The 115,343-nt window shown below is 70.7% G+C and carries 97 protein-coding genes and 2 pseudogenes (2 of these 99 running past the window's edge); 57 read left to right on the forward strand and 42 right to left on the reverse strand.

Translation table 11 applies throughout. The features are described 5' to 3' along the window. A protein-coding gene (locus tag G3I78_RS10385) for an SsgA family sporulation/cell division regulator (protein ID WP_164422698.1) crosses the window boundary here: on the forward strand, nucleotides 1-262 show its 3' portion. 155 nt of this gene lie to the left of the window's left edge; the window shows 262 of its 417 coding nt (coding positions 156-417); its start codon lies off the left edge, out of view; it ends in the stop codon at nucleotides 260-262. 145 nt (nucleotides 263-407) lie between these two features. On the opposite strand, the gene G3I78_RS10390 is transcribed toward G3I78_RS10385, so the two are convergent. After that, nucleotides 408-1,088, reverse strand: coding sequence for a GPP34 family phosphoprotein (locus G3I78_RS10390; protein ID WP_164422700.1), 681 nt, complete (start codon nucleotides 1,086-1,088; stop codon nucleotides 408-410). A 292-nt stretch (nucleotides 1,089-1,380) separates the two neighbouring features. On the opposite strand from G3I78_RS10390, the gene G3I78_RS10395 reads away from it, so the two are divergent. Next, nucleotides 1,381-3,003 (forward strand): ABC-F family ATP-binding cassette domain-containing protein, encoded by a 1,623-nt coding sequence (locus G3I78_RS10395; RefSeq protein WP_164422701.1) that lies wholly within the window; start codon nucleotides 1,381-1,383, stop codon nucleotides 3,001-3,003. On the opposite strand, the gene G3I78_RS10400 is transcribed toward G3I78_RS10395, so the two are convergent. After that, nucleotides 2,972-3,688, reverse strand: a complete 717-nt coding sequence (locus tag G3I78_RS10400) for a MerR family transcriptional regulator (protein ID WP_343243706.1) — start codon at nucleotides 3,686-3,688, stop codon at nucleotides 2,972-2,974. The two genes, G3I78_RS10395 and G3I78_RS10400, sit on opposite strands and share 32 nt — an antisense overlap. A 34-nt stretch (nucleotides 3,689-3,722) precedes the next feature. On the opposite strand from G3I78_RS10400, the gene G3I78_RS10405 reads away from it, so the two are divergent. From G3I78_RS10405 to G3I78_RS10415, 3 genes are all read left to right on the forward strand, one after another. Further along, nucleotides 3,723-4,193: a DUF6194 family protein gene (locus G3I78_RS10405; protein WP_164423101.1), complete on the forward strand. Its 471-nt coding sequence runs from the start codon at nucleotides 3,723-3,725 to the stop codon at nucleotides 4,191-4,193. 129 nt (nucleotides 4,194-4,322) lie between these two features. After that, nucleotides 4,323-5,099 carry a dimethylargininase gene (gene ddaH, locus G3I78_RS10410; RefSeq protein ID WP_164422705.1) on the forward strand — a complete coding sequence of 259 codons (777 nt, stop codon included), beginning with the start codon at nucleotides 4,323-4,325 and terminating at the stop codon, nucleotides 5,097-5,099. Nucleotides 5,100-5,303: 204 nt separating this feature from the next. Continuing rightward, on the forward strand, nucleotides 5,304-6,281 hold the full coding sequence (locus G3I78_RS10415; protein ID WP_164422706.1) for an acyl-ACP desaturase: 978 nt from the start codon (nucleotides 5,304-5,306) through the stop codon (nucleotides 6,279-6,281). 69 nt (nucleotides 6,282-6,350) lie between these two features. Here the strand turns inward: G3I78_RS10415 and G3I78_RS10420 are convergent, their stop codons facing one another. After that, complete coding sequence (locus G3I78_RS10420; protein ID WP_203614736.1) at nucleotides 6,351-6,605, reverse strand: WhiB family transcriptional regulator; 255 nt, start codon at nucleotides 6,603-6,605, stop codon at nucleotides 6,351-6,353. A gap of 307 nt (nucleotides 6,606-6,912) precedes the next feature. Between G3I78_RS10420 and G3I78_RS10425 the strand changes: the two genes are divergently transcribed. Continuing rightward, nucleotides 6,913-7,704: a VOC family protein gene (locus G3I78_RS10425; RefSeq protein ID WP_164422708.1), complete on the forward strand. Its 792-nt coding sequence runs from the start codon at nucleotides 6,913-6,915 to the stop codon at nucleotides 7,702-7,704. A gap of 37 nt (nucleotides 7,705-7,741) precedes the next feature. Here G3I78_RS10425 and G3I78_RS10430 read toward each other — a convergent pair whose 3' ends face one another. The 3 genes from G3I78_RS10430 to G3I78_RS10440 all read right to left on the reverse strand — a co-directional run bounded on the left by G3I78_RS10430 (nucleotide 7,742) and on the right by G3I78_RS10440 (nucleotide 10,812). Then, nucleotides 7,742-8,776: a LacI family DNA-binding transcriptional regulator gene (locus G3I78_RS10430; RefSeq protein WP_164422710.1), complete on the reverse strand. Its 1,035-nt coding sequence runs from the start codon at nucleotides 8,774-8,776 to the stop codon at nucleotides 7,742-7,744. A 126-nt stretch (nucleotides 8,777-8,902) separates the two neighbouring features. Continuing rightward, nucleotides 8,903-9,817 (reverse strand): ornithine cyclodeaminase family protein, encoded by a 915-nt coding sequence (locus G3I78_RS10435; RefSeq protein ID WP_164422712.1) that lies wholly within the window; start codon nucleotides 9,815-9,817, stop codon nucleotides 8,903-8,905. Nucleotides 9,818-9,831: 14 nt separating this feature from the next. Then, on the reverse strand, nucleotides 9,832-10,812 hold the full coding sequence (locus tag G3I78_RS10440) for a multicopper oxidase domain-containing protein (RefSeq protein ID WP_164422714.1): 981 nt from the start codon (nucleotides 10,810-10,812) through the stop codon (nucleotides 9,832-9,834). A 189-nt stretch (nucleotides 10,813-11,001) separates the two neighbouring features. Here G3I78_RS10440 and G3I78_RS10445 point away from each other — a divergent pair, with 189 nt between their 5' ends. Both G3I78_RS10445 and G3I78_RS10450 read left to right on the forward strand, forming a co-directional pair. Continuing rightward, the gene (locus G3I78_RS10445; RefSeq protein ID WP_203614737.1) at nucleotides 11,002-13,497 is read left to right on the forward strand and encodes a ThuA domain-containing protein; all 2,496 of its coding nucleotides are present in this window, start codon (nucleotides 11,002-11,004) and stop codon (nucleotides 13,495-13,497) included. A 56-nt stretch (nucleotides 13,498-13,553) separates the two neighbouring features. Continuing rightward, a complete protein-coding gene (locus G3I78_RS10450; protein ID WP_164423105.1) occupies nucleotides 13,554-15,704 on the forward strand; it encodes a family 16 glycoside hydrolase in 2,151 nt (716 codons plus the stop codon). A gap of 15 nt (nucleotides 15,705-15,719) precedes the next feature. Here the strand turns inward: G3I78_RS10450 and ligD are convergent, their stop codons facing one another. Continuing rightward, nucleotides 15,720-16,736 carry a non-homologous end-joining DNA ligase gene (gene ligD, locus G3I78_RS10455; protein ID WP_164422718.1) on the reverse strand — a complete coding sequence of 339 codons (1,017 nt, stop codon included), beginning with the start codon at nucleotides 16,734-16,736 and terminating at the stop codon, nucleotides 15,720-15,722. A gap of 74 nt (nucleotides 16,737-16,810) precedes the next feature. Between ligD and G3I78_RS10460 the strand changes: the two genes are divergently transcribed. Continuing rightward, entirely contained in the window at nucleotides 16,811-17,872 is a 1,062-nt protein-coding gene (locus tag G3I78_RS10460) for an ATP-dependent DNA ligase (protein ID WP_164422720.1), read from the forward strand. 9 nt (nucleotides 17,873-17,881) lie between these two features. On the opposite strand, the pseudogene G3I78_RS10465 reads toward G3I78_RS10460, so the two are convergent. Next, nucleotides 17,882-18,891 (reverse strand): annotated as a pseudogene (locus tag G3I78_RS10465) (zinc-binding dehydrogenase). Nucleotides 18,892-19,094: 203 nt separating this feature from the next. On the opposite strand from G3I78_RS10465, the gene G3I78_RS10470 reads away from it, so the two are divergent. Continuing rightward, nucleotides 19,095-20,087 carry a DUF3048 domain-containing protein gene (locus G3I78_RS10470; RefSeq protein ID WP_164422722.1) on the forward strand — a complete coding sequence of 331 codons (993 nt, stop codon included), beginning with the start codon at nucleotides 19,095-19,097 and terminating at the stop codon, nucleotides 20,085-20,087. Between the two features lie 82 nt (nucleotides 20,088-20,169). Here G3I78_RS10470 and G3I78_RS10475 read toward each other — a convergent pair whose 3' ends face one another. Next, the gene (locus tag G3I78_RS10475; protein WP_164422723.1) at nucleotides 20,170-20,634 is read right to left on the reverse strand and encodes a MarR family transcriptional regulator; all 465 of its coding nucleotides are present in this window, start codon (nucleotides 20,632-20,634) and stop codon (nucleotides 20,170-20,172) included. A 156-nt stretch (nucleotides 20,635-20,790) separates the two neighbouring features. Between G3I78_RS10475 and G3I78_RS10480 the strand changes: the two genes are divergently transcribed. The 8 genes from G3I78_RS10480 to G3I78_RS10515 all read left to right on the forward strand — a co-directional run bounded on the left by G3I78_RS10480 (nucleotide 20,791) and on the right by G3I78_RS10515 (nucleotide 28,131). After that, entirely contained in the window at nucleotides 20,791-21,573 is a 783-nt protein-coding gene (locus tag G3I78_RS10480; protein ID WP_164422725.1) for a CoA transferase subunit A, read from the forward strand. After that, on the forward strand, nucleotides 21,573-22,217 hold the full coding sequence (locus G3I78_RS10485) for a CoA transferase subunit B (RefSeq protein ID WP_164422727.1): 645 nt from the start codon (nucleotides 21,573-21,575) through the stop codon (nucleotides 22,215-22,217). Before G3I78_RS10480 ends, G3I78_RS10485 begins: the two co-directional genes overlap by 1 nt. Beyond that, nucleotides 22,214-23,416, forward strand: coding sequence for a thiolase family protein (locus G3I78_RS10490; protein WP_164422729.1), 1,203 nt, complete (start codon nucleotides 22,214-22,216; stop codon nucleotides 23,414-23,416). Before G3I78_RS10485 ends, G3I78_RS10490 begins: the two co-directional genes overlap by 4 nt. An 18-nt stretch (nucleotides 23,417-23,434) precedes the next feature. Beyond that, a complete protein-coding gene (pcaH, locus tag G3I78_RS10495) occupies nucleotides 23,435-24,208 on the forward strand; it encodes a protocatechuate 3,4-dioxygenase subunit beta (protein ID WP_164422731.1) in 774 nt (257 codons plus the stop codon). A gap of 6 nt (nucleotides 24,209-24,214) precedes the next feature. Continuing rightward, on the forward strand, nucleotides 24,215-24,820 hold the full coding sequence (gene pcaG / locus G3I78_RS10500) for a protocatechuate 3,4-dioxygenase subunit alpha (RefSeq protein ID WP_164422733.1): 606 nt from the start codon (nucleotides 24,215-24,217) through the stop codon (nucleotides 24,818-24,820). Then, nucleotides 24,817-26,148 (forward strand): 3-carboxy-cis,cis-muconate cycloisomerase, encoded by a 1,332-nt coding sequence (pcaB, locus tag G3I78_RS10505; RefSeq protein ID WP_164422735.1) that lies wholly within the window; start codon nucleotides 24,817-24,819, stop codon nucleotides 26,146-26,148. Before pcaG ends, pcaB begins: the two co-directional genes overlap by 4 nt. Then, a complete protein-coding gene (pcaD, locus tag G3I78_RS10510) occupies nucleotides 26,145-27,260 on the forward strand; it encodes a 3-oxoadipate enol-lactonase (RefSeq protein ID WP_164422737.1) in 1,116 nt (371 codons plus the stop codon). The genes pcaB and pcaD overlap by 4 nt, the downstream gene beginning before the upstream one ends. 64 nt (nucleotides 27,261-27,324) lie before the next feature. Further along, nucleotides 27,325-28,131, forward strand: coding sequence for an SDR family NAD(P)-dependent oxidoreductase (locus tag G3I78_RS10515; RefSeq protein ID WP_164422739.1), 807 nt, complete (start codon nucleotides 27,325-27,327; stop codon nucleotides 28,129-28,131). Here G3I78_RS10515 and G3I78_RS10520 read toward each other — a convergent pair. The 5 genes from G3I78_RS10520 to G3I78_RS10540 all read right to left on the reverse strand — a co-directional run bounded on the left by G3I78_RS10520 (nucleotide 28,112) and on the right by G3I78_RS10540 (nucleotide 34,261). Continuing rightward, entirely contained in the window at nucleotides 28,112-28,897 is a 786-nt protein-coding gene (locus G3I78_RS10520) for an ABC transporter permease (protein WP_164422741.1), read from the reverse strand. The two genes, G3I78_RS10515 and G3I78_RS10520, sit on opposite strands and share 20 nt — an antisense overlap. Beyond that, a complete protein-coding gene (locus G3I78_RS10525; RefSeq protein ID WP_164422743.1) occupies nucleotides 28,894-29,868 on the reverse strand; it encodes an ATP-binding cassette domain-containing protein in 975 nt (324 codons plus the stop codon). The genes G3I78_RS10520 and G3I78_RS10525 overlap by 4 nt, the downstream gene beginning before the upstream one ends. A 96-nt stretch (nucleotides 29,869-29,964) precedes the next feature. Further along, nucleotides 29,965-30,807: a DUF4097 family beta strand repeat-containing protein gene (locus G3I78_RS10530; protein ID WP_164422745.1), complete on the reverse strand. Its 843-nt coding sequence runs from the start codon at nucleotides 30,805-30,807 to the stop codon at nucleotides 29,965-29,967. A gap of 86 nt (nucleotides 30,808-30,893) precedes the next feature. After that, entirely contained in the window at nucleotides 30,894-31,418 is a 525-nt protein-coding gene (locus G3I78_RS10535; RefSeq protein ID WP_164422747.1) for a toxin-antitoxin system HicB family antitoxin, read from the reverse strand. 167 nt (nucleotides 31,419-31,585) lie between these two features. Next, nucleotides 31,586-34,261, reverse strand: coding sequence for a tetratricopeptide repeat protein (locus G3I78_RS10540; protein WP_164422749.1), 2,676 nt, complete (start codon nucleotides 34,259-34,261; stop codon nucleotides 31,586-31,588). 255 nt (nucleotides 34,262-34,516) lie between these two features. Between G3I78_RS10540 and G3I78_RS10545 the strand changes: the two genes are divergently transcribed. From G3I78_RS10545 to G3I78_RS10555, 3 genes are all read left to right on the forward strand, one after another. Then, nucleotides 34,517-35,725, forward strand: a complete 1,209-nt coding sequence (locus tag G3I78_RS10545; RefSeq protein ID WP_343243707.1) for an MFS transporter — start codon at nucleotides 34,517-34,519, stop codon at nucleotides 35,723-35,725. Nucleotides 35,726-35,729: 4 nt separating this feature from the next. Further along, nucleotides 35,730-36,884, forward strand: a complete 1,155-nt coding sequence (locus G3I78_RS10550; RefSeq protein WP_164422753.1) for an anhydro-N-acetylmuramic acid kinase — start codon at nucleotides 35,730-35,732, stop codon at nucleotides 36,882-36,884. An 89-nt stretch (nucleotides 36,885-36,973) separates the two neighbouring features. Next, the gene (locus tag G3I78_RS10555) at nucleotides 36,974-38,002 is read left to right on the forward strand and encodes a DUF2510 domain-containing protein (RefSeq protein WP_164422755.1); all 1,029 of its coding nucleotides are present in this window, start codon (nucleotides 36,974-36,976) and stop codon (nucleotides 38,000-38,002) included. Nucleotides 38,003-38,137: 135 nt separating this feature from the next. Here G3I78_RS10555 and G3I78_RS10560 read toward each other — a convergent pair whose 3' ends face one another. Then, nucleotides 38,138-38,752, reverse strand: coding sequence for a TetR/AcrR family transcriptional regulator (locus G3I78_RS10560; RefSeq protein WP_164422757.1), 615 nt, complete (start codon nucleotides 38,750-38,752; stop codon nucleotides 38,138-38,140). Between the two features lie 229 nt (nucleotides 38,753-38,981). On the opposite strand from G3I78_RS10560, the gene G3I78_RS10565 reads away from it, so the two are divergent. Both G3I78_RS10565 and G3I78_RS10570 read left to right on the forward strand, forming a co-directional pair. Further along, a complete protein-coding gene (locus G3I78_RS10565) occupies nucleotides 38,982-39,791 on the forward strand; it encodes a phosphatase PAP2 family protein (RefSeq protein WP_164422759.1) in 810 nt (269 codons plus the stop codon). After that, a complete protein-coding gene (locus tag G3I78_RS10570; protein WP_164422761.1) occupies nucleotides 39,788-40,735 on the forward strand; it encodes a hypothetical protein in 948 nt (315 codons plus the stop codon). The genes G3I78_RS10565 and G3I78_RS10570 overlap by 4 nt, the downstream gene beginning before the upstream one ends. Before the next feature lie 6 nt (nucleotides 40,736-40,741). On the opposite strand, the gene G3I78_RS10575 is transcribed toward G3I78_RS10570, so the two are convergent. After that, nucleotides 40,742-41,644: a phospholipid scramblase-related protein gene (locus tag G3I78_RS10575; RefSeq protein ID WP_164422764.1), complete on the reverse strand. Its 903-nt coding sequence runs from the start codon at nucleotides 41,642-41,644 to the stop codon at nucleotides 40,742-40,744. 62 nt (nucleotides 41,645-41,706) lie between these two features. After that, on the reverse strand, nucleotides 41,707-43,761 hold the full coding sequence (locus G3I78_RS10580) for a phospholipase C, phosphocholine-specific (protein WP_164422766.1): 2,055 nt from the start codon (nucleotides 43,759-43,761) through the stop codon (nucleotides 41,707-41,709). 169 nt (nucleotides 43,762-43,930) lie between these two features. Between G3I78_RS10580 and G3I78_RS10585 the strand changes: the two genes are divergently transcribed. Further along, nucleotides 43,931-45,217, forward strand: a complete 1,287-nt coding sequence (locus G3I78_RS10585; RefSeq protein ID WP_239157719.1) for an MFS transporter — start codon at nucleotides 43,931-43,933, stop codon at nucleotides 45,215-45,217. A 79-nt stretch (nucleotides 45,218-45,296) separates the two neighbouring features. On the opposite strand, the gene G3I78_RS10590 is transcribed toward G3I78_RS10585, so the two are convergent. Then, nucleotides 45,297-46,376 (reverse strand): chitinase, encoded by a 1,080-nt coding sequence (locus tag G3I78_RS10590; RefSeq protein WP_164422770.1) that lies wholly within the window; start codon nucleotides 46,374-46,376, stop codon nucleotides 45,297-45,299. 233 nt (nucleotides 46,377-46,609) lie between these two features. On the opposite strand from G3I78_RS10590, the gene G3I78_RS10595 reads away from it, so the two are divergent. From G3I78_RS10595 to G3I78_RS10605, 3 genes are read left to right on the forward strand one after another with little or no spacing between them, the layout of a single operon-like run. Further along, entirely contained in the window at nucleotides 46,610-47,683 is a 1,074-nt protein-coding gene (locus G3I78_RS10595) for an aromatic ring-hydroxylating dioxygenase subunit alpha (protein ID WP_164422772.1), read from the forward strand. Then, nucleotides 47,680-47,868 (forward strand): hypothetical protein, encoded by a 189-nt coding sequence (locus tag G3I78_RS10600; RefSeq protein WP_164422774.1) that lies wholly within the window; start codon nucleotides 47,680-47,682, stop codon nucleotides 47,866-47,868. Before G3I78_RS10595 ends, G3I78_RS10600 begins: the two co-directional genes overlap by 4 nt. Continuing rightward, nucleotides 47,865-48,803: a PDR/VanB family oxidoreductase gene (locus tag G3I78_RS10605; RefSeq protein ID WP_164422776.1), complete on the forward strand. Its 939-nt coding sequence runs from the start codon at nucleotides 47,865-47,867 to the stop codon at nucleotides 48,801-48,803. The genes G3I78_RS10600 and G3I78_RS10605 overlap by 4 nt, the downstream gene beginning before the upstream one ends. On the opposite strand, the gene G3I78_RS10610 is transcribed toward G3I78_RS10605, so the two are convergent. Continuing rightward, nucleotides 48,718-49,575, reverse strand: coding sequence for an IclR family transcriptional regulator C-terminal domain-containing protein (locus G3I78_RS10610; protein WP_164422778.1), 858 nt, complete (start codon nucleotides 49,573-49,575; stop codon nucleotides 48,718-48,720). The genes G3I78_RS10605 and G3I78_RS10610 overlap by 86 nt on opposite strands. Nucleotides 49,576-49,736: 161 nt before the next feature. On the opposite strand from G3I78_RS10610, the gene G3I78_RS10615 reads away from it, so the two are divergent. The 4 genes from G3I78_RS10615 to G3I78_RS10630 are packed head-to-tail and all read left to right on the forward strand — an operon-like array spanning nucleotide 49,737 to nucleotide 53,105. Beyond that, nucleotides 49,737-50,708, forward strand: a complete 972-nt coding sequence (locus G3I78_RS10615; protein WP_164422780.1) for an ABC transporter substrate-binding protein — start codon at nucleotides 49,737-49,739, stop codon at nucleotides 50,706-50,708. Then, on the forward strand, nucleotides 50,705-51,478 hold the full coding sequence (locus G3I78_RS10620) for an ABC transporter permease (protein ID WP_164422782.1): 774 nt from the start codon (nucleotides 50,705-50,707) through the stop codon (nucleotides 51,476-51,478). Before G3I78_RS10615 ends, G3I78_RS10620 begins: the two co-directional genes overlap by 4 nt. After that, a complete protein-coding gene (locus tag G3I78_RS10625) occupies nucleotides 51,475-52,254 on the forward strand; it encodes an ABC transporter permease subunit (protein ID WP_164422784.1) in 780 nt (259 codons plus the stop codon). The genes G3I78_RS10620 and G3I78_RS10625 overlap by 4 nt, the downstream gene beginning before the upstream one ends. Before the next feature lie 26 nt (nucleotides 52,255-52,280). Then, complete coding sequence (locus tag G3I78_RS10630; protein WP_203614740.1) at nucleotides 52,281-53,105, forward strand: ABC transporter ATP-binding protein; 825 nt, start codon at nucleotides 52,281-52,283, stop codon at nucleotides 53,103-53,105. Nucleotides 53,106-53,205: 100 nt separating this feature from the next. On the opposite strand, the gene G3I78_RS10635 is transcribed toward G3I78_RS10630, so the two are convergent. Next, nucleotides 53,206-53,856 (reverse strand): hypothetical protein, encoded by a 651-nt coding sequence (locus G3I78_RS10635; RefSeq protein WP_164422786.1) that lies wholly within the window; start codon nucleotides 53,854-53,856, stop codon nucleotides 53,206-53,208. A 224-nt stretch (nucleotides 53,857-54,080) separates the two neighbouring features. Between G3I78_RS10635 and G3I78_RS10640 the strand changes: the two genes are divergently transcribed. The 3 genes from G3I78_RS10640 to G3I78_RS10650 all read left to right on the forward strand — a co-directional run bounded on the left by G3I78_RS10640 (nucleotide 54,081) and on the right by G3I78_RS10650 (nucleotide 55,755). After that, nucleotides 54,081-54,737, forward strand: coding sequence for a helix-turn-helix transcriptional regulator (locus tag G3I78_RS10640; RefSeq protein WP_164422788.1), 657 nt, complete (start codon nucleotides 54,081-54,083; stop codon nucleotides 54,735-54,737). 32 nt (nucleotides 54,738-54,769) lie between these two features. Next, nucleotides 54,770-55,300 carry a toxin-antitoxin system, toxin component gene (locus G3I78_RS10645; protein ID WP_164422790.1) on the forward strand — a complete coding sequence of 177 codons (531 nt, stop codon included), beginning with the start codon at nucleotides 54,770-54,772 and terminating at the stop codon, nucleotides 55,298-55,300. 215 nt (nucleotides 55,301-55,515) lie between these two features. Then, nucleotides 55,516-55,755: a hypothetical protein gene (locus tag G3I78_RS10650; protein ID WP_164422792.1), complete on the forward strand. Its 240-nt coding sequence runs from the start codon at nucleotides 55,516-55,518 to the stop codon at nucleotides 55,753-55,755. Nucleotides 55,756-55,780: 25 nt separating this feature from the next. Here the strand turns inward: G3I78_RS10650 and G3I78_RS10655 are convergent, their stop codons facing one another. After that, a complete protein-coding gene (locus G3I78_RS10655) occupies nucleotides 55,781-56,461 on the reverse strand; it encodes a 4'-phosphopantetheinyl transferase superfamily protein (protein WP_164422795.1) in 681 nt (226 codons plus the stop codon). Further along, a complete protein-coding gene (locus tag G3I78_RS10660) occupies nucleotides 56,458-57,318 on the reverse strand; it encodes a metallophosphoesterase (RefSeq protein ID WP_164422797.1) in 861 nt (286 codons plus the stop codon). Before G3I78_RS10660 ends, G3I78_RS10655 begins: the two co-directional genes overlap by 4 nt. A gap of 265 nt (nucleotides 57,319-57,583) precedes the next feature. On the opposite strand from G3I78_RS10660, the gene G3I78_RS10665 reads away from it, so the two are divergent. Next, entirely contained in the window at nucleotides 57,584-58,708 is a 1,125-nt protein-coding gene (locus tag G3I78_RS10665; RefSeq protein WP_164422799.1) for an ATP-grasp domain-containing protein, read from the forward strand. A gap of 167 nt (nucleotides 58,709-58,875) precedes the next feature. Then, nucleotides 58,876-60,555 carry a carbohydrate binding domain-containing protein gene (locus G3I78_RS10670; RefSeq protein ID WP_164422801.1) on the forward strand — a complete coding sequence of 560 codons (1,680 nt, stop codon included), beginning with the start codon at nucleotides 58,876-58,878 and terminating at the stop codon, nucleotides 60,553-60,555. Nucleotides 60,556-60,565: 10 nt separating this feature from the next. Here G3I78_RS10670 and G3I78_RS10675 read toward each other — a convergent pair whose 3' ends face one another. The 5 genes from G3I78_RS10675 to G3I78_RS10695 form a co-directional block, all read right to left on the reverse strand. Beyond that, entirely contained in the window at nucleotides 60,566-61,444 is an 879-nt protein-coding gene (locus G3I78_RS10675; RefSeq protein WP_343243708.1) for a sulfotransferase, read from the reverse strand. Between the two features lie 155 nt (nucleotides 61,445-61,599). Beyond that, complete coding sequence (locus G3I78_RS10680; RefSeq protein WP_164422803.1) at nucleotides 61,600-62,850, reverse strand: alpha-L-fucosidase; 1,251 nt, start codon at nucleotides 62,848-62,850, stop codon at nucleotides 61,600-61,602. Between the two features lie 4 nt (nucleotides 62,851-62,854). Further along, on the reverse strand, nucleotides 62,855-65,902 hold the full coding sequence (locus tag G3I78_RS10685) for a glycoside hydrolase family 38 C-terminal domain-containing protein (protein ID WP_164422805.1): 3,048 nt from the start codon (nucleotides 65,900-65,902) through the stop codon (nucleotides 62,855-62,857). A gap of 62 nt (nucleotides 65,903-65,964) precedes the next feature. Beyond that, entirely contained in the window at nucleotides 65,965-67,302 is a 1,338-nt protein-coding gene (locus G3I78_RS10690) for a 6-phospho-beta-glucosidase (RefSeq protein ID WP_164422807.1), read from the reverse strand. 142 nt (nucleotides 67,303-67,444) lie between these two features. Then, nucleotides 67,445-68,209, reverse strand: coding sequence for a DeoR/GlpR family DNA-binding transcription regulator (locus G3I78_RS10695; protein WP_164422809.1), 765 nt, complete (start codon nucleotides 68,207-68,209; stop codon nucleotides 67,445-67,447). Between the two features lie 127 nt (nucleotides 68,210-68,336). Here G3I78_RS10695 and G3I78_RS10700 point away from each other — a divergent pair, with 127 nt between their 5' ends. From G3I78_RS10700 to G3I78_RS10735, 8 genes are all read left to right on the forward strand, one after another. Next, nucleotides 68,337-69,401, forward strand: coding sequence for a carbohydrate kinase family protein (locus G3I78_RS10700; protein ID WP_164422810.1), 1,065 nt, complete (start codon nucleotides 68,337-68,339; stop codon nucleotides 69,399-69,401). A 65-nt stretch (nucleotides 69,402-69,466) separates the two neighbouring features. Next, nucleotides 69,467-70,753, forward strand: a complete 1,287-nt coding sequence (locus tag G3I78_RS10705) for an extracellular solute-binding protein (protein WP_164422812.1) — start codon at nucleotides 69,467-69,469, stop codon at nucleotides 70,751-70,753. Further along, complete coding sequence (locus G3I78_RS10710; protein WP_164422814.1) at nucleotides 70,753-71,703, forward strand: sugar ABC transporter permease; 951 nt, start codon at nucleotides 70,753-70,755, stop codon at nucleotides 71,701-71,703. The genes G3I78_RS10705 and G3I78_RS10710 overlap by 1 nt, the downstream gene beginning before the upstream one ends. Before the next feature lie 12 nt (nucleotides 71,704-71,715). Next, nucleotides 71,716-72,621 carry a carbohydrate ABC transporter permease gene (locus G3I78_RS10715; protein WP_164422817.1) on the forward strand — a complete coding sequence of 302 codons (906 nt, stop codon included), beginning with the start codon at nucleotides 71,716-71,718 and terminating at the stop codon, nucleotides 72,619-72,621. Continuing rightward, nucleotides 72,618-75,542 carry a glycoside hydrolase family 2 TIM barrel-domain containing protein gene (locus G3I78_RS10720; protein WP_164422819.1) on the forward strand — a complete coding sequence of 975 codons (2,925 nt, stop codon included), beginning with the start codon at nucleotides 72,618-72,620 and terminating at the stop codon, nucleotides 75,540-75,542. The genes G3I78_RS10715 and G3I78_RS10720 overlap by 4 nt, the downstream gene beginning before the upstream one ends. Nucleotides 75,543-75,579: 37 nt before the next feature. Next, nucleotides 75,580-77,418: a LamG-like jellyroll fold domain-containing protein gene (locus G3I78_RS10725; RefSeq protein ID WP_164422821.1), complete on the forward strand. Its 1,839-nt coding sequence runs from the start codon at nucleotides 75,580-75,582 to the stop codon at nucleotides 77,416-77,418. Nucleotides 77,419-77,433: 15 nt separating this feature from the next. Next, nucleotides 77,434-79,101, forward strand: coding sequence for a histidinol-phosphatase (locus G3I78_RS10730; RefSeq protein WP_164422823.1), 1,668 nt, complete (start codon nucleotides 77,434-77,436; stop codon nucleotides 79,099-79,101). 168 nt (nucleotides 79,102-79,269) lie between these two features. Next, nucleotides 79,270-80,163: an alpha/beta hydrolase gene (locus G3I78_RS10735; protein ID WP_164422826.1), complete on the forward strand. Its 894-nt coding sequence runs from the start codon at nucleotides 79,270-79,272 to the stop codon at nucleotides 80,161-80,163. Between the two features lie 6 nt (nucleotides 80,164-80,169). On the opposite strand, the gene fxsT is transcribed toward G3I78_RS10735, so the two are convergent. From fxsT to G3I78_RS10775, 8 genes are all read right to left on the reverse strand, one after another. Beyond that, nucleotides 80,170-84,246, reverse strand: a complete 4,077-nt coding sequence (gene fxsT / locus G3I78_RS10740) for an FxSxx-COOH system tetratricopeptide repeat protein (protein ID WP_164422828.1) — start codon at nucleotides 84,244-84,246, stop codon at nucleotides 80,170-80,172. Continuing rightward, entirely contained in the window at nucleotides 84,233-85,543 is a 1,311-nt protein-coding gene (locus G3I78_RS53170; RefSeq protein ID WP_164422830.1) for a TIR-like protein FxsC, read from the reverse strand. The genes fxsT and G3I78_RS53170 overlap by 14 nt, the downstream gene beginning before the upstream one ends. A gap of 51 nt (nucleotides 85,544-85,594) precedes the next feature. Next, nucleotides 85,595-86,431, reverse strand: a complete 837-nt coding sequence (locus G3I78_RS10750) for an AAC(3) family N-acetyltransferase (protein ID WP_343243709.1) — start codon at nucleotides 86,429-86,431, stop codon at nucleotides 85,595-85,597. Beyond that, entirely contained in the window at nucleotides 86,428-88,566 is a 2,139-nt protein-coding gene (locus tag G3I78_RS10755) for an FxsB family cyclophane-forming radical SAM/SPASM peptide maturase (protein WP_343243710.1), read from the reverse strand. Before G3I78_RS10755 ends, G3I78_RS10750 begins: the two co-directional genes overlap by 4 nt. 402 nt (nucleotides 88,567-88,968) lie before the next feature. Further along, nucleotides 88,969-89,424 carry a MaoC family dehydratase gene (locus G3I78_RS10760; protein WP_164422836.1) on the reverse strand — a complete coding sequence of 152 codons (456 nt, stop codon included), beginning with the start codon at nucleotides 89,422-89,424 and terminating at the stop codon, nucleotides 88,969-88,971. A gap of 8 nt (nucleotides 89,425-89,432) precedes the next feature. Further along, nucleotides 89,433-90,935 carry a long-chain fatty acid--CoA ligase gene (locus tag G3I78_RS10765; RefSeq protein WP_164422838.1) on the reverse strand — a complete coding sequence of 501 codons (1,503 nt, stop codon included), beginning with the start codon at nucleotides 90,933-90,935 and terminating at the stop codon, nucleotides 89,433-89,435. Nucleotides 90,936-90,945: 10 nt separating this feature from the next. Next, on the reverse strand, nucleotides 90,946-91,821 hold the full coding sequence (locus G3I78_RS10770; RefSeq protein ID WP_164423111.1) for an amidohydrolase family protein: 876 nt from the start codon (nucleotides 91,819-91,821) through the stop codon (nucleotides 90,946-90,948). A gap of 29 nt (nucleotides 91,822-91,850) precedes the next feature. After that, on the reverse strand, nucleotides 91,851-92,768 hold the full coding sequence (locus G3I78_RS10775; RefSeq protein WP_164422840.1) for an SDR family oxidoreductase: 918 nt from the start codon (nucleotides 92,766-92,768) through the stop codon (nucleotides 91,851-91,853). A gap of 132 nt (nucleotides 92,769-92,900) precedes the next feature. Between G3I78_RS10775 and G3I78_RS10780 the strand changes: the two genes are divergently transcribed. From G3I78_RS10780 to G3I78_RS10795, 4 genes are read left to right on the forward strand one after another with little or no spacing between them, the layout of a single operon-like run. Next, nucleotides 92,901-93,401, forward strand: a complete 501-nt coding sequence (locus G3I78_RS10780) for a MarR family transcriptional regulator (RefSeq protein WP_164422842.1) — start codon at nucleotides 92,901-92,903, stop codon at nucleotides 93,399-93,401. After that, nucleotides 93,398-94,219: an IclR family transcriptional regulator gene (locus tag G3I78_RS10785; protein ID WP_164422844.1), complete on the forward strand. Its 822-nt coding sequence runs from the start codon at nucleotides 93,398-93,400 to the stop codon at nucleotides 94,217-94,219. Before G3I78_RS10780 ends, G3I78_RS10785 begins: the two co-directional genes overlap by 4 nt. A 58-nt stretch (nucleotides 94,220-94,277) precedes the next feature. Beyond that, a complete protein-coding gene (locus tag G3I78_RS10790; protein ID WP_164422846.1) occupies nucleotides 94,278-95,504 on the forward strand; it encodes a sensor histidine kinase in 1,227 nt (408 codons plus the stop codon). Continuing rightward, nucleotides 95,501-96,169, forward strand: coding sequence for a response regulator transcription factor (locus G3I78_RS10795; RefSeq protein ID WP_164422848.1), 669 nt, complete (start codon nucleotides 95,501-95,503; stop codon nucleotides 96,167-96,169). The genes G3I78_RS10790 and G3I78_RS10795 overlap by 4 nt, the downstream gene beginning before the upstream one ends. A 265-nt stretch (nucleotides 96,170-96,434) precedes the next feature. On the opposite strand, the gene G3I78_RS10800 is transcribed toward G3I78_RS10795, so the two are convergent. Next, complete coding sequence (locus G3I78_RS10800) at nucleotides 96,435-96,887, reverse strand: VOC family protein (protein WP_164422850.1); 453 nt, start codon at nucleotides 96,885-96,887, stop codon at nucleotides 96,435-96,437. Nucleotides 96,888-97,085: 198 nt separating this feature from the next. On the opposite strand from G3I78_RS10800, the gene G3I78_RS10805 reads away from it, so the two are divergent. Then, the gene (locus tag G3I78_RS10805) at nucleotides 97,086-99,185 is read left to right on the forward strand and encodes an MMPL family transporter (protein WP_164422851.1); all 2,100 of its coding nucleotides are present in this window, start codon (nucleotides 97,086-97,088) and stop codon (nucleotides 99,183-99,185) included. A 111-nt stretch (nucleotides 99,186-99,296) separates the two neighbouring features. Beyond that, the gene (locus G3I78_RS10810) at nucleotides 99,297-100,529 is read left to right on the forward strand and encodes an Ig-like domain-containing protein (RefSeq protein WP_164422853.1); all 1,233 of its coding nucleotides are present in this window, start codon (nucleotides 99,297-99,299) and stop codon (nucleotides 100,527-100,529) included. A 3-nt stretch (nucleotides 100,530-100,532) separates the two neighbouring features. Here the strand turns inward: G3I78_RS10810 and G3I78_RS51880 are convergent, their stop codons facing one another. Both G3I78_RS51880 and G3I78_RS51885 read right to left on the reverse strand, forming a co-directional pair. Then, the gene (locus tag G3I78_RS51880) at nucleotides 100,533-101,009 is read right to left on the reverse strand and encodes a hypothetical protein (protein ID WP_239157720.1); all 477 of its coding nucleotides are present in this window, start codon (nucleotides 101,007-101,009) and stop codon (nucleotides 100,533-100,535) included. A gap of 115 nt (nucleotides 101,010-101,124) precedes the next feature. Continuing rightward, a pseudogene (locus tag G3I78_RS51885) lies at nucleotides 101,125-101,676 on the reverse strand (hypothetical protein); the annotation flags it as partial. On the opposite strand from G3I78_RS51885, the gene G3I78_RS10820 reads away from it, so the two are divergent. After that, a complete protein-coding gene (locus G3I78_RS10820; RefSeq protein WP_164422855.1) occupies nucleotides 101,657-103,042 on the forward strand; it encodes a glycoside hydrolase family 16 protein in 1,386 nt (461 codons plus the stop codon). The pseudogene G3I78_RS51885 and the gene G3I78_RS10820 sit on opposite strands and share 20 nt — an antisense overlap. Nucleotides 103,043-103,098: 56 nt before the next feature. On the opposite strand, the gene G3I78_RS10825 is transcribed toward G3I78_RS10820, so the two are convergent. The 4 genes from G3I78_RS10825 to G3I78_RS10840 all read right to left on the reverse strand — a co-directional run bounded on the left by G3I78_RS10825 (nucleotide 103,099) and on the right by G3I78_RS10840 (nucleotide 107,430). After that, the gene (locus tag G3I78_RS10825) at nucleotides 103,099-104,121 is read right to left on the reverse strand and encodes a TolB-like translocation protein (protein WP_164422857.1); all 1,023 of its coding nucleotides are present in this window, start codon (nucleotides 104,119-104,121) and stop codon (nucleotides 103,099-103,101) included. Next, a complete protein-coding gene (locus tag G3I78_RS10830) occupies nucleotides 104,118-105,404 on the reverse strand; it encodes an MFS transporter (RefSeq protein WP_164422859.1) in 1,287 nt (428 codons plus the stop codon). Before G3I78_RS10830 ends, G3I78_RS10825 begins: the two co-directional genes overlap by 4 nt. Nucleotides 105,405-105,409: 5 nt before the next feature. Next, nucleotides 105,410-106,288, reverse strand: a complete 879-nt coding sequence (locus G3I78_RS10835; protein WP_164422861.1) for an alkaline phosphatase family protein — start codon at nucleotides 106,286-106,288, stop codon at nucleotides 105,410-105,412. Nucleotides 106,289-106,515: 227 nt separating this feature from the next. Next, on the reverse strand, nucleotides 106,516-107,430 hold the full coding sequence (locus G3I78_RS10840; protein WP_164422863.1) for an AraC family transcriptional regulator: 915 nt from the start codon (nucleotides 107,428-107,430) through the stop codon (nucleotides 106,516-106,518). A 146-nt stretch (nucleotides 107,431-107,576) separates the two neighbouring features. On the opposite strand from G3I78_RS10840, the gene tkt reads away from it, so the two are divergent. The 6 genes in view from tkt to gnd are tightly spaced (at most 19 nt apart) and all read left to right on the forward strand, a layout consistent with a single transcriptional unit that may run on beyond the window. Then, nucleotides 107,577-109,652, forward strand: a complete 2,076-nt coding sequence (gene tkt / locus G3I78_RS10845) for a transketolase (protein ID WP_164422865.1) — start codon at nucleotides 107,577-107,579, stop codon at nucleotides 109,650-109,652. Between the two features lie 19 nt (nucleotides 109,653-109,671). Beyond that, complete coding sequence (tal, locus tag G3I78_RS10850; RefSeq protein WP_164422867.1) at nucleotides 109,672-110,817, forward strand: transaldolase; 1,146 nt, start codon at nucleotides 109,672-109,674, stop codon at nucleotides 110,815-110,817. Next, entirely contained in the window at nucleotides 110,814-112,349 is a 1,536-nt protein-coding gene (gene zwf / locus G3I78_RS10855) for a glucose-6-phosphate dehydrogenase (protein WP_164422869.1), read from the forward strand. Before tal ends, zwf begins: the two co-directional genes overlap by 4 nt. Continuing rightward, on the forward strand, nucleotides 112,346-113,281 hold the full coding sequence (gene opcA / locus G3I78_RS10860; RefSeq protein WP_164422871.1) for a glucose-6-phosphate dehydrogenase assembly protein OpcA: 936 nt from the start codon (nucleotides 112,346-112,348) through the stop codon (nucleotides 113,279-113,281). The genes zwf and opcA overlap by 4 nt, the downstream gene beginning before the upstream one ends. Then, a complete protein-coding gene (pgi, locus tag G3I78_RS10865; protein WP_164422873.1) occupies nucleotides 113,274-114,926 on the forward strand; it encodes a glucose-6-phosphate isomerase in 1,653 nt (550 codons plus the stop codon). The genes opcA and pgi overlap by 8 nt, the downstream gene beginning before the upstream one ends. A gap of 1 nt (nucleotide 114,927) precedes the next feature. Beyond that, nucleotides 114,928-115,343: the beginning of a phosphogluconate dehydrogenase (NAD(+)-dependent, decarboxylating) gene (gene gnd / locus G3I78_RS10870; protein WP_164422875.1), read on the forward strand. Its footprint extends 460 nt past the window's final position; 416 of the gene's 876 nt are visible here — the first part of the coding sequence; it begins with the start codon at nucleotides 114,928-114,930; its stop codon lies off the right edge, out of view.

The raw sequence follows: 115,343 nt of genomic DNA on the forward strand, positions 1-115,343 counted from the left end.
CTGCTGGACCTTCAGCCGCGAACTCCTCACCACCGGCCTGCTGGAACCCGACGGCCACGGCGACGTCCGGGTGCGGCCGTACGGCTACGACCGCACGGTCCTGGAGTTCCACGCCCCCGAGGGCACCGCCGTGGTGCACGTCCGCACGGGTGAGCTGCGCCGCTTCCTGGAGGCGACGAACACCCTGGTGCCGGCCGGTCTCGAGCACCTCCAGCTGGACCTGGACCACGACCTGGCGGAGCTGATGCGCGACGCCCTGTGAGGCGTCCCGCCCACTCCCGGCAGACGGTCCCGCTCCCGGCAGACGGCCTGCTCCCGCCAGACGGTGAGCCCGCCGTGCCGAGCCCGTCCGCCGACGCGTCGTGCGGCCCCGCGCCCGGCGGCTCCCGCGCGGCCCGAGGCCCCCTTCAGGCGCCCGCCGCCGCGGCCATCGCCGCCCGCAGCTCACGCACGACGGCCCACAGCACCGGCGACCTCTGAGCGCCGCGTTCGATCAGCTCCTCCACCCTCGCCTCGACCCGGGCCTCGTCATGGGCCTCGTCTCGGGCCTCGTCACCGGCGGGTCCCACGCGCGCGTGCAGCGTGCGCAGCCCGGCCGCGGTCGCGAGCGCCACGAGGGCCGCGTCCCGGTCGGAGACCTCCGCGGCGAGCACCGGACCCCACAGGATCTGCCGGGCCTCCTCCTGGAGCGCCTCGGCGACGGCCGGCCGGGCGAGGTCGTGGTCGACCGTGGGGAAGAGCCCGAGGGCCCGCTTCTTGCGCGCCCGCAGATATCCGCCCGCGGTGAGCTGTTCGCGTACGGCGTCCAGGGTGATCCGGGTGTGCAGCGTCACCCAGCTCCCCCACCCGTGCGGCCGGGACTCCCGGACCAGTTCGAGGAGCCCGTCCAGGACGGCGTCCCCGGTCTCCGCGTCCAGGTCGACCGGCGTGGCGATGCCGTCGTCGTCGGTGAGCAGTCCCAGCCGGACCAGCTCGACGAGGGCGCCCGTCCTCACGAGCGGCGGCACCTGGGCGGTGACCTCGGACTTCGAGGTGTCCCAGGCGACCAGATGGAGCCGGGCCGGCAGGGAGAGCGAGGCGTGGGGCACGGGGTCTCCTTCGGGCGGTGAGGGCGGGCCCGCGTTAATCCGTTGACAGCCCTCCGGCCGCCTCGTACGTTGCAGAACGGTTCTGTTGCCGTCGATCGGAGAAGGACGTTGCTCGTCTGAGGTCCTGAGACACCGTGTCACACACCTGAGGTGTGTGCGCTGCGTGCGACCTCGGCATACGAGCCGTTCCCCGGCACCGGGCCTTCTCCTCGCCCCCGGGACCTCTCCGTCGGTCGCAGGTGTCTCGATACGCGTTTGCCCCTTCTCGCTTCGAGCAACCGCGGAGACTCACATGTCTGCTTCCATCACCTGCACCACCCTCGCCTTCTCCTGGCCCGACGGCACCCCCGTCTTCGAGGGCCTCGACGTCTCCTTCGGCCCCGGCCGGACCGGGCTCGTCGGCGTCAACGGATCAGGGAAGTCCACCCTGTTGAAGATGATCGCCGGTGAACTCGCCCCGGCCGAGGGCGCGGTGCGCGTCGCCGGTGAGGTCGGCCACCTCCCGCAGAACGTCACGCTCGACACCTCCCTGAGGGTCGACGAGGCGCTCGGCATCGCCGCGCGGCGGGCCGCCCTGCACGCCATCGAGGCGGGCGACGTGGCCGAGGAACACTTCGAGACGGTCGGCGACGACTGGGACGTGGAGGAGCGCGCGCTCGCCACCCTCGGCGAACTCGGGCTCGGCCACATCGAGTTGGACCGCACGATCGGCGAGATCTCGGGCGGCGAGTCGGTGCTGCTGCGGCTGGCCGCGCTGCTGCTGCGCCGGCCGGACGTCCTGCTCCTCGACGAACCCACCAACAACCTCGACCTGTACGCCCGCAGGCGGCTGTACTCGGCCGTCGCCTCCTGGCCGGGGGTCATGGTCGTGGTCAGCCACGACCGTGAACTCCTCGACCTGGTCGACCAGATCGCCGATCTGCGCTCAGGCGAGGTCACCTGGTACGGCGGCAACTTCTCCGCCTACGAGGCCGCCCTCGCGGTGGAACAGGAGGCGGCGGAGCGGATGGTCCGCGTCGCCGAGTCCGACTTCCGCAAGCAGAAGCGCGAACTGGTGGACGCCCAGGTCAAGTTGGCCCGCCGCAAGCGGTACGGGCAGAAGATGTTCGAGCAGAAGCGCGAGCCGAAGATCGTCATGGGGGCACGCAAGCGCTCCGCCCAGGAGTCCGCGGGCAAGCACCGCATCATGCACGAGGAGCGACTCTCGGAGGCGAAGGAGCGGCTCGACGAGGCGGTGGAGGCCGTACGGGACGACGACGAGATCCGCGTCGACCTGCCGTACACGGCCGTGCCGCCGGGCCGTACGGTGCTGACCCTCATGGACCTGGAACTCGCGTACGGCGCCCGGGTTGCGGGCGGCCTCGACCTGCGGGGCCCGGAGCGGGTCGCGCTGATCGGGCGCAACGGCGCGGGCAAGACGACGCTGCTGCGCACGGTCGCCGGGGAACTGGCGCCGGTGTCGGGCGAGGCGGTGGCCCATGTCCCGCTCCGGTTCCTGCCCCAGCGGCTGGACGTGCTGGACGGCGATCTGACCGTGGCCGAGAACGTGGCCCGGTTCGCGCCGGGCGCCACCAACAACCGGGTCCGGGCCCGGCTCGCGCGCTTCCTGTTCCGGGGTGCCCGGGCCGACCAGCAGGCGTCGACGCTGTCCGGCGGCGAACGCTTCCGGGCCGCGCTCGCCGCGCTGATGCTGGCCGAGCCTGCGCCCCAGCTGCTGATGCTCGACGAGCCGACGAACAACCTCGACATGGCGAGCGTGCGTCAGCTGACGACGGCCCTGGAGTCGTACGAGGGGGCGCTGATCGTGGCCGGCCACGACGTGCCGTTCCTGGAGTCGATCGGCATCACGCGCTGGCTGATGCTGGACGGGGAGCTGCGCGAGGTCACCCCGGAGGAGGTGGTGTCCGCCTCGTAGCGATCACGGCCGCCAGATCCGCGCCCGCCCGGAGCAACTCGACGCTCCGGGCGGCGATCCGGTCGAGCCGTACCCGCAGGATGCGCCGGGCGTCCTCCAGGCCCTCGGCGTCGTCCAGGGAGCCCATGATCTCGCGCACGGCGGGAATGCCGTAGCCGCCGGCGCGCAGGGCGGCGACGACACGTGCCGCCCTGATCGCCGGGAGGCCGTAGCGACGAGCGCGCAGGGTCGTCACCCGCTCGGGGCGGACGAGGCCCTCCTCCTCCCAGAACCGCAGGGTCGAGGACCGTACGCCGAGCGCCTCCGCGAGCTGGGTGATCGTCATGGAGTCGTCGTCCCGGCCCGTCTCCTCGGCCCGGATGCCCTGGAGCGCCCGCTGGGCCCGCAGCGCCTCCTCGCGTTCCCGCGCGAGCCTGACGTGGACCTCGTCGACCGCGGCGGCGGCCTCGGAGATCGTCGCCGTCCACAGCCCGGCGAGCAGCCGCCGGGCCTCGACGGGCCCGACGGCTCCGGCGAGACCCCGGTACGCGCGCAGGGCGTGCACATGGGTCGCGGTGTAGACGCGGTAGCCGTTGTCCTGGCGCACGGCCGGCGGAATCACCCCCAGCCGCTCCAGGTCGCGCACCTGCTGCACCGAGTACCCGGACTCCTCGGCGACCTCGACCGTCCGCACTGCCAACCCCACATAAGGACTTGAAGCCGATGCTTGAACCATGAGTATGGAGCAGATCATCACGACCGTGCGCGGCTTCGACGGCGCCCTCGTGGTCGTCCCGGGACCGGGTGGAGACTCTCCGGAGATCGCGTGGGGCGACGCCTTCTTCTATTACGCCCCCGACGGCCATGACGCCCCCGACGGCCGGATGCCTAGGAACACACAGCCGTACGGGACGATCGTCACCAAGGACTACCCCGACGACACCGCCTCTCGCCTCGACCCGCCGGGCCGCTGGCGGGTCAACGTCCAGGTCGGCCGTGCGGAGCTTCCCGGACTCGTCGGCCTCCCCGGCCCCGTAGGCACGGAGCACGACCTCGCGGCGGCCGACGTGCTGCTGCCGCACCCGGTGTACGGCGACCTCGGCTGGATCTGCGTGGTGAATCCGGGCGAGCGGACCACGGAGACGGTCGTACGGCTGCTTAAGGAGGCCCACGAGGCGGCACGCGCGCGTGCGGAGCGACGGCGGGCGTGAACCGCGGCGCGTCTCAGGAGGGCCACAGCCTGACCACGGGGGTTTTGTCGACACGGACCGGCGCTGCATGATGGCTGACCGGCCCCCGTCACGGGCGCCGCCCCTGTCCCGCCGATACGGAGTCCCCTCGTGCCCAGCAAGAAGGCCCTCGTCCGCCGCCCCGGTCCGCGCCTCGCCGAAGGTCTGGTGACGCACGTCGAGCGGGAGAAGGTCGACGTCGATCTCGCGCTCGAACAGTGGGAGGCGTACGTCGAGGCCCTGCGCGCGCACGGCTGGGAGACCGTGGAGGTGGACCCGGAGGACGACTGCCCGGACTCGGTGTTCGTCGAGGACACCGTGGTCATGTACAAGAACGTCGCCCTGATCGCCCGCTCCGGCGCCGAATCCCGGCGCGAGGAGACGATCGGTGTCGAGGAGGCCGTGGCCCGCCTCGGCTGCTCGGTGAACTGGATCTGGGAACCGGGCACCCTGGACGGCGGTGACGTCCTCAAGGTCGGCGACACGATCTACGTCGGCCGGGGCGGGCGTACCAACGCGGCCGGCGTCCAGCAGCTGCGGGCCGCGTTCGAGCCGCTCGGGGCGCGGGTGGTCGCCGTACCGGTGAGCAAGGTGCTGCATCTGAAGTCGGCGGTCACCGCGCTGCCCGACGGGACCGTGATCGGGCACATCCCCAAGGTGGACCGGCCCTCGCTCTTCCCGCGCTTCCTGTCGGTGCCCGAGGAGGCCGGCTCCCATGTGGTGCTGCTCGGCGGCCCCCAGCTGCTGATGGCGGCGAGCGCGCCCAAGACGGCGGAGCTGCTCACCGACCTCGGATTCGAGCCGGTGACGGTCGACATCAGCGAGTTCGAGAAGCTCGAAGGCTGTGTGACTTGCCTCTCAGTGCGACTGCGGGAGCTGTACGCCTGATCGGGTGAGCGCATCATTCCAACGGCCCCGGACCTGCGATTCCGGAATGCCTTGTCATGCCCGCGGAACCCCGCTGATCAGGGATCTTTACGGCGTACTTAACCTACGGTCTCGTAACCTACGGTTTCGTAGCCTACGATTCCGTAGGTTCTCGGCACCGCTCGCCGATCCCCTCGCACTGTCTCGCGTCCCCCTGGAGCACCCGTGACGATCACTTCCCCTCACCTCGGCAGCCCGTCCTCCGCCTGGACCGACGCGCGCCTGCTGTACGCGCTGGAGGAAGTGGTCGAGAAGGAACTCAACCGGCATCTGAAGGTCACCAAGGACTGGATGCCTCACGAGTACGTGCCGTGGGGCGACGGCCGCAACTTCCCCGGCTTCTTCGAGGACGGCGAAGCCTGGGACAAGGAGCAGTCCAAGGTCACCGAGATCGGCCGGATCGCCCTGGTCGTGAACCTCCTCACCGAGGACAACCTCCCCAGCTACCACCACGAGATCGCCTCGCTCTTCGGCCGGGACGGCGCCTGGGGCACCTGGGTGCACCGCTGGACCGCCGAGGAGGGCCGGCACGGCATCGTGATGCGCGACTACCTGCTCGCCTCGCGCGCGGTGGACCCGGACAAGCTGGAAGAGTTCCGGATGGCCCACATGAGCGAGGGCTTCGAGTCGGACAACCGCCACTCGATGCTGCACTCGGTGGCCTACGTCGCCTTCCAGGAGCTCGCGACCCGCGTCTCGCACCGCAACACCGGCCACCAGTCCGGTGACCCGGTCTGCGACCGCATGCTGGCCCGCATCGCGACCGACGAGAACCTCCACATGGTCTTCTACCGCAACCTCCTCAAGGCCGCCTTCGAGCTCGCGCCCGACCTCACGATGATGGCCGTGCGCGACGTCATCGTGAACTTCCGGATGCCCGGCCACGGCATGCCCGGCTTCGAGCGGGCCGCCGCGCAGATGGCGATCGGCGAGATCTACAACATGCGCATCCACCACGACGACGTCCTCCAGCCCGTCCTGCGCTTCCTGAAGGTCATGGAGATCGACGGCCTCGGCCCCGAGGGCCAGAAGGCGCAGGACGAACTCGGCCTGTTCATGGGCGGCCTGGACTCGGAGGCCCTGAAGTTCGACGAGAAGCTGGCGGCACGCAAGGCGCGGCTGGCGGCTCGGGCGGGGGCCTGACACTCCGGTCTGCCGGGCCGGCCGTGCGAGGCGTTGCTTGCCGGTAGTTCGTGACGATGGGAGTGACCCTCAGTGGTCGCGGACGTCCCGCCGCCGCAGCTCCAGCCGCTCCTTCTCGGAGAGGCCGCCCCAGACGCCGAAGCGTTCGTCGTTGGCCAGGGCGTAGTCGAGGCAGGCCGGGCGCATCTCGCACATGCCGCAGATGCGCTTCGCCTCCCGGACCGAGCTGCCCGGCTCGGGAAAGAAGAAGTCCGCCCCGGTCTGCGCACACAGTGCCTGCGCCTGCCAGGCGAGGTCGGTCGGGGTGATGGTGTCGATGTGCATGGTCGAGATCGTGCCGGGCGGCGAAAAACGTTCGATCAACGCCGGATCAACGGCGTCGTTCATGGCCCCCGGCCGCCTCGATGGTCCCCCTGACGCCACAGGCGTGCACGGCGGCGCGCGGAAACGGTTCCTCCGGTCTTCGCGGACGGATCTTCGGCGACGGGCGTTCACGGACGGGTCTGCACGGACGGGCCTTCGGGGACAGGTCTTCGAGGACAGGCCTTCGGGGTCGTTCTGGCGGCGATTGTCAGTGGGCGGTGCAAGACTCGGCAGTGCAGGCAACGGGACCCTTCAGAGGAGGGCGAAGATGCTCACCACCCGTTATGTCACCGGCGCTCCGAACTGGCTCGACCTCGGCACCCCCGACATCGACGGCGCCACTTCCTTCTACGGCGGACTGTTCGGCTGGGAGTTCCGGCCGGGCCCGCCCGAAGCCGGCGGTTACGGCTTCTTCCAGCTCGCCGGCCGGACCGCGGCGGGCGGTATGCAGACCACACCGGAGCAGGGTCCGCCGTCCTGGACCGTGTACTTCCAGACCCCGGACGCGGACGCCACCGCGAAGGCGGCGGAGCAGGCGCACGGCGCGGTGCTGATGCAGCCCATGGACGTGATGGACCAGGGCCGCATGGCGATCCTCGCCGACAAGGCGGGTGTCTCCTTCGGCATCTGGCAGCCCGGGCGGAACAAGGGGCTCGACGTCACCCAGGAGCCGGGCTCGCTGTGCTGGGTCGAGCTCTACACCGCCGACCTGCCGATGGCCGCGTACTTCTACCGCGCGGCGCTCGGCCTGGAGACCTACGGCGTCGAATTCCCCGGCGGCACGTATACGACCGTGCTGCCGGACGGACAGAGCGAGGACGGCATGTTCGGCGGGATCGTGCCGCTCGCCGACGATCCGCTGGAGGCGGAGGCCGGGGCGTACTGGATGCCGTACTTCGAGGTCACCAACACGGACGCGGCGGTCGCGAAGGCGCGGGAGCTGGGCGGCGCGGTACGGCTGCCGGCGACCGATGTGCCGGGGGTCGGCCGGATCGCCAAGCTCGCCGACCCGTACGGCGCGCGCTTCGCGGTGATCAAGAGCGAGCCGCAGTGGCAGTGACAGGGGCGGGGACAGTGACAGGGCCGGGGGCGGGAGGTCACGCAGAGGCGCGGCGGACCAGAGTGGTCGGCAGGACGACACCGGCAGGTGCGTCCCCTCCGCCCCTCCCGCTCCTTCCGTCGAGGTCCCGCAGGAGGAGGCGGGCCATCAACCGGCCCATCTCCTCGATGTCCTGACGGACCGTCGTCAGCGGCGGGTCGGTCTGTTCGGCGACCGGCAGCATGTCGTCGAAGCCGATCACCGCCACGTCCTCGGGCACCCGGCGCCCGTGCTCGCGCAGTACGCGCAGGGCGCCGGAGGCGGTGAGGTCGTTGGCGGCGAACACCGCGTCCACGTCGGGGCACCGGTCGAGGAGTTCCCGCATCGCCCGCTCCCCTCCGGCGGGGGTGAAGTCGCCCCGCACGACGAGTTCCGGGGCGGCGTCGCCCATGACGTCCCGGTAGCCCTCGAGCCGGTCCGCCGCGGAGGTCTGGTCGAGGGCGCCGGTGATGTGGGCGACACGGGTGCGGCCGAGGTCCACGAGATGCCGTACGGCCTCCCGGGCGCCGCCGCGGTTGTCGCTGTCGACGTACACGACATCCCGGCTGCCCTCGCTCCAGCCGGGCCTCCCGCCGAACACCGTGGGGACACCGGCCCGTTGGATCAGGCCGGGCAGCGGATCGTCGAGGTGCAGCGAGAAGACCAGGGCGCCGTCGACATGCCCTCCGGCCAGATACCGGCCCACTCGGGCGTGATCGTCCCGCCCCTCGGTGAGCAGCAGTACGAGCTGGTTGTCGTGTGCCGTCAACTCCTTGCTGATGCCTCGGAGTTGCAGTGCGAAGAAGGGGTCGGCGAAGACCCGGGTCTCCGGCTCGGCGACGACCACGGCGACCGCGCCGTGCCGCCGGGTCACCAGGCTGCGAGCGGCCTGATTGGGCACGTACCCGAGCTCGTCGACAGCCCTGCGCACCCGCTCCACCAGCGGCTCCCGCACCCCGTCCCCGCCGTTCACCACCCTCGAGACGGTCGCCCTCGAAACACCGGCCCGGGCCGCCACGGCCTCCAGAGTGGGACGCGGCGCTGTGTCGGTCACTTCGGGGCTCCTCGTCGGCGGGGTGCGGATCAGGATAACGCCGGGTCGGGGGTGTTGTGAGAGCGCTCTCGCCGGGTGAGAGCGCTCTCGCCGGGTCCTGGAGGAAGCGGCGCCGGAGCGGCCTGCTCAGGCCAGCAGGTCCACGCGCCGGCCCACCCCCTCCCGCTCGGCCCGTTCGTACGCCGTCCAGGCGAGAGCGAGGTCCTGCCAGGGCAGGCCCACGGGTGAGTACACCGTGCGGTCGGTGTCCCGGGTACGGCCCGGGTGTTCACCCCGCAGCACCTCGGCCAAGGTGGTGTCGGCGGGGGTCGGCAAACCCGCGCTCGCGGCGAGTTCGCGGTCGTCGACCACCAGCAGGGCCGATTCCAGGAGATCGGCGGCCAGTTCGGCCTTGCCCGGTTCGTCCACGCCCAGGCTCGTGAAGTGTTGGCCCGGGCGCGTGTCCGCCAGGCTCAGCAGGGGCTGTCGCGACCAGGTCGCCGCCAGCACGATGTCGGCGGCCCCGGCGATCTCCGGCGCGGACGCCAGGACCTGGCCGCCATGCCGTGCGGCGAACTCGACGGCACGGTCGGGGGACGTGTCGTGGACGAACAGGCCGCCGCGGGGTCGTAGGGCCGCGAGTCCCCGTAGCGTCAGTTCGGCCTGCGCCCCGGCGCCGATCACCCCCACCACCGAGCCGGGGCCGGCGAGCAGATGTGTGCCGAGTGCCGCCGCGAGCCCCGTCCGCCACGCCGTGACCGTCGCCGAGTCCAGCAGGGCGAGCAGCTCTCCGTCGGCGCCGCTGTGCAGACAGATCACCCCGCGCAGGGCGGGCCGGGCAGCCGGGCACTTGGCGTTGGCCTTGACCGTGTAGGCCGGGACGCCGGGCAGCAGGCCGGGCATGAGCACGGTGGCCGTGCCCGGGAACGGCAGGTCGGTGCGCACCCGTCGGCCCGTCCGGGACACGGCGTCGGCGTGCCGGAAGCCGTCCCGGAGGATGTCGAGACAGGCCGCCGGCTCCAGTACCGACTCCAGATCACCGCGGGTGAGGAGAAGAGTCACCCGCCCATGATTCCTCAGTGCTGGTGCTGCACCGTGTGCCCGGCGTGCTCATGCGGCTCATACCCAGGAATCGTGCCGTCCGTCTTCTTCACCAGGAACAGCCCCACCATCCCCATGTCGGAGTGGCTCTGGACATGGCAGTGGTACATCCACGCGCCCGCTCCCACCCCCTCCCCCGCGATCACCTGGAAGCCGAAGGAGTCCGCCGGGCCCACGATCTTGTTGTCGATGACCTGGCTCGGGTCGTCGGGGCCGGTGAGCATGCCGGTGCGGTTGTCCGCCCAGCGGTGACCGTGCATGTGGAAGGTGTGGTAGTACTCGCCGTGCGTGATCATCACGAACTCGACCCGATCACCCACCGTGGCCTCGAAGTCGGGCCCGGAGTGCGGCGGCTTGTTGTTGATGAGCATGTCGTTGAAGACGATGGTGTGGGTCGCGTCCGGGAGCACGTCGCCCTTGCGGCGGACGATCACCGGGCCGTAAAGGCCCTTGCGGATACCGGTCGTTCCGTGTTCCGTGCCGACCACGTGGTCGTGGTAGTGCCAGTAGCCCGCGCTGCCCGACCGCCAGGTCCCGTCGCCGCGCCGGCCGGGCACATGCGTGCGCCAGGTGTAGGTGCGGGTACCGCCGGGCTCTACGTCGCTCTTGTTCAACTTCGTGCCGTCGCTGGAGACTTCATAGTCGAGGCCGTGGACGTGCAGGCTCGCCCTGACGTCCATGGTGTTCTCGAACTCGATGTGCAGGGTGTCGCCCTCGTTGAGCTCGATGAGCGGCCCGGGGATCGTCGCCTTGCCTTTCTCGAAGCCGTAGCCCATCTGCCCGTCGGCGAGCTTCTCGGCGTAGAGCTTGATGCGTCTGACCTCACCGCCGGGCGGAGCGATCTGTGCCGGACCCGGGTCGCTCCGGGCCTCCGGCGCCATGGACAACGATGTCGCGACGGCCGCGCCGCCGAGCAGCACGCGTCGGTTGAAGCCTCGTCTGTCGAGTCCGTCCATGCGGAACTCCCCACCCTGATACGGATATTGCGGAGACGTACCTGTGATGAACCTGTGAGACGGTACCGGGCCCGCAGCCGTTTATCCACACTCAGGACAAAGTTTGTGCGATCCCGGTCATAGGTATTGGCGGGTGAGGCAAAGGGGTCTAGCTTCCTTGGCGCTGTTGCTGTGACCGAGGAGGTGCCCATGCACTTACGAGGGTTGAGCGCGAGAAGCGGAGGAAGCGCGAGAAGACGGGTGTGGACGGCCACCGTGACCGCGGGGGTCTTGGCCGCCGGGCTGATGTCCGGACCCGCGGCGGGCGCGCTGCCCGCTCCCGATCCGACCGCGACAACGATGTCCGTCAAGTCGCCACCGGGCGGCGGAGATGTGAGGGTGCTGGTCTTCTACGGGTCCGCGGCCGGCGGGGAGGAATCACCGGTCGTCAACGCCGGGATCGCCGCCGTCGAGAGGATCGGGCTGTCCGGCCCGGCGAACCAGCGGTTCGAGACCGAGGCCACCGACGACGCCAGGGTCTTCACCGACGAGCAGGCGCTGGGGAGTTACAACGCGATCGTCTTCCTGACCGGCGGCGGCGATGTCCTCGATCCCGACCAGGAGGCCGGTCTGGAGGCGTACATGGAGGCGGGCGGCGGTTTCGTCGGCATCCATGACGCGGCCCGCGCCGAGCCGTACTCCGACTGGTTCACAGGCCTCGTCGGGGCCCGCCCGGCCGCCTCCAGTCCAACGGCCGTACAGCGGGCCACCGTCGAGGTCGGCGACCGTCAGCATCCGGCGACCAAGGACCTGCCGGTGCAGTGGAAGCGCCCCGACCAGTGGTTCAACTGGACGAAGAACCCGTCCGGCGAGGTGCACACCGTGGCCCGGGTGCGCGAGTCGACCTACCAGCCCGGCGCCAGCGCCAACGGCTGGGACCACCCGGTGAGTTGGTGCCGGGACTACGACGGCGGCCGGTCCTTCTACACCGGTATGGGCGGCACGGCCTCCTCCTACGACGAGACCGACTTCCGCGCCCATCTGCGCGGCGCGCTGCTGTGGACCTCACGGCTGGTACAGGCCGACTGCAAGGCGACGATCAACGGCAACTACCAGGCGGAGCGCCTCACCCAGCCCAACCAGGCGGGCCGGAACGACCAGATAGGCGAACCGCACGGCCTGGTCACCGCGCCCGACGGGCGGGTCCTGTACATCGGCCGGGGCGGCGCCGACTCCTCCCAGCCGGTGGTGACCGACTGGAACAACCCGGACATCGGCAAGGGCAAGGGCGAGATCCACGTCTACGACCCGGCGACCAAGAAGGTCACCCTGGCGGGCGAGTTGACCGTCTTCGGCAACAAGGGCGGCGGCGACGAGCTGGTCAAGGTCGAGGAGGGGCTGCTCGGCATCGAGCTCGACCCGCGCTTCGAGGAGAACGGCTGGGTGTATCTGCACTACACCCCGCACTCTCGGCTCAACCGGGACACCCAGATGGCCGAGCGGCGGGTCTCCCGCTTCACGCTCGACCTCGCGACGAACAAGCTGGACCTGAACAGCGAGAAGGTGCTGCTCAAGTGGCCGGTGCAGGTGCACAGTTGCTGTCACGCGGGCGGCGGGATGTCCTGGGACTCCAAGGGCAACCTGTACATCGCGACCGGTGACAACAACTCCAGTGGCTTCAGCGGCGGTTACTCCGGCAACAACCCACAGCCGAACTACAAGGGCGTCTCCTTCGCGGACGCGCGCCGCACCGCGGGCAACACCAACAACCTCAACGGCAAGATCCTGCGCATCCACCCGGAGGCCGACGGGACCTACACGCTGCCCGAGGGGAACCTGTTCACCGGCAAGGAGACCGCCGAGGGCGGTGGCAAGACCCGTGGCGAGATCTATGTGATGGGCGTCAGGAACCCGGCGCGCATCTTCGTCGACAGGAAGACCGACGTCCTCTACGCCGGCTGGGTCGGCCCGGACGCCGGCTCGCCGTCGACGACCTGGGGCCCGGCCAAGTACGACACGTTCGCCGTCATCACCAAGGCGAGCAACCGGGGTTGGCCCTACTGCATGGGCAACAAGCAGCCCTACCGGGACCGCAACCTGCCCAACCCGGACCAGCCGCTCGGCTGGTACGACTGCGACCACCCGAAGAACGAGTCGCCCAACAACGACGGCCTGGTGAACCTCCCGCCGGTGACGGGCAACAACATCTGGTACTCGCCCCAGGGCGGCGCCCCGGACTACCCCAGGGACGCGAACGGCATCCCGTCCTACAAGCAGGCGGAGGCCAAGTACCTGCTGCCGTGGCTCAAGGGCGGCGGCCAGGCGGCGATGAACGGGCCGGTCTACCGCTACGACACCAGCAGCCCGAGCACGGCCAAGTGGCCCTCCTACTGGGACGGCAAGTGGTTCGTCGGCGACTTCTACGACGCCGACCAGCCGCGCAACGCGGTCATCACCGATCCCAAGACCCACGGCGACGGCGGACTGCCCGTGCACTCCGAGTCGCTGAAGAAGATCGTGCCGATCGGCAACGACGGCATCAAGAACCTCATGGACTGGAAGTTCGGTCCGGACGGCGCGCTGTACGTCCTCGACTACGGGCGCGGCTTCTTCACCTCGGACGCCAAGTCGGCGCTGTGGCGGGTCACTTACAAGGGCGGCGGACCCACTCCGGCCGCCGGACAGCTGGCAAGGGGGGCGCAGTGAAACGCCGACTCACACGACAACGAAGAGCCCTGACCGTCCTGTTGGCCGCGCTGCTGATGATGCTCGGCCTCCAGTCGACCTCCTCGGCCCGCCCCGAAGCGGCCCCGGCCGCCGCGGCCCAGACACTCACCTGGACCGCCGGCGACGACATCACCAAGTACAACTCGGTGCCGACGACCGCCGTCGCGGGCACGGCCACGATCGTCTTCGAGAACAGCACGGCCACCGGCAACACCACCGGTATGCCGCACACGTTGACGTTCGTGACCAGCGACCCCGAGTTCAACGACGACGTCCAGCTCAACATCCTCGCCAACCCGAACGACGACATGGGCGGCCGCCACACCGCCGAGGTCACGCTCACCCCGGGCCGGTACTTCTACCACTGCACGATCCCGGGCCACGGCCAGATGCAGGGCATCCTCGTGGTGACCGAGGGCACCGGCGAGGACACCACCGCGCCCGCCACGGCGGCCCAGGTGACCGGCGCGCAGAACGCGCAGGGCCAGTACGTCGGTTCGGCGAGCGTGGCGGTCACGGCGACCGACGAGAGCGGCGGTTCCGGCGTCGACCGGATCGAGTACGCGCTCGGGGACACGGGCGCCTGGCAGCCGTACACCGCGCCGGTCGTAGTCGACCAGGCAGGCGACCACGAGGTGCGCTACCGGGCCGTCGACAAGGCGGGCAACGTCGCCGCCGAGAAGAGCGTCCGGTTCACCGTCGTCCCGCCGCCCTCCGACGACGCCGTCCCGCCGGACACCTCGGCGACGGTGAGCGGCGAGCGGAATCCGGACGGCACGTACGTCGACATGGCCACGGTGACCGTGTCGGCCTCCGACACCGGCAGCGGGGTCAACACCATCGAGTACGCGGTGAACAGCGGGAGTTGGCAGCCGTACACCATGCCCGTGATGGTGCACCAGCTCGGCGACCACACCGTGCGCTACCGGGCGACCGACAAGGCGGGCAACGTGGCCGCCGAGAAGAGCGTGCGGTTCACGGTGGTCGCGGCGCCGCCGCAGGACACCACCCCGCCGGTGACCGGCGTGACCGTGGACGGCACCCGCAACTCCGACGGGGCGTACGTGGGCAACGCCAAGGTGACCGTGAGCGCCACGGACGAGGGTGGTTCGGGTGTCTCCGGTGTCGAGTACTCGATCGACGCCGGGCCCTATCTGGCGTACACCGCTCCGGTGGTCGTCGACCGGGCGGGCACCCACACCCTCGCGTACCGGGCGACGGACAAGGCGGGCAACACCGCGGCGGCGCGCACGGTGACCTTCACCGTAGTGTCCAGTCAGGTGCCGGCGCCCAACTGCGCCGAGTTGGACGAGCGGTTGACGGTGATCGTCGGCACGGTCGACTCCGGGGTGCCCAACCGGATCACCAACAGCCGGTGCCGGATCAACGAGTTGATCGAGGACGAGAAGGAGTGGACGTCCCACGCGCTGTTCCTCAAGCACGTGAAGACCGTCCTCGACAAGCTCTTCCGGGAAGGTGTCATCGACGAGCGCGAGTACGACGCCATCGACGCGGCGGCCCGTGAGTCCGGGATCGGCAAGCCCGGACAGACCGACGGCTACCGCACGATCCTGGACGGCAGCGCGGCCTCCTTCGCCAAGTGGCAGCAGGTGGGCGGCGGTTCGTTCGCACCGAACGGCGACGGGACGATCACCAGCGGCACCACGAGGCAAGGGCTCGGCATGCTCTGGTTCCCGGAGCGCAAGTACGGCGACTTCTCGCTCAAGCTCCAGTGGCGGGACGACGCCCCGGGCACCGGGAACGCCAACTCCGGTGTGTTCGTGCGGTTCCCGTGGGTCCACGACCACCCGGAGGAGTCCCGGCCCGAGTGGGTCGCCATCGAGTACGGCCACGAGGTGCAGGTGTTCGACCGGCCGGACGGCGACATGTACAAGACCGGGTCGGTCTACGGCTTCGACCGGGTGGGGCTCGCCGGTGCCGGCGTCACCCAGAAGGGCACGTGGAACGACTACGAGATCCGTGTGGTCGACCAGCACTACTCGGTCTACCGCAACGGCGTGCTGATCAACGAGTTCGACAACATCGGCGGCCAGGACTTCTACCCGCCCCGCTCGGACGACCCGGGCACGGACGGACGGCGGTTCGCCTCCGGCTACATCGGACTCCAGGTGCACAGCACGACGGACGTGGTGTCGTACCAGGACGTCAGGATCAAGGAGCTGTAGAGAAGCCCCCAACCCCTACGAGGACTGCTTCTTGGCGCGGCTCGGCTGTACCCGCTTGGGCTCCCCCGGCATCTTCGGATACTCGGGCGGGTACGGCAGATCGCCCAGCCCGTGGTCGTGCTCGTCCTTGCGGGCGAGTTCCAGCAGGTGCTCAAGGGAGAAAGCGTGATCGTCCATGTCCGCGTGCACGTCGCCGAGTTCGGCGAAGCGCGCGGGCATGGTCGCGATGTCGAAGTCCTGGGGGTGCGCCTCACCGACCTCCTCCCAGCGCAGCGGCGCGGAGACGGGGGCGTGCGGGCGGGGCCGTACGGAATAGGCGGAGGCGATCGTGCGGTCGCGGGCCGTCTGGTTGTAGTCGATGAAGATGCGCTCGCCGCGCTCCTCCTTCCACCACTTGATGGTGACGCGGTCCGGCATCCGGCGTTCCATCTCCCGCCCGACCGCGATGGCGGCCCGCCGCACCTGGGTGAAGGTCCAGCGCGGTTCGATGGGCACGAAGACATGCAGTCCGCGTCCGCCGGAGGTCTTGGGCCAGCCCTTCAGGCCGCCGAACTCCTCCAGCACGTCCCGGAGTTCGAAGGCGGCGCGCACCGCGTCGTCGTAGTCCGTGCCGGGCTGCGGGTCCAGGTCGATACGGAGTTCGTCGGGGCTGTCCACGTCGTCGCGGCGGACCGGCCAGGGGTGGAAGGTGAGGGTGCCGTACTGGGCGGCCCACAGGACCGCGGCCTCCTCGGTGGGGCACATCTCGTCGGCGCTGCGGCCGCTGGGGAAGGTGATGTGCGCGGTCGGGATCCAGTCGGGCATGTTCTTGGGCGCCCGTTTCTGGAAGAAGTTCTCGCCGGTCACCCCGTCCGGGTAGCGCTCCAGGGTGGTGGGGCGGTTGCGCAGGGCGCGCAGGATGCCCGGGGCGACGGACTGGTAGTAGCGGGCGAGGTCCAGCTTGGTGAAGCCGCGCTCCGGGAAGAAGATCTTGTCCGGGCTGGACAGCCGTACCGTCCGGCCGCCCGCCTCCAGTTCCACCGCGTCACCCATGCGGCCACGGTAGGCCCGTGGAGCGAAGCTCGCATATCAGGCGAAAAGCAGCACCGCCCAGCAGAATCAGGTCCATGGATCTGCCGGTGATGCCCCCTGTGAAGCCCATGCTCGCCAAGTCGGTGGCGAAGATCCCGCCGGGCATGCACTACGAGGCGAAGTGGGACGGGTTCCGGGCGATCGTGTTCCGCGACGGCGCCGAGGTCGAGCTGGGCAGTCGTACCGGAAAGCCGCTGACCAGGTACTTTCCCGAGCTGGTCGAGGCGCTGCGGGAGCGGCTGCCCGAGCGGTGCGTGATGGACGGGGAGATCGTGATCGCGCGGGAGGGACGGCTGGACTTCGACGCGCTGACCGAGCGGATCCATCCGGCGGCCTCCCGGGTGCGGACGCTGGCCGAGCGGACACCGGCCTCCTTCGTCGCCTTCGACCTGCTGTCACTCCAGGATGAGTCCCTGCTGGACGTCCCGCTGACCGACCGCAGGCAGCTGCTGACGACGGCCCTGTCCGGGGTCTCGGCCCCGGTGCACCTCGCGCCGGCGACGACCGACATCGACGTGGCCCAGCGGTGGTTCGAGCAGTACGAGGGCGCGGGTCTGGACGGGGTCATCGCGAAGCCGCTGACCCTGCGCTATCTCCAGGACGAGCGCGCCATGTTCAAGATCAAGCACGAGCGCACGGCGGACGTGGTGGTGGCGGGCTACCGGCTGCACAAGAGCGGCCCGATCGTCGGCTCCCTGCTGCTCGGCCTCCACGACGACAAGGGCACGCTCCAGCATGTCGGGGTGTCCGCCGCGTTCCCGATGAAGCGGCGCGCCGAGCTGATCGACGAGCTGGAGCCGCTGCGCATGGCGGACGCGTCCGGGCACCCGTGGGCGGCCTGGGCGGAGGAGGCCGCGCACGAGAGCGCCCGGCTGCCCGGGGCGCCGAGCCGCTGGTCGGGCAAGAAGGACCTGTCGTGGGTGCCGCTCAGACCGGAGCGGGTGGCCGAGGTGGCGTACGACCACATGGAGAACGGCGTACGGTTCCGCCACACCGCCCGCTTCCGCCGCTGGCGCCCCGACCGGACCCCGGAGAGCTGCACGTACGCGCAGCTGGAGGAGCCGGTGCGGTACGACCTGGACGAGATCCTGGGCTGAGCCGCGGGTCTACGGCTTCATCAGCACCTTGACCATCCCGTCCCGCTTCTTCTGGAACAGCTCGTACGCGCGCGGGGCGTCCGACAGCGGCACGTGGTGGGTCGCGAAGTCGTCGACTCCGAGCAGGTCCTCGTCCGTCAGGAACGGGATGATCTCGTCGCTCCAGCGCCGCACGTTGGCCTGGCCCATCCGGATCTGGATCTGCTTGTCGAACAGGGTGAGCAGGGGCAGCGGGTCCGCCATGCCGCCGTAGACCCCGGTCACGGAGAGCGCGCCGCACCAGCTCGATGGCGGTGTGCAGGGCGGCCAGCCGGTCGACGCTGAAGCGTTCGGCGAACGGTCCGCTCAGCCTTCGGGGCAGCAGCGCCGAGGCCTGCTGGGCGAGCCTGGCGGCGGCGCTGCCGTGGGCCTCGGTGCCGACCGCGTCGATCACGGCGTCCGGGCCGCGTCCGTCGGTCTCGTCGCGGATCGCCCGGACCAGCTCCTTCTCGCTGTCGAAGCTCCTGAGGTCGTACGTCTCCACGCCCCACGCGCGGGCCCGCCGCAGCCGCTCCGTCACCAGGTCCACACCGAAGACGCGCCCGGCGCCGCGCACCTGGGCGACCCGGCACGCCATGTCGCCGATGGGCCCGAGTCCGAGCACCGCGACGGAGCCGCCCTCGGGGACGTCGGCGTAGGCGACGGCCTGCCAGGGGGTGGGCAGGACGTCGGAGAGGTGGACGAAGCGGTCGTCGGGCGGACCCTCCGGGACCTTGATGGGCCCGAACTGCGCCTGCGGGACGCGCAGATACTCGGCCTGAACGCCCGGGACGGAGCCGTAGAGCCGGGTGCAGCCGAACAGGGCGGCGCCCATGCCCGCGCTGGTGACCTGGGCGGTCTCGCACTGGGTCGGCAGCCCGGTCACGCACATCCAGCAGTTGCCGCAGGCGATGAGGATGTCGCCCGGTGTCATGAACGGGGTGAGCACCTCGTAAAGGTGCACGTACGTCCCGCCTGCCCTGCCAGGTGACTGCCTTCATCGCCGGGCGCTCCCTCCGTCACGTCCGCGTGTGGGTCCTGGGGTCGGCGCCCCGGGGACCCGGGGCGCGTCCGCCGAACCGTGTCCCAGGGCCGTTCGGCCTACTCGACGCGACTAATCAGAAACAGACGGGTATGGGCACCAATGAACTTATAAGCGCACAATCGATAACACGAGACGGGTGGTACGGCGGGCATGGTGGGTATGGGACACGGGACGCGCACACGACGCGTCCGTACGGCGGCGGTGCTGCTGACCGCCACGGGCCTTTTCGCCGCGGGCTGCACGGGAGCGGGTACCCCCCGCGTCCCGGCCGACGACGGCCGCGGACAGCTGCACACCTCGGAACCGAGCGCGTCCGGACAGAGCCGGGCGGCCGACCGTCCCGCGCTGCTCGCCGTGAAGATCGACAACGTCCGGGCGGCACGGCCGCAGGCCGGCATCGACTCGGCGGACATCGTCTACGCCGAGCAGGTCGAGGGCGGTCTCAGCCGTCTGATGGCGGTGTTCGCGACCCGGCTGCCGAAGACTGTCGGCCCGGTGCGCAGCGCCCGTGAGTCCGACCTGGAGCTGCTGCGCCAGTTCGACGACCCGACGCTCGCCTTCTCCGGCGCCCAGCGCAAGCTGATGCCCCTGATCAACCGGGCGCCGCTGGACGCCAGGACCCCGGAGCAGGCGTCCGACGCCTACTTCCGCGGCAGCGACAAGGCCTCGCCGCACAACCTCTATGTGCGCCCGAAGCGCCTGATGCCCACCACCCCGGGCGCGGCGGCGCTGACCACCGGCTTCCGCTACGGCGCCGCGCCCGCCGGCGGCACCAGGGACACCTCGGAGACGGTCCGCTACCCGGCCGCCCGCTTCACCTTCAGCTGGTCCGAGAGCCGTCGGCGCTGGCTGGTCTCGATGGACGGCAGACCGGACACGACGTCGGACGGGAAGCGGCTGGCGCCGGCCACGGTCGTCGTGCAGTACGTGAAGGTGCGCCCGTCCGCCTTCCACGACTTCCTCGGCAACAACACGCCGTACACGCAGACGGTGGGCTCGGGCCGGGCGAAGGTGCTGCGCGACGGCCGCGCCTACGACGTGAACTGGAAGCGGCCCAAGGCCACCGACGGCACGGAGTTCACCACCAAGGACGGCGCGCCCGTGAACTTCGCCAAGGGCCAGGTGTGGGTCGTGTTCGCGAAGGCGTCGTAGCGGCTCACCACCGCAAGGCCTCGTGGCGGCTCACGACTGCGCTGCCTCGTAGCGGCTCATGACTGCGCTGCCTCGTAGCGGCTCACGACTGCGCGGCCAGGGGCTCCGCCGGGTTGCGGAGCCCCTCCGCCGCGTCCGAGACCCGGCGGATCAGGTCGAAGAACACACTCTGCTCGTCGGCGGAGAGCGGGGCCAGGAAGACCTGGTTCATCCGGGCCGTGCGCACGGTCAGCTTGCGGTGGGTGCGCACCCCGTCCTCGGTCAGGCGCAGCAGGAAACGGCGGCCGTCCTGCGGGTCGCGGACCTTGTCCAGCAGCCCGCGCCGGCCCAGCCGGCTGATCACCTCGGCGATGGTGGACCGGTCGAGCCCCACCCGCTCCCCCACCGTGCGCTGGTCGAGTCCCGGCTCGGCGACGAGCGCGTTCAGGACCGCGAACTGCGGCGAGGTGATCTCCTCGGAGACCATCGTGTTCCACAGCAGGTAGTGGGCCTGCTGGAGCCGCCGGGCGAGGTGCCCGGGATGGGTGGTCAGGTCCACCGCGGCCATGTGCGCTCCCCCGGTCGTCTTGGACGGTGCACCGCATATTGGTTGGTGCACTGAAGAACAGTGAGTCTTGACGACAGGTTGCCACAGTGGCAGCTTAAGAGGAACCTCGCTGAAGTACTCAGTGCACTGAGCAATTGGAGAGATGGGGTTCCACGGATGGACAAGGTGGTCGCCACAGCCCGGGAGGCGGTGGCCGACGTGACCCCGGGCTCGTCGCTCGCGGTGGGCGGTTTCGGACTGAGCGGTGTGCCGAACGTGCTCATCCAGGCCCTCTACGAGCAGGGCACCGGCGCGCTGAAGGTGGTCTCCAACAACTGCGGGGCGATGGAGTCCGGCCTCGCGGTCCTGCTCGCGGCCGGGCGGATCGCCCGCGTCACAGGCTCCTACATCGGCGCCAACAAGGAGTTCGCCCGCCAGTACCTGGCCGGTGAGCTGGAGGTCGAGATGATCCCGCAGGGCACGCTCGCCGAGCGGCTGCGGGCGGGCGGCGCCGGTATCCCCGCCTTCTTCACCCCGGCCGGGGTGGGCACCCAGGTCGCCGACGGCGGACTCCCCTGGCGCTACGACGGCCAGGGCGGCGTCGCCCTCGCCTCGCCGCCGAAGGAGGTGCGCGAGTTCGACGGCGTGGAGTACGTCCTGGAGCACGGCATCCGCACCGACTTCGCGCTGGTGCGGGCGGCTCGCGGGGACCGGCACGGGAACCTGGTCTTCAACCGGTCCACCCGGAACTTCAACCCCCTCGCCGCGATGGCGGGTCGCGTGACGATCGCCGAGGTGGAGGAGCTGGTGGAGCCCGGCGAGATCGACCCGGACGCGGTGCACCTGCCGGGGATCTTCGTGCAGCGGGTGATCGCGCTGACCCCGGAACAGGCGAAGGACAAGCAGATCGAGCAGCGCACGACGTCCGCGCCTGCGGCACGAGGGACGGTGGACCGGTAGTGGCTTGGAAGCGGGAAGAGATGGCCGCGCGGGCCGCGCGCGAGCTTCAGGACGGTCAGTACGTCAACCTCGGCATCGGTCTGCCGACACTGATCCCGAACTACCTCCCCGAGGGCGTCGAGGTCGTCCTCGAGTCCGAGAACGGCATCCTGGGCACCGGCCCCTACCCCACCGAGGACCAGGTCGACCCCGATCTGATCAACGCGGGCAAGGAGACCGTCACCGTGCTGCCGGGGGCGTCCTTCTTCGACTCCGCGCTGTCCTTCGGGATGATCCGGGGCGGTCACATCGACGTCGCCGTACTGGGCGCCATGCAGGTGTCCGAGACCGGCGACCTGGCCAACTGGGCCATCCCCGGCAAGATGATCACCGGGATCGGCGGGGCGATGGACCTGGTGCACGGCGCCCGGACGGTCATCGTGGTGATGACCCACACCGCGAAGGACGGCTCCCCGAAGATCCTCACCGAGTGCGCGCTGCCACTGACCGGCAAGGCGTGCGTGAACCGGATCATCACCGACCTCGGCGTCCTGGACGTCACCGAGGACGGCCTGCTGCTCGTCGAGACCGCGCCGGGCGTGAGCGTCGAGGAGATCACCGCCAGGACCGACGCCAAGGTGAGTGTCGCGGAGGGTCTGAAGTGAGGAACGTCTACATCGTCGACGCGGTCCGCACCCCGGTCGGCCGCTACAACGGCTCCCTCGCCGCCGTCCGCCCGGACGACCTGGGCGCACACGCGATCCGTGAACTCCTCGCCCGTACGCCCGACCTGGACCCGGCGCGGATCGAGGACGTCTACTTCGGCAACGCCAACGGCGCGGGCGAGGAGAACCGCAACGTGGGCCGCATGGCCGCGCTGCTCGCGGGGCTGCCGACGTCGGTGCCGGGTGTGACCGTGAACCGGCTGTGCGCGTCGGGCCTGGAGGCGGTGATCCAGGCGGCCCGGGCCATCGCGGTCGGGGACGCCTCCGTAGCCGTGGCGGGCGGTGTGGAGTCGATGACGCGGGCGCCCTACGTGCTGCCCAAGTCCGACAGGCCGTTCCCCGCCGGGCACACCGAGCTGTACTCGACCACGCTGGGCTGGCGGATGGTCAACCCGCGGATGGACCCGCAGTGGACGATCCCGCTGGGCGAGTCGGCGGAACTGATCGCGGAGAAGCACAAGATCAGCCGGGAGCAGCAGGACGAGTTCGCGCTGGCCTCGCACCGCAAGGCGACCGCGGCACAGGCGGCGGGCCTGTTCGACCCCGAGCTCGCGCCGGTGTCGATCCCGCGGCGCAAGGGTGAGCCCCTCGTCCTCGACGCGGACGAATGCGTACGCCCGGACGCGTCGGCGGAGGCGATGGCGAAGCTCAGGCCGTCGTTCCGCGACGAGGGCGGGACCGTCACCGCGGGCAACGCGTCCCCGCTCAACGACGGTGCCGCGGCCCTGCTGTTGGTGGACGACGAAGGTCTCGCGGCGACGGGCCGCGAGCCGCTGGCCCGGATCTCCGCCACGGGGGTCGACGCGCTCGACCCGCACTACTTCGGGCTCGCCCCCGTCGGAGCCGTCAACCGCGCGCTCGCCAAGGCCGGCAAGGGATTTGACGATGTGTCAGTGCTGGAGCTGAACGAGGCCTTCGCCGCACAGGTCCTCGGATGTGTCGCCGAGTGGCCCGAGTTCGACCCGGCGATCCTCAACCCGCAGGGCGGCGCGATCGCGCTCGGGCATCCGCTGGGAGCGTCCGGGGCGCGGCTGGCCGGAACGGTGGCGCATCAACTGGCGCGCAGGGGCAGTGGAGTCGGAGTGGCCACGCTGTGCATCGGTGTCGGCCAGGGACTCGCCCTCGTCCTCGAACGCTAACGAAACGCAGGAATCGTCATGACTCTCACCCAGCACGACATCGACCAGGAAATCGCCGCCGAGCACGCCGCCTACGAGAAGCGGCTCGCCGACGGGGCACCCGTGGAGCACCAGCCCCGCCGGGACTACGCGCCCTACCGCTCCTCAGTGCTGCGGCATCCGAAACAGCCGCCGATCACCATCGACGTGTCCAAGGACCCGGAACTGGTGGAGCTGCACTCGCCGGCCTTCGGCGAGCGGGACATCACGGACATCGACAACGACCTGACCCGGCAGCACACCGGGGAGCCGATCGGTGAGCGGATCACCGTCGAGGGGCGCCTCCTCGACCGGGACGGCCGGCCGCTGCGCGGACAGCTGGTGGAGATCTGGCAGGCCAACTCGGCCGGCCGCTACGCCCATCAGCGCGAGCAGCACGACGCCCCGCTGGACCCGAACTTCACCGGAGTGGGCCGCACGCTCACCGACGACAGCGGCTTCTACCGCTTCACCACCGTCCAGCCGGGCCCGTACCCGTGGCGCCAGCACGTCAACGCCTGGCGGCCGGCCCACATCCACTTCTCGCTCTTCGGCACGGCGTTCACCCAGCGACTGGTGACGCAGATGTACTTCCCGAGCGACCCGCTGTTCCCCTACGACCCGATCATCCAGTCGGTGACGGACGACGCGGCCCGGCAGCGGCTGGTCGCCACCTACGACCACGGTCTGTCCGTACCGGAGTTCTCGATGGGCTACCACTGGGACATCGTGCTCGACGGACCGCAGGCCACCTGGATCGAAGAAGGGCGCTGACCAGCCATGACGAAGATCGACACCAGCCGCCCGGAGACCGTGCTGCCGACCCCGTCGCACACGGTCGGCCCCTTCTACGGCCACGCCCTGCCCTTCCCCGGCGGCGGCGACATCGCGCCCGTCGGCCACCCGGACACCCTCACCCTCCAGGGCTACGTCCACGACGGCGAGGGCACCCCGCTGCCGGACGCGTTCGTGGAGCTGTGGGGCGCCGACCCGGACGGCAACGTCCCGCAGGTCGACGGCTCGATCCGGCGCGACCCGGCGAGCGGCGGCTATCTCGGGCGCAACGGCGTGGAGTTCACCGGCTGGGGCCGGATACAGACCGACGCCAACGGCCACTGGTCCGCACGGACACTGCGTCCGGGCGCACGCGGCCAGAGCGCGCCGTACCTCAGTGTGTGCGTCTTCGCGCGCGGGCTGCTGGTGCATCTGTACACCCGGATCTACCTGCCGGAAGACGAGGCCGCCCTCGCCGCCGACCCGCTGCTGTCCCGGGTGCCGGCGGAGCGGCGCGACACGCTGATCGCGCGCCGGCAGGGCGATGGCACTTACCGTTTCGACATCCGCCTTCAGGGCGAAGGCGAGACGGTCTTCCTGGAGTTCCAGTGACTTCTCCCGATCCGGACACCGGCCTGCTCGCCCCCGGGTGGGCAGGCTCCCCCGCCGCCTCAGCGACCTCCGACGGCGCCTACCTCCAGGCGCTGCTGGACGCGGAGGCCGCACTGACCCGGGCGCAGGCCGCGCTCGGGCCGGTCCCCGCCGAGGCGGCCGAGGCGGTCACGGCGGCGGCCGACGCGAGCCGTTTCGACGTACGGTCCCTCGCCGACCGTGCACGGGCGGGCGGCAACCCGGTCATCCCCCTGGTAGCCGATCTCACGAAGGCGGTCGGCGAGGAGTACGGCCCGTACGTGCACCGGGGTGCCACCAGCCAGGACATCCAGGACACGGCGACGATGCTGGTGGCGGCCCGCGCCCTCGGCCCGCGCCTGGCCGACCTCGACCGCACCGAGCGGGCCCTCGCCCGGCTGGCCGCCGAGCACCGCGACACCGCGATGCCGGGCCGGACGCTCACCCAGCACGCCGTACCGACGACGTTCGGGCTGAAGGCGGCCGGCTGGCGGTCCCTGGTGCTCGACGCACGGGACAGGACCACCGCCGTACGGGACTCCCTGCCCGCCCAACTCGGCGGCGCGGCAGGGACATTGGCCGCCTTCACGGCGTACGGCACCGAGGACGTCCGGGCCCTCACGGAGGCCTTCGCCGCCGAACTCGGGCTTCAGGCACCGCTTCTGCCCTGGCACACCCTGCGCACCCCGATCGCCGACCTCGCCGGATGCCTCGCCTTCACCGTGGGCGCGCTGGGCAAGATCGCCGCCGATGTGCTGGTGCTCGGCCGCACCGAGATCGCCGAGGTCGCGGAGGGCAGCGGGGGCGGGTCCTCGGCCATGCCGCACAAGGCGAATCCGGTACGGTCGACCCTGATTTCGGCCGCCGCCCGGCGCGCTCCGCAGCTCGCGGCCACGCTGTACGGCTCGCTCGCCGCCGAGGACGAACGGCCCGCCGGGGCCTGGCACGCCGAGTGGGAGCCGCTCAGGGATCTGCTGCGCCCGCGCGGCGGGGCCGCCCGGGACACCGCCGAACTGACCGAGGGGCTACGGGTCCACCCCGAGGTCATGCGCGAACACCTCGATCTCACCCACGGGTTGATCGTCTCGGAGCGCCTCTCGGTGGAGCTGGCGCCCGTCCTCGGGCGGGCCCGCGCCAAGGAGCTGCTCACCGACCTCGCGAGGCGGACATACGACGAAGGGCTCCCGCTCGGTGAACTCCTCGCCCGGGAGCCCGAGTTGAAGGGCGTCGACCTCGACGAACTGACCGACCCCGCCCGCTTCACCGGCTCCGCCGGAACCCTCACCGACCGCGCCCTGGAGCGACGTTGACCGAGAAACTCCTCAACCACCGCACCGAGGGCGCCGCCTCCGCTCCCCCGCTGCTGCTCGGGCCGTCCCTCGGGACCTCGTACGCGCTGTGGGACAAGGTGGCGCCCGAGCTGTCCGTCACCCACCGGGTGGTGCGCTGGGACCTGCCCGGGCACGGCGGTTCGGCGGCCGACCTGATCGGACCCGGTGCCACCGTCGGCGACCTCGCCGACCTGGTGCTGGCCCTGGCCGACTCGCTCGGCATCGAGCGGTTCGCGTATGCCGGGGTGTCGCTGGGCGGTGCGGTGGGGCTGCATCTGGCCGTGCACCACCCGGAGCGGGTCGCATCGCTGGCGGTGCTCTGCTCCTCGGCGCACTTCAACGGCAGCAAGCCGTGGGAGGAGCGGGCCGAACGGGTCCGCGGGGAGGGGCTGGAGTGGCTGCTGGAGAGCGCGAACTCCCGTTGGTTCGCCGGTGACTTCAGCGTGCCGGAACTCCTCCGGGACCAGGCCGAGGCGGACCCCGGGGCGTACGCGGCCTGCTGTGACGCCCTGAGCGCCTTCGATCTGCGGGACCGGCTGGCCGAGATCTCCGCGCCGACCCTCCTCGTGGCCGGCCGACAGGACCCGGCGACCCCGCCGCCCCATCTGCGGGAGATCGCCGACGCGGTGCCGCGCGCCACGCTCGTCGAGCTTCCCGGCGCCTCGCACCTGGCGCCCGCTCAGTGCCCGGAGGCCGTGCTCACCACGCTGCGGGCCCATCTCGGCGGCGGTGCCCGGCGGGGTATGGAGGTGCGGCGCGAGGTGCTCGGGGACACCCACGTGGACCGGGCACAGGCCCGGCAGACGCCGTTCACCGCGCGCTTCCAGGACTTCATCTCGCGCTACGCGTGGGGCGAGATCTGGACCGACCCGACGCTCAGCCGCCGCGAGCGCAGCATGATCACCCTGACGGCACTGGTCGCGCACGGCCACTACGACGAGCTGGCCATGCATGTACGGGCGGCGCGGCGCAACGGGCTCACGCCCGAGGAGATCGGAGCCGTACTGCTCCAGACGGCCGTGTACTGCGGGGTGCCGGCCGCGAACTCGGCGTTCGCCACCGCCCAGCGGGTGCTGGCGGAAGAAGACTGACCCTGGCGGTCGTAACCCCAGGCGTACCACGCACATGCCCCCACCGCGCGCCTACGGTGGGGGCATGTCCACGATTCTGATCACCGGCGCCACCTCGGGTCTCGGCCGGTACGTCGCCTTCGAACTGGTCCGCTCAGGACACCTGGTCCTCGCCCACGGCCGGGACCGCGGTCGCACCGAGCGGCTGGTGGCGGAGCTACGGTCCGAGGGCGACGCGGAGGCCTTCGTCGCCGATCTGGCCGACCTGGCCCAGGTGCGCCGGTTGGGTGCCGAGGTGGCCGAGGCCCGTCCCCGACTCGACGTGCTGGTCAACAACGCGGGGGCGGGGGCCGGTTCGCCCGATTCGGGTCGGGAGGTGAGCGCCGACGGTCATGAACTGCGGCTGGCGGTCAACTACTTGGCGCCGGTGGTGCTGACCCGGGCCCTGCTGCCCGTGCTCCGGGCGCACTCGCGCTCCCGGATCGTCAACGTGGGGTCGGTCGGCCAGGAGCCCGTCGACTTCGACGACCCGGAGTTCCTGCGGGGCTATGCGGGCTTCGCCGCGTACTGCCGCAGCAAGTTCGCCCTGGCGGCCCATACCTTCGCGCTCGCCGAGGAGTTGGCGGACACCGGAGTCGCGGTGAACGTCCTGCACCCGGCGACCTTCATGGACACGGCCATGGTCCGCGAGGGTGGAATGGCTCCCCTGTCCTCGGTCGCGGACGGCGCACCGGGCGTCCTGGCGCTCGCCACCCAAGAGCTGGGCACGGGCGGCTACTTCGACGGGACGCGTCCGGCGCGGGCGCACGAGCGGACGTACGACAGGCAGGTCCAGAAGCGTCTGGCGGTCGTCACCGACCAGTTGCTCGGCCCTACTTCGGGTCGGTGTTGAACTTGGTGGTCGCCCAGCGGTAGCCGAGCGCGGTCAGGGCCAGGCACCAGGCGACGGCGAGCCAGCCGTTGTGGCCGATCCCGGTGCCCAGGAGGAGGCCGCGGAGGGTTTCGATGGCCGGGGTGAAGGGCTGGTACTCGGCGACCGGCTGGAACCAGCCCGGCATCGCGTCGACCGGGACGAACGCGCTGGAGACCAGCGGCAGGAAGATCAGCGGCATCGCGTTGTTGCTGGCCGCCTCGGCGTTCGGGCTGACCAGGCCCATGCCGACGGCGATCCAGGTGAGCGCGGTGGCGAACAGGACCAGCAGTCCGAAGGCCGCCAGCCACTCCAGGAGCGAGGCGCCGGTGGAACGGAAACCGATGGCCACCCCGACCGCCCCGACCAGGACCACACTCGCCACCGACTGGAGCACGCTGCCGATGACGTGCCCCACGAGCACCGAGCCGCGGTGGATGGCCATCGTGCGGAAGCGGGCCATGATGCCCTCGCTCATGTCCGTCGACACCGACACGGCCGTGCCGATGGTGGTGCTGCCGATGGTCATCAGGAGCAGGCCCGGGACGAGGTAGGCGATGTAGTCGGAACGGTCACCGCCGCCGATGCCCGCGCTCATGGTGTCACCGAAGACGTAGACGAACAGCAGCAACAACATGACCGGCGTCAGCAGCAGGTTCAGGGTGAGGGAAGGGTAGCGGCGGGCGTGCAGCAGGTTGCGCCGCAGCATCGTGGACGAGTCACGGAGGGCGAGGGACAGGGAACTCATCGGACCGTCTCCTTCAGGGGGTCGGTGCTGTCGGTGCTGTCGGTCAGGGCGAAGAACACGTCGTCCAAGTCCGGGGTGTGCACAGTCAGTTCGTCGGCCTCGACCCCGGCCGCGTCCAGCCAGTCCAACAGAGCCCGCAGTTCGCGCTGGCTGCCATCGCTGGGCAGCCGCAACACCAGAGCCTCGTCGTCGCGGGACGCCTCGCCCAGCGCACCGGCCGCGGTGCGGTAGGCATCCGGGTCGGTGAAGCGCAGGCGCAGATGCCCGCCGGGGACCAGCCGCTTGAGCTGCTCGGCGGTGCCCTCGGCGGCGATCCTGCCCTGGTGCAGGACCGCGATCCGGTCGGCGAGTTCGTCGGCCTCCTCCAGGTACTGCGTGGTCAGCAGCACCGTGACCCCGCCGGTCACCAACTCCCGGATGATCTGCCACATCGTGTGCCGCGAACGCGGGTCAAGACCGGTGGTCGGCTCGTCCAGGAAGATGATCCGCGGATCACCCACCAGGGTCATCGCGATGTCCAGGCGCCGCTTCATGCCCCCGGAGTAGGCCGAGGCGGGCTTGCCCGCCGCCGCCGTCAGATCGAACCGCTCCAGCAACTCGGCCACCACCCGCCGCCCCTGCGACCGGGGCAGGCGGTGCAGGTCGGCCATCAGCAGCATGTTCTCCTCACCCGTGATCAGCCCGTCCACCGCGGAGAACTGACCCGTCACCCCGATCACCGATCGCACCGCCTGCGGGGCGACCGTCAGGTCGTGCCCGCCCACCCGGGCCTCACCCCCGTCAGCGGAGACCAGCGTGGACAGGATCTTCACCGCGGTCGTCTTGCCCGCACCGTTCGGCCCCAGCAACGCGAACACCGAACCCGACGGGACACGGATGTCGACACCGCCCAGAACGGTCTTGTCACCGAAGGACTTACGCAACCCAACGGCGGAGATGGCGGCAGACTCGTCCGTTTTGGATGTGGGCATGACAGATGAAGGCATGTGGACCTCCGTTGAAGGATATTGAAGGAAGTTGAAGGATGAAGTGGCGTGCGGTGCGGGGACGTCGGGCCGTGCCGGCGTTCAGATCCGGGCGCGGCGCACGTCGATGTTGCCCCAGCGGGTCCGGGCGCGGACCTTGACGGTGTCCTCGGTCTCCGCCGGGGCGTCGGCGGAGGCGAGCGTGTTGTGGACGACTCCGCGCTCGGAGCGGACGTCGAGCCAGGCGGCGGTGCCCTCGCGGACGCCGATGTCGATGGCGCCGTAGGACGTCTCCAACTGCACTGTGCCGGAGGCGACTTCGGCGATCCTGAGGGCGCCGGCCGCGGTGGTGGCGGTGACCGAGCTGTCGGCGCGGGCGATGTCGATGTCGCCGTGGGCGCCGCTCACCCGCAGGTCCCCGGTCACCGCGCCGACGGTCGTGGTGCCCTGCGCGTTCTTCAGTACGGCGGAGCCGTCGATGAGGCCGACGCGCAGGCTGCCGGTGCTGATGGTGATCTCGGCGGTGCCCTCGACGCGGTCGACGATGGTCGAGCCGTGGGAGGACGTCAGCTTGAGCGGCCCGGTCGTGTCGAGGCGGACATCGCCGCCCGAGGTCTTCACCCGGACCTCGCCGAGCCGGCCCTCGCCGAGCACCTGGGTCCAGGAGCCGGTCACGTCGACGCGGGAGCCCGTGGGCAGTTCGACGGCGACGTCGACGGTGCCGGAGGGGCCGATCACGCGGCGCTCCTTGGTCCTGACGGTCAGGACGCCGTTCGCGAAGGTCACCTCGGTCTGCTCGGCGGCTCGTACGTCCCTGTCCCGCTTCGGGCTGCCGGGCCGTACCTCGACGACGGTGTCGAGGCGGTCGCTCGCGGCGATCCGGAGGGATCCGGCGCCCACGTGGGCGGTGACCGAAATCGCTTCGGGAGTGTCGAAAGAAGGCATGGCTGTACCGTCCTCATGGGTCCTCGGGGCGTCCCCGCTGGTGGGACGTGGTGGAGTGAAGTGCCTTTTCCTCGGGGCCGGTTCGGCTAGCGCACCCAGCCCGTGAAGCTCTGTCCGACGCTGCGGACCTTCTCCGTTCTGCGGGGCTGCGAGCCGCCGTCGACCGCGGCCGACACGGCACGCACGAGCCACGCGTTGACTGACAGACCCTCGCGGTTCGCGGCCTCCTCGGCGCGGGCCTTGAGCTGTGCGGGCAGCCGAAGGTTGATGCGGGTGATGGCGTCCTCGTCGCCGTCGACCGGAGCCGGGGCGGGAGCGGGGGCCGCGTCGTCGGGTTCGGCCGGCTCCATGACGGCACCGCTGTCGGTGGGCGGCAGGGTCACCACGAAGTCGGGGTCGAGCCCGCGCAGCCGTACATCGACCGAGCCGGGGGCGAGTTCACGGGTGATCTCATCCATGGCGGCGGAGAGCACGTTGAGCATGGTCAGCCGGGTCGCCGACTCCAGAGGAGCGGTGAGCCGCTCGGCCAGCTCACGGGCTTCGTCACCTCCGGCCTCGGCGGCCACCGCCAGTTCGCGGCGGAGGGTGTCGACATACGGGGTGAGGTCCATGACGTCATCATGGCACCACTGTGATGCCATGCGCAAGCCTTATGGCATCACATGGCACCAGGGTGCACCTTCATGGCACCACCGGCACCATCGGGCACGGTCCCATGCCATCTGGCGTCACACGAAGCCACGTGACACCAAGTGGCACCCCGTGGCACCACACCGCATCACCGCAACCCACGCCCCGTGTCCAGCACCTCCCGAGCCTGCGCCACCAGCCCGTCCGCCCCGCACGAACGCGCCAGCGCGAGACCGCGGTTCAGCTCGGCCACCGACCGCGCGAGGATGCCGTACTCCACCCGGGCCGCCGCGTGCTCGTACTGGCACGGCGACGCCTCCAGATAGGCCACCGCCTGCGCGGCCAGCCGTACCGCGCGCTGCCCGGTCTCCAGGGCCGCCGCGCACCGCAGCGCCTCGCCGATCGCGGTGTCGGTGCCCAGCCGCTCGGCGTGCCGGCGGACATCGGTGGCGAGCTGGGCCGCGCGCACCGGGTCCTCGACGGCGAGGGCTCGGGCGAGGTCGACGGCCCAGGGCACCAGGACCGGATTGTGGTGACCCCGTACCGCGGCCGCCTTCTCCGCCGCGTCCAGTTCGTTGATCCCCTCCTGGGTCCGGCCCACGGCGAGCAGGAGCCGACCGCGCACGGACCGCGGATCGGGCAGCACGATGGTGGACGGGTAGGGCGGGGCGAAGGCGTACTGGTCGGCGATCGACCAGGCTTCGTCGACATGCCCGCGCGCGAGCAGCGTGTCGACGAGGTTGCAGGTGGCCGACCAGTACAGCGGCAGCCCGCGGCCCACCCGCTCGGCGAGCCTGAGAGACTCGCGCAGGGAGGTCTCGGCCTCCCTCAGCCGCCCGCGCCTGCGGTGCCCGACCCCGACGTAGGCGTGGGCCAGGGCGAGGTGGCCGCCGCTCCAGCCGGCCGACTCGTAGGTGCGCAGGGCCTCGGTGTAGAGGGCGTCAGCGCGGTCGAGCCGGTCCGTGAAGGCGTAGGCGTTGGCCAGCATCAGGAGCAGTTCGAGGCCCCACTCGGTGTCGGTCCAGCCGAGTCCGGGCGCGAGACGGCCGTTGACGAGGGAGCGGTCGCACAGCTCGACGACCTCCTCGGCGCTCTCGCCGCGGGTCATGGCGTCGAAGCCGCGCAGCATGAGCAGGGCGCGCTCGGAGTTGTCCCGGCCGGTGCAGGTCCTCGCCAGTTCGGCGAGGCGCTCCGAGCGGCCCGGGATGGCGGACTCGCCCGCGTGCAGGCTCTCCCACATGCACTGGACGGCCTGGAGGCGGAGTTTCGCGGGCCCTTCGTCGTACAGGGCGGCTTCCGTCTCGACCGTGCGGACGGCCTCGTCGAGCTGGTTGTTGTGCAGCAGCGCCTGGGAGAGGCGGAAGACGGCGTCGACCCGGGCGTGCCCTTCGAGGCCCGGCATGGCGAGCGCGGACTGGAGGTGGCCGACGGTCGTGGCGGGGGCGGTCAGGAGGGTGGCGCAGCCGAGTTCGAAGAGCACGCTCGCGTGGACCTCGGGTGCCGGGGGTTCCAGCAGGGCGCGCTCCAGGCAGCGGCGGGCCGCGTCGGGGGCGCCGACCAGGAGGTGTTCGCGGGCGGCCTCGCGCAGCTGCTCGACGAGTTCGCGGTCTTCGTCGGGGTGGACCTTGAGAAGGTGCCGGGAGGCGGCCGCGGCGCCGAGCCCGGAGTCGGTGACGAGTTGGGCGGCGATGCCGTGCATGGCGGTGCGCAGGGCGTCGGGGATGGAGTCGTAGACGGCGGTGGCGATCAGCGGGTGGACGAACTCCAGCTCGTCGTCCGTCTCCCGGGTGGCGACTCCGGTGAGGATGCGGGCGTTGCTCAGCAGGTCGGCGCAGTGCGTCGCCTTGTCCGGCTTCAGGGTGGCGAGCCGGGCGACCAGGCCGACGGAGATGTCGGAGCCGAGGATGGCGGCCGCCCAGGCGAACCTGGTGGCGTCCACGCCGAGTTCCTCGAGGCGGGTGGCGAGGCCGGTGCCGCGCGCCGAGCGGTTCAGCTCGCGCAGCTCGCTCGCCGAGCCCTCGGTGGGCTCGATCCCGCTGTCCTGGACCTTGGCGAGGAGTTCGACGCTCTCGTAGGGGTTGCCCGCGGTGACCGCCCACACCTCGCGGCAGAACGCGGCGTCGGCGTGGTCGCCCAGGGTGGCGCGGGTGAGGCCGGCGGTGGCCGCCGGGGTGAGTTCGCGCAGGTTGGCCAGGGGGCTGCCCGCGGCGGCGGCCACCGTGTCCAGGAGGCGGGCGCTCTCGTCGGTGGCCTCGCCGGGGCGGCGGGCGACGACGACCAGCACGGACAGGTCGTCGAGGCGCTCGGTGAAGGCGGCGAGCCAGCGCAGGGTCTCCTGGTCGGCCCAGTGGGCGTCGTCGATCAGCAGCACCAGCGGCCAGTCCCGGCGGGCCAGCCGGCGCACCGCGGCGACCAGGCCGTCGCACACGCCCTGCGGGTCGGCCTGACGCTCCCCCGGCTCCGCGATGCCGAGGGCGGGACCCGCGATGTCGTACCAGTCGCCGAGGTACTCGCGGGCCTCCTCCGGCATCAGGGACAGAAGGGCGGGCTGGAGCAGTTGTCGTACGACGTTGAAGGGGACGGACCTGAGGGTCTCGCCTCCTCGGGCCGACCAGACCGTGCACCTGCGGGCCTCGGCGATCCGGCGGGTCTCGGCCAGCAGGGCGGTCTTGCCGAAGCCCGCCTCTCCCCGCACCACCAGCAGACTGCCCGAGCACGCGCTGTCCGCCTGGAGGGCGTCGACCGCCCGCTCGATGGCGGCGACTTCCTCGGCACGCTCCCACAGCGAGGTCGGGGCGGCCGCAGTGGGCCGTACCTCCGTCATCCCGCTACCTCCCCAAGTCGCCCGATCGACGTACAGATCTCGAGCGTAGCCGTCCGGGTGCGGATGCGGAGGCCGGTCGGGGTAGCTGTTGCCTTGACGGGTGACCTCGGGTACGGAGAGGCGACGCGCCCTGCCCGTGATCAGCCGTCGGCAAACTTGACTGACAGTCAGTTATCCGCACCGAACAGCCTGGAGGCAGCGATTCTCCGAGATCGAGACGGGCTCCGCTCGCGCCGGGCGCTGGTCGCCGGTTCGGTGGGCAACTTCATCGAGTGGTACGAGTTCGGCGTCTACGGCTACTTCGCGACGATCATCGCCGCACGGTTCTTCACCCCGGAGGGCGGGAGCGAGGTCGAGGCGCTGGTGAAGACGTACGCCTCCTTCGCGCTGGCCTTCTTCTTCCGGCCCGTCGGCGCGGCCCTGTTCGGGCGGCTCGGCGACCGGGTCGGCCGGCGTCCGGTGCTGATCCTGGTGATCGTGCTGATGACCGCGGCGACGACACTGATCGGCGCGCTGCCGACGTACGCGCAGGTGGGCGCGCTCGCCCCGTGGCTGCTGACGTTTCTGAGGGTCCTTCAGGGGCTGTCCGCGGGCGGGGAGTTCGGCGGCGCGGTGTCGGTGATGACGGAGTCCGCCCCGCCGGGCCGGCGCGGACTGTACGGGGCGTGGCAGTCGTTCACCGTCGCGCTGGGACTGCTGGCCGGGGCGGGGACCGCGGCGCTGCTCGCCACGTCGCTGACGGAGGATCAACTGGGCAGCTGGGGCTGGCGGGTGCCGTTCCTGCTGACGCTTCCGCTGGGGCTCGGGGCGCTGTGGCTGCGCCTGCGGCTCGACGAGACACCGGAGTTCCGGGCCCGGCGGGAGGAAGTGCGGCCGCCGGCCCGTGCGGTGGCCGGGGCCATCGCGCTCGGCGCGGGGCGGATCATGGGCTGGGCGGCGGCCGGATACACCTTCCTGGTCGTGCTGCCGTCGTATCTCCAGAGCACCCTGAACGCCACGTTCCAGCAGGCGTTGATCGCGACCGTCCTCGCCAACCTCGGTTTCGCCGCCACGATCCTGCCGGCGGGACTGCTCAGCGACCGGGTCGGACGGCGGCCGGTGATGGCGACGGGCGCGGTGCTCGTGGTGGCGTTGGCGGTGCCGCTGCTCAATCTCCTTCAGGACGGCGGGACTTCGGACGCGGCGAAGGGCGTGGCGGTGTTCGGCGCGGGTGCGGTGGTGGGGCTGATGGCGGGCCCCGGCCCGGCGATGCTGGCGGAGCTGTTCCCGACGAACGTCCGCTACACCGGCCTGGGACTCGCCTACGCCCTGTCGAATGCCGTGTTCTCGGGCTGCGCCGGGCTCATCATCACCAAGACGGTCGAGCGGACCGGGAACGTGGACGTCCCGGCGTACTACGCGGCGGCGACCTGCGCGGTGAGCCTGCTCGCCCTGGCCAGGGCCCCTTCGAGGAAGGCGAGTTGACCGCATGCGGGTGATCGGCCTGATGTCGGGCACGTCGTACGACGCCATCGACGCGGCGGCGGCCGACCTGCGCCTGGACGGCGACCGGCTCGTCCTGAGACCGCTGGGCATGGTGAGCGAGGCGTACGACGTCGAGCTGCGCGAGGCCCTCGCGGCGGCGCTGCCGCCGGGGAAGGTCCCGCTGGCCGAGGTGTGCCAACTGGACACCCGGATCGGGCGGGCCTTCGCGGCGACGGCTGTCCGGGCGGACCGTGAACTGTGCTCCTCGCGGGCCGAGTTGGTGGCCTCGCACGGGCAGACGGTCTACCACTGGGCAGAGGGCGGCCGGGTGCACGGCACGCTTCAGCTCGGGCAGCCGGCGTGGATCGCCGAGGCGACCGGGCTGCCCGTCGTCGCCGACTTCCGGCCGCGTGACATCGCCGCGGGCGGTCAGGGCGCGCCGCTGGTGAGCCTGGTCGACCTGATGTGGCTGCGCGGCCGGCCGGGCACCCCCGTCGCCCTGAACCTCGGCGGCATCGCCAACCTCACCGCCCCCGACGGGACCGCCTTCGACACCGGACCGGGGTGCGCGCTGATCGACGCGGCGGCCCGCGGGTTCAGCGGCGGGCGGCTCGGCTACGACGCGGAGGGCGCCCTGGCCGCGCGCGGCGAGGTCCACCGGCCGTTGCTGGAACGGCTGCTCGCGGAGCCGTACTACGCGCTGCCCGCGCCGAAGACGACCGGCAAGGAGCTGTTCCACCTCGGCCATCTCCGAGCGGCGCTGGCCGGTCTCGGCACCCTGCCCGCCGAGGACGTGGTGGCCACGCTGACCTTCCTCACGGCCCGCACGGTCGCCGACGCGGTGCGGGCGGCCGGGGCCACGGAGGTGATCGCGTCGGGCGGCGGCACCCGCAACCCGGTGCTGATGCGGACCCTGGGCGAGCTGCTGACGGGGGTCGCGCTGCGCACCTCCGACGCCCTCGGGCTCCCTTCGGCGGCGAAGGAGTCGTACGCCTTCGCGGTCCTGGGCTTCCTGACCGCGCACGGACTGCCCGGCACCGATCCGGTGAGCACGGGGGCCCGGCACGCGCGTGTGCTGGGGTCCATCACGCCTGGCCAGGACGGTCTGCGGCTGCCGCCGCCGGTGCGGGAGCGGCCGGTGCGGCTCGTGCTGGAGTGACCCGGGAGAGGCCGTCGCGGACCGATCCGGCCACATCCGGCCGACGCCCCTCTCATCCCTCTTTCACCGAGGCCTCATACGGTGGGGCCATGACGCAGGCGACTCCCCCCGGGTGGTACCCCGACCCCGGACAGACAAGTGACGGTCCCGCCACCGAGCGCTGGTGGGACGGCAAGGCGTGGACGGAGGGGACCCGGCCCGCCGGATCGGCCGCCGCATGGGGCCCGCCAGAACAGGTCGCGAGCCTCGGTGCGCCCCCGGCCCACCCGGCCTACCCGGCGTATCCCGAGCAGCCGCCGGCCGCTCCGCGCGGTGGCCGAATAGGCATAGCCGTGGCGGCGGCGGTCGTGGTCCTCGCGAGCATCGGCATGGGCGTGTACGCGCTGGCCGACAACGGCGGCGGGAACAGCGCCGCCGACTCGCAGGGGCCCGGGCAGAACGGCGGACAGAACGGCGGGCAGGGCGGGACCGGCGGCCAGAACGGCCAGGGCGGCCCCTTCGGCGGCAACGGTGGTTCCGGCGGCTCGGGCGGCTCCGGTGGTTCCGGGGGCCAGTCCCCCTCCCCCCGCACGTCCGAGGCGCCGAAGATCGAGAGCGGTTCGGTCTCCGACTCGGTCTCCGGGATCAGCCTGCCCATCCCGAAGGACTGGTACGGCCAGGCGATACAGGTCGGCGCCTCGGTCACGTCGAACGACTCCTACGACTGCCCCGGCGACACCTCCCAGACGTGCACGAAGGGCGGTGCCTACTCGGCGCCCGCCCTGGCGCTCGGCGCCGACGGCAGCACGGCCGAGCAGGTCGCCAAGGCGGACATCTCGGCGAACGCCGAGCAGTCGTACGGCGGCAAGACCTACGGCTCGATCACCTCGCACGACGTCATCGCGTCCAAGGCCGTGACCGTGGCCGGGCAGAAGGGCTATCTGGTCCGCTGGAAGGCGGTGACCAGCAAGGGCTCCGACGGCTATGTCGAGTCGCTGGCCTTCCCCTCGCCGGCGAACACGCAGCAGATCGTGGTGGTGCGCTTCGGCGTCGACGTCGAGGAGGGCCAGGCCGTGATCGACGAGATCACCAAGGGCATCCAGGTGTCGACGGGCGGCGGCAACGGCAAGAGCGCCTGACACCGGTCGGCCGGGTGGGGCGCCTCTCCGCTCAAGAGGAACCCCACCCGGCCGGGGGGTGCGCGCCGCCCCCGTCCCCACGGTGCGGCGCGATCGGGACACCGTCCAGTCATCCCGTGGACGGCGGCCCGGCTCTCAGGTCAGGCCGAGTGTCGGCAGCACGGCGGCCTCCACGAAGCAGACCAGGTAGTCGGGGTCGGCGTACTCGCCGTCCACCACGGGACGGGCGCGGATGACGCCGAACATCTGGGCCGGGATGTATTCCAGCGCCGGGTGTCCGGGGGCGACCTCGCCGCGCTCGACCCCACGCTGGAGGATGTGCCTCAGCGCGGCGATCTCCGGCTCGACCAGTGCCTCGCGCAGGGCCTGCGCGAGCTCCGCGTCCTGGGTGACGGCATGGCCCAGGGCCTGGAGCAGCTTGGTGTCGTGCATCGACCAGCGGCCCGCGGCCCGGGCGACCTCGCGCAGGTCCTCGGCGAGCGATCCGGTGTCGATGCCGTCGAACTTCGAGCGGCGGCGGGAGCGCAGGGCGGCGACCACGAACTGGGGCTTGGTCTTCCACTGCCGGTAGAGCGTGGACTTGCTGCACCGGGTGCTGGCGGCGACGCCTTCCATGGTCACGGATTCGTATCCGCACTCACGGATCTGTTCGAGCACGGCGTCGAAGAACTCCTGCTCACGCTCGGGCGTGATCTTGGAGCGGCGCGAGGCGGCGACCGTCTCCGGTCCGTCCGCGGCCTGCGACGTCATCTGCTCGTCTCCTCCCTGGCCGGGCCGGCCCGCTGCCGCGGACCGCGCGTTTCATTCCCGGATTCCAGTGTGTCGTATGTCTATCGATACGCCAGTGTACCGGTACCCGACCGTATCGGTACACTGGCGTATCGGTACGATTCAGTATCGATGAGTTTCGGGAGCCGGACGGGTCATAACCGTGTCCAGTTCTCAGCACCTGCACCACCGTCAGCGAAAGGGCCGGGGGATGAATGCCCGCACCGAGCCTTCAGAAGCGGGGCCGCGCGCAATAGCGAGGCCGCCGCTCGTCCGTGAGCTCCTGCTCGTCGTAGGGCTCTTCCTCGTCTACAAGTTCGGCCGGCAACTGGCCACGGGGCACACCGCCGAGGCCTTCCGCAACGCCGACCGCGTATGGGACTGGGAACGCGCCCTGCACCTCCCGGACGAGGGCTCGGTGCAGTCGCTGCTGCTGCACGGCGACACCCTCGTGCACCTCGCGAACACCTACTACGCCACGGTCCACTTCCCGGCCACGATCGCCTTCCTGGTCTGGCTCTACCTGAAGCGCCCCGCGCACTACGTGTGGGCCCGCCGCGTCCTCGCCACCGTCACCGGTGCCGCCCTGGTGCTCCACCTGTTCTTCCCGCTGGCCCCGCCGCGGATGCTCGCGGCGGCCGGTCTGGTCGACACCGCGAAGGTCTACGGCCCCTCCGTGTACGGCCCGCCGCAGACCGACACCCTCTCCAACCAGTTCGCCGCGATGCCCTCGCTGCACTTCGGGTGGGCGTTGATGGTGGCGATCGGCCTGATCGTGGCGACCCGCTCCCGCTGGCGCTGGCTGTGGCTGCTGCACCCGCTGGTGACCCTGACGGTGATCGTCGGTACCGCGAACCACTACTGGATGGACGCGATCGTCGCGACGGCCCTGCTGGGCATCGCCCTCGCGGTGATCCACGCGCCGCGGCGGACGGCGACCACGGCGGGCCGGGCGCAGGAACGCCTCGCGCCGGCCGGCGCCGAGGCCGAGGAGAACGTCCTGGTCGGAGCGGGCCGATGAACGCCACCCTGATCGCCGTGGCCCTGTCCCTGCTCTCCTCCGTCGCCTACGCGGCCGCCGCCGTCGCCCAGGAGCGGCTCGCCTCCCGCAACCCGGGTTCCGGTGCGCTGCGGATGCTCGGCTCGGGTGCCTGGTGGTGGTCGGTCGCGCTCAACGCGTCGGCCGCGCTGCTGCACGTCGTGGCCCTCAAGTACGGCCCCCTGACCGTGGTCCAGCCGCTCGGCGCCCTCACTCTCGTCGCCGCGGTGCCGCTGGGCGCGCGGATCGCGGGACGCCGGGTCACCGCGACGGAGTGGCGGGGCACGGCCTACACGCTGGCGGGCCTCGCCGCGATCCTGGTCGTGGCGTCGGGGTCCGCGCCGGGGAAGGTGCTGAGCACGTCCGAGGCCGTGGCGGTGGCGGGGGTGACGGCGGCCCTCATCGGGCTGCTGGCCCGCCCCGGTGCCCGGCCCGGCATACGGCACGCGTCGGCGTCCGGGATCGCCTCGGGGGTGGCCTCCGCGCTCACCCAGACCGTGACGGTGGCCGCGACCGACCGTTCCGAGTCGCTGCTCAGCGTCCAGGTGATCGGGGTGGCGCTGCTCGTCGCGGCCTTCGCGGCGGGCGGGCTGCTGCTCTCCCAGACCGCCTACCGCGACGGCCTGGGCGCCCCGCTCGCGGTGGTGACGCTGGCCAACCCGACGGCCGCCGCGGTGATCGGCCTCTCCCTGCTGGGCGAGGGCCTGCGCGGCGGCGCGGCGGGCGTGCTCCTCGCACTGGCGGGGGCGGGCGTGGCGGCGTGGGGTGTGGTGCTGCTGACCCGGACGGCTCCGGTCCCGGTGGACGAGGAGCATCCGGTGGCCGCGGTGCTGGCCCTGGAGCCGTCGACCGCTTCCGTGGAGGCGGCGCTGCGGGACATGGTCGTGCCCCGGCCTTCGGAACCGGGGCACCTCACACCGCTGTAGGGGCGGTCACCCGAACCCGCGGGCGTCCTGCTTCAGCGCGGTGTCCACGGTCAGCGCGGTAGCGACGACCAGGCTCAACAGCGGCTCGGGCAGCTGGTAGTGGATCTGCAGCACGTAGTTGTCCGCGGTGGTGAACATGGTCTTGGCCAGCCCCTCCCACGTCTTCGTGATCCGGGCGACCTCGTTCTCCGCGTGGTCGACGATCGCGAAGTTCCACGCCCGCCAGTTCTCGGCCTTGATGGCGCCGACCTGCTGGCCGTTCACGTTCATCGCGAAATTGATCTTCCCGATGACGTTCTGCTGGACGATCTCGCCGACCTGCGACCCGTCCGGACGCTCCACGATCACCCGCGACTTGAGGAACTTCGCGGGCCGGGTCAGCAGGAGCACCGGCTGGCCGTAGGCGTCCCGGATCTCCAGCTTGTGGGTCATGTACTGGTCGAGGCTGGAGACGAAGCGCAGGACCTTCTTCAGCGCGCTCTGCCCGACCTGGGTGACGGAGCCGAGCTGGTTGCCGTTCTGGTCCATGACCTTGTACTCGTTGGTCACCTCGATCAGCTTGGCCTTCTGGTTCACCACCAGCACCGGCTCGGTGAACAGGGTGCCGCCGCCCGCGTTGTTGGGCGTGACCCCGGCCTGCTGCTGCACCTGGCGCTGCACGCGCGCGTCCGGCGCCGCCGCCTGCTGGGGCATGTGCGGCGGCTGCTGGACGGGCGGGGCCTGAACCGGCGGGGCCTGCTGAACGGGCGGGGCCTTGACGGCGGCCTGTGCCTGGCCCTGCCCCGCCGCCTGCTGCTGGTCCGGGTGGGTGTGCTGGGTCCACTGCGCACCGTCCCAGTACCGGAGCGTCTGGGGCGCTCCGTGCGGATCGGGATACCAGCCTGCAGGTGTGTTCGAATGCGTGGTCACCGGGGCACAGTACCCCGGGACCTACGCGATCCGGCCACCTGGACGGCGGCTCCCGGGCGGCTTTACCTGGTGATTACGGCGGGGTCGCTCACCCCGTCGCAACCGTTCTCGACATGTCCGGCGAACCGTCGCACAAAGGCCGCGTCGGTGCCGGAGGTGACCGTGAGGTCGTACCAGCGCTTGCTCCGGGCGAGCCCGAAGGTGTGCCGGACGGTGGTGCCGGGCCGCACGGTGAAGGTCCGCGCCGGGTCGCCGTAACCACTGGCGACCTTCAGACGGACCGAGCCTGAGCCCTTGTTGGTGAAGGTCAGCTCGACGTCGTCACCGTGGTGGCGGGCGGTGACCTCGGGCCCGGCGGCCTTGTTCGAGCCCTTGAAGGAGCGCAGGAAGCCGTTGGGTCCGTGCACGGTGAGGTCGTACGACCCCTTCGAGTACGCCGAGTTCCAGGTGTCCGAGACGGACTTGCCGGCCTCGGTGGTGTAACTCCAGGGCCCGTCCGTGCGGTTGCCGGAGGTCACCAGGAAGGCGGCACCGGCCTTGGCGCCGGAGGCGAAGGCGAGCGTGAACCTGCCGTTCTTCGCGTCGACCGAACCGTCCACGTGCGGGGCGTACTTGAGCGGCCGGGCCGGGCGCACACCGCGCTCCTGCTTCGGCAGGGCGCCGACCGCGGGCGGGACCGGCACGTAGTCGGGGTGGCGGTCGCGGTCCGGCGGCTCGTAGCCGTCGGTGTCCGGCAGGCCGACCGGCTTGGTGTCCTTGCGGGAGAAGTCGAAGGCGGAGGTCAGGTCGCCGCAGACCGCGCGCCGCCAGGGCGAGATGTTCGGCTCGTGGACGCCGAAGCGGTGCTCCAGGAACCGGATGATCGAGGTGTGGTCGAGCGTCTCGGAGCAGACGTAACCGCCCTTGCTCCAGGGCGAGACGACGAGCATGGGCACACGCTGGCCGAGTCCGTAGGGGCCGGCCGGGTGGCTGCTGTCGCCCTTGTACAGGTCGAGCGCGGGGTCGACCGTGGACTTGCCCTGCGCGGCCGAGCCCGCCGGGTACGCGGGGACCACGTGGTCGAAGAAGCCGTCGTTCTCGTCGTACGTGATGAACACGGCCGTCTTCGCCCAGACCTTCGGGTCAGAGGTGAGCGCGTCCAGGACCTGGGCGACGTACCAGGCGCCGTAGTTCGCGGGCCAGTTGGGGTGCTCGGTGAAGGCCTCGGGGGCAACGATCCAGGAGACCTGCGGCAGCTTCCCGGCCTTCACGTCGGCCTTGAGCTGGTCGAAGTAGCCCTCGCCCTTGGTGTAGTCGGTGCCGGTGCGGGCCTTGTCGTAGAGCGGGTCGCCGGGCTTGGCGTTGCGGTACTGGTTGAAGTAGAGCAGCGAGTTGTCGCCGTAGTTGCCCCGGTAGGCGTCCGGGATCCAGCCCCAGGAGCCGTTCGCGTCGAGGCCGTCGCCGACGTCCTGGTAGATCTTCCAGGAGACGCCGGCCTTCTCCAGGCGCTCGGGGTAGGTGGTCCAGCCGTAGCCGACCTCGTCGTTGCCGAGGACCGGGCCGCCGCCCTGGCCGTCGTTGCCCGTGTAGCCCGTCCACATGTAGTAGCGGTTCGGGTCGGTGGAGCCGATGAACGAGCAGTGGTAGGCGTCGCAGATGGTGAACGAGTCCGCGAGGGCGTAGTGGAAGGGGATGTCCTCGCGGGTCAGGTACGCCATCGTCGTGGACCCCTTGTTCGGGACCCATTTGTCGTACTTGCCCGCGTTGAAGGCGGCGTGTCCGTCGTTCCAGCCGTGCGGGAGGTCCTGGATGAACTGCATGCCCAGGTCGTTCGCCTCGGGCCGGAAGGGCAGGATGTCCTCGCCGTTCTTGTCCGCCTGGTGCCACACGGACTTTCCGTTGTCCAGGGTCACCGGGCGCGGGTCGCCGAAGCCGCGGACGCCCCTGAGCGAGCCGAAGTAGTGGTCGAAGGACCGGTTCTCCTGCATCAGGACGACGACGTGCTCGACGTCCTCGATCGTCCCCGTGCGGTGGTGGGCCGGGAGTGCGGCAGCCCGCTGGATGCTGTTCGACAGGGCACTGAAGGCCGTGGTGGCGCCCGCGAGCTGGAGGAATCTGCGCCGGTTGACGTCGGACATGAGTGAGGGGACCTCTCAATCCTGCGCATCGATGGCCGGAATATGACGGAAGGTGCGCGCAGCGAGTGTTCCAAGCGCAACAAACGTCAGGGAAGGGTCCGGTGGCGCTGATGTGAAAGTCGCGGGTACGGGAGGTGTGCGGGACTCGGGAGCGGGGATGGTCGCGATCATGACAGATACCGAGGCCGCACGGTCCCTCCCCACGAAACGGCCCGTACGCCAGCTCCTCGCCGCGTCCGTGGGCAACGCGGTGGAGTGGTACGACTGGTACGCGTACACGTTCCTGGCCACCTACATCGCCGCCGCGGTCTTCCCCAAGGGCGCGGACAACTCGCTGGTGCCGCTCCTGTCGACCTTCGCGGTGTTCGCGGTGGGCTTCTTCATGCGGCCGGTCGGCGGGCTGCTGATGGGGGCGGTCGCGGACCGGCACGGGCGACGCGCCGCCCTGACGGTCACCATCCTGCTGATGGGCGGGAGCAGTCTGCTGGTCGGACTGACACCGACGTACGGTGCGGTCGGCGTCCTCTCCCCGGTCGTGCTGGTGCTCGCACGGCTGCTCCAGGGCCTGTCCGTGGGCGGGGAGTTCGCCGCCTCGACGACCTTCCTGGTGGAGTCCGCGGGGCCCGGCAGGCGCGGGCTGTTCTCCAGCTTCCAGTACGTGTCGACGACCGCGGGGCAGCTCGTCGCGTCCGGGATCGCCACGGTGCTGGTGGACACCCTGAGCGAGGGGCGGATGGACGACTGGGGCTGGCGGGTGCCGTTCGTGCTCGGGGCCGTGCTGTCGCTGGTCGGGTTCTGGATCCGGCGGGGCGCGCACGAGACCCGGAGCGAGGAGGAGCAACGGGCGCCGCGTCCTGGCCTGTTGGACGCGCTGCGCCGCCATCCCCGCGCGTCCCTGCTGATCTGCGGGATCACCATGGGCGGCACCATCGCGTACTACACGTGGACGTCGTACCTGCCGACGTACGCCGAACTCAACGCGGGCGTCGACAAGTCGGACGCGCTGCTCGCGGGCACGATCTCGCTCGCCTTCTTCGGTCTGCTCCAGCCGCTCGGCGGGCTGCTGTCGGACCGCTTCGGCCGCCGCCCCCTACTCCTCTTCTTCGGCCTGGGCTTCGCCCTGCTGAGCGTGCCCCTGCTGCACTCCCTGCGCGACTCCTTCGCGGTGCTGCTGCTCGTGCAGTGCGCGGGCATGGTGCTGCTGACCGGGTTCACGTCGATCAGCGCCGCGGTCAACGCAGAGTTGTTCCCGCCACGGGTGCGGGCGGCCGGGATCGGCTTCCCCTACTCCCTGACGGTCGCGCTGTTCGGCGGCACGGCGCCGTATGTGGGCACGCTCTTCAAGGAGTTGGGGCACGCCGGCTTCTTCCCCTGGTACGTCGCCGTCCTGTGCCTGGGGTCCTCGCTGGTGTATCTGCGGCTGCCGGAGACCGCGCACACGGAGCTGCGGCGGTGAGGGGCACGGGCCGGCCGGTGCCGCCGGACCCCTCGCCGACCGCACTCCGGTCGTGGCCGTCGGTGCCCACCGCACCGTGCTATCGATGCCCCCTGCTCGTGAACCGCTCGAAGACATGGCTGAAGGCCCAGGTGCCCTGGGCGATCCCGGAGCAGGAGTCGGAGCCGCCGGTGCCGGGGCAGCCGCCGTTGTCGCGCTGGAGGGCCCAGAAGGAGAGGGTGTTGATCCGCCGGGCCTCGGCCCACTTCTCCACCGACACCGCGTTCTGGACGGTGAAGGTCTCCTCGGGGCCGTAGTCGTCGATGCCGGGCATCTCGATGACGCCGATCATGCTCCAGAGCTTCGCGGAGCTCTTCTTCGGGTACAGGGCGGCGAGTTGGGCGTGCAGCCCCTCGGCGGCCGTCCTGGTGTCGGCCGCCATGTCGTGCGTGGCGCCGTCGTAGTAGTCGAAGGTCATCAGGTTGACGACGTCCACGCGGGCGCCGTTGTCGACCGCGTTCCTCAGCACCGCGAGGCCGTTGGCCTCCAGGCCCTTCGTGGAGGTCGGCAGGGTGTAGGAGAACTGCACGGTGCGGCCGGTGCGTTGGGCCCAGCGCTGCACCTGGGCGATGGCCTTGTTGCGGCGGTCGATGCCGGCCGCGTTGTCGATCGAGTCGCCCTCGACGTCGAGGTCGATGCGGCTGATGCCGTACGTGGTGACCAGGCTCCTGAAGACCCCGGCGATGGCGTCGACGCTGGTGCAGCTGTCCGCCAGTTCGGTGCCGGTGGTGTCCGCGGACCAGCCTCCGAAGGACGGGATGACATCGCCGCCGCGTGCCTGGATGGCGGCGATGTCACGGCCGAGGGTCGACCGCGAGATCGGCTGGTCGGTGGCGCCGTTCCAGTAGGCGGTGCACGAGCCCGGAGCGGCCGTCTGAAGGAAGGCCAGGGTCAGGTACTTGTTGCCGGAGGCGGCGGCCAGCGCGGCCGGGCTCTCTCCGGTCCACGTCTCGAAGTAGGGCGCGGCCACCTGGGCCGGCAGGGGCCGGCCGAAGCCCGAAACAACCGAGGAGGGGGGCGAGTGCGGCGCCGCGAGCGCGCTCCCTCCCCCGATTCCGACGAGCCCTGCGGACAGGGCGCTGACGCTCAGACAGGACAGCAGTGTGCGAAGTCGTCTCACTGACGCTCCCATGGGGAAAGGGCATGCGGGGACAGCGGAAGGACGGTACTGCGGAGGAACGGGGACCATAATTGGACTAGACCAGCTAACTGTCAAGGTTCTTTACAGTTAGCTTGCCGAGCCCGTCGCGACCAGCCGTCCGGCGTTCCCTTCCGTGTGGCGGAAGAGGTGTTGCCGCGCCCCCGCGACCGCCCAGACGATGCCACCACAGCAGACAGACGGGAGCCGCAACGATGCCTCACACCACCGCCTTCGCCCGCAACCAGTGGTACGTCGCCGCCTACAGCCACGAGGTCGGGCGCGAGGAACTGCTCGGCCGGACGATCCTCGGCGAGCCGCTCGTGTTCTACCGGACCGAGGAGGACGGCACGCCCGTCGCGCTCGCCGACCGCTGTGTGCACCGCCGGTTCCCGCTGCACGAGAAGCCGAGCAGGCTCGACGGCGACCGGATCGTGTGCGGCTACCACGGGTTCACGTACGACACGAGCGGCACCTGTGTGTACGTGCCGGGCCAGAAGCGCGTGCCGCGGACCGCCCGGGTCGCCTCCTACCCCGTCGTCGAGCTGGACTCCCTGATCTGGGTGTGGATAGGCGACCCGGCGCTCGCCGACGCCGACACCATCCCGCGCGCCCGGCACCTCGACTCCCCCGGCTGGGTCACCGTCCGCGGCATGGAGCCGATCGACGCCGACTACGGACTGCTGGTCGACAACCTCCTCGACCTCTCCCACGAGACGTATCTGCACGGCGGCTACATCGGCACCCCCGAGGTCGCCGAGACGCCGATCACCACCGAGGTCGACGAGGGCGCCGGCATCGTACGGGTGAGCCGGCACATGGACGACGCCGAGTGCCCGCCGTTCTACGCCAGGTCCACCGGGATCGAGGGCCGGATCACCCGCTGGCAGGACATCGAGTACCACGCGCCCTGTCTGTATCTGCTGCACAGCCGGATCGCCCCGGTCGGCGTGCTGCCCGAGGCCGATGGCAGCGACCCGAACGGCTTCCACACCGAGATCACGTACGCCATCACACCGTCCGAGGACGGCAAGGTGTACGACTTCTGGATGGTCTCCCGCGACTGGGCGACCGAGGACGCCGAGGTCACGGAGTTCCTGCGGGGCAACAACCACACCGTGGTCATGCAGGACGTGGACGCGCTCAACCTGCTCCAGCGCACGCTCGGCGGCGAGCGGGCCGGGTACCAGGAGCTGAGCATCAACATCGACACCGGCGGTCTCGCCGCCCGCCGTATCCTCGCCCGGCTGGTCGAGGAGGGCGACAAGCCCGTGGAGAAGGTCCTGTGAGTGCCGGACCCACCGGGGAGATCTACCGCATCGACTGGCTGCCGGGCACCGACACCCTGCACGGCACCTGTCACTGCGGCCGCGAGCACACCTCGCAGGACCCGATCGAGATGTGGGAGTGGATGCTGGCCCACCCGAGCGGGCACTCCGCGCCGGAGAACGAGTCGCAAGGAAACGGTTCATGAGTGACGCGTACGAAGCCGAACTCGTCGTCGACCGCAGGGAGTCCGCGGCCGACGGCGTGCTCGCCCTCACCCTGCGCCACCCGCTGGGCGAGCAACTCCCCGGGTGGGAGCCCGGCGCCCATGTCGACGTGGTGCTCGGCCCGGGCCTGGAGCGCCAGTACTCCCTGTGCGGCGACCCGGCCGACCGCACCGCCTGGCGGATCGCGGTGCTGCGCGAGCCGGCCGGCCGCGGCGGATCCGCCCATGTGCACGAGCAGTTGGGGCAGGGCGACAAGGTCCGGGTGCGCGGGCCGCGCAACCACTTCGCCCTGCGGCCCGCACCGCGCTACCGGTTCATCGCGGGCGGCATCGGCATCACCCCGATCCTCCCGATGCTCGCGGCGGCGGAGGCCGAGGGCGCGGAGTGGACCCTGCTGTACGGCGGGCGCACCCGTGAATCCATGGCGTTCACCGAGGAGTTGGGCCGCTACGGCGACCGCGTGACCGTCGCTCCCCAGGACGAGACCGGCCTGCTGGACCTGCCGTCGGTGCTGGACGGCGTTCCCGAGGGCACGCTCGTCTACTGCTGCGGTCCCGGCCCCCTGCTGGACGCGGTGGAGGCACGCTGCCCGGCCGGACTGCTGCACGTGGAGCGGTTCACGCCGAAGGAGCAACCGGTCGGCGAGAACACGGAGTTCGAGGTCGAGCTGGCGCAGACCGGCACGACCGTCACCGTGGCCCCGGACGTCTCCGTACTCGACGCCGTCCGCGCCTCCGGTGTGGAGGTGCTGTTCTCCTGCACCGAGGGCACCTGCGGCACCTGCGAGACGGACGTCCTCGAAGGGACCCCCGACCACCGGGACTCGGTGCTCACGGACGAGGAGCGGGAGGCCGGGGAGACGATGATGATCTGTGTGTCCCGGTGCCGCGGGCGGAAGCTCGTCCTGGACCTGTAGCCATCCCGAGATCGGCCTCGATGCCCGCGACGGTGTCGAGCAGCGCCGGCAGCAGCTCCCGCCGCACGGACGCGAGCGTCGTACGCCCCGCCTGCACCGGGATGTTGACCGCCGCCACCACCACCTCGCCGCCCCGGTCCCGCACCGGGGCGGCGATCGAGCGCAGCCCTTCCTCCAGCTCCTGGTCGACGACGGCGTACCCCTGCCGCCGCACCCGTTCCAGCTCCGCCCGCAGCGGCTCGGCGGTGACGATCGTGCGGGCGGTGAGCGGCACCCACTCGACGCGGGCGAGCCGTACTTCCAGCTCCTCGTCCGGAAGGCCGGCGAGCATGACCCGGCCCACCGAGGTGACGTGGGCCGGGAAGCGGGTCCCCACCGTGATCGCGGCGGTCATGATGCGGCGCGCGGGCACCCGGGCCACGTACACGATGTCGTCGCCGTCGAGGACGCACAGGGACGACGACTCCCTTGTCCGCTCGACGAGTTGCTCCAGATGCGGTTCGGCGATCTGGGCGAGCGAGAAGCCGGCGAGGTAGGAGTAGCCGAGTTCGAGGACGCGCGGCGTGAGCCGGTAGGCGCGGCCGTCGGCGCGGACGTATCCGAGGTCGGCCAGCGTCAGCAGGAAGCGGCGGGCCGCCGCGCGGGTCAGTCCGCAGGCCCGGGCGACCTCGCTCAGGGTCAGCTCCGGGTGGTCGGCGTCGAAAGCGCGGATCACGGCGAGGCCGCGTTCCAGGGAACGGACGAAGTGCGGGGCGCGGGCTGCTTCGGACATCGTCACCTCCGTCGAGCAACTGTCAACAATATTGTCAGCCAAAGGTGTTGACCTCGACCCCGGAGACCAATACCTTTCGCGCTGAGCACCACTGTGCGGTCTGCGCACAGCCTGTCGTAAGCACAGCCTGTCGGAACAACGAAGTCTGCACAGGAGGAGCCATGCGTCGTCTGCTCGCCGCCCTCGCGGCCGGAGCATTCCTGGTCACCGTGTCGGCCTGTGGCTCGTCCGGCGACTCGGGGGCCTCGGACGGGGGATCGTCGTCCGGCGGGACCACCACCGTCAAGCTCGGCCTCATCCCGATCGTCGATGTCGCGCCGGTCTATCTGGGCCAGAAGAAGGGCTTCTACGACAAGCAGGGGCTCAAGCTCGAGATATCCACCGCGTCCGGCGGAGCGGCGATCGTGCCCGGAGTGGCCAGCGGACAGTTCCAGTTCGGCTTCTCCAACGTCACCTCGCTCCTCATCGCCCAGTCGTCCGGGGTGCCGGTCAAGGCAGTCTCCAACGGCATCGCCTCAACAGGCGTGGCGGGCAAGGACTTTGCCGCGATCGCCGTGAAGAAGGGCAGCTCGATCAAGTCCGCGAAGGACCTGGAGGGCAAGAAGGTCGCCATCAACACCCTGAAGAACATCAACGAGTCGGCGGTGCGCGAGTCGGTCCGCAAGGACGGCGGCGACCCGGACAAGGTGCAGTTCGTGGAGCTGGCCTTCGACCAGATGCCCGCCGCCCTCGACAGCGGCCAAATCGACGCGGCCTGCGCGGTCGAACCGGCGCTGGCCACCATCAAGAGCCAGGGCGGCCAGGTGATCGCCTCGCCGATGGTGGACGTGGCGAAGGACGCCACCGTGGCCATGTACTTCACCTCGACGCAGTACCAGCAGAAGAACCCGGACCTGGTGAAGAAGTTCCAGGAGGCCACCGCCGAGTCCCTCGCCTACGCCGACTCCCACCCGGACGAGGTGCGCGAGATCGTCACGACGTACACCAAGATCCCGGCGTCGGTGCTGGCGCAGGTGACCCTCCCGAAGTGGCCGGCCGAGCCCAACAGGGCCTCGATCGAGGCGCTCGCGAAGCTCGGCGAGGAGGACGGGTTCTTCAAGAAGACCCCCGACGTGGACGCGCTCCTTCCGTGAGGTTCCGGAACGCGGCGCTGGGCGCCGCCGGGCTCGCGGCCTTCCTCGCCCTGGGCGAGGCGGTGCCGCGGCTCGGCCTGGTCAAGGAGGCGTACTTCCCGCCGACCAGCCGGATCGCGAGCGCCTTCTTCGACGAACTCTCCGACGGCGCCTTCTGGACGGCGCTCGGCGACACCCTCACCGGCTGGGCCCTGGGCCTGGCCATCGCCGCGTCGGCGGGGATCGTCGTCGGGGTGGTCGTCTCGGTCGTGCCGTACCTGCGCGAGGCGACCGCCTCGACCATCGAGTTCCTGCGCCCGATCCCCTCGGTCGCCCTCATCCCGCTCGCGGTGCTGCTCTACGGCAGCGAACTGCGCTCGGTGCTGCTGCTCGTCGTGTACGCCAGTTTCTGGCAGGTCCTCATCCAGACGCTCTACGGCGTCCAGGACGTCGACCCCGTCGCCGACGAGACGGCGCGGTCGTACGGTCTCGGCACCTGGGCGCGGATCCGCCATGTGCTGTGGCCGACCGCGCTGCCGTATGTGATGACCGGCGTCCGGCTGGCCGCGGCCGTCGCGCTGATCCTCGCCATCACCGGTGAACTCGTCATCGGCGCACCGGGGTTGGGCGCGCGCATCGGCGTCGCGCAGAACTCCCAGGCGGTGCCGGAGATGTACGCGCTGATCGTGGTGACCGGGCTGCTGGGGCTGCTCATCAACGTCGGCGCGCGTACCGTGGAGCGACGGGCGCTGGCCTGGCACCAGTCGGTGCGCGGGGAGGTGGCGGTGTGAAGCGCTTCGTTCTCCGGCTGGTGTTCGTGCTGGCGCTGCCCGCGCTGCTGGTCGCCGGCTGGTGGCTGGCGTCGGACGACAGCACCGACGTCTTCTGGCCGCCGCTGCGCACGATCATGCGGACGTTCCCTGACGTGTGGACCGCCGAGCGGCTGCGCGACGACGTCCTGCCCAGCATCTGGCGGCTGACGGCCGGTTACGCGCTGGCGGCCGTGGCCGGGGTGGCGGTCGGCATGGTCATCGGCTCCTACCGGACGGTGCGGGCGGTGTGCGAACCGGTCCTGGAGTTCCTGCGGGCGGTGCCGCCGCCGGTCCTGGTGCCGGTCATCATGCTGTTCGCGGGCATCGGCGACACCATGAAGGTCACGGTGATCGCGAGCGGCTGCGTCTGGCCGATCCTCCTCAACACCGTCGAGGGCGTGCGCGCGGTCGACCCGGTGATGCTGGAGACGGCCCGCTCCTACGGCATCACGGGTCCGTCGCGCCTGCGCCATCTGGTGCTGCGCTCGGCGAGCCCGCAGATCTTCGCGGGACTGCGCCAGGCCCTGTCGATCGGCATCATCCTGATGGTCATCAGCGAGATGTTCGCGGCCAGCAACGGCATCGGCTTCACCATCGTCCAGTTCCAGCGCAGTTTCGCCGTCCCGGACATGTGGACCGGCATCCTCGTCCTCGGTCTGCTCGGCTTCCTGCTCTCCGTCGTCTTCCAGCTGGTCGAGCGGCGGGTCCTCGCCTGGTACCACGGCCTGCGCGCCTCGGCCCGGCGGTCCCCGTGAGTCACCCGAACGCGAAAGGGCGGTCCATGCACGGACTTCTTGGCGTATCCGGCCTGCGGAAGGTCTACGAGGGGTCAGGGCGCCGGGTGGAGGCGGTCAGGGACCTCACCTTCACCGTCGAGGCGGGCGAACTCGTGTGCCTCGTCGGCCCGTCGGGCTGCGGCAAGACGACCCTGCTGAAGTGCATGGGCGGCCTGCTCGCCCCGACGTCCGGCGAGGTCCGCCTGGCGGGCCGCAAGGTGAGCGGCCCGCCGCCCGGCATGGCCTTCGTGTTCCAGGAGTACGGCCGCAGCCTCTTCCCCTGGATGAGGGTCGCCGACAACGTCGAACTCCCGCTGAAGCAGAAGGACCTGAGCAAGGCCCGCAGACGCGAGCTGGTCGCCGACGCGCTGGAGTCGGTGGGCCTCTCGGACGCGGCCGGGGCGTATCCCTGGCAGCTCTCCGGCGGTATGCAGCAGCGGGTGGCCATCGCCCGCGCCCTGGCCTACGAGCCCGAAGTCCTCCTGATGGACGAGCCGTTCGCGGCCGTGGACGCACAGACCCGCGCCGACCTGGAGGATCTCGTACGACGGCTGTGGCGCGAGCGGGGCATCACGATCCTGTTCGTCACCCACGACATCGACGAGGCGGTCTACCTGGGCGAACGCGTGATCGTCCTCTCCGCCTCCCCCACCGTCGTGCAGGAGCAGCTCAAGGTCGATCTGCCGGACGAGCGCGACCAGTTGCACACCCGTGTGGCCCCGCGCTTCGCCGAACTGCGCACCCATGTGTACGAGCAGATCCAGGCGGCGAAGCGCGGGGTCGTGCGGGACGCGCGGGTCACGAAGTCGGACACGCCTCCACTTCACTGAACGTGAGAGGTCCGTGGCCCCCGTGAAACGCCGTTGCTCCACGGGGGACCGACACATACTGACGAAGCGCCGTCGGCGACCTGAACGCCGGCGGTGCCCGTCAGGCCTGGGGGGTGGGTACCACGCTGAGGTGGGCCGCCGCGCGCCGGGGCCGGCGTCTGGTCGGGGCCGGGCGCAGGACCAGGGTCAGCCGGGTGTAGCCCAGGTCGCGCAGGGTGCGCGGGGTCTCGTCGACCACCCGGCAGTCCGTGGCGCCCCAGCGCGGGTCCGGGTGCGTCAGGGGGCGTACGGCGCCGTCGTGCTCGACGGCCTGCTCGCCGACCGCGCGGATCCAGTGCGGCAGGCCGTGCCGGTAGGCGGCCTCCATGATCGGGTCCTGGGCGATGTCACGGCGGATCGCCTGGAGGCCGTGATCGTGTCCGTGGGTCTCCACCGCGGCCGCGAAGTGCGCGAGCATCGGCAGGCACCAGCGGGACTCGTGCTCGCCGAGGACGCTGCTCGCGTCGGGATGGAAGAGGACGAACCGGAGGAAGTTGTCGCCGGGCATGGCGGTCGGATGGGGGCCCACGGCACGGAAAAGTGACGCGAAAGCGGTGTTGGCGACGACGACGTCCCAGCGGTGGTCGAGGACGACGGACGGAAAGGGGACGGCTTCCAGGAGAGTGGCGTAGTCCTGCAGATACGCCTGGGCTTCGAGCCCTTCGGGGACGGGCCGCAGCTCCGACCGCTGCCCGCCTGCCTGATACGCCATCGGGAGGTCACCCCTCTTGCCTATGCGGCCTTCACGCGGCGCCTTGATCCTGCTTCCCCGCAATGAGTCGTGTCAACTATCGTGGCATTCCATGCCGGTTGACGGCTGAAATTGGCCACAGTTGTGGCGAGACCTGGATGTGAGTTCGAACAACGGGCTACTCTCCGGGAAGTTCACGGCGACCGCCTGTGAGAAGTCGGGTGAGAGACGTAGGAGATCTGCCGGTGTCGGATGGCTTCGAGAGCCCGGACGACGCGGCAACGGTCGTGCTGACGGCCGTGGTCGCCCGCGTCACCGCACTCGCCGACCGGCTCGGCGTCCCGCACCCGCAGGTCTTCGACACCGGCCGGCTGTCCGTCGCCTCCGGTGTCCCCGAGCCCGTGGTCAAGGCCCTGCTCAGCGGTCGCCCGGCGGGTGAACCGGACGTGCAGGCGCGGTTCCTGCAGCGGCTCGACCTGCTGCGCCGCAGCCGGCTCAAGCCCAACGGGCGCAAGTACACCCAGCAGGAGATCGCCGACGGCGCGGGCATGTCCCGGCAGCAGGCCGGCGCCCTCATCAACGGCGACCGGCGCCCCACCATGGAGCACTGCGACGCCATCCAGCGGTTCTTCCGGGTGCACGCGGGTTTCCTCACCGCCGAGGACCCGGAGGCGCTCGCGGGCGCCCTCCAGCGCACCGAGCAGGACCTGCTGCACAAGCTGGCCGACCGGGAGCGGGAGGCGGCCGCGGCCGCCGGGGACCCGCTGGAGCGGCTGCTCCAGGACCACGGGGTGCGCGGGATCGCGTGGCGGGCCGCGCAGCTGCCCACCGACCAGCACCGTGACAAGGTCGCCGAGTGGCTGGACATGCTCCTGGAGAGCGTCAAGCGGCCCGAGTCCTGAGCCGGGGGAGAACTGTGGGCATCGGTAAGCACATGCGTCGCCTGAGCGGCGAGTTGGTCGCCGAGCTGGAGCTGACCGCCCCGGCCCGGCCCGAGGACCTGTACGGCGCCCTGTGCGACGCGATGAGCAGACGCCGGGGCCGCCCGGTCCACTTCCGTACGGCGCCCTTCCCGGTCGGCACGGCCAGCGGACTGTGGCTCGACATGGCCGACCAGGACCTCGTCGTCATCGAGGAGCGCACCGCCCCCGACCACCAGTTGGTCATCCTCGGCCACGAGCTGTGGCACATGAACGCCGGTCACTGCTCCCACCACGTCGAGGGCGCCGCGGTCGCCGCGCGGCTGCTCAGTGACGACGCCGACCTCCAGGCCACGGTCCGCAAGGTCGCCGCGCGCAGCCGCTTCGAGCTCGCCGAGGAGCGCGACGCGGAGAGCTTCGGCCTGCTGCTGGCCAGCAAGTGCCGGGCGCTGCTGGCGGGTTCGTCGCTACGGGGTCCGGTGCAGCGGGATCAGCTCGCGGGGCGGATCGAGGCGTCGCTGGGGTACCTGGGTCCGCAGGGCTGATCCGCTCGGGACCGGGGCGAGGGGCGCGGCGGGTCCGCGTCAGGGGCGATCGACCGCCCTTCCGCCCAGTTCAGGATCCCTTTCCGGGACGGGCGCGGGTCCGCTGACCGGGCGAACCGGTGGGCGGGGAAGCCTGATTGTCAGTGGTGCGCGGCAAGCTGGAGACGCACACCCGTGTGGGGTGCGACCGACGCCGACCTCGGGGAGAGCCGCCGATGCCCACCGCCGTACTGACCGACCGTGAGCGCGTTGCCGTACAGGCCTACCTGCGACTGCTGCACACGGTCCGAGCCGCTTTCGACACCGCGGCCGGCCCACCGGACTCCGCCCGGCCGCCGGTCGTCCCGCCGACGGTCCTCGCCGAGGCCGAGCGGGCCCTGGCCGACGCGGGGCTCGCGGGCAACGAGGAGGAGTTCTTCCGGCTGCTCAGGGGCTGGTGCCCGCCCGAGCCGTAGCGAGGCCGACGACCGCGCCGTGCGCTCAGGCGTGCGGCACGGTCACCGACGTGGCGACCAGGCCGCCCCGGACCGTCCAGCGGCCTTCGAGGACTCCGCGCCGCTCGCCGCCCACCAGCGGGCCGGGGACGAGGAGTTCGGCGCGCAGACCGCCGCTGAGGGGCCGCTCGGGGTCGACGGTGACCTCGATGTCGGCCTCGGAGAAGTCCAGCCACTTGCCGGTGAGGGGGAACCACGCCTTGTAGACGGACTCCTTGGCGCTGAACAGCAGCCGGTCCCAGTGGACCGCGGGGTGCCTTGCCGAGAGGTCCCGCAGCCGGACCCGCTCCCCCGGCAGGGAGACGCTCTCCAACACGCCCTCGGGCAGTGGCCCATGGGGCTCGGCGTCGATGCCGAGGGAGGCCAGGTCGGCGGCGCGGACCAGGGCCGCGGCGCAGTAGCCGTCGCAGTGGGTCATGCTGCCGGTGATGCCGGCCGGCCACTGCGGGGCGCCCCGCTCCCCCGGCAGGACCGGCTGCGGCGGCACACCGAGCTTCTCCATGGCCCGGCGGGCACAGGCGCGCACCATGGCGAACTCACGGCGCCGCTTGGCGACGGCGGCCGCGACCAGCGCCGCCTCCTCCGGGTAGAGCGTCAGGTTGTCCGGCTCGTCGTGACCGTGCATCTCGACGGCCACGACCGGGTCCGGCAGCAGTTCTCCGATCACCGCGCGCCGACCTCCCCGGGCACGATCCGGCGCAGCCGTCCCGGTGGGTCCGACCGCTTGCGCCACTCCCGCGGATAGCCCACCGAGACCTCCTCGAAGCGGACACCCTCGTGCCAGGTGGTCCTGGGGATGTGCAGATGGCCGTAGACCATCGTCTCCACCCGGAACCTGCGGTGCCAGTCGGCGGTCAGGGTGGTGCCGCACCACATGGCGAACTCGGGGTGCCAGAGCACGTCCATGGGGTGCCGGTCGAGCGGGTAGTGGTTGACCAGCACGGTGGGCAGGTCCTCGGGGAGCGCGGCGAGTCGGCGCTCGGTCTCCGCGACCCGGGCCCGGCACCAGGCCTCGCGGGTCGGATAGGGGTCGGGGTGCAGCAGGAACTCGTCGGTGCACACGATCCCGGTGCCGTGCGCGTACTCCAGCCCCTGCTCCTTGGTCGCGCAGCCGGCCGGCAGGAACGAGTAGTCGTAGAGCAGGAACAGCGGGGCGACCACGACGGGGCCGCCGGGGCCCTCCCAGACCGGGTAGGGGTCCTCGGGGGTGAGGACGCCGAGTTCCCGGCAGACCTCGACGAGGTGTTCGTAGCGCGGGACCCCGCGCAGGGTGACGGTGTCCTTCGGATGGGTCCACAGCTCGTGGTTGCCGGGCGCCCAGACGACCTTCCGGAAGCGGCCCGCGAGGGTCTCCAGGGTCCAGCGGATGTCGGCGACGGTCTCGGCGATGTCACCCGCCACCAGGAGCCAGTCCTTGTCGGTATCCGGCCGCATCCGCTCGACCAGCGAGCGGTTCTCGGGATAGCCGATGTGCAGATCGCTGATGGCCAGTAGTTGTGCCGCGTCACCGGCCGTCGACGTCACTTCCCGCCCCCTCCGAGCACCCGAGTGGGACCACGAGAACACATTTGGTTTCGCGGTACAAGAGCAGATCGCGGTGGCCGGAGTCCATGATCGGGAAATCCGTAACACGCGTGTTGCACGCGGCACCCCTTGAAAGCCGTATGATCGCCCCAACACCACCGCATGGAACTTCCCTTCGCAAGGGGCGGTTTGGTGTCCCTCCAATCACCCTGCCCGGGCACGGGCCAGCTTCGCCGTGCCCGAAAATGCCTGAAAGGCGGCCTGCATGCTCTCTCGCGTACGCGTCTGGCTCAACCGCACGTACGCGGAGAACGTGTTCTTCATGGATCAGTTGCGGCGAAATCCCAGCGACAGAGCCGTGGAGATCCACGCGACGCACGGCGACGCCGACTCGCCCGTGCTGGCCGCCGCGGACACCGCCGAGCTGGAGCCGGAGGGGCTTTCCCCCGCCGCCTACGTCGAGTTCGCGCTCGACCAGTGCCAGCGCCGTGGCATCGACGTGTTCGTGCCCCGGCTGCACCAGTCGGCGATCGTCGCGCACCGCGCCGACTTCGCCGCGATCGGTACGGCGCTGCTGGCGCCGCCGCCGGAGGGCGTGGCCGTCTTCCACGACAAGGTCATCGCCTACGAGGCCGTCCAGGCGATCGGTGTCCCGGTGCCGCCGTGGTGGCGGGTGCGGACCGCGGACGAACTGGTCGCGGCGGTCGAGGAGTTGGAGGCGGGCGGTCACCGCGCCTGCTTCAAGCCGGCGTCCGGTGCGGGCGGGGTGGGCTTCCGGATGATCACGCGCGCCCCCTTCTCACTCATGCACCTCAACGGCTTCCCGAGCCCGTACGTCTCGCTCGACATGGTCGTCGAGGCGCTCCAGCAGTCCGACGAGCCGGTGGACTGGCTGGTCATGCCGCGCCTTGAGCAGCCGGAGGTGTCCGTCGACACGCTCACCGGCACGGACAACCGGGTGCGGCTGGCGATCGGCCGTACGAAGAACGGCCGCCGGCGCGGGTTCACGCTGCACGAGCAGTGGCTGGAGCCGGCGCGGCTGATCGCCGAGGGGTTCGGGCTGCACTACCTGTCCAACATCCAGTTCCGGATGTTCGGTGGCCGTCCTGTGCTGATGGACGTCAACACGCGCCCGGCCGGTGGGCTGCACCAGCTGTCCCTGTGCGGGGTCAACGTACCTTGGGCGGCTGTGCAGTTGGCGCTCGGGGAGGACCCCGGGGTGATCGAGCCGCCGTTCCTGGGGCAGGACTACACGGTGGTGTCGGGGCCGAGGCCGCTGCGGGCGGTTTCGCTGCCGCAGCAACGGGTGGACGAGGTCGAGCCCCTCCTGCCCAGCGTGCCTGCTCCCGCCCCTGCGGTGGAGGCTGCGGCGGCGGCCCTGCCTCTCTAGGTCGCCTGCCGGGTGCGGGGTTCGCCGTGGCTTGTCGCACCGTCCCCCGCACCCCCTGTGCAGGTTCAAGTTCCTGCTCGTTGTCTTGACACGGGCATTGGTCCATACCAACTTGGTTGCGCACCCCCTTGCACTCCCGAACACCCCCATATCTTCAGGGAGATCGCGTGCGCAACCCACTCAGACGTTCCAGACTTCTCGCTCTGCTCGGCACCGCCGCTCTCGGGTTCGTCGGTGTCGTGGCTGTTCCCCAGGCGGCCCAGGCGGCCAACGTCCTGACGAACCCCGGCTTCGAGTCGGGGAGCCTCTCCCCCTGGACCTGCACCGGCAATCTCGGCTCCGTCGTCTCGTCTCCCGTGCACGGGGGCTCCAAAGCCCTTCAGGGCGCGGTGAGTTCGAGTGACAACGCGCAGTGCAGCCAGACCGTCGCCGTGCAGCCGAACACGGCCTACAGTCTCAGCGGCTGGGTGCGCGGGTCGTATGTATACCTCGGCGTCAACGGCGGTGCCTCGACGTGGACTTCGTCCCCCTCGGCGTACAGCAAGCTGACCACGTCGTTCACAACCGGCGCGGCGCAGACCAGCGCCACGATCTACGTCCACGGGTGGTACGCCCAGGGCACCTACTACGCCGACGACATCAGCCTCGACGGGCCCGGCGGTGGCGGCGGTTCGGACAGCCAGGCGCCGAGCGCGCCGACCGGGCTGACCTCCACCGGCAAGACGTCGTCGAGCGTGTCGCTGAAGTGGAACGCCTCCACGGACAACGTGGGTGTCACGGCGTACGACGTCTACCGCGGTTCCAACAGCGTCCTGACCGTCTCCGGTACGTCCGCCACGGTCAGCGGGCTCTCGGCCAGTACGGCGTACACCTTCACCGTCAAGGCGCGGGACGCGGCCGGGAACACCTCCGGGGCCTCCAACTCCGTGAGCGTGACGACGGACGCGGGCGGCGGGGGCGGCACCGGCTTCAAGCAGGCCGCGCCCTATCTGTACGAGGGCTGGGGCGATCCCCCGAGCCCGAGCACGGTGATGAGCGCGACCGGCATCAAGTGGTTCACGATGGCGTTCATGCTGGACTCCGGTGGCTGCAACCCCGCGTGGGACAGCACCCGGCCGCTGACCGGCGGTGTGGACCAGACCGCCATCAACCAGATCCGGGCGGCCGGCGGTGACATCGTGCCGTCGTTCGGCGGCTGGCAGGGCAGCAAGCTCGGCGCCAACTGCTCCTCAGCGAGCGCACTCGCGGGCGCGCTCCAGAAGGTGATCGACGCCTACTCGCTCAAGGCGATCGACATGGACATCGAGAACACGGACGAGTTCGAGAACGAGGCCGTGCAGGCGAGGATCCTCACCGCGCTGAAGACGGTCAAGGCCAACAACCCCGGCCTCAAGACCATCGTCACCTTCGGCACCTCGACCACAGGACCGACCTACTACGGCAACCGGCTCATCGAGCAGGCGCAGTCGATCGGCGCGAACATCGACGTCTTCACCATCATGCCGTTCGACTTCGGCGGCGGCTCCGACATGTACGGCAACACCGTCAACGCCGCCGAGGGGCTGAAGGCCAAGCTGAAGTCCACGTTCGGCTGGGACGACGCCACCGTTTACTCCCACATCGGCATCTCCGGCATGAACGGCCTCTCCGACCAGCAGGAGAACACGACCCCGGCGATCTGGACCTCGATCCGCGACTGGGCCAACTCCCATCACATCGCGCGGCTCGCGTTCTGGTCGGTCAACCGGGACCGTCCGTGCCCGGGCGGCGGCGTGGTGAGCAACTGCTCCGGCATCAGCCAGAGCAACTGGCAGTTCACCTCGATCACGGCCGGCTTCACCGGCTGAGCCCAGCGGGTCAGTCGGACCGGTACCCCCACGCCTGCGCCAACTCGGCCAGGCGTGGGGGCAGTTCGGCTTCGGGGTCGGCAGCGCGGGCGGGCTGGATGCGCCCCGACTTGATGGTGCTGGACCAGTCGCCGAGCTGGGGCCGGAAGGTGCCGTGGTCCTTGCTGCCGTAGTCGAGCATCCCGCTCTCCCAGGACAGGCCCAGGTAGTCGCACAGGGCGCGGGTCGCCTTCTCGGGCTCGGCGGTGAGTTCCTCGTACGTGACGACATGGGCGTCGAGGGACAGCCGGGCCTCTTCCAGCTTCTCGGCGTACTCCAGGACTTCGGCCCGGATGGCTTCGTGGTCGGGGTCCGTGCGGCGGCTGGTGAGGGACGCGATCACCGCGCCGGGGTGGCGCAGCAGGACGACGTACTTGGCGTTCGGCCAACATCGGTGCAGCCGGGGCCAGATGAGGGTGTTCGCCGGTGTCTTGTCGACGATGACGCCCTTGCCACTGCGGGCGAGTTCGAGATGCAGGACCCGGTCCCACAGCATGTGTTCCAGTTCCTGCTTGTCGAGTTCGAGTGCCTTCATGGCCTCGGAGGAGAAGTCGCGGCTCAACTCGACGTGCAGGGTGCGCAGATGCATCTCGTGCGGGGCGCGGATCCGGCTGTGGCTGTTGAGGAGCACCCGCAGCAGGGTCGATCCGGAGCGCACGGAGGACAGCACGAACACCGGGGCGTCCACCAGGCGCGGGGCGCAGGGGGCGACGTACGACGACGTCTCGCCGCTGGACCGGGGGGACGGTACGGCGTCCAGGCCGCGGCGCGGCGGGCTCACCGCCTCCTTCATCAGCCGTCCCCGGCGCCTGAGTCCCTTGCCGATCGCGGACATACGCGGGTCTCGCACGGTGTCACCTTTCCGTCGTGCTCTCGCTTCCGCATCCCAGGGGCGACACGCGAACCCCAGGTGTCCGAGAGGGAAACGGAAAAGGTCACGGCGGGCCGAAAACCCGCCGTGACCTGGAGACTTACCGCTGTCTTAAGAGTTCATGGGAATCACGCTCAGAAGCGGCCCGATCCCCGGTACAGCTCCGCTTCCCCGTCCAGTTCGACCTTGAGGACCGTGGCGTACGGGTCGAGGTCGGACTCGGCCGGCGGGTCGATCCACACGATGCCCACGGCATCGTGCAGACCGCCGACCAGCTGGTGCCCCAGCTCGGTCCCGGTCCCGAGGACGGTGACCCTGCGGACCGGGGTGACCAGTCCGCGCAGCCCGATCTCGGCGCGCGGGGCGTCGAAGAGGACCAGGTAGAGCGTCCGGCCGTCGGCGGAGAGGGTGCTGGGTCCGTAGTGGTGCCCGGCGGGCAGGCCGCGCCGGGTCCCGTACACGGCCTCGGAGTGCTTGGCGATCCACTCCCCCAGGCCTTCGAGCCGCTCGACCTGGGGCGCGGGAATGGTCCCGTCCTCCATCGGGCCGACGTCCAGCAGCAGGTTGCCGCCCCCGCCGATGGTCTCGGTGAAGTAGCGGATCAGCTGGGCGAGCGACTTGTGGTGGTGGTCCTGGTGCTGGTAGCCCCACGAGTCGTTGATCGTCAGGCACAACTCCCAGGGACCCTCGGGGGGTTCGATGGGAGCGCCCTGCTCGGGCGTCGCGTAGTCGCCCTCGCTGAGCATGCGCGCGTTGAAGACGACGTCCGGGGTGTACGACCGGATGAGCGCGGCGAGTTCGGGGATGCGCCACTGCTCCTCGCTGCGGTCCCACTCGCCGTCGAACCACATCAGGTCGGGCCGGTACCGGGAGGCCAACTCCTCGATCTGGCCGTCCCGGTAGGCGATGAACCGTTCCCAGGCGGCCAGGTCCTCGTCCTCGGCGGCCACCTCGGAGTAGCGGTTGTCCTCCTGCTCCGGCGGACGGCCCGGCTTGCGCGTGGACGCGTAGTCGGGGTGGTTCCAGTCGGAGTGCGAGTAGTAGAAGCCGACCTTGAGGCCCTTCTCGCGCAGGGCCTCGGAGTAGGGGCCGATGTAGTCCCTGCCGAGGTTCAGATCGCCGAACTCCGTGTCCCACAGCGCCACACCGTCGTGGTGACGGGTCGTCAGCACCGCGTACCTGGCCCCGGCCCGGGCGAACAGGTCAGCCCACTCACGAGGGTTGTACCTGGCGCCCGTGAACCGCTCCAGCTGGGACATGTACCGCTCGTGCGGGACGATGTCGTCGTAGAACGACCAGGACTCCTGGACGCCGTCCACGGCGTAGATGCCCCAGTGGATGAAGATCCCCAACTTGGCGTCGGTGAACCAGGGTTGCATCGGCATCGCGTCAGCCCCTCCGGAGCCGGAGGGTCAGCACCTGGAAGGGGCGCAGCGAGACCGCCACCCCGCCGTCGGAGACCTCGGCCGTCTCCTCCTCCAGCGGGCGCTCCAGCAGGTCGGTGATCTGGGCGCCGGCCAGCGGGAAGCCGGTACGCAGCACGCCGGTCGCACGGCCGCCGCCCGACTCGTAGAGCCGGACCACCACGTCACCGGAGCCGTCGTCGGCGAGCTTGACCGCCTCGACGGTCACACCCTCGCCGTCGACGGAGACGACCGGCTCGGGGGCACCGGCCGCGTCCGCCACCCGCAGCGGCAGGTTGAGGGAGTAGCCCTCGGCGACGGTGTCCTCGATGCTCGCGCCGGGCAGCAGCGAGTAGGTGAAGCGGTGCTTGCCCTGGTCGGCCTCCGGGTCCGGGATGCGCGGGGCGCGGACCAGGCTGAGCCGGACCGTGGTCGTCGTACCGCCGTCCTCACGGACCGTACGGGAGACGTCGTGGCCGTAGGTCGAGTCGTTGAGGACCGCGACGCCGTAGCCGGGTTCGCCGACGTGCACCCAGCGGTGGCCGGAGACCTCGAAGCGGGCCGCCTCCCAGCTGGTGTTGGTGTGGGTGGGGCGCTGGATGTGGCCGAACTGGATCTCCGCCGAGGAGTGCGCGGCCCGCACGTCCACCGGGAAGGCGGCCTTGAGGATCTTCTCGGCCTCGTGCCAGTCGATCTCGGTCTCGAAGTCGATGCGGGGGCTGTCGGCGCGCACGGTGATGGTCTGGGTGATCGTCGAGCCCTTGCCGAACGCACGCGTCACACGGATCGCGCCCAGCAGCGGGTCCTCCGACACGACCTCGATCGACGTGGGCTCCAGAAGATCCGTGTAGCGGTTCTTGTAGTGCTTGTCGATGTCCCAGGCGTCCCAGTAGTTCGGGAGGTCGGTGTGCAGACGGAGCAGGTTGCCCTTGTCGCCGAGGACCTCACGTCCGACGCGCAGGTCGACGACCGAGGAGAGGGTGCCGTCCTCGGCGACCTCCACGCGCACCAGGCCGTTGTCGAGGACGCGGCCCTGGGTGCGCACGGACTGCGCGGGCTCGGCGTCCGTCAGCGGCGCGCTGCCGTTCGCGGGCACCTCGACGTACGCCGGAGCGCCCTCGGCGGTGCGGACCACCTCGGCCCGGTCGAACGGGCTGGTGTTGAAGACCCGGGTGCCGCCGGCGCCCAGCGCGTGCACGGCCTCGGCGGTCAGCGCCTCCAGTTCCTCGGCGACCCGGGCGTACTCGGCCTCGGCCTCGCGGTGCACCCAGGCGATCGAGGAGCCGGGCAGGATGTCGTGGAACTGGTGCAGCAGGACCGTCTTCCACAGGCGGTCGAGCTTCTCGTACGGGTAGGAGTAGCCCGGCGCGTGCAGCGCGGCCGTGGTCGCCCACAGCTCGGCCTCGCGCAGCTTGTGCTCGGAGCGGCGGTTGCCCTGCTTGGTGCGGGCCTGCGAGGTGTAGGTGGCGCGGTGCAGCTCCAGGTAGAGCTCGCCCACCCAGACGGGGGCGTCCGGGTACTCGGCGCGGGCCTGGGCGAAGAAGTCGTCCGGGTGCTCGACGACGACCTTGGGTGAGCCTTCCAGGTCGGCGAGCCTGCGCGCGCGTTCCATGATCTCGCGGGTGGGGCCGCCACCGCCGTCGCCCCAGCCGAAGGGGGCCAGGGAGCGCTGACCGCCGCCCTTCTCCGAGTAGTTGCGGACCGCGCGGTCCATCTCCTCGCCGCTGAAGCGGGCGTTGTAGGTGTCGACGGGCGGGAAGTGCGTGAAGATGCGGGTGCCGTCGATGCCCTCCCACCAGAAGGTGTGGTGGGGGAACTTGTTGGTCTGGTTCCAGGAGATCTTCTGGGTGAGGAACCAGTCGTTGCCGGCCAGCTTGGCGAGCTGCGGGTAGGCGGCGGTGTAGCCGAAGGAGTCCGGCAGCCAGACGCCCTTGGTCTCGACGCCGAAGTGCTCGATGAAGAACCGCTTGCCGTGGATGAGCTGGCGGGCGATGGCCTCGCCGCCGGGCAGGTTGCCGTCGGCCTCGACCCACATGCCGCCGACCGGGGCCCACTGGCCCTTCTTCACGGACTCCTGGATGCGGGCCCAGACGTGCGGGTAGTTGTCGCGCACCCACTCGTACTGCTGGGCCTGGGAGCAGGCGAAGATGAAGTCGTCGTACTCGTCGGCGAGCGAGGTGACGTTGGAGAAGGTGCGGGACGTCTTGCGCTTGGTCTCGCGGATGGGCCAGAGCCAGGCGGAGTCGATGTGGGCGTGGCCGACACCGGAGATGGTGTGCGCGCTGGCGTTGGCCGGCTTGGCCAGCACGGGCGCGAGGACCTCGCGGACGGCGGCGGCGCTGCCGGCGACGTCGTCCAGGTCGAGGGCGTCCATGGCCCGGTCCAGGGCGTGCAGGATCTCGTGGCGGCGGGGCTCGTGCTCGGGGAGGTGGACCATCAGCTCGCGCAGGACCTGGAGGTCCAGGTCGAGGTGCCAGACGTTCTCGTCGAGGATCGCGAGGTCGGCGCGCTGGAAGGTGTAGATCGGCTCCGAGCCGGCCGTGAGCTTGTCGCCCATCGGCGTGATCTTGGAGAAGTTGTCCTTGAGGATGTCCGGGTTGGAGGCGGCCTCGACCAGGTAGTCGATCTGCTCGCCGCCGGTCGCCGGGTTGGCGATGGGGACGTACTGGTTGAGCGGGTTGACGGCCTTCAGGGGGCGGCCGTCGGGCAGGTGGACCAGGGCCTCGGCCTGGTTGCCGGGCCAGTCGCCGATGAAGCCCAGGTCGATGACGGCCTCGACGCGCTTCCCGGCCCACTCGGCGGGCACCTGGCCACGCATCCGGAACCAGGTGGTGCCCCAGGGCGGGCCCCAGGGGGTGTCCATCGCGAAGGGCGTGTAGCGGGCGGCCGCGGCCTCCTCGAAGGAGACCGGCTCGCCCGGCGCCTGCCAGGCCTCGACCTCGAAGGGGACGGTGTCGGCGTAGATCGCGGGCTTGATGCGCTGGTCGTGGGCGCGCTGTACGCGCTCCTCGATGCGGTTGCGTTCGTCGTGCATGAAGGGTCTCCAGGGAGGGAGAGGGCGAGCTGAGTTTAGAAAGCGCTTTCTAAAGGCCGTCGCTACTTAAGGTACGCGAGGCCCGGATGCACCGACGTGTAGCCCTCGACCAGCTTGCGGGCGACATTGACCGAGTCGACCAGCGGATGCAGCGCGAAGGCCTTCACCGCGGTCGCGCGCGAGGCGGATCCGGCGGCGGCCAGGACCTCGCGCTCGACGGCCTTGACCGAGCAGACCAGGCCGGAGGCGTGGTCGGGCAGCGGGGCGACGGAGACCGGGTGGGCGCCGTTGGCGTCGACCAGGCAGGGGACCTCGATGACGGCATCGTTGTCGAGCACCGAGAGCGTGCCCTGGTTGCGGACGTTCAGGATCAGCGTGGTGCGCTCGTCCCGGGCGATGGCCCGCATCAGGGCGAGGGCGACCTTCTCGTAGCCGCCGGAGAGGTCGTCGGCGTCGCGCTCGCCGGCGCCGGCCGCCTCCCGGTTCTCGGCCATGTAGGTGGCCTCGCGCTCGGCGCGGGTGCGGTCCCAGACGTCCAGCGCCTTCGCACCCGCGGCGCCGACCTCGTCGTAGAACCGTGCCTGCTGGTCGGCGAGGAAGGCCCCGCGGGTCTTCTCGGCCTGCTGGTAGGAGCGGACGGCCTCGCGGTTGAAGTAGTAGTAGTGCAGGTACTCGTTGGGGATCGCGCCCAGCGACTGGAGCCAGTCGACGCCGAAGAGCTTGCCCTCCTCGAAGGAGCCGAGCAGGTCGGGATCGGCGAGCAGGCGGGGCAGTTCGTCCCGGCCGGCGATCTTCAGGCCGCGGACCCAGCCGAGGTGGTTGAGGCCGACGTAGTCGATCCACGCCTCGTCGGGGTTGGCGCCGAGCACGCGCGCGATACGGCGGCCGAGGCCGACCGGGGAGTCGCAGATGCCGATGACGCGGTCGCCGAGGTGGCGGGACATGGCCTCGGTGACCAGGCCCGCGGGGTTGGTGAAGTTGATGACCCAGGCGTCGGGGGCGAGCCGCGCCACCCGCCGGGCGATGTCGACGGCCACGGGGACCGTGCGCAGGCCGTAGGCGATGCCGCCCGCGCCGACCGTCTCCTGGCCGAGGACGCCCTCGGCGAGGGCGACCCGCTCGTCATTGGCCCGGCCCTCCAGGCCGCCGACGCGGATCGCCGAGAAGATGAAGTCGGCGCCGCGCAGGGCCTCGTCGAGGTCGGTGGTGGCGGTCACCGAGGGGGCGTCGGGGACCTGGGCCGCCTGCTCGGCGAGCACGCGGGTCACCGCGGAGAGCCGGCCGGCGTCCAGATCGTGCAGGACGACCTCGGTCACCCGGCCCTCGGCGCGGTCCGTCAGCAGCGCGCCGTACACGAGCGGAACGCGGAAACCGCCGCCGCCGAGAATCGTCAGCTTCACCGGTGTCCTCCAGAGATGCTCCGGCGGGCGGGCCGGGGGTTGGTCGAGCGTGGGCGGAGCGCGTCGCGAGAACCGGGCACGCACAGCCTCCTTGCACTTGTCACACGGATCGTTCCTCTTGCGCGGAGCCGAGGGAGCGGGGTCATCCTCGTCCCTTTCCTGCCAGGACGACCTCGACGCCCGCCTCCTCCAGGGAGGACCGGGTCGCCGCGTCGACCGGCGCGTTCGTCACCACCACGTCCAGGTCCTCGGGGCCGCAGACCTTCGCCATGCCGGTGCCCGGGAACTTGGCCGTGTCGGCGAGCAGGACGACCTTGTCGCTCGCCTTGATCATGGCGCGTTTGACCGGCACCTCGACGACGGTCGTGTCCATCACCTGCCCGCCGGGGCGCACTCCGCTGGTGCCGAGGAAGAGCCAGTCGGCGTGCAGCTGGCGGAGGTTGTCCTCGGTGAGGAAGCCGACCAGGGAGCGGTACTCGCGGCGGACCATGCCGCCGAGCAGCACCAGTTCGATGCCCTCGTCGTCGGCGAGCTCCTCGTAGACCACCAGGTTGCTGGTGATCACGGTGAGCCGGCGGCCGTGCAGCTGCCGGGCCAGCCGGTAGGCGGTGGTGCCGATGTCGAGCAGCACGGACTGGCCGTCCGCGACCAGCGCGGCGGCACGGGCGGCTATCGCGTCCTTCTCGGCCACCCGCACCTCGGCGACCTCGGCGAAGGGCTGATCGCCCTCCTCGGCGCGCGCACCGCCGTGCACCCGGGTGAGCAGTCCGTCGTCCTCCAGCTTGACGAGGTCACGCCGAATGGTGGCGGGGCTCACACCGAGCTGCTCGGAGAGGTCGGTCACGGCCGCGGGGCCGCCCGAGCGCAGGGCCCGGAGGATGAGTTGGTGTCGTCGTTCTGCCAGCACGCCGCGAACACTACTCGTCATCTTCAATCATTTCTATGCTCAGTTCTGCTTAGGTATTGACCAATGTCGCCGAGCGGCGCACGATTCCCGTCATCGAAATTGACGAGTTTTGACGAGAGGCGCTCACGTGGACGACGACCGGCCCGAGGTGCTGCTGACCGGGCTGCTCTTCTACGACCTCGTCCTGACGGGTCTGGGAAAGCCTCCGACACCGGGCGAGGAGATCTGGACGGGCGGCATGGGCTGCGGCCCCGGCGGCATCGCCAACCTGGCGGTCGCCGCGTCCCGCTTCGGCCTGCGCACCTCCCTGGCCACGGTCTTCGGGGACGACTTCTACGGCGCCTACTGCCAGGAGGTCCTCGCAGGTCAGGAAGGTGTCGACCTCTCGCTCTCGCGGGTCGCGGACGGCTGGCACACCCCCGTCACCGTCGCCCTCGCGCACGGCCACGACCGGGCCCTGGTCACCCACGGCCAGGAGCCGCCGTACTCCCAGGACGCGCTGATGGGCGACCCGCCCGAGGCGCGTACCGCCCTGGTGCACCTGGAGGCCGAGCCGCGCGCCTGGCTCGCCAAGGCGGCCGCGAGCGGCACCCAGATCTACGCGGACGTCGGCTGGGACCCCACCCAGGAGTGGAGCACGGATCTGCTCGACCAGCTGGCGCTGTGCCACGCCTTCCTGCCCAACGAGGGCGAGGCGATGGCCTACACCCGCACCGACAGCGCGGTGGCGGCCCTCGGGACGCTCTCCGAGCTGGTGCCGGTGGCCGTGGTCACCCGCGGCGGGGACGGCGCGGTCGCCGTCGACCAGATCACCGGCGAGTACGCGGACGTCCCGGCGCTGGCCGTGGACGTGCTCGACGCCACGGGCGCGGGAGACGTCTTCGGCGCGAGCTTCGTCGCGGCCTCGCTCGGCGGCTGGCCGCTGGAGGAACGGCTGCGGTTCGCCGTCCTCGCCGCGGGTCTGTCCGTACGGCATCACGGCGGGGCCCTCGCGGCCCCGGGCTGGTACGGAGTGGACCAGTGGTGGCGCTCGCTCACGGACCCCGACCTGAGGCGGACGTACGGCTTCCTCGCGGACCGCATCCCGGCGGACGTCGGTCCACCGCTCCACTACGCGCCGGTCACACCACCGGCCCGGCCACCGCTCGCCGCGCACCCCGTCGCCCCACCCGACACCGCGCGGCAGCACTGATCCGCAAGCCCCCCACAAGCCCCTCGAATGCACGTCCCGAAAAGATCCGAAAGGCGGTGGGAGCTGTGCGGCTCTCACGAAGAGGCCTGCTCCGCGCGGGCCTGGGCGGTACAGCCGCCGCGGCACTCGGCGGCCTGGCGACCGGCTGTGCCGTTCCGACCGGCTCGACCGGCCGGAACATGGTCCTGTGGTACTGGAGCGGCGGTCTGAGCGACACGGTCGTCAAGAACGCCAAGGCGCGTTACGGCAGCTCCGTGCACCTGGAGGCCATCCAGATCGGCGGCCAGTACCGCTCCAAGCTCATCACCACCATCACCGGCCAGGCCCACATCCCCGACATCGCGGGGCTCAAGGGCGAGGACATGGCCGCCTATCTGCCGAACGCGGACCAGTTCATCGATCTGCGGACGCTGGGCGCGGAGAAGTACAAGGACCAGTACCTGTCCTGGAAGTGGGACCAGGGCATCGCCGACGACGGCACCATGGTCGGCTTCCCGATCGACTGCGGACCGGTCGCGCACTACTACCAGTACGACGTCTTCCGCAAGGCGGGACTGCCGTACGAGCCCGACGACGTGACGGAGGGGCTGGACACCTGGGAGAAGTTCTTCGACGCGGGCGTCCAGTTGGGCAAGCGCGTGTCGGGGGCGAAGCTGCTCACCGACATCAACTCGGTCTTCGAGAACGTCGTGCAGCAGGGCGCCAAGCGGTACGTCGACAAGGACCGCCACTTCATCGGCGACCAGGAACACGTGCGCCGGGCCTGGGCGTTGGCGGTCGAGGCCAAGCAGCGGAAGATCGTCTCCGATCTGGTCAGCGGCACCCCGGACCAGCTCTCCGCCATCCAGGACGGCAAGCTGCCGAGCCAACTCAACGCCTCCTGGGCCTCGTTCGACATCAAGAACGGTGTGCCGAAGACCAAGGGCAGGTGGCGGGTGGCACAGATGCCGGTGAGCCCCGCCAACAACGGCGGTTCGTTCCTCTCCATCACCAAGGCGTGCCGGGAGCCCCAGCAGGCCTTCGAGATCATCGCCTGGATGCTCAACGCGTCCAACCAGGCGCAGGGTTACGTGGACGCGGGCCTCTTCCCCTCGACGCCCGCCTCCTACGGACTCAAGCAGATGCAGGAGCCCGACCCCTTCTTCGGCGGCCAGGTCACGACCGACGTCTTCGGGCCGGCCGCGCAGAAGATCGTGGTCGCCTACAACAGCCCGTTCGACATCGCGCTCGGGCAGCCCCTGAAGGACGAGATCAAGAACGTCGGCGTCCTCGGCAAGGACCCCAAGAAGGCCTGGAGTGACGCCATGAGCAAGTGCCGTCGCATCGCGAAGCACCTGGGGGTGAGCTACTGATGGCCGTCCTCGAGCAGACCGCGCCCACGGTGACCCAGCCCTCCCCGGCCGGGCCCAAGAAGGGCTTCCGCAAGTACTGGCACCTCTACGCCGCGATCTCCCCCTTCTATCTGATCTTCCTCGCCTTCGGCCTCTTCCCCGTCGGCTTCTCGCTCTACCTGTCCTTCCACCGCTGGGACGGCCTCGGCTCCATGGAGTGGGCCGGGCTCTCGCAGTACCAGTACCTGCTGAGCGACAGCGACTTCTGGAACTCGATCGGCAACACGATCATCATCTGGGCGCTGGCCACCTTCCCGATGATCTTCCTCGCGATGATCACGGCCGTGATGCTCAACTCGGCGGTCCGCTTCAAGGGCCTGTACCGGGTCGCGTACTTCCTGCCGAACGTCACCTCGGTCGTCGCCATCGCCATCGTCTTCGGCTCGATCTTCTCCACCAACGCCGGCATGGTGAACGCCGTCCTGCACGCGGTCGGGATCGACCAGGTGGCCTGGCTGAACACCCCGTGGGGCATCAAGGTCACCATCGCGGCCCTGATGACCTGGCAGTGGACCGGCTACAACGCCATCATCTTCCTCGCCGGACTCCAGACCATCCCGAGCGAGCTGTACGAGGCGGCGCGGGTGGACGGCGCGGGCCCGATCCAGACCTTCTTCCGGATCACGCTCCCGCTGCTGCGGCCCACCCTGCTGTTCGTGCTCGTCGTCTCGACGGTCACGGGCCTGCAGAGCTTCTCCGAACCACAGGTCCTGCTCCAGACCTCGTCCAACGACTCGACGTTCGCGGGCGGTCCGGGCCACTCGGGCCAGACGATGGTCCTCTACTTCTTCCAGCAGACCTTCGACAACAACGACTTCGGGTACGGAGCCGCGGTGGCCTGGGGCATCTTCCTCGTCGTCGTGCTCTTCTCGATCATCAACTGGCGCCTCGTGCAGCGCCGGGGCGACTAGGAAGGGCCCAGCATGTCTTCCATCAAGGAGTCCCGGACCTCTCTCAAGGGGCCAGGCATCAAGGGATCAGGTGTCAAGGGATCAGGCATCAAGGGGTCCCGCCGCAGAGGGATCGCGCTGCATCTCCCACTGATCATCGGCACACTGATCTCGGCCTTCCCGTTCTACTGGGCCGTGATCATGTCCACCCACAGCTCGACGGAGATCTTCTCCTACCCGCCGAAGCTGCTGCCGGGCACGCACTTCCTGGAGAACGTCCGCAACCTGTTCGACGCCATCGACTTCTTCGGGTCGATGTGGAACTCGCTGCTGGTCGCGGCGTCGGTGACCTTCCTGGTCCTGCTCTTCGACTCGCTGGCGGCCTTCGTCTTCGCCAAGTTCGAGTTCCCCGGCAAGAACGTGCTGTTCGGGCTGCTCATGGTCATCTTCATGGTGCCCGCGCAGCTGTCGGTCATCCCGCAGTTCGTCATCATGGCCAAGATCGGCTGGATCGGCTCGATGACCGCGCTGATCGTGCCGGCCGCCGCCAACGCCTTCGGCATCTTCTGGATGCGCCAGTACATGAAGACGGCCATCCACGACGAACTGCTCGACGCCTCCAAGCTGGACGGCGCCAACTTCCTGCGCCAGTACTGGCACGTGGCCCTCCCGGTGGTCCGGCCCGGCCTCGCCTTCCTCGGCATCTTCACCTTCATGGGCCAGTGGAACGACTTCGCCTGGCCCCTGATCGCCCTGACCAACCCGAACAACGTGACCCTCCAGGTCGCGCTGTCCCAGCTCAACGGCACCCACGGCACCACCGACTACGGCATCGTGATGACCGGCGCCCTGCTCGCCCTCATCCCGCTGCTGATCGTGTTCGCGATCGGTGCCAAGCAGATCATCGGCGACCTCGCGAAGGGAGCCGTACGCGGATGACGGACGATCCCCTGATCGCCCTGCGCCCCTGGGAGTCACCCGAGGTGACCTCCTGGGGGCGGCTGCCCATGAACGCCGTCGACCGGCGCTCCGGAGCACTCCCCCTGGACGGCGACTGGAGTTTCCAGCTGCTGCCCACTCCGGACGCACCGGTCGGCGGCTCCTGGTCGAGCGCCCGGGTCCCCGGCGTGTGGACCATGCAGGGCACGGACGACCTGCCGCGGTACCTCAACGTCCGCATGCCGTTCCCCGACTTCCCGCCGCACTCCCCCGCGGCGAATCCCACGGGCGTCTACGAGCGTGCGGTGGACGTCCCCGCCGAGTGGGCCGGCCGCCGGATCGTGCTCCAGGTCGGGGCCGCCGAGAGCGTGCTCCTCGTGCACGTGGACGGGCGGCCCGTCGGAATCTCCAAGGACTCCCACCTGGCGGCCGAGTTCGATCTGACGGGACTGGTGCGCGCCGGCGAGCGGAGCGTCGTACGGCTGACCGTGGTCAAGTGGTCGGACGCCTCGCACATCGAGGACCAGGACCAGTGGTGGCACGGCGGGATCACCCGGTCCGTCCTGCTGTACGCGACGGACCCGCTGCATCTGTCCGACGTGACCGTGCGGGCTTCCCGGGACGGCTCGCTGCGCGTCGACTGCACCGTGCGGGACGCGGCCGGCGCGCTGCCCGAGGGGTGGTACGTCAGCGGGGAGCTGGACGGGCTCGCGCTGGCGCAGGACACGGAGTTCGACCGGTTCAACCGGGAGGACGACCGGGTCTCCGACTTCCTCGGCGAGGCGCGGATGCGGGCCGTCGTCGAGGACGTGCGCACCTGGAACGCCGAGACGCCCGAGCTGTACCCGCTCACCGTCCGGCTGCACCGCGCCGACGGCACGGTCGCCGACACCCACCGGCACCGGATCGGCTTCCGGGACGTCGAGATCACCGGCCGGGACCTGCTGGTCAACGGCGAGCGGGTGTTCATCAGGGGCGTGAACCGGCACGACTTCCACCCGCTGACCGGGCGGACGGTGTCGTACGACGACATGCGCGCGGACCTGATCACGATGAAGCGCTTCGGGTTCAACGCGATCCGCACCTCGCACTACCCGGGCGACCCCGCGCTCTACGACCTCGCCGACGAGCTGGGTTTCTACGTCGTCGACGAGGCGGACATCGAGTCGCACGACCACGCCCACGAGATCGCCGACGACCCGCGCCATCTGAACGCCTTCGTGGACCGGGTCTCGCGGATGGTGCTGCGGGACAAGAACCATCCGTCGGTCATCGTGTGGTCGCTGGGCAACGAGTCCGACTACGGCGCCAACCACGACGCCGCGGCGGGCTGGGTGCGCCGGCACGACCCGACGCGGCCGGTCCAGTACGAGGGCGCCGCCAAGCTCGACTGGGCGGCCACCGACGACGCGACCGACATCGCCTGCCCCATGTACGCCTCGCTGGAGGAGTGCGTGGAGCACGCGCTCTCCGGACGGCAGACCAAGCCGCTGATCTGGTGCGAGTACTCCCACGCGATGGGCAACAGCAACGGCACGCTCGCGGACCATTGGGCGGCCATCGAGTCAACGCCAGGTCTTCAGGGCGGGTTCATCTGGGAGTTCTGGGACCACGGCATTCTCCAGCGTGTGAACGACGGCAGACCGGTCGGACGTGGGGGCGTCGGGCTCTATGACAACGGTGTCGCCGCGCCCGGGTACCGGTGGGCGTACGGCGGCGACTTCGGCGAACCCGATCACGACGGCGCCTTCATCGCCGACGGCGTGGTCTTCCCCGACCGCACGCCCAAGCCGGTGATGTACGAGCACCGGGAGATCGCGGCGCCGGTGCGCATCGAGTGCTTCCGGCACGAGGGCATCGTGCTCGGCAACCACCAGCACTTCCGGGGCCTTTCGTGGCTGGCCGGTACGTGGGAGCTGTCCCTGGCCGACGGCGGCACGGTCACCGCGCCCGCCGAGCTGCCCGATCTGCGGCCCGGGGAGACGGCGGCGGTGCCGCTGCCCTTCGACCTGCCCGAGGACGGCGGCGAGGCCTGGCTGACCCTGCGGGTGACGACCGCGGGTGACGAGCCCTGGGCGCCGCGCGGCACGGTGGTGTGCGTGCCGCAGGTACGGCTGCGGGAGGCTTCGCCACAGCCGGCCGCGACCGTGCGGGAGCGTGCCGTCGAGGTCGACGACGACGGTCTCCTGGTCCACCCTCTGCTCACCTCGGCGCCCACGCTCTCGCTGTGGCGGGCGCCCACCGACAACGACGAGCTCGGCGGCATGGCACCGCGCTGGCGGGACTGGGGCCTGGACGCCCTGGTGCGCAAGGTCGCCGACGTGCGCCGGGCGGACGGACGCGTCACCGTGCACGCCGAGTACGCCTCCGAGGCGGGTGTCGTCCGCCATGTGCAGGTCTTCACCGCGGTCGAGGGCGGGGTACGCGTCGAGGAGTCGGCCGAGCTGCCGGAGACCCTCGCCGACGTGGCCCGGGTCGGCTCCGTGTTCGAGACGGTCGCCGGGCTCGACCTGATGGAGTGGTACGGACAGGGCCCCTGGGAGTCGTATCCGGACCGCGCCTTCGGGGCGCCGGTCGGGCATCACTCGGTGCCCGTGGACGAGCTGTTCACCCCCTATCTGCGCCCGCAGGAGAGCGGTGGCCGGCACGGTGTACGGCACTTCACGCTCTCGGCGCCGGACGCCACCGGTCTCACGGTCGTCCTGGACGAACCCCGCCAGGTCGGCGTGGCCCGGTACCGGGCCGCGGACCTCACCGCCGTGGCCCACCACGACGAACTCGTCCCGCGGACCGGCTGCGTGGTGCACATCGACGCGGCCCACCGCGGCCTCGGCACCGCCTCGTGCGGCCCCGACACCTTCGCCTCCTATCTCGTCGCGCCGGGCGTCCACCGCTGGAGCTGGACGCTGCGCGCGCTCTGATCCCCCTCTGACTTTCACGTCATGTCTTGGAGCACACGTGTGTACTTCGCATGAGCACGACCACGGCCAGGAGGCCGCGCAGGCCGGTGCCGGCCGGCGCGGTTTCCTGCGGGCCACGGCGCTGCTGGGCGCCGCGGCCACGGCGGGCGCCGTCCTGCCCGTCGCCGCGGCCGGGACCGCTTCGGCGTCCTCGTCCGGCTGGCGTCCCGACACCGGCAGCCGGCGTTTCACGCTCGCCGTGATGCCCGACACCCAGTACCTCTTCGACGGGCCGAGCATCGACAAGGCGCCGGTCGAGGCCTCGCTGCGGTATCTGCTGGAGCACGGGAAGGACGAGAACATCGTCTTCCTGTCCCACCTCGGCGACCTCACCCAGAACGGCGCGGCGGCCGAGTTCGCCGCGATCGGCGAGGCCTTCGAGCTGCTCGACCGGCGGGGCGTCGGCTACAGCGTCCTCGCGGGCAACCACGACGTGAAGTCGTCCACCACCGACCAGCGCGGCGCGTCCCCCTACCTGGACGAGTTCGGGCCGTCCCGGTTCAAGAAGCACAAGACCTTCGGCGGCGCGTCCGCCGACGGCTACAACACCTACCACCTGTTCAAGGCCGCGGGCCGGGAGTGGATGGTCCTCGCGCTGGACTGGCGGCTCTCGGACCAGGGGTACGCCTGGGCGAAGAGCGTCCTGGCCGCGCACCCGAAGACGCCGGTGGTCCTGACCACGCACGAACTCGTCGTCGGGGACGACCAGTTGTCGGCGTACGGGCAGCAGCTGTGGGACCAGCTGGTCAAGGACCACGACCAGATCTTCCTCGCCCTGGGCGGGCACTACTGGCCGGCCGGTCGGGCGGTCCGCAAGAACACGGCGGGCCACGACGTCCACCTGCACCTCACGAACTACCAGAACCGGTACTTCGGCGGCGCGGCCATGATCCGCCTGTACCGCTTCGACCTCGACCGCGGGGTGATCGACGTGGAGACGGTCTCCCCGTGGATCCTCGGCCGGGCCAAGAAGGGCCTCAACGAGCTGGAGCGGCAGGAGATCGAACTCAGCGGCGACGCCGACCGGTTCTCGGTCGACATCGACTTCGCCGCGCGCTTCGCCGGGTTCGACCCGGTGCCCGCGCGTGCGGCGCGGCCGGCGTCGAGGATGCTGATCCCGGGCACGGCCGCGTACTGGCGCTTCGAGTCGGCGGTGTCCGGCACGGTCCGCGACCTCTCCGGCCGGGGCAACGACCTCACCGTGGTGTCGGTGGGCGGCGGCAAGCTGGGCTGGTCCGCGGACCACCACCCCGACCAGCCGGGCCACGGCAGCCTGGAGTTCCAGGGCTGGAAGTCACCGCTGAAGGGCGCCTATCTCCAGACGGTCGACAAGGCGCCGCTCAACTCGGCGGTGTTCAAGGACGGTTACACCATCGAGCTGTTCTACCGCATGCCCGCCGACTGGGACCCGGACCACAACGCCTGGGCGGGACTGGTCAGTCGGCGCGGTACGGGCGGCGCGGCCGGCAAGACGGGTGACGACCCCGACGAGCCGATCGCCACCCTCTCGCTCTCCAACGACCGTGAGCCGCAGTGGGCCATGCGCCCGCTCAACCAGCAGGGCATCGCCACCAACTGGGGCCAGGAGACACCCCTGGAGACCTGGTGGCACCTCGCCGTCGTCAACGACGGCAAGCACACCACGCTGTACGTCCAGGGCTGCCCGGTGGTCCGCAACCCCAGGGCGTCCGCCGTCGGGATCACGTCGGTCGGCGAGCCGTGGCTGCTCGGCGGCTACACCTACGCCGACAAGATCGACCAGATCTTCTACGGCCGCCTCGGCGACGTCCGGATCGTGTCGCGGGCGCTGCCCGTCTCGTCCTTCATGACCCACTGACCTCCGAGGACCACTGTGACCGAGCAGCAGCTCCCCTCCTGGGCCGACCCGTCCGTCAACCCCGCCGACCTGGACGCGCAGGGCGTCTCCAGACGTGGACTCCTGCGCCGCGCGGGCCTGTTCGGCGCCGCGTTCGCGCTCGGGTCGGCGACTCCGGCGCTGGCCGCGCCCGCCAGGACCTTCGGCGGCGACGACCCGCGCCTGGCCTATCTGGTCGGCGACCACCACATCCACTCCGTGTACAGCCACGACGCCAAGTACACGTTCTCCCAGCAGGCGAAGGCCGCCGCGAAGTACGGCCTCGACTGGATGGTCTTCAACGAGCACTCCAACTTCGGGCACGCGAGTTACGGCGCGAAGCTGGAGCACGCGGAGATCGTCAAGGCCCGTGCGGAGAACCCGCGTCAGCTGATCTTCCAGGGCCTGGAGTGGTACATCCCGGCTGCCGAGCACTGCACGGTCTTCGCGGCTCCCGGCCCCCACGAGACCGACCTGCTCACGAAGTTCGAGCTCGCCTACGACGGCAAGCTCCTCGGCTACGACAAGGGCGGGGCCGCCGACGCGGACACCGCCCGCAACGAGGCGCACGCCGTGAAGGCCATCAAGTGGCTGGCGGAGCAGCGTCGTTCGGGCTACGTCGACGACGTCCTCGTGCTCGCCAACCACCCGCTGCGGCTCGGCATCGACTCCCCGCACGAGATGCGGAACTGGCGGGACGCGGCCCCCGAGATCATGATCGGCATGGAGGGCGCGCCGGGCGCCCAGGGTGCGGCGATCCCGGGCTGGCGTGCCTCGACATCCATCCGCGGCGAGTACGAGAACAAGCCGTCGGCGCAGTCGTGGGCGGGCTATCCGGCCGAGGCGTATCTGACGTACGGCGGTTTCGACTGGGCGACGGCGACCGTCGGCGGGCTGTGGGACTCGATGCTGGCGGAGGGCCGCCTGTTCTCGATCACCACGAACTCCGACAACCACCGCACGGTCTTCGACACCTGGGCGAACGGCGCCTGGCCGGCCGGGCAGAACTTCGACAACACCGGCAAGCTGCCCGACCCGGTGAACACCGACACCCCGCAGCCCGGCAGCGACTTCTGGCCGGGCGAGTTCAGCCGCACCCACGTCGGCGTGACCCGCTACGGCTACCGCTCGGTGATGGCGGGCCTGCGCGCGGGCCGCGTCTGGGTGGACCACGGGCACCTGCTGGACGGGCTCGACGTGCGGGTCAAGCGGGACTGCGACGCGGGCCGCGGTGTCACGCTGGGCGGCCGGCTGCGCGTCCGCAAGGGCGAGAGGATCACGCTCCACGTGACGGTCACGACCGCCTCCCGCCCCAACCCCCAGGGAATCCTCCCCGAGTTGGCCCACGTGGACGTGATCCGGGGCGCGGTGCGCGGTCCGGTGACCGACCGCGACACCTGGAAGGCGCCCGCCACCAAGGTCGTACAGACCAAGGACGTCTCCGGCCGCAAGGGCACGTACACCCTGCGCATCCCCGTCACCGCCGGTGCCGAGTCCTTCTACCTCCGCCTCCGCGGCAGCGACGGCAACCGCCACGGCACGGGCTACCTCGGCGCCTCGGTCGACCCGCACGGGCCGATCCCGCACGCGCCGGGGGACGGGGATCCTTGGGCGGACACGTGGTTCTACTCGAATCCGGTGTTCGTGGACGTGGCGGGTTCCTGACGGAGCGTCACCCCGCTGTGTCAGGAGGCGGGCCGAGGCTCGCCTCCTGACCGTCCGCGAACCCCCGCAAAGACCCCCCGCACCGGGATGATCTGGGTCACCATGGGGAATGGCCGTGACACGGCTGTGCGGCGCACCATCGCTACGGGGCTTCGAGAGGAGGCGACGGTGCGGAGAGACGTGTACACGAGTGATGGCCGACGATTAGCCGTCGAGATCGGTGGAGATCCCGGCGGCTCACCCGTTTTCCTGCTGCACGGCACTCCGGGCAGCAGACTCGGCCCGGCGCCCCGTCCGATGCTCCTGTACCACCAGCGGGTCCGGCTGATCACCTACGACCGCCCCGGCTACGGCCGCTCCGACCGCCTCCCCGGACGCCCCGTCTCCCACGTCGCCTCCGACGTCGCCACCATCGCCGACGCCCTGGGCATCGAACGCTTCGCCGTGGTCGGACGCTCGGGCGGGGGACCACACGCCTTGGCCTGCGCCGCGCTGCTGCCGGGCCGGGTCACGCGGGTGGCGGTGCTGGTGAGTCTGGCTCCGCGTGATGCGGAGGGGCTGGACTGGTTCGCGGGGATGGCGGATTCGAATGTCGACGAGTACTCCAAGGCCCTCGACGGCCCCGACCAGCTGGCGGCCAGCCTGCGGGCGCGGTCCGTCGACATCCGCGCCGATCCCCGCAAGCTGCTGGCCCAACTGCGCTGGGAACTCACCGAGTCGGACCTGCGCGTGGTCGCCGACGCAGCCATCCGCGCCATGCTGGAGCGCAACTACAGCGAAGCGCTGCGGGTCTCGGCCGACGGATGGGTGGACGACGCCCTGTCGTTCTGCAACTCCTGGGGCTTCTCTCTCGGCGTCATCTCCGTTCCGGTGCTGCTGTGGCACGGCGAACAGGACGTCTTCTCCCCTGCCAGCCACACTCGTTGGCTTGCCGACCGCATTCCGGGAGGCACGGCCGTCCTGCATCCCCGCGCCGCGCATTTCGCGTCGCTGCGCGTCCTCCCGGAAATCGTGACCTGGCTGCTGGGCGGGCGCTCCCGGCTGGCGGCCGACCGGGGCTGAGGAAGCTCAGACCGTCAGCGGCTCCAGGTCCCGGTGGACACGCTTGCCCTCCCGCACGGTCGCGGTGTGCGGGTGGTCGATCCCGAGCCGGCGGGCCAGTTCGTCCTGGGCTCCCGACTGGAGTTGATCCGCCTCCGGGATCCTCCCCAGAGCCCGCAGCGTCACCGACAGGTTGGCGCGCGAGACGATCGTGTCCGGGTGATCGGGCCCCAGGGTCGCCTGGAATCCGGCGATCGCCCTGCGCTCCAGCGCCTCGGACTCCGCCAACTCCCCCACCTCGGCAAGGATGTTGGCGAGGTTGACGGAACAGGACAGCGTGTAGGGGTGCTGTCCGCCCAGGGCCGACTGGAGCATGGAGAGGTTCTTCGCCATCAGCGTGCGAGCCTTGCCGGCCTCCCCCGCGCCACGGAGGAAGATCCCGAGGTTGTTCACCGCGGCCAGGGTGGCGGGGTGCTCCGGTCCGGGCGCCGTCCGGTACTGCCGTACGGTGCTCTGGGCCAGCTTGAGCGCCTCCTCACGGGCTCCGGTGGCGTACAGGTCCGTCGCGTAGTTCAGTTCGCAGTCCAGTACGTCCGGGGTGGCCTGCGGTGTGCCGCGCAGCCGGTAGTGCTCACGGGTCTGCAGGGTCAGGCTCCGTGCCTCGTCCACCTCGCCGGCCTTGCGCAGGGACACGGCCAGGCACTTGGCCATGCGCAGCGTGTCCGGATGCGCCTCGCCGAACAGGCCCACATAGGTCTGCAGGCCCCCGCGCAGCAGCGTGATCGAGTCGTCGTACTCGCCGATCTCCCGCAGGTCGCGGCCCAGGTTGAGCACGCTGCTCAGGGTGTACGGGTGCGCGGCTCCCAGGTCGGTGCGGCGGGTGTCGTAGACGACCTGGTCGACGTCGCGGGCCTCGCCGTAGCGCCCGAGCAGCCGAAGGCACCAGGCCCGGTTGTTGCTGGCGGCGAGGGTACGCGTGTGGTCCTCGCCGTAGCTCTCGCGGAATCCCCGGTACGCCTCGGTGGCCATCGCGAGGGCGTCGTCGAAGCGGCCGATGTTGCCGAGGTCCGTGGCCAGGGCGCTGGCCGTCATGAAGATGTGCGGATGCCCGGGGCGCAGCACTTCCCGCTGCTGTGCGAGGGTCCGGGTGCCCAGGTCCGCGGCCTCCACATACTTGCCGAGCGAGCGCAGCACGTTGGTGATGTGGAACTGGAGGTACAGCAGCTGGCGTTGGAGGTCCTCGGCGTAGCGTTCCTCCTCCTCGCGGGTGCGGGGCGCGCGGGCGTCGCCGGTGTCGGCCGCCGGACGTTCGGGCGCTGTCCCGGCTTCCTCCTCCGCCTTGAGCCGCTCCACCCGCTCGCGGCTGTCGGCGAGTTGGCGTCCCCACAGGACGTGCAGGTCCTCGCCGAAGGACTTCGCCGTGTTGAGGTCTCCGCGCTTCCACAGATAGCGCAGCCGGTCGATGAGCAGCTGCCGGGTTCCGGGCTCGTCACAGGTGCTGGCCTCGGACGCGTCCAGGTGCGGCCAGATCGCCGCGAAGGTCGACTGGTTCTCGGGGTCGTCGATGGGCTCCTCACCCGACGGCCGGGCACCGGCGAGCACCCGGTGCACCACGTGCTGGGCCTCCTCCTGCTCCCGCTCCGAGAGCTGGGACCGGATCACGGCCTGGACCAGCCGGTGCACCTGGACCGTCTTGGCCTGACGGTCGATCTTGGCGAGGGCGAACCGGCCGATCTCGCGGATCACCTGACCGAGGACCATCTTCTCCTGGAGCGAGGGGTCCCTCTCGCTGAGTTCCCGGATCATCTCGTCGCCGTAGAGCAGGCGGTTCTGGGAGATCGGCTCGGCGGCGAAGAAGGCACAGAGTTGCAGAAGGCGTACGGCGGCCGGGGAGCGCTCCTTGAGCCGGCCGATGGAGACGTTCCAGGTGGCGCCGACGGGCTGCGGGTAGTTGGCGGGCCTGCTGAGCGACAGCACCTGCTCCGCCTGTTCCTCCAGCTCCGCCAGATAGGTGTCCACGGGGGTGCCGGTCTCGGCGAGCCAGGCGCCCGCCTGGTCGAGAGCCAGCGGGAGGTCACCGACGGCGTCGGCGACCTTGTCCGCCTCCTCCTGCGTGAGTTCCGCGGCCCGGCGCAGCAGGTGCTCGATGCTCTCCTCACGCAGGAAGGGATCGATCTCCACCGCTTCGGCGAACTGCAGCCAGGTCTGGTCGCGGGAGGTGACCAGGATGTGGCCGTTGCCACCGGGGAAGTGCCTGCTGACCTCCTGCGGCTCGTCGGCGTTGTCGAACACCAGCAGCCAGCGCAGGCTGGAAGTCGACTGGCGCAGATGGTCCCGGACCTCCTGTGCGACCTGCGCCGCGTCCTCCCCGACCCGCAGGCCGAGTTCGCCCGCCAGGGCCGCCAGCGCCGAGACCACGAGTTCGTTCTGTTCCGAGGGGATCCACCAGACCACGTCGTAGTCCGCGGCGAACCGGTGGGCGTACTCCAGGGCGATCTGCGTCTTGCCGACTCCGCCGAGGCCGTACAGGGCGTAGGTGGCCGGGGAGGCGCTGGAGCCGCCTCCCACGAGGCCGTCGCGCAGCCGCTCCAGCAGCGCGCTGCGTCCGGTGAAGGAGGCGTTGCGCTGCGAGACGTTCCAGATCCGGGGCGACACACCGGGGAAGCGGACCTCGGCCCGCAGGTCCTCGTCGGCCAGGTCCGCCGGCAGGGCCGGTTTGCCCAGGGCCTTGAGCAGTGCGGAGGTGTCGTTCTTCTCCGGGATGCGCACCATGTCGACCGACGTCAGCTCGGTGAACGCGGGTAACGAGCGAAGGTCACCGACGCGTACCGCCACGAGCTGTCGGCGCCCCGTGTGCGTGCCGCCGACAGCGGCCTCCCAGACCTGGTGCGCCCGTGCGGAGCGCTGGTACGCCTGGGACATCACGACGACCGTGCGGTCGGCCGGCTTCTCGGCGCCGTCGTCCTCGCATCCGACGTACTTCAGGACGACCCTGAATCCGGCGCGGGACAACACCATGGCTATCCAGTCGGCCCACATGCGGTCCTCGGAGACGTAGCTGACCGCCAGGTCGGCCGGGAGCGGCAGCCGGACGCGGGTGAACGCCTTGTTGACACGCCGCCGTGCCTCCTCGTCCATGCGGGGCAGGGTGGTGACGGCCTGGTCGCTGATGACGCTGGTGAGCCGTTCGAAGGCCGACAGGAGCGAGGCCGGGTTGTTGCTGCCCGCCTCGTCACCGAAGGTGGCCAGCGTCTCCTCGTACGCGTAATAGGGGCGGTAGGGAACCTCCACCGCCCCCCAGTAGGCGGCACGTTCCTCGTCGGTCATGTCGAAGGGGAATCCCTCGAACTTGGCCCGGGCCAGCGATCGGCCCGCGTCGGCCTTCACCTTCTCGCCCTCGTCGACCCGCATGGGCACAGGCAGGATGCGGATGCGCCGGCTGTGGAAGCGTTCGGCGATGTCGTGTGCGACCAGGGACGCCCCGTCGATGCTCTGGTCGCTGAGGGTGAAGCAGTCCACCAGGACGTCGGGCAGATGCGCGGTGCAGATGTCCGCGATGTCGGAGAGTCCGGTACGGCTGTCGATGAGGACGTAGTCGTAGTTCTGCCGCATGTCGTCGCGCAGCGCGTCGAAGAACAGACCGCCGCCGAGGCGGCCGTAGAAGATGTCCCAGTCGAAGGAGCTGCGGATCGCCGAGTAGTCCCGGTTCTGCCGCCCGGCCAGGACCAGGTCGATCGTGCCGGGTTCGGGGAAGGCCCAGTTGAGGGAGACGGCATGGCGCTGGATGCGGGCGTAGTCGCGGTGCCAGTCCGGCTCGCGCTGTTCGCCGTTCTCACCCGCGTCGGTGGCCGCCCAGGCGTAGTCCGTGAGCAGGTCGGTGATGCCGGTGGTGGCTCCCAGGGCGGCCGGTTCGAGGAACGGGTGGAAGAAACGATGCAGCCCGGGGGCTTCAAGGTCCCAGTCGACGGCCAGGACCCGCTTGCCGTTGGCGGCGAGGATCCAGGCGGTGTTGGCGAGCGCCATCGTCCGGCCGGTGCCGCCCTTGAACGAGTAGAACGTCACGATGCGGCCGTCATGGCTGTCCGGTCGGTCAGGGCTGTCCATCGCGGTCTTCCTCCTCGTCGTTCCGGCGGTGGTCCGTGGGCCGTCCGGCAGCGCCGTCCGTGTCCCCGACCCTGAATCTCTCGGTGCCTCTGCCGGGGGGTGGGCTGGCGGTGGCGTGGCGCAGGTACTCCTTCGAGGCCCAGGCGACGACTTTCGGCAGCAGGGTGTCGAACGTCCGGTGGTCGGGGATCTCCAGGGCCGCGCCTAGGCCCGCCTGCCGCTGCCTGCTCGTCCGGAGCGGCAGCACCGCGTCCACCTCGGCGGCCAGTTCGCCCCGGACTCCGATGCTGTCGGGGTCCCCGTCGTTCCACGGCACGGCCAGGCCGGCCGGTCTGGTGGTGTCCGCGTCGAACTTCGTCAGCTGCGCGCGCTGTCCCGCGTCCCGCAGCACCCAGCGGTCCAGCAGCAGGATCTCGGGGGCGTCGGGCTGTCCGGACCGGGGGTCGAACTCGTCCACCACGGCCCGGAACTTCATCCGCTCGGCGACCTGCTCGGCGGCCTTGACCAGCGGCTGGTCGGCGTCGGGACGGTAGGGGGTCCAGGCGAGCGGCGAGGAACCGTAGCAGTCGGGGCTCCGTCCCTCCGGCGGCCGGTTGCGCGAGCCTGCCGCCACGCTGATCCGGAGGGTGCGGCGCACGGAGGAACGGGTGGCCGGTGGCGCCACGAAGGCATCGCGGGCCGCTTCCAGGGCATCGGGGTCGCCGTCGCCACGGTCGACCTCCACGGTTCCGGCCACTTCGACGATCCGGCGGGCCAGTTGTAGCACCGCGCGCTGGTAGTCGCGGCGAAAGGCGCTGAGCTTGACGAGGCTGTAGAGCCCCAACGTCTGGTATCTGTGGCCCAGTTCAGGGTGGGAGTACTGCATCTCCCGGACCGCGTGCGGGAGATCGCGGTCCGGCACCGGGTACCAGATGGCCGGCACCACCGCGCTGGGGACGCCGTTCTCCGCCGCGTCCCGGAACTGCGCCCTGCGGTCGGAGAAGACGGTCCATTCCTTGCCGCACCAGGGGCTGTTGAAATAGCGGGGCGAGTAGAGGGGGACGAACACCCGGCATCCGTGGAGCGACTGGGCGAGTTCGCTGGTCCATATCTCCCCCGCCCGTATCGACCGGTCCATGAACCCGGCCGCACCGCCCCGGACGTTGGCTATGTTGCGGATGTCGGTGCACAGGTCGCGGAAGAACTTGTGGACCCACAGGTGCGGATCGGAGTCGTCGGAGTCGTCCGGCGGGACGTGGGCGTAACTGAGAAAGAAATAGGGTGCGGAGGAATCCGACCCCGTACGTTCCGACGGCACCACACGACCCCCCGATCCCGCCCCGGTCCCCGTCTCGCGGAGCGCGGACACTCAGTGTAAGAACCCCGCAGCTATTTGTGACTGGTTCGTGGACACGCCGTACGGTCGATTTCCGGCCAGCCACTGCGAGGCGAAGTCGACGGCCGCCCGCATCGGAACCAGCCGGACACCGGCGCCGCCGAGGCGTCCGCCCCGGACGAGGGGCTCCGCGCGCCGCGTGTCGCACGCCTCGAAGTCCCTGCCGAGGTCTGCGAAGTCGCGGTCGTCGAGGTCGACGTCCTTGTAGGAGATCCAGCAGCGCTCACCGTCACGCAGCACCACGCACCGGTACTCGCGGGTGGGCGGTGTCTCGCTGACGAGGTACTCGGCGAGATGGAAGGCGCTGCACGCCGCGTAGCCGACGCCGAGCAGCAGAATCCGCGCCTCGACCTCGTACAGCCGGGCAAGGGGGGAGGCCGGGCCCAGATGGCAGTCCTCGTCGTGGTCGGCGAGCAGGTCGGCGGCCCGGGCGCCCACAGCGGCGAAGGAGGTCTGCGGGTGCGCGCTGCGGACGGCTCCGGGGCTGAGCCGTACCGCCTCCGCCAGTCGGCCCATGTCCTCGGAGGGTGTCTCGTCCGGTCTGAACGGCCGCATGCGCTCCCGGTACGCGGAGCGTTGACGTGCGGTCATGCCGCGGGTGCGGGTCCGGTAGATCGACGAGGTGTCGGAGTTGCCCGCGGTGAACGCCGGGACGACCAGCGTGCCGTCGGGGCCGAGCACATCGCGCAGGGCCGCCAGTACCTCGTCGGGTCCCGCACCGACCCGCCGCAGGGAGGAGTGCACCAGGAGCGTGCTCCCCTCCCGCACCCCCGCCGCCCGGAGCTCGTCCCGGAGTTGCTCGGCGCTCACAGACCTCGCCCGATACCGTCGACGAACCGCCGTCCCAGCGCGGTCAGCGAGGCGGCCGAGGTCAGCTCCTCCCACTGTCCACGGGTACGGTGCGCGGCTCCCGGTTCGCAACGAAGGGCGTCGGTCGCCACCCGGGCGTAAGTGTCGGCGAGCAGTCGACCCGTACGGACGTCCGCCTCGTCGTAGAGGTCGCACACGTCGAGCAGGACGTCCAGCAGCCCGAGACGGAAGCCGCGCACCAGGTCGACCGCCATACGCACGGGGTCGGAGTCGAGAGGGAGTCCCAGCGCCGCGAAGCCCCCACCGTGCTGGACCAGTTCGGAGTCCACCGGTCCGGCCAGGGGCGTGACGAAGCGGACCCCCTTCGCCATCGCGGAGGCGGTCTCGGGCAGTGCTTTGCGGATCAACGCCCAGGACTGCGGCAGGAGATGGCGCCACTGCTCGACCTCCTCGTCCCTCAGCCGCCCCGAGACCGGACCACCGAAGCAGTCCCGGTGAGGGTCGACGTCGTCCAGGACGACGTCCATGCCTTCGGCTCGCACACGCCGTAGCGGCTCCCACCCAGGGGCCGAACCGGAAACCTGAGGATACGTCAAATCAAGGGATGTGAACCCTTCCCGCACCCGAAGACGCCCCAGGCCCGGCAGGTGGACGAAGCCGTCGCACACAGGGACGCGCACCCGGTCGGCGAGACCGGCGGGCAGGGCGGCGGCGGCCACGTGGGAAGCCAGATCTCCGGTCAGGGCCCTGCCGTCGAAGCACCGTACGGCCCAGGTCCGGACGTAGGGGTGGGACAGGAGATCCTCCAGAGGCGCTCCGTCGGCCCTTCCCAGTTCGATGGCCAGTTGCCACGCCGGCCCCCACAACTCCCCGTCAAGAGAGCCTTGTTCCTCATTGAGGTCGCTCAACAACTCACGCATGACGGCCCGTCGAGCCCGGGACAGCGTTCGCAGGGCCCGCTCGTCGTGGACGCCCTCCGCCAGCGCGTCGAAGCCGTCGATGGGGCGATCGGCCCCCGCGCTGGTGCGGGCATCGAGCCCACGTACCAGCCGTTCAAGATCCATACAAAAAACTGACGGGTTGTCAAATCCGGTTCCGTCGCCCCGATAACGGTGGGCGAACAGCCCCCCGCCACAGGAGCGCACCACCGGGCAGGAACGGCACTGCTCGGACAAGCCGTCCACTCCGTGCTGCCGGGCCGTCATGCCGGGGTGGCGTGCCACGTCGTCCAGTCCGTGCCGGAACACGTCCATACCCGTGACGGGTGCTCCGTCGAAGGCGGTCTTGAGCGAGTCCGCCTGTTCGTACGTCCCGTCGGTCTCGATCACGACGACGTCGGCCGACTCCACTCCCATGGACTCGGTGAGACCGGGGCCGCCGCCGAGAGTGCTGACCACCGAGTCGAAGAGCCGCACCGGCATGGGCTGCCCCCGGTCGGTCCACCGGTCATGGACCGCCAGCAGCCAATCGGCGTACGGCGTGACAGCGCCGTCGGGGCGCGGCGGTGGCGTGTCCCAAGTGGCGTGGGGCAGAAGGAAGTCGACGCGCGGGGCCTGAGTGGCGACAAGGGCGTCGAGCACGGCGATGGGATCGTTCCGTACGTCGACGGTGCACAGGATGCCGGCGAACAGGTGGCGATAGCGGGCCTGGTTGAGCAGGTCGATCGCCTTCAGGACCTTGTCGTGGCTGCTGCGACCGCTCGCGAACAGACGGTAACGGTCATTGGCCGCCTGATCCCCGTCGAGGGAGACACCCACTCGTACGTCGAATTCGGCGAACAGATCGAGATAGCTCTCGCTCAACTGCACACCGTTGGTGTGGATCCGCAGGTCGAGGGCGGACACGCCGTCCAGTGCGGTGCGCAGGGTGCGGCAGATGTGGCGTAAGCGGGTGGGCCCCGCCAGCAAGGGCTCGCCTCCGTGCAGGATCACCTGCACGGAGGCGAGTTCGTGATTCCGGGCATGCTCGGCGAGCCGAAGTGCCACCTGTGAGACGACCTCTTCCGAGATCACCTTGGGGCGGGAACTCCAGCTCTGGTCGGCGTGTTCGTACACGTAACAGTGCCGGCAGGCCAGATCGCACCTGCTGTGCACCTTGAGTACGACCTGCCGCAGCGGAACGAACGGACCGGTCACGACGAGTTGTTCGGTGTCGTCAGATGGACGAGTTGAAGGTGACCCCATCCTCCTTGCATACCCGGGCGGACGAGAGGGCCCGGCGCACTCCCCGGACACTCTTCGGGTCACGTGGAGCGTCGAGGCGCAGCGCGGGTGCGAACGATGCGGCGGCCTGCGGCTGCGGAACGGTTCTTGCAGCGAGGCTAGCTGGATTGGTCACGGCGTTCCCTGGTGGAAGGCCTGCCCTCAGGGGCAGAGAAGGGCAGGGGAGAAAAGCCCTTCGCCGAAAGTTCGAGGAAGGTGCGTTTGGCAGCACCGTACCGCCGAGCAGGGTTCAATGGAGCATTTTGAGCCAGTCGTGGCTCCGCACGGGTGACAGCGGACGGTGGACGCGGTACAAGGCGAGGCGCATTCCCGCCGTCAGGCGTAGAACCGCGACAGGCTCTGGAGGACCGCCGCCGGCTTCCCCCCGCCCTCGATCTCTATCGCCCCGTCGACGGCGATCTGCACACCCCCCGCCACGTCCTCGACCTCCGTCAGCTTGGCGGTGAGGCGGATGCGCGACCCCACCTTCACCGGTGAGGGGAAACGCACCTTGTTCAGGCCGTAGTTGACCTTCGTCGTGACGCCCTGGACGTCCAGCAGCTCGGTGAACAGGGGGATGAAGAGGGAGAGGGTGAGGTAGCCGTGGGCGATGGGGGCGCCGAAGGGGCCCTCGGCCGCGCGGGCCGGGTCGACGTGGATCCACTGGTGGTCGCCCGTGGCGTCGGCAAAGGTGTTGATGCGTTCCTGGGTGACCTCGATCCACTCGCTGGTGCCGAGGTCGCTGCCGGCGAGCTTCTTGAGTTCGTCGAGGCCGTTGACGGTGATGCTCATGGGGTTCCTTAGCTGTTGCCGTAGCGCTTGCGCACCCGGGACTTGACGAGCTTTCCGGAGGCGGTGCGCGGGAGTTCGTCCGCGATCACCACCGATTTGGGGATCTTGTACTTGGCGAGCCGGCCGGAGAGGGAGGCCAGGATCTCGTCGGGGTCGAGGCCGGCGCCCTCGCGCGGGACGACCACGGCCCGCGGCACCTCGCCCCACTTCTCGTCCGGGACGCCGATGACCGCGCACTCGGCGATGTCCGGGTGGGCGAGGAGCAGGTCCTCGATCTCGGCGGGGTAGATGTTCTCCCCACCGGAGATGATCATGTCCTTGATGCGGTCGACGATGAAGACGTAGCCGTCCTCGTCCACCCGGGCCGCGTCGCCGCTGCGGAACCAGCCGTCGGTGAAGGAGGCGGCCGTCTCCTCGGGCAACCCCCAGTAGCCGGGCATGACATGGGGGCCCCGGAGCACGACCTCGCCGGTCTCGTCGGTGTCGACGGGCGCCAAGTCGGGCCGTACGACCCGGACATCGCTGAAGAAGTGCGGCACGCCCGCCGAACCCGCCTTGCTGAGCGCGTGTTCGGCGTCCAGGAGCAGGGTGCCGGGGGACGCCTCCGTCATGCCGTAGCCCTGGAGGAAGGTGAGTCCCCGCTGACCGTACGCGGTGATCAGCGGGGTCGACACCGGGGAGCCGCCGCAGGTCAGGATGCGCAGGGAGGAGAGGTCCGCGTCGGCCCAGCGCGGGTGGCGGGCGACCTGCTCGAACATCGTCGGGACCCCGAACATGAAGGTGATCCGGTGCTGTTCGATCAGGTCGAAGGTGGCGTTCGGGTCGAAGGCCTCGACCAGGACGCAGGTGCCGCCCTTGAGCAGCACCGGGAGCGTCAGCATGTTCAGGCCCGCCGTGTGGAACAACGGGGCGGAGACCAGGGCGCGTTCGTCGGCGATCAGGTCGGTGTCGACGAGGACGTTGATCGCGTTCCAGGTGAGATTGCCGTGGGTGAGCATCGCGCCCTTGGGGCGGCCCGTCGTGCCCGAGGTGTACATGATGATGCAGGTGTCGTCGGGCGTGACCGGCTCGTCGATCGGCTCGGCCGGCGACTCCGCGAGCAACTGCTCGTGTTCGGGGCCGACTTCGACGTACGTACGGACATCCGTGCTGCCCGGCAGTCCGGCGACCAGCCCCGCGTGCGAGGGGCCGTAGATCAGCGCCCTGGCCCCGGAGTCGGAGAGCTGGTAGGCGATCTCCGGGCCGGCGAGGCGGGTGTTGAGGGGGACGAAGACCGCGCCGAGGACGCCGGCCGCGAACAGCGTCTCCAGGTAGGAGGGGTGGTTGGGGCCCAGGTAGGCGACCCGGTCGCCGCGACGGATGCCCCGGGCGCGCAGAGCGTGCGCGAGGCGGGTGACGCGGGTGTGCAGATCGGCGTACGACAGTGTCGTGCCGCCGTGGATCAGGGCGGTGCGGTGCGGGGTCTTGCGGGCCCGGCGTGCGGGCCACGAACCCAGTCCCTCGTTGCGCATCTACGGCCCCTTATGGCTTGGTCAGCCCGAGCAGACGGGCGGCGTTCTCCTTGAGGATCCTCGGCTTGACCTCGTCCTTGATCGACAGCTTCTCGAAGTCGGCGAGCCAGCGGTCGGGGGTGAGGACGGGGAAGTCGGAGCCGAAGAGGACCTTGTCCTTGAGCAGGGTGTTCGCGTACTGCACGAGCTGCGGCGGGAAGTACTTCGGCGACCAGCCGGACAGGTCGATGTGGACACCCGGCTTGTGCGTGGCGACGGCGAGGGCCTCGTCCTGCCAGGGGAAGGACGGGTGCGCCAGGATGATCTTCAGGTGCGGGAAGTCGGCGGCGACGTCGTCGACGTGGAGGGGGTTGGAGTACTTCAGGCGGATGCCTCCGCCGCCCGGGACCCCGGCGCCGATGCCCGTCTGGCCGGTGTGGAAGAGGGCGATGGTGCCCGTCTCCTCGATGACCTCGTAGAGGGCGTACGCCACCGCGCGGTCGTTGGGGAAGAAGCCCTGGATGCTGGGGTGGAACTTGAAGCCCTTCACCCCGTACTCCTCGACCAGGCGGCGGGCCTGCTTGACGCCCGCCTTGCCGCGGAAGGGGTCGATGGAGGCGAAGGGGATGAGGACGTCGGAGTTGGCGGCCGCGGCTTCCGCGACCTCCTCGTTCGGGACGGGCGCGGTGCCGGTCGCGGACTCGGAGTCCACCGTGAAGATCACGGCGGCCATCTTCCGCTCGCGGTAGTAGGCGGCGGTCTCCTCCAGCGTCGGCTTCCGCTTGCCCTCGATCTTGAAGTAGGCGGCGGAGGCGTCGTGCAGGTCGTCGTCCAGCGAGGCGTGGCCCTTGGAGGAGACCTCCGCGTGGGTGTGGACGTCGATGGCGACCAGTTCGTCGATGTTCATCACGCCTCCGGAAGCTTCGTCGATGTCCATCAGGCCTCCGGAAGCTTCGGTGCCGGGATGCCGACCGTCTGGAGTTCGGCGCCGACCGAGGTGGGGAAGGCGTCGGCCAGCGTGTCGGGGGTCCAGCCGCCGTCGGCGTACGCCGTCCTGATCTCCTGCGGATGGGACCAGAGTGCCACCTTGTCGCCGCCGATGCCGATCGCCTGCCCGGTGATGGAGCGGGCGGCCTCCGAGGCGAGGAAGGGGACGAGGGCCGCGCAGTCCTCGGGGGTGCCGAAGCCCTCGCCCTTGCGCAGGAAGTCCGGGAGCGGCTCGCCGTTGCGCATGGCCTCGATGTACGGGGCGAAGGCGGGGATGGTCTCGGTCATCGCGGTGGCCGCGACCGGCACGATCGCGTTGACGGTGATGTTCGCGCGGCCCAGCTCCATGGACCAGGTGCGGGCGAAGGCGGCGATGCCGGCCTTGGCCGCGGCGTAGTTCGTCTGCCCGAAGTTGCCGCGCTGCCCGGCCGGGGAGCCGACCAGGATCAGGGAGCCGCCCTCGCCCTGCTCGCGCATCCGCACGGCGGCGGCGCGGGCGCAGGTGAAGGTGCCCTTGAGGTGGGTGGTGATCACCGCGTCGAAGTCGTCGTCGGTCATCTTCCACAGCACCTTGTCGCGCAGGATGCCGGCGTTGGTGACCAGGACGTCCAGCCGCCCGAACTCCTCCACCGCCCGGTTGACCAGGCGTTCCGCGGCCTCGGTGGTGCCGACCGGGACGACCTCGGCGACGGTGGTGCCGCCCGCCTCGGCGATGGACTTCACGGCCTGCTCGGCGACCGCCTCGTCGACGTCGTTGACGACCACGGAGGCGCCGTGGGCGGCGAGGGCGTGCGCGTAGGCGAGGCCGAGGCCCCGGCCGCTGCCGGTGACGACGGCGACCTTGCCGGTGAGATCGATGCTGGGCACGAGCGGGTCCCTTCACATGGGGTGCTTCCCCGGGGGTTACGGGGAGTGCGGCTTCGAGATCGAAGCTAAGAGCAATAATTGTCGCCGTCAATAGTTGTTGGCGACCTTCGCGTACGTCATGCTGGAATTCGGATGACGCACCGACCCAGGGAGCCCGCCATCACACGCCAGCACGCCACGAACCCGAACACGATCGACTCGGACGAGCCGTGGATGCGCGGGCTGCACGCGGACACGGGCTACCTGCTCTACCGCCTGGGCCTGCGCTCGGGCCAGTTGTTCAACACCTTCCTCCAGGAGTCGGGGCTGCGGCTGCGCCACTACGCGGTGCTGCGATACCTCGCCGGGTCCGAGGGCGCCCTCCAGCGAGAGCTGAGCACCCGGCTCGGCTACGACCCGAGCGCGATCGTCGGCCTGGTCGACGACCTGGAGAAGCTGGGCCTGACCGAGCGCCGCCCCTCCCCCGACGACCGGCGCAGCAAGACCGTCGTGCTCACCGAGAACGGCCGGGTCTTCCTGCGCGGCACCGACGAGGCGGGCCGGCGCGTCACCAACGACCTGCTCGGGCCGCTCGACCCCGCCGAACGCGAGACACTCCAGGCACTCCTGCTGAAAATCGCCGACCAGCCATGACCGCGCTCCCCCACTCTCGACTTCGCTCGCGCGGGGGCACCCCCACCGCGCCGGACCGGCTGCTGTCCGTCCTCGCCGCGTTCGACCACGAGCACCCGGCGCTGTCCCTGACCGACATCAGCCGGCGGGCCGGACTGACCCTGACCACGACCCACCGCCTGGTGGGCGCGCTGACCGACTGGGGCGCGCTGGAGCGCGACGACGCCGGTGTCTACCACGTCGGCCTCCGCCTCTGGGAGGTCGCAGCGCTCGCGCCACGCGGGGTCGCACTCCGGCAACTGGCCCTGCCGTACCTGGAGGACCTGTACGAAGCCACCCACGAGAACGTCCAGTTGGCGGTGCGGGACGGCTCCGACGTCGTCTACATCGAGTGGATCGCGGGGCGTTCGTCGGTCGGCGTCCACATCCGCGTCGGGGCCCGCTGGCCCCTGCACGCGACCGGGGTCGGCCTGGTCCTGCTGGCCCACTGCGGCCCCCAGGAGCAGGAGGAGTACTGCGCGACCCCGCTCGCCATCTTCACGCCGTACACGATCACCGAACCGGCCGAGCTGCGCCGCGTGTTGGCCGAGGTCCGCCGCACCGGCGTCGCGGTGAGCAGCCGTCAGGTCACCGACGACGCGCTGTCCGTGGCGGCCCCCGTGCATGCCTCGGACGGGCAGGTCGTGGCAGCGGTGTCGGTCGTGGTGCCCCAGGAGGACGCGCAGGTACCGGTGCTGATACCGGCGGTGCGGCTGGCGGCGCTGGGGATATCCCGGGCGCTGGGGTGGCAGCCCGCCGTCACGCCCCGCTCGGGCACCGGATATCCCTCTCACCGGTGAGGCCCCCACCCCCATGCGCTCGTGATACTGGAACGGCCCCGGCCCCGAGGAGCCGCTCATGTTCGCCGTTCGGTCCCTGTACGCCCTCGTCGTGACCCGTGTGAGGGCGGCGAACCACTATGTCGTCGACAGTGCGCTCGCCGTGCTGGTGCTGTTCGCCGCGTCCCTTCAGTGGATGTTCCCGGACGAGGGGGACGATCCGCTGAGTCTGGTGGGCTGGTTGCTGGGGGCTGCCACCGCTGTGCCGTTGGTGTGGCGGCGGCGCTTTCCCTACACGTCCGCGTGGGCGGTCTCGCTCGCGACGACGGCGATGGCGTACTACCACGCGCCGCCGCCGGACGTGCTCTACGGCGGACTCGTCGTCCTGTACACGATGGCCGCCCAGGGCCTGCCCTGGCAGCGGCGCACGATGCTGGCGGGTTGGCTGCTGGGGGCGGTCCTGACCATGCAGCACAAGGAGCACTCGGAGCCCTTCGAGTACGCGTTCCACATCACCGGGATGATCTGCGCCTACGGCCTCGGCGTGCTGGCCCGTGTCCAGCGGGCGTACACCGCGGCCGTGGAGGACCGGGCCCGGCGGCTGGAGCGGGAGCGGGCCGCGGAGACCGCGCGGGCCATCGCTCAGGAACGGTCCCGGATCGCCCGGGACATGCACGACATCCTGGCGCACGCGGTGAGCCTGATGGTCGTCCAGGCGGAGGCCGGGCCGGTCGTGGTGCGCAGTGATCCGGCCCGGGCGGAGGCGGCGTTCGACGCGATCGCGGCCAGCGGGCGGGACGCGATGGGCCAACTACGCCGGATTCTCGGGGTGTTGAAGGAGGAGGAACGCCGGGGTGGTGCCCACCGGCTGCCGCAGCCGGATCTGGCCGGCCTTCCCGACCTGGTCCGGCAGGTCTCCGACTCAGCAGGACTGCGGGTGGAGTTGAGCGTGCGCGGCCATCCGGTGCCGCTGCCCCCGGACACCGAGGTCGCCGCCTATCGCGCGGCGCAGGAAGCCCTCACCAACACCGTGAAGCACGCGTACGCTTCCTGCGCACAGGTGGAACTCGACTGGGCGGAGGACGAGTTGACCCTCACGGTGACCGACGACGGCCGAGGCACGGAGCACTCGATCGGAGCGCGCCCGAACGGAACGCGTTCGAGCGGCGGGCACGGACTGATCGGTCTCAGGGAGCGGGCGGCGGCCTGCGGGGGCAGCGCCGAGACCGGTCCGGGGCCGGAAGGCGGCTTCCGGGTCGTCGTACGGCTGCCCGTCACCGCCGACCGGGAAGCGGCCCTCGGGTGAGCATCAGGGTGGTCGTCGCCGACGACCAGGAACTGGTCCGCAGCGGCTTCAGCATGATCCTGGAGGCGCAGCAGGACATCGAGGTGGTCGCCGAGGCCGGGGACGGCGCCGAGGCGGTCGACGCGGTCCGCCGGCACACGCCCGACGTGCTGCTCCTCGACATCCGCATGCCCGTGATGGACGGCCTGGAAGCGGCCCGGCGGGTGTGTGCGCAGTCGAGCTGCAAGGTGGTCATGCTGACCACGTTCGACCTCGACGAGTACGTCTACGACGCCCTGTACGCGGGCGCCAGCGGCTTCCTCCTCAAGGACGTCCGCCGCGACGACCTGGTGCACGCGGTGCGGGTCGTCGCGGGCGGCGACTCCCTCCTCGCCCCGACCGTCACCCGCCGCCTGGTCGCGGACATCGTCCGGCGCCGCCGCGAGGAAGCGGCCACCGAGGCCACCCCCGACCGCCTGGACGTCCTCACCGCCCGCGAGGTCGAGACCCTGCGGATGCTGGCGCGGGGCCTGTCCAACGCCGAGATCGCGACGACGCTGTTCGTGAGCGAGCACACCGTGAAGACCCATGTCAGCAACGTGCTCAGCAAGTTGGGGCTGCGAGACCGGGTGCAGGCGGTGATCTGCGCGTACGAGACGGGTCTGGTGACGCCGGGTGCCGCATAGGCCGGCGGCCGGATCGTCGGCGCCGTCCGTTGCCGGGCGTCCGACGGGACCACCGAGGAGCCGTACGCGCTGCGGCTCGACGAGAGCAGGATCGGTGAGATCGACGAGGCGTGGGTGCGGATGCGGGAGGGGGCGGCATCCTGCGCCGGGTGCCGTCCCCTCTCGACCCCGCCGTCAGGTCAGCGCACGGCGCGACACCTCCGCGCCGGACACACAACCCTGAGACACAGCGGGACCGCCTCGGCTCCGCGCCCCCGCGCCCCTCTCACGTCCCGTCGACGGTCTCCCCGCCGACATCCCGCGGCGCGGCCTCGTCCCCCAGCTCGGTGAACAGGGTCAACTGGAGTGAACCCGGCGCCTCCAGGCGGGAGTTGAGCGAGTTCCACGGTGTCCGGGTCGGCTCGGCGACCACCTCGGCGCCGGCCTCGGCCAGCCTCGCCGTCGTGGCCGTCGAGTCGGCCACCTCGAACGCGACCCGGATGTGCCCGGCGACCCGCCGACCCACCTCGACCTCGTCGATGAACGCGGCATGGTTCGGATCGGTCAGCTCCAGGGTCGCCCGTCCCGCCTCCAGAATCGTGACCCGTCCGTCCGGCGAGGAGAACGCGGCCCGTTCGGGCAGTCCGAGGACGTCCCGGTAGAAGCGCAGCGCCTCGTCGTAGTCCTCCGCCGTGACGACCAGACGGAGTTCACGGACGGCGGGTGGTACCTCGGACATACGGCCTCCTCAGTGGTGTCTGCCGGATCAACTCCCTGACCGGTGCCGGAGATTCCTCCCTCGGAGGAGTGAGGGCCGACGCCGTCTCACTCGCGCGACGGAGGCCCCGAAACCGCCCGCCCCGGCGATCCGGCGGGCACGGCCGCGGCAGGAGTCTGAGGGGGTCAGCAACGACCGCCGACCCGCCGGGAGGCCCCCGTGCTCTCCACACTCGCCAGGGCAGCGACCCGCCGCCCGTTGACCGTCATCGGCCTCTGGGCCGCGTTCCTGCTGCTGGGCTTCGGCCTCGGGACCGGCGTCTTCGCCGATCTCTCCGACGACGTGCCCGACGTGCCCGGTACCGAGTCCGACATGGCCGACGACTATCTCTCGGGCGTGGACCCGACCGGCGAGTCCGTCACCGCGGTGGTCGCGGGCGAGTCCGTCTCCGACGCCGGGCTGCGCGCCCAGGTCGAGCGGACCGTCGCCCAGGTCCGTGAGATCGCCGGCGTGGCCGCCGTACCGGACCCGTACACCACGCCCGGTCTCCTCGCCCGCGACGGACAGGCACTCGTCGTCCCCGTCACCTTCGAGGGCGGCCTGAGCGACGAGGCCGAGGAGAAGGCGACGGACACGGCCGTCGAGACCATCAAGCGGATCGACGCGCCCGACGTCCACGTCAGCGGCGGCGAACTCCTCGGCAGGCAGCTCGGCGAGCGGGCTCAAGAGGACGTGAAGAACGCCGAGTTGATCTCCCTGCCGGTCGTACTCGCCCTGCTGCTGGTCGTGTTCGGCGGACTGCGGGCCGCCGCGCTGCCCCTGGTGATCGCGGTGAGCGGGATCGCGGGCGCCTTCCTCGGCCTGTTCGCCTTCAGCCAGGTCACCGACATCTCGGTGTACGCGATCCAGGTCACCACCATGCTGGGCCTCGGACTCGCCATCGACTACGCCCTGTTGATGCTGGTCCGCTTCCGTGAGGAGCGCCGGCACACCGACGACGTCGTGGAGGCGGTGCACCGTACGGTCGACGCGGCCGGCCGGACCGTCCTGTTCTCCGGCCTCACCGTGGCCGTCAGCCTCACCGGACTGCTGGTCTTCCCGAGCGTGTTCCTGCGCAGCATGGGCCTCGCCGTCGCCGCCGTCGTGGTGGTCGACATGCTGGCCGCGGTCACCCTGCTGCCCGCGCTGCTCACGAGGTTCGGCGGAAGGATCCGGCCGTCGAAGGCGCGTTCCGAGGACGAGGAGGGCAGGGTCTTCGCCCGCCTCGCGCGCTTCGCGCAGCGCCGCCGTGTCGCCGTCCTCGTCACCGTCGTACCGGTCCTGCTGGTCCTCGCCCTACCGGTGGCCGGTCTGCGGATCGCCATCGGCGACGCCCGGCAGCTGCCCGCCGACACCGAGGCACGGCAGTTGTACGACACCGTCGACGCGCACTTCCCGAAGGGCACCGGGGTCTCCCCCGTGGTGGTCGTCCTCAAGCCCGGCACCGACACCGCGACCGCCGACCGCATCCGTGCCCTGGTCCCGAACGCCGTGTCCCGTGAACTGCCGGGCGGCAACACCGTCGTAGAGCTGCAACCGCCCGGCACCGTGGACGGCACGGCGGCCACCGACCTGGTCGAGCGGGTACGGGACGTGCGCGGCGACGAACCCGTGGAGGTCACCGGCGTGGCGGCCCGGCTGGTCGACTTCCGGGCGATGCTCGGCGAGCGGGCGCCCTGGGCGGCGCTGACCGTCCTGGCCGGCATCTTCGTCCTGCTGTTCGCCTTCACCGGCTCGGTGCTGATCCCGCTGCGCACGATCGCGACCACGCTGCTGAGCCTGGGTGCCGCGCTCGGTGCGGTGGTGTGGGTGTTCCAGGACGGCCACGGCGCCGGACTGCTCGGCGGCGAGGGGCTGGGCGCGCTGAGCCTGACCGCGCCACCGCTGATCGTGTCGATCGCGTTCGGGCTCGCCATGGACTACGAGCTGTTCATCCTGGCCCGGATGCGGGAGGCCCGGCAGCGCACCGGGGACGACCAGGAGGCCGTGGTGGCCGGGCTGCGCCGCTCCGGCCGGGTCGTCACCTGTGCCGCGCTGCTGCTCGCGGTGGTCTTCGGCGCCTTCATGACCGGCGGGTTCTCCCCGATCCTCCAGATCGGGCTCGGGCTGACCCTCGCGGTGCTGATCGACGCGACGGTCGTACGGATGCTGCTGGTCCCGGCGACGATGGCGCTGCTCGGCCGGCGGGCCTGGTGGGCGCCGAAGCCGCTGCGCGAGGCGCACGACCGGTTCGGGCTGCGGGAGGCGCCGCCGGAGCCGCGCGTGCCGACGAACGCCTGAGGGGAAGTCCTCACCGGAATCTCAGGAAGCGGCCGGGGGATTCCAAGGATCAGCACATGTACGCGCGGCAGGCTGCACCCCACAAAGGCGGATATCTCAGGAAGGCCTGCTGTGGGCGTCTCGCACATATCGAACCGGTCCGGGCAGTCGCGGAGGTGGTCCCGGCGCGGGGTTCTCGCCGCGCTCGGGGCCGTACCGGCCGCGACCCTGCTGACCGGGTGCAGCAGCGGTTCGGCGGACGCGTCGGAGGGGTCGGCGAAGGCGTCCGTGCAGGCGGCGGCCAAGAAGGCGACCATCGCGGTGACCCCGGCGGACGGCACCACGAAGGCCGACTTCGCCGCCCCGGTGGAGGTCACGGTCACGGACGGCACCCTCGCCTCGGTGACGGTGACCGGCAACGACGGTTCGACGCTGGCCGGTTCGCTCAACGGCGGCAGGACGAAATGGACCTCGTCGAAGAATCCGTACTCGGGCACGAAGTACACCGTCACGGCGAAGGCCACGGGCGGCGCCGAGGAGACGCTGACCTTCACCACCAAGTCCCCCGGTGAGACGTTCGTCGGCTACTTCACGCCCGAGGCGGACTCCACCTCCGGCGTCGGCATGCCCGTGTCGATCAACTTCTCGCACGCCGTGTCCGACAAGGCCGCCGTCCAGAAGGCGATCACCGTGACGGCCGAGCCCGCGGTCGACGTCGTGGGCCACTGGTTCAGCGACACCCGGCTCGACTTCCGGCCGGAGACCTACTGGGCCGCCGGGACGACGATCACGCTCGGCCTGCGGCTCAAGGACGTGCAGGGCACGGACGGCGTCTACGGCACGCAGTCCAAGGACGTCACCTTCCACATCGGGCGCGAGCAGATCAGCACGGTCGACCTGGCCACCAAGGAGATGGTCGTCAAACGGGACGGCGCCACGACCGCCACCTACCCCGTCTCCGGCGGCGACTCCGACCACACCACCTGGTCCGGGATCATGGTGATCAGCGAGCGGTTCAAGCAGACCCGCATGGAGTCCTCGACGGTCGGACTCGGCGACGAGTACGACATCTCCGACGTCCCGCACGCCCAGCGCCTGACCACGTCCGGCACCTTCGTGCACGGCAACTACTGGGCGTCCACCTCGGTGTTCGGCAGCCAGAACACCAGCCACGGCTGCGTCGGCCTGCACGACGCGAAGGGCGCGAACGACACGTCGGTCGCCGGTTACAAGTTCTACGAGAGCTCGATGCTCGGCGACGTCGTCATCGTGAAGAACTCCGGCGAGAAGACCGTCGAGGCGTCGAACGGGCTCAACGGCTGGAACCTGTCGTGGGCGGACTGGAAGGCGGGCAGCGCGGTCTAGCCGTCACAGGAGCCGGGCGAGGGCGGTCGCGGAAGGACTGCCGGGCACCGCCTGACAGACGATGATCGCCTGCTGTTCGGCGCCCCCGACGGTGAACGCCAGCCGTCGCAGGGCGAGTTCCCCGACGACCGGGTGCGCGAACCGTTTGAGTTCGTCGCGGGAGGGGCGCGCGTCGCACCGCTCCCACAGACCGCGGAAGTCCGCGTCAGCCGCCAACTCGGCGACGAGCCGCTCGGTGCGCGGATCACGCGGGTCGGCCTCCGCGCTCAAAGCCGCGGCGGTCTGCGCGACGATGTCGGGCCAGTCCGGGAACAGCCGCCGGGTCGCGGGGTCGAGGAACACGTCCCGGGCCAGGTTGTGCACGGGCTCGTACATCGGGGCGAGCGCGCGGGCCCACTTGTTGGCGGCCGGAACGTCGAACCGCCGGTCGCGGACGTACGCCGCGGCAGCCGACCCACCCTTCGAGCAACTGGTGCACATCCGGGGCGACTTCGGGCTCCGCGGCCCGCGCGGGACCGGGTGCGGCGAGCGCGAACAGGTGTGCCGAGGTGTCGGCGTCCAGCTCCAGCGCCCGCGCGAGCGCGTCCAGCACCTGCGGCGACGGATGCCGGTCGACGCCCTGTTCCAGCCGGGTCGGATACGGCTCACTGATACCGGCCAGCCGGGCCGGCTCGTCCCGCCGCAGCCCCGCGACCTCGACGCCGCCCGTGGGGCCGGCCAGGCCCGCACGCGAGGCCGGGACCCGTCCGCGCCGGGCCTTCGGGAACTCGCGGCCACCGCCGAGGTCGTCCTCGAACTGGTCGACACCGACGAACCGCCGCTGCGGCTCTTCCTCGGCACGTACCCCTGTCCCGTCGTCGAGGCCGCCTAGCGGCAGCGCCTGGACACCTGGAACGCGTGGCGCCCGCTCGCCGCGAAGGCGTGAACGGCGGCTCCGGGTGACGGCGAGGGATACCGATTCGCACCATTCACGGCATGAACTCACCTGGGGCGCAACGACTTTCACTGTTTCACCTCTTGACGACCGGAGTGGCCGAGAGCACATTGGGCCCACTTTGAGAGCGCTCTCAGAGTGCGCTCGAAGTGCTCCCGCACCCCCTACTCCGTACCCGAGAGGCAGCACCCCCATGAGTGGAACCTCCGGCATACCCAGACGGCGACGGGCCCTCGTCGCCGTACTGAGCACCCTCGGGCTGGCCGCCGCCCTGGCCCCGGCCGCCACCCTCCCCGCCGACGCCTCCGCCCCCACACCCCCCACCGGCTGGTCACAGGTCTTCGTCGACGACTTCAACGGCACCGCCGGGACCGGCGTCAACACCTCCAACTGGCAGTACGCGACCGGGACTTCGTATCCGGGCGGCCCCGCGAACTGGGGCACGGGCGAGGTCGAGACGATGACCAACAGCACCAGCAACGTCGCGCTGGACGGCAGCGGCAACCTGCGCATCACCCCGCTCCGGAACTCGGCGGGGAACTGGACCTCGGGCCGTATCGAGACCAACCGCACCGACTTCCAGCCCCCGGCCGGCGGCAAGCTGCGGGTCGAGGCACGCATCCAGATGCCGAACGTCACCGGTACCGCGGCCGAGGGCTACTGGCCGGCCTTCTGGATGCTGGGCGCGCCGTACCGCGGCAACTACCAGAACTGGCCGAGCGTCGGCGAGCTGGACATCATGGAGAACGTCCAGGGCATGAACCGGGTCTGGGCCACCATGCACTGCGGCACCAACCCGGGCGGGCCGTGCAACGAGACGACGGGTCTGGGCAACAACGTCGCCTGTCCCGGCTCGACCTGCCAGTCAGGCTTCCACACCTACACGATGGAGTGGGACCGCTCGGTGAGCCCCGAGACGATCCGCTTCCTGGTCGACGGCACCCAGTTCCACTCCGTCAACGCGAGCCAGGTGGACGCGACGACCTGGACCAACGCCACCAACCACGGCTTCTTCATCATCCTCAACGTGGCGATGGGCGGCGCCTTCCCGGACGCGTTCGGCGGCGGGCTCGACTCCGGCACCCAGTCCGGCGTGCCCATGGTCGTCGACTACGTCCAGGTGCTGTCGGCGAGTGGGAGCGGCACCACGCCTCCGCCGACCGGCGGCCGGGACGCCTACAGCACGATCCAGGCGGAGTCCTTCAACAGCCAGAACGGCGTGGGCACCGAGACCACGACCGACACCGGTGGCGGCCAGAACATCGCTTCCCTCGCCAACGGCGACTGGGCGCTCTACCAGAACGTCGACTTCGGCTCCACGGCCGCGACCCAGTTCGTCGCCCGGGTCGCGAGCGGTGCCGGGAGCGGGGTGAGCGGCCTGGTCGAGGTACGCCTCGACAGCCCGACCGCGACTCCGGTGGGCAGCTTCTCCATCGCCAACACCGGCGGCTGGCAGTCCTGGAGAACGGTCCCGGCGAACATCAGCGCGATCACCGGCACGCACAACGTCTATCTGACCTTCACGAGCGGCCAGCCGGCCGACTTCGTGAACGTGAACTGGTTCAACTTCGGCCACTGAACCGTGCGTTGCGGCTGCCCCGTGAGGCTTGTACGGCCTCGCGGGGCAGTTCCGCGTCACCCCAGATAGGCGGGCGCCACCGCCGACTTCATCAGGCGGCGGGCCGTGCCCGTGCCGTCCGCCGGGACCGTCCACAGGTCGGAGCCGTAGTCGCCGGGGAGGGCGTAGACGAGGGTGTGGTCGTCGGACCAGAGTGCCTGGTCGTCGATGTTGCGGGACTCGGCCGTCGGGGTCTCCTTCATGGTCCGCAGGTTCAGGACGTAGAGGCGCCAAGGGGCGTCCGGGGACGCTCCCTTGACGCGCTTCTTGTACGCGATACGGGTGCCGTCCGGGGAGAGGGAGGGGCATTCGACGTTGGCGTGCAGGGCGGTGAGGGTGCGCGCGGTGACGTCGCCGCGCACCAGGTAGGTGCGGCCGCCGGTGGCGAGGGTGGCGTAGAAGTGGTGGTCGTCGGCGAAGGTGACGCCCCAGATGTTGGTGTCCGCCGCGTGGTAGGCGTGACCGTCCTTGACGATGTGGAAGGTCTCCAGGTTGTCGTCGATGGCCCAGGTGCGGGTGTCGACGACGGCCGTGCGGGTGGAGAAGTTCGTCCCGGCGTACGAGTCCCCGCTGACGAACACCGTCCAGGCGACCATGTGTCCCGAGGGCGAGACTCGGGCCCGGGTGGGGATGCCGGCGGCCGGGAAGCGGTGCCGTTCGCGCAGGTGGGCGTCGAGGACCACCGCGCGGTAGGTGTCCTCGATCGCGCCGTGCACGGCCTGGAGGCAGATGCCGGTGCCGGCCGCCGCGTGGAAGCGCAGGCACTTCACGCCGGACGCGGTGCGCGGGCCCTGCGGGTCGTCGGCGGGGACGGTGGCGATCTCGTCCCGGTGCGGGCCCCAGGCCAGGTTCCGTACCAGCAGACGGCGTTGGGCCGAGGGGCGGAGCGAGACGGTACCGGCCCGCACGGTCGGTCCGTCCGCCTGCTGCTCGTCCCGCAGGCCCGAGCGGTGCGCGGCGTACAGCACCGACCCGGTGCCGACGGCGCCGAGCAGCAGGACGGCGACGAGAAGGGTCACCAGACGGGTCGTTCGGTTCATGCGCGCACCTCGTCGGTGGGGCGGAGGACGAAGGAGGCCACGACCGCGCCGACGGCCAGCGCGACCGCGGTGACGGCGAGCGCGCTCCGGCCGCCCCACAGGCTCCAGGCCGCGCCGAAGGCCAGCGAGCAGACGAAGCGGGCCAGCGCCTGGCCGGTGCCGACCAACGCCTGCCCAGCGCCCTGGTGTTGAGCGGGGACGACCCCGGCGGTGGCCGCGGCGAGCACTCCGTCGGTGGCCGCGTAGAAGGTGCCGTGCAGCACGAGGACGGCGACCACGGCCGGGACGCCGTGCCACGGCGAGAGCACCAGGCCGTAGCCGAGCAGCAGGACTCCGTGGCCCGCCAGGAAGAGCCGGCGGCGGCTGACCCGGTCGGCCAGCGCGCCGAGCGGCACGGCGAGCAGCAGGAAGAAGGCGGCCGTGCCGAGCGGCAGCAGCGGGAACAGGTGGGCGGGCAGGTCGCCTTCGCGCTGGAGCAGCAGATACAGGAAGGAGTCGCTGACGGTGGTCAGGCCGAGCAGGGCCGCGCACAGGGTGAGCCGGCGCAGCTCCGGCAGGCGCAACAGCCGTACGGCGTCTCGTAGTTCAGGGGGCCGGGACGACGACTCGGGCGGCCCTGGCCGTCGTACGGCTTCGGCGGGGGCGTCGATGCGGCGGGGCACGAAGAGCACCAGCACCAGGACGCCGAGCACCGCGACGCAGCCGCTGACCGTGAAGACCGCGTCGTAGCCGTCGACGGTGGCCCGCAGGACGGCGAAGGCGACGAGGGGGCCGAGCAGGGCGCCGGTGGTGTCCATGGCGCGGTGGACGCCGAACGCCCGTCCCCGGTGAGCGGGTTCGGTGGCCAGCGAGATCATCGCGTCGCGAGGGGCCGTACGCAGGCCCTTGCCGGTGCGGTCGACCGCGAGCACCGCGCTGAGGACGGGGAGGGTGTGGGCGAGCAGCAACAGCGGCTTGCAGAGCGCCGAGAGGCCGTAGCCGAGGCCCGCGACGGCCTTGTGGCGGCGGCCGCCCCGGTCGGCGAGGTGGCCGCCGGCCAGTCTGACGAGGGCGCCCACGCCGTTGTTGATGCCGTCGAGGAGTCCGAAGCCGAGGGGCGAGAGGCCGAGGCCCGCGATCACGTACAGCGGCAGGACCGCCGTGATCATCTCCGAGGAGACGTCCGTGATCAGGCTGACCGCGCCCAGGGCCAGCACGGTGGAGGGCACGGCGGCCGGCCGCCGCCCCGGACGGGTGTCCGGGACGGCGGCGGCCTGGCTGCCGCGGGAGTCCGTCAGGTACACGGGCGTCAGTTCCAGATGCCGGTGATGTCGGCGGCCGAGGCGGCGTTGCCCGCGTGGGTGCTCAGACCGGCCAGGTCCTCCACCGTGCGCAGCACGTTGTAGTGGTTGTAGGTGGTGGAGCTGGTGCTGCCGGCCGTGACGTGCTGGCCGTAGAAGAGGGTGGGGATGCGGTTGCCGGAGAGCTTGTTGTCCTCGTCGAAGGTGACGGCGAGGACGCTGTTGTGGGTCTTGGCCCAAGTGGCGTACGCGCCCAGGTTGTTCTTGATCCAGGTGTCGCCCGTCGTGACCGAGCAGTCGTGCATGTCGCTGCACAGGTTCGGGGTGACGAAGGAGACCTTGGGCAGGGTCGTGTAGTCGGTGGGGAACTGCGCGAAGGTCTTCGCGGTGTTCGTCGGCACGTTGGAGAAGCCGAACCAGGGGTTGTGCTTCTGCGCGTAGTCGCCACTGCTGCACGTCGTCGAGCCCTGGCTGGGCAGCGACTCGTTGTAGCTCGCCCAGGTCTTGCCCGCCGCGATCAGCTCGGAGGCGAGGTTGGGGGCGGAGAGCGACCCGACGCCGACGCAACTGTCGTCGGTGCGGCCCTGGTTGGAGCCCGAGAACAGCATGTAGTAGTTCGGCTCACTGGGGTGGGTGAGGCCGTAGGACTGGGTGAGGGTGGCGCCACCCGCCTTGAGGGTGTTGTTGAGGTAGGGGGCGCTGGAGCTGCCGATCACCTGCGAGTAGGCGTGGTTCTCCATCACCACGACGACCACGTGGTCGGGGGTGGGGAGAGCGGCGGCCTGGGCCGAGGTGGCCGTCGCGGCCCACACGCCGATCGAGGCGGCGGTGAGGGCGACGGCCCCGGCGAGCGCGGAGAGGGAACGTCGGGTGGGCTGGGGTGCCATGACTGTCCTCCGGACAGAGGTGACGGACGTTCAGGGGGAGGCGGCGCCGCAACGTTAGGGGTCCCCGGCCGGGCCCTGGTGAAGGGCGGGCGAACCATGGACCCCGCCGGGCAAAGATCACCCCACGCACAGGTCATGCACAGCAAAGGGAAAGCCAAATGGACATGACAAACCTGCCGCGCGCCACCCACGCCACCCACCCCCCCCACGCGCCCCCGCCCCACCCCTCACCGCAGCTCCGCCCGAAACGCCGCCGGGGTCACCTCCGTGTGCTGCTGGAAGAACTTCGAGAAGTTCGCCGCGTCCGGGAACCCCACCGCCGCCCCCACCCGCCCGATCGGCATGTCCGTGTGGGCCAGCAGCCGCTTCGCCTCCAGCACCACCCGCTTGTCGATGAACCCCTTCGGCGTCTCCCCCGTCGCCGCCCGCACCGCGCGGACCAGGGTCCGGCGGGAGTAGCCGAGCGCGTCGGCGTACGCGCTCACACTGTGGTTGGTGGCGAAGTCCTTCTCCACGGCCTCCCGGAACAGGGTGAACGTCGACTCCGCGCGCCGCCCCGCCTCCGCCGAGCTGGCCGCGAGGTGGGCCAGCCGCAGCAGGAACGCCGTCAGGGAGTGCCGCAGCACCGAGGTGTGCAGGCTGAGCGGAAGGGTCGCCGTGTCCTCGTACTCCCGCTGGAGCTGGGCGAGGGCGGACGTGAGGCCCGTCAGCTGCGGTGCGGAGGGGCGCAGCAGTGGCGGCAGGTCGTAGCGGTAGAGCCCGGTCGCCTCCACGGTCGCCCGCGGCAGGAACCCCGGCTGCATGGTCAGGACGGTTCCGCGGTACTCGCTCGTCGGCGAGAAGCGGTGGACCTGGCCCGGGCGGATCCACAGCAGGTCGCCCGCCGTCGCCTCGTACTCCGCGAAATCGATCATGTGGCGGACGGGCCCGCCGTCGAACAGCATGACGACATGGAAGTCGATGCGGTGCACGCGCTCCAGCGGGGCGTCCGCATGCCAGGTGCGGCCGGCTCCCATGGCGCCGACCTGCATACCGACTCCCCACACACTCAGCTCGACCGGGAAGGGGAACGTTCTGATCCCGTCCACCCCGCCGTCACCGTCTCCGCCTTGGATGGAGTCTTGGATGGTTCTGTCCGCCATGTCCTGCTCGTGCCGCCTCGTCGATGCTGTCCGTGTCCCACTTTCACCACAGGCTGACACACCGCGACCTTCCCCCGTAAAAGTCAGACTTTTAAGTTTGAACGCGTCAGACCAGCTACTTCGCTCCGATCGAGGACTTCTTGAAGATGAGCACGCAGACACCGGACAGCTTGGAATGGACCGAACTCGACCGGCGTGCCGTCGACACCGCCCGCCTTCTGGCGGCCGATGCCGTGCAGCAGGTCGGGAACGGCCATCCCGGTACGGCCATGAGCCTGGCCCCCGCGGCGTACACGATCTTTCAGAAGGTGATGCGTCATGACCCGGCCGACCCCGAGTGGACGGGACGGGACCGTTTCGTCCTCTCCCCCGGTCACACCTCGCTGACGCTCTACACCCAGCTCTTCCTCTCCGGGTACGAGCTGGAGCTGGACGACCTCAAGGCCTTCCGCACCCACGGCTCCAAGACGCCCGGTCACCCCGAGTACGGGCACACCGCGGGCGTCGAGACCACCACCGGGCCGCTCGGGCAGGGTGTCGCGAACGCCGTCGGCATGGCGATGGCCGCCCGCTACGAGCGCGGCCTGTTCGACCCCGAGGCCCCCGAGGGCGAGTCCCCCTTCGACCACACCGTCTGGGCGATCGTCTCCGACGGCGACCTGGAGGAGGGCATCTCCGCCGAGGCCTCCTCGCTCGCCGGCCACCAGAAGCTCGGCAACCTGGTCTTCGTCTACGACGACAACCACATCTCCATCGAGGGCGACACCGCGACCGCGTTCTCCGAGGACGTCCTGAAGCGGTACGAGGCCTACGGCTGGCACACCCAGCGCATCGAGCCCGGCGCCGACGGCGACATCGACGTACACGCCCTGTACGCGGCCCTGAGGTCCGCGCAGGCCGAGACGGAGCGGCCCTCGATCATCGCGATGCGCACGATCATCGCCTGGCCCGCCCCGAACGCCCGGAACACCGAGGCGTCGCACGGGTCCGCGCTGGGCGCCGACGAGGTCGCCGCGACCAAGCGGGTGCTCGGCTTCGACCCCTCGCGCAGCTTCGAGGTCGCCGACGAGGTGCTGGCCCACTCCCGCGGGGCCCTCGACCGGGGCGCCGAGGCGCACGCGGCCTGGGACAAGCGGATCGCCGTATGGCGTGGTGAGCAGCCCGGGCGGGCCGAGCTCTTCGACCGGATCGTGGCCGGCCAGCTCCCCGAGGGCTGGGAGTCCGCGATCCCGGTGTTCGAGGAGGGCGGGTCCGTCGCCACCCGCGCGGCCTCCGGCAAGGTGCTCCAGGCGCTCGGCGCGGTCCTGCCCGAGCTGTGGGGCGGCTCCGCCGACCTCGCCGGGTCGAACAACACGACCATCGACAGGACCAGCTCCTTCCTCCCGAAGGGCAGCCCGCTGCCGGAGGCCGACCCGTACGGCCGAACCGTCCACTTCGGGATCCGCGAGCACTCGATGGCCGCCGAGATGAACGGCATCGCGCTGCACGGCAACACGCGGATCTACGGCGGCACCTTCCTGGTGTTCTCCGACTACATGCGCAACGCCGTACGCCTGTCCGCGCTGATGCAGCTGCCCGTCACCTACGTGTGGACGCACGACTCCATCGGCCTCGGCGAGGACGGCCCGACGCACCAGCCGGTCGAGCACCTGGCGTCGCTGCGGGCCATCCCGGGCCTGAACATCGTGCGCCCGGCCGACGCCAACGAGACCGCGACCGCCTGGGCCGAGATCCTCAAGCGGCACGCCACCCGTCCGGCCCCGCACGGTCTCGCGCTCACCCGCCAGGGGGTGCCGACCTACGCGCCGAACCCGGACGCGGCCAAGGGCGGTTACGTCCTGAAGGACTCGTCCACGCGGACGCCGGACGTCGTCCTGATCGCCACCGGCTCCGAGGTCCAGCTCGCCGTCGCCGCGCGGGAGCAGCTGGAGGCCGAGGGGGTCGGCACCCGGGTGGTGTCGATGCCGTCCGTGGAGTGGTTCGAGGAGCAGTCGCGGGAGTACCGGGACAGCGTCCTTCCGCCGTCCGTGCGAGCCCGAGTCGCGGTCGAGGCCGGGATCGGTCTCACGTGGTACCGCTTCACGGGAGACGCGGGACGCATCGTCTCCCTCGAACACTTCGGCGCCTCCGCCGACGCGAAGACCCTGTTCGCCGAGTACGGCTTCACCGCCGAGAACGTCGCCGCCGCAGCCAGGGAATCACTGGCCGCCGCGCGTGGTTGATCCGACCGCCAGAAAGAAGATGATCACTGTGACCGAAGCAACCGCGACCGCGGGAGCACTCAAGCGCCTGTCCGACGAGGGCGTCTCCATCTGGCTGGACGACCTGTCGCGCAAGCGGATCGAGTCGGGCAACCTCGCCGAACTCGTCGCCACGAAGCACGTCGTCGGCGTCACCACCAACCCCTCCATCTTCCAGGCCGCCATCGGCTCCGGAGCGGGGTACGAGGAGCAGTTGACCGACCTCGCCACCCGGGGCGTGACGGTCGACGAGGCCGTACGGATGATGACCACGGCCGACGTCCGCGCCGCCGCCGACGTGCTGCGTCCGGTGCACGACGCCACCGGCGGCCGGGACGGCCGGGTCTCCATCGAGGTCGACCCCCGTCTGGCCCACGACACCCGGGCGACGATCGCCGAGGCCAGGCAGCTCTCCTGGCTGGTCGACCGCCCCAACGTCATGATCAAGATCCCGGCGACGAAGGCGGGGCTCCCCGCGATCACCGAGGTCATCGGCCTCGGGATCAGCGTCAACGTCACGCTGATCTTCTCGCTGGAGCGCTACCGCGAGGTCATGGACGCCTACATCGCCGGTCTGGAGAAGGCCGCGAAGAACGGCCTCGACCTCTCCACGATCCACTCCGTCGCCTCCTTCTTCGTCTCCCGCGTCGACTCCGAGATCGACAAGCGGCTGACCGTCCTCGGCACGGACCAGGCCCTCGCGCTCAAGGGCAGGGCCGCGCTCGCCAACGCGCGGCTCGCCTACGAGGCCTACGAAGAGGTCTTCGCCTCGGCCCGCTGGACCGCCCTCGGCGGCGCCCGCGCCAACAGGCAGCGCCCGCTGTGGGCCTCGACCGGCGTGAAGGACCCGTCCTACAAGGACACCCTCTACGTCGACGACCTGGTCGCCCCCGGCACGGTCAACACCATGCCCGAGGCCACGCTGAACGCCACCGCCGACCACGGCGGCATCACCGGCGACACGGTGACCGGCGGCTACGCGCAGGCCCGCGCCGACCTGGGAGCCGTGGAGGCGCTGGGGATCTCGTACGACGAGGTCGTGCAGCAGCTGGAGGACGAGGGCGTCGCCAAGTTCGAGGCGGCCTGGCAGGACCTGCTGGACGCCGTTACCAAGTCGCTGAACAGCAAGGGAGTTGACGCGGAATGACCATCACCGCCGACTGGGAGAACCCCCTGCGCGACGAGCGCGACCGGCGTCTCCCCCGGATCGCAGGTCCTTCCGGTCTCGTCATCTTCGGCGTCACCGGCGACCTGTCCCGCAAGAAGCTGATGCCGGCCGTCTACGACCTCGCCAACCGCGGCATGCTCCCGCCGGGCTTCTCGCTCGTCGGGTTCGCCCGCCGGGACTGGGAGGACGAGGACTTCGCGCAGATCGTGCACGACTCCGTACGGGAGCACGCGCGGACCGAGTTCCGGGAGGAGGTGTGGCAGCAGCTCGCCGAGGGGATGCGGTTCATCCCGGGCGACTTCGACGACGACACCGCGTTCAAGCAGCTCAAGTCGGCCGTCGACGAGCTGGACGCCTCCCGCGGCACCGGATCGAACTTCGCCTTCTACCTCTCCGTACCGCCGAAGTTCTTCCCCAAGGTCGTCCAGCAGCTGAAGAAGCACGGGCTCGCGGACGCCCCCGAGGGCTCCTGGCGGCGCGCGGTCATCGAGAAGCCGTTCGGCCGCGACCTCGCCAGCGCGCGGGACCTGAACGCGCTCGTGCACGACGTGTTCGACCCCGAGCAGGTCTTCCGGATCGACCACTACCTCGGCAAGGAGACCGTCCAGAACATCCTGGCGCTCCGCTTCGCCAACCAGATGTACGAGCCCATCTGGAACCGGTCGTACGTCGACCACGTGCAGATCACGATGGCCGAGGACATCGGCATCGGCGGCCGGGCCGGCTACTACGACGGCATCGGCGCCGCCCGTGACGTCATCCAGAACCACCTGCTCCAGCTGATGGCGCTGACCGCCATGGAGGAGCCGGCCGCCTTCGACGCGGAGTCGCTGCTCACCGAGAAGCTGAAGGTCCTCAGGGCCGTGAAGCTGCCGGAGGACATCGGCGCGCACGCCGTGCGCGGGCAGTACGCGGGCGCGTGGCAGGGCGGCGAGAAGGTGCCCGGCTATCTGGAGGAGGAGGGCATCGACCCCGACTCCACCACGGACACCTTCGCGGCCATCAAGCTGAACGTCGACAACCGCCGCTGGGCGGGGGTGCCGTTCTACCTGAGGACCGGCAAGCGGCTGGGCCGGCGCGTCACCGAGATCGCCGTCGTCTTCCAGACCGCCCCGCACTCCCCCTTCGACCACACGGCGACCGAGGAGCTCGGCAAGAACGCGATCGTCATCCGCGTCCAGCCGGACGAGGGCATGACGGTCCGGTTCGGGTCGAAGGTGCCGGGCACCTCGATGGAGATCCGGGACGTGACGATGGACTTCGCCTACGGCGAGTCGTTCACGGAGTCCAGCCCTGAGGCGTACGAGCGCCTCATCCTGGATGTCCTCCTCGGGGACGCCAACCTGTTCCCGCGTCACCAGGAAGTGGAAGAGTCCTGGAAGATCCTCGACCCGATCGAGGAGCACTGGGCGAACCACGGCCGTCCGGCGCAGTACGCGTCGGGTACCTGGGGACCCGAGGAAGCCGACGAGATGCTCGCACGAGACGGACGGAGCTGGCGCAGGCCATGAAGATCGACCTGACCGACACCACGGCAAGCAAGATCAACAAGGCGCTGGTGCAGGGTCGCCGCGCCATCGGAACCCCCGCGGTGGGCATGGTCCTGACGATGGTGATCGTCACGGACGAGGAGAACGCCTACGACGCGATCAAGGCGGCCGAGGAGGCCTCGCACGAGCACCCCTCGCGCACCCTCGTCGTCATCAAGCGGCACGCCCGCACCGCCCGCGACCGGATGGCGTCCAAGCTGGACGCCGAGGTCCGGGTGGGCGCCGACGCCGGCACCGGCGAGACGGTGATCCTGCGGACCTACGGCGAGGTGTCCGACCACGCCGACTCCGTGGTGCTGCCGCTGCTGCTGCCGGACGCGCCGGTCGTCGTGTGGTGGCCGGTGGACGCGCCGCAGAACCCCGCGAAGGACCCGCTGGGCGCGCTGGCCCAGCGCCGGATCACCGACCTGTACGCGGTGGAGAACCCCCTCGAGGTGCTGGAGACCCGGGTCCGCTCCTACGCGCCGGGCGACACCGACCTCGCCTGGACCCGGCTGACGCCGTGGCGCTCGATGCTGGCGGCGGCCCTCGACCAGGCCCGTGCGGAGATCATCTCCGGGGCGGTGGAGGCCGAGGCGGACAACCCGGCCGCGGAGCTGCTCGCGCGCTGGCTGGAGGCGCGCCTCAAGGTGAAGATCGACCGGGTCGTCACGGCCGGGCCGGTCGTCACGGCCGTCCGCCTGGGCACCGCGAACGGCGAGGTCGTCATCGACCGCCCCGAGGGCCCGCTGGCCACGCTGTCCCTGCCGGGCCAGCCCTCCCGGACCCTCGCGCTGAAGGTCCGCTCCACCTCCGAACTCATCGCCGAGGAGCTGCGCCGCCTCGACGCCGACGAGATGTACGCCGTCGCCCTGCGCGGCGAGGGCACCAAGGAGACCGCCTCTCATGTCTGATGCCGTGAACCTCACCCGCCGCCCCGAGTGGGCGGCCCTGGAGGACCACCGCGCTCTCGGAGTCACCCATCTGCGCGACCTGTTCGCCCAGGACCCGGGGCGCGCCGAGCGGTACGTCGTGCGCGTCGGCGACCTGCGCATCGACTACTCCAAGCACCTGATCACCGACGAGACCCTGGCCCTGCTCCAGGAACTCGCCACCGCCACCGACGTGTTCGGGCTGCGGGACGCCATGTTCCGCGGCGAGCGGATCAACCTCACCGAGGACCGGGCGGTCCTGCACACCGCGCTGCGTGCCCCCGCCGACGCGGTGATCGAGGTCGACGGCGAGAACGTCGTCCCCGGCGTCCACGCCGTGCTCGACAAGATGGGCGACTTCGCGAACCGGGTCCGCTCCGGCGAGTGGACCGGCCACACCGGCAAGCGGATCAAGAACGTCGTCAACATCGGCATCGGCGGCTCCGACCTCGGTCCCGCGATGGCGTACGAGGCCCTGCGGGCCTTCACGGCACGGGAGTTGACCTTCCGCTTCGTGTCCAACGTGGACGGCGCCGACCTGCACGAGGCGGTCCGGGACCTGGACCCGGCGGAGACTCTGTTCATCGTCGCGTCCAAGACGTTCACCACGATCGAGACGATCACGAACGCCACCTCGGCCCGCTCCTGGCTGCTGGAGGGCCCAGACGGACTCGGCGACGACAAGGCGGTGGCGAAGCACTTCGTCGCCCTGTCGACGAACGCCGAGAAGGTCACGGACTTCGGTATCGACCCGGACAACATGTTCGAGTTCTGGGACTGGGTCGGCGGCCGCTACTCCTTCGACTCGGCGATCGGCCTCTCCCTGGCGATCGCCATCGGCCCTGACCGGTTCCGGGAGATGCTGGACGGTTTCCGGATCGTCGACGAGCACTTCCGCAACGCGCCCGCGGAGGCCAACGCCCCGCTGCTGCTCGGCCTGTTGGGCGTCTGGTACGGCAACTTCCACGACGCCCAGTCGCACGCGGTGCTGCCGTACTCCCACTACCTGTCGAAGTTCACCGCCTATCTCCAGCAGCTGGACATGGAGTCCAACGGCAAGTCGGTGCAGCGGGACGGCGACCCGGTGCAGTGGCAGACCGGTCCCGTGGTGTGGGGCACGCCCGGCACCAACGGGCAGCACGCCTACTACCAGTTGATCCACCAGGGCACCAAGCTGATCCCGGCCGACCTGATCGGCTTCGCCCGTCCGGTGGCCGAGCTGAGTGACGAACTCAAGGCGCAGCACGACCTGTTGATGGCCAACCTGTTCGCACAGGGACAGGCGCTCGCCTTCGGCAAGACCGCCGAGGAGGTCCGCGCGGAGGGTGTGGCAGAGGCGCAGGTGGCCCACCGCACCTTCAAGGGCAACCACCCGACGACCACGATCCTGGCCCGCGAGCTCACCCCGTCGGTGCTCGGCCAGCTGATCGCCCTCTACGAGCACAAGGTGTTCGTGCAGGGCGCGATCTGGAACATCGACTCCTTCGACCAGTGGGGCGTCGAGCTCGGCAAGGTCCTCGCCAAGCGCGTCGAGCCCGCCCTGACCGAGGGCGCGGACGTCCCCGGCCTCGACCCCTCCACCACCGCCCTCGTGGCCGCCTACCGTGAACTGAAGGAAGTGCACTGACATGCAGTTGGGACTCATCGGCCTGGGCAAGATGGGCGGCAACATGCGCGAGCGCATCCGCCGCGCGGGCCACACCGTCGTCGGCTACGACCGCAACCCCGAGGTCTCCGACGTGGCGAGCCTCGCCGAACTGGTCGACAAGCTCGAAGCCCCGCGCGTGGTCTGGGTGATGGTGCCGGCCGGCGCCGCGACCCAGTCCGTCGTGGACGAGCTCGGCGGTCTCCTCTCCCCCGGAGACACCGTGGTCGACGGCGGCAACTCCCGCTGGAGCGACGACGAGAAGCACGCCGAGGAGCTGGGCGCCAAGGGCATCGGCTTCGTCGACGCCGGTGTCTCGGGTGGCGTGTGGGGCCTCCAGAACGGCTACGCCCTGATGGTCGGCGGCGACAAGGAGCACGTGGACCGGCTCCAGCCGAT

It is taken from the genome of Streptomyces sp. SID13726 (assembly GCF_010548375.1).
GTDB lineage: Bacteria > Actinomycetota > Actinomycetes > Streptomycetales > Streptomycetaceae > Streptomyces.

Excerpts from the sequence above, each read along its gene's own strand:
- G3I78_RS10395 (WP_164422701.1), top strand. The coding sequence starts at position 1,381 with ATGTCTGCTTCCATCACCTGCACCACCCTCGCCTTCTCCTGGCCCGAC.
- G3I78_RS10405 (WP_164423101.1), top strand. The coding sequence starts at position 3,723 with ATGGAGCAGATCATCACGACCGTGCGCGGCTTCGACGGCGCCCTCGTG.
- G3I78_RS10420 (WP_203614736.1), bottom strand. The coding sequence starts at position 6,605 with ATGCACATCGACACCATCACCCCGACCGACCTCGCCTGGCAGGCGCAG.
- G3I78_RS10425 (WP_164422708.1), top strand. The coding sequence starts at position 6,913 with ATGCTCACCACCCGTTATGTCACCGGCGCTCCGAACTGGCTCGACCTC.
- G3I78_RS10440 (WP_164422714.1), bottom strand. The coding sequence starts at position 10,812 with ATGGACGGACTCGACAGACGAGGCTTCAACCGACGCGTGCTGCTCGGC.
- G3I78_RS10445 (WP_203614737.1), top strand. The coding sequence starts at position 11,002 with ATGCACTTACGAGGGTTGAGCGCGAGAAGCGGAGGAAGCGCGAGAAGA.
- G3I78_RS10450 (WP_164423105.1), top strand. The coding sequence starts at position 13,554 with ATGATGCTCGGCCTCCAGTCGACCTCCTCGGCCCGCCCCGAAGCGGCC.
- ligD (WP_164422718.1), bottom strand. The coding sequence starts at position 16,736 with ATGGGTGACGCGGTGGAACTGGAGGCGGGCGGCCGGACGGTACGGCTG.
- G3I78_RS10460 (WP_164422720.1), top strand. The coding sequence starts at position 16,811 with ATGGATCTGCCGGTGATGCCCCCTGTGAAGCCCATGCTCGCCAAGTCG.
- G3I78_RS10470 (WP_164422722.1), top strand. The coding sequence starts at position 19,095 with ATGGGACACGGGACGCGCACACGACGCGTCCGTACGGCGGCGGTGCTG.
- G3I78_RS10475 (WP_164422723.1), bottom strand. The coding sequence starts at position 20,634 with ATGGCCGCGGTGGACCTGACCACCCATCCCGGGCACCTCGCCCGGCGG.
- G3I78_RS10480 (WP_164422725.1), top strand. The coding sequence starts at position 20,791 with ATGGACAAGGTGGTCGCCACAGCCCGGGAGGCGGTGGCCGACGTGACC.
- pcaH (WP_164422731.1), top strand. The coding sequence starts at position 23,435 with ATGACTCTCACCCAGCACGACATCGACCAGGAAATCGCCGCCGAGCAC.
- pcaG (WP_164422733.1), top strand. The coding sequence starts at position 24,215 with ATGACGAAGATCGACACCAGCCGCCCGGAGACCGTGCTGCCGACCCCG.
- G3I78_RS10515 (WP_164422739.1), top strand. The coding sequence starts at position 27,325 with ATGTCCACGATTCTGATCACCGGCGCCACCTCGGGTCTCGGCCGGTAC.
- G3I78_RS10520 (WP_164422741.1), bottom strand. The coding sequence starts at position 28,897 with ATGAGTTCCCTGTCCCTCGCCCTCCGTGACTCGTCCACGATGCTGCGG.
- G3I78_RS10525 (WP_164422743.1), bottom strand. The coding sequence starts at position 29,868 with ATGCCCACATCCAAAACGGACGAGTCTGCCGCCATCTCCGCCGTTGGG.
- G3I78_RS10530 (WP_164422745.1), bottom strand. The coding sequence starts at position 30,807 with ATGCCTTCTTTCGACACTCCCGAAGCGATTTCGGTCACCGCCCACGTG.
- G3I78_RS10535 (WP_164422747.1), bottom strand. The coding sequence starts at position 31,418 with ATGGACCTCACCCCGTATGTCGACACCCTCCGCCGCGAACTGGCGGTG.
- G3I78_RS10540 (WP_164422749.1), bottom strand. The coding sequence starts at position 34,261 with ATGACGGAGGTACGGCCCACTGCGGCCGCCCCGACCTCGCTGTGGGAG.
- G3I78_RS10550 (WP_164422753.1), top strand. The coding sequence starts at position 35,730 with ATGCGGGTGATCGGCCTGATGTCGGGCACGTCGTACGACGCCATCGAC.
- G3I78_RS10555 (WP_164422755.1), top strand. The coding sequence starts at position 36,974 with ATGACGCAGGCGACTCCCCCCGGGTGGTACCCCGACCCCGGACAGACA.
- G3I78_RS10560 (WP_164422757.1), bottom strand. The coding sequence starts at position 38,752 with ATGACGTCGCAGGCCGCGGACGGACCGGAGACGGTCGCCGCCTCGCGC.
- G3I78_RS10565 (WP_164422759.1), top strand. The coding sequence starts at position 38,982 with ATGAATGCCCGCACCGAGCCTTCAGAAGCGGGGCCGCGCGCAATAGCG.
- G3I78_RS10570 (WP_164422761.1), top strand. The coding sequence starts at position 39,788 with ATGAACGCCACCCTGATCGCCGTGGCCCTGTCCCTGCTCTCCTCCGTC.
- G3I78_RS10580 (WP_164422766.1), bottom strand. The coding sequence starts at position 43,761 with ATGTCCGACGTCAACCGGCGCAGATTCCTCCAGCTCGCGGGCGCCACC.
- G3I78_RS10585 (WP_239157719.1), top strand. The coding sequence starts at position 43,931 with ATGACAGATACCGAGGCCGCACGGTCCCTCCCCACGAAACGGCCCGTA.
- G3I78_RS10595 (WP_164422772.1), top strand. The coding sequence starts at position 46,610 with ATGCCTCACACCACCGCCTTCGCCCGCAACCAGTGGTACGTCGCCGCC.
- G3I78_RS10605 (WP_164422776.1), top strand. The coding sequence starts at position 47,865 with ATGAGTGACGCGTACGAAGCCGAACTCGTCGTCGACCGCAGGGAGTCC.
- G3I78_RS10610 (WP_164422778.1), bottom strand. The coding sequence starts at position 49,575 with ATGTCCGAAGCAGCCCGCGCCCCGCACTTCGTCCGTTCCCTGGAACGC.
- G3I78_RS10615 (WP_164422780.1), top strand. The coding sequence starts at position 49,737 with ATGCGTCGTCTGCTCGCCGCCCTCGCGGCCGGAGCATTCCTGGTCACC.
- G3I78_RS10630 (WP_203614740.1), top strand. The coding sequence starts at position 52,281 with ATGCACGGACTTCTTGGCGTATCCGGCCTGCGGAAGGTCTACGAGGGG.
- G3I78_RS10635 (WP_164422786.1), bottom strand. The coding sequence starts at position 53,856 with ATGGCGTATCAGGCAGGCGGGCAGCGGTCGGAGCTGCGGCCCGTCCCC.
- G3I78_RS10645 (WP_164422790.1), top strand. The coding sequence starts at position 54,770 with ATGCGTCGCCTGAGCGGCGAGTTGGTCGCCGAGCTGGAGCTGACCGCC.
- G3I78_RS10650 (WP_164422792.1), top strand. The coding sequence starts at position 55,516 with ATGCCCACCGCCGTACTGACCGACCGTGAGCGCGTTGCCGTACAGGCC.
- G3I78_RS10665 (WP_164422799.1), top strand. The coding sequence starts at position 57,584 with ATGCTCTCTCGCGTACGCGTCTGGCTCAACCGCACGTACGCGGAGAAC.
- G3I78_RS10680 (WP_164422803.1), bottom strand. The coding sequence starts at position 62,850 with ATGCCGATGCAACCCTGGTTCACCGACGCCAAGTTGGGGATCTTCATC.
- G3I78_RS10685 (WP_164422805.1), bottom strand. The coding sequence starts at position 65,902 with ATGCACGACGAACGCAACCGCATCGAGGAGCGCGTACAGCGCGCCCAC.
- G3I78_RS10710 (WP_164422814.1), top strand. The coding sequence starts at position 70,753 with ATGGCCGTCCTCGAGCAGACCGCGCCCACGGTGACCCAGCCCTCCCCG.
- G3I78_RS10715 (WP_164422817.1), top strand. The coding sequence starts at position 71,716 with ATGTCTTCCATCAAGGAGTCCCGGACCTCTCTCAAGGGGCCAGGCATC.
- G3I78_RS10720 (WP_164422819.1), top strand. The coding sequence starts at position 72,618 with ATGACGGACGATCCCCTGATCGCCCTGCGCCCCTGGGAGTCACCCGAG.
- fxsT (WP_164422828.1), bottom strand. The coding sequence starts at position 84,246 with ATGGACAGCCCTGACCGACCGGACAGCCATGACGGCCGCATCGTGACG.
- G3I78_RS10760 (WP_164422836.1), bottom strand. The coding sequence starts at position 89,424 with ATGAGCATCACCGTCAACGGCCTCGACGAACTCAAGAAGCTCGCCGGC.
- G3I78_RS10765 (WP_164422838.1), bottom strand. The coding sequence starts at position 90,935 with ATGCGCAACGAGGGACTGGGTTCGTGGCCCGCACGCCGGGCCCGCAAG.
- G3I78_RS10770 (WP_164423111.1), bottom strand. The coding sequence starts at position 91,821 with ATGAACATCGACGAACTGGTCGCCATCGACGTCCACACCCACGCGGAG.
- G3I78_RS10780 (WP_164422842.1), top strand. The coding sequence starts at position 92,901 with ATGACGCACCGACCCAGGGAGCCCGCCATCACACGCCAGCACGCCACG.
- G3I78_RS10785 (WP_164422844.1), top strand. The coding sequence starts at position 93,398 with ATGACCGCGCTCCCCCACTCTCGACTTCGCTCGCGCGGGGGCACCCCC.
- G3I78_RS10790 (WP_164422846.1), top strand. The coding sequence starts at position 94,278 with ATGTTCGCCGTTCGGTCCCTGTACGCCCTCGTCGTGACCCGTGTGAGG.
- G3I78_RS10800 (WP_164422850.1), bottom strand. The coding sequence starts at position 96,887 with ATGTCCGAGGTACCACCCGCCGTCCGTGAACTCCGTCTGGTCGTCACG.
- G3I78_RS51880 (WP_239157720.1), bottom strand. The coding sequence starts at position 101,009 with ATGTGCACCAGTTGCTCGAAGGGTGGGTCGGCTGCCGCGGCGTACGTC.
- G3I78_RS10820 (WP_164422855.1), top strand. The coding sequence starts at position 101,657 with ATGAGTGGAACCTCCGGCATACCCAGACGGCGACGGGCCCTCGTCGCC.
- G3I78_RS10825 (WP_164422857.1), bottom strand. The coding sequence starts at position 104,121 with ATGAACCGAACGACCCGTCTGGTGACCCTTCTCGTCGCCGTCCTGCTG.
- G3I78_RS10835 (WP_164422861.1), bottom strand. The coding sequence starts at position 106,288 with ATGGCACCCCAGCCCACCCGACGTTCCCTCTCCGCGCTCGCCGGGGCC.
- G3I78_RS10840 (WP_164422863.1), bottom strand. The coding sequence starts at position 107,430 with ATGGCGGACAGAACCATCCAAGACTCCATCCAAGGCGGAGACGGTGAC.
- tkt (WP_164422865.1), top strand. The coding sequence starts at position 107,577 with ATGAGCACGCAGACACCGGACAGCTTGGAATGGACCGAACTCGACCGG.
- tal (WP_164422867.1), top strand. The coding sequence starts at position 109,672 with ATGATCACTGTGACCGAAGCAACCGCGACCGCGGGAGCACTCAAGCGC.
- zwf (WP_164422869.1), top strand. The coding sequence starts at position 110,814 with ATGACCATCACCGCCGACTGGGAGAACCCCCTGCGCGACGAGCGCGAC.
- opcA (WP_164422871.1), top strand. The coding sequence starts at position 112,346 with ATGAAGATCGACCTGACCGACACCACGGCAAGCAAGATCAACAAGGCG.
- pgi (WP_164422873.1), top strand. The coding sequence starts at position 113,274 with ATGTCTGATGCCGTGAACCTCACCCGCCGCCCCGAGTGGGCGGCCCTG.